The 111,129-nt window shown below is 72.7% G+C and carries 114 protein-coding genes, 1 tRNA gene, 1 pseudogene and 1 riboswitch (1 of these 117 only partly in view); of the genes and pseudogenes, 48 read left to right on the top strand and 68 right to left on the bottom strand.

Annotated elements, in window-relative coordinates:
• The 3 genes from M8H82_RS23735 to M8H82_RS23725 form a co-directional block, all read right to left on the bottom strand.
• Positions 1–656: the 5' portion of an SDR family NAD(P)-dependent oxidoreductase gene (locus M8H82_RS23735; RefSeq protein WP_250076958.1), read on the bottom strand. It extends 124 nt beyond the left edge of the window; the window shows 656 of its 780 coding nt (coding positions 1–656); it begins with the start codon at positions 654–656; its stop codon lies beyond the left edge, outside the window.
• Positions 657–867: 211 nt separating this feature from the next.
• Positions 868–1,632, bottom strand: a complete 765-nt coding sequence (locus tag M8H82_RS23730; protein WP_250076957.1) for a dienelactone hydrolase family protein — start codon at positions 1,630–1,632, stop codon at positions 868–870.
• An 83-nt stretch (positions 1,633–1,715) separates the two neighbouring features.
• Positions 1,716–2,336 carry an L-threonylcarbamoyladenylate synthase gene (locus M8H82_RS23725; RefSeq protein ID WP_250076956.1) on the bottom strand — a complete coding sequence of 207 codons (621 nt, stop codon included), beginning with the start codon at positions 2,334–2,336 and terminating at the stop codon, positions 1,716–1,718.
• Between the two features lie 197 nt (positions 2,337–2,533).
• Here M8H82_RS23725 and M8H82_RS23720 point away from each other — a divergent pair, with 197 nt between their 5' ends.
• Positions 2,534–4,042 carry a helix-turn-helix domain-containing protein gene (locus tag M8H82_RS23720; RefSeq protein WP_250076955.1) on the top strand — a complete coding sequence of 503 codons (1,509 nt, stop codon included), beginning with the start codon at positions 2,534–2,536 and terminating at the stop codon, positions 4,040–4,042.
• Positions 4,043–4,169: 127 nt separating this feature from the next.
• Here the strand turns inward: M8H82_RS23720 and M8H82_RS23715 are convergent, their stop codons facing one another.
• Genes M8H82_RS23715 through M8H82_RS23690 form a run of 6 tightly spaced genes read right to left on the bottom strand, consistent with a single transcriptional unit; the run spans position 4,170 to position 9,377 of the window.
• A complete protein-coding gene (locus tag M8H82_RS23715) occupies positions 4,170–5,405 on the bottom strand; it encodes a cytochrome P450 (RefSeq protein ID WP_250076954.1) in 1,236 nt (411 codons plus the stop codon).
• Entirely contained in the window at positions 5,402–6,640 is a 1,239-nt protein-coding gene (locus M8H82_RS23710; protein ID WP_250076953.1) for a cytochrome P450, read from the bottom strand. The genes M8H82_RS23715 and M8H82_RS23710 overlap by 4 nt, the downstream gene beginning before the upstream one ends.
• Entirely contained in the window at positions 6,637–7,245 is a 609-nt protein-coding gene (locus M8H82_RS23705; protein WP_250076952.1) for an ATP/GTP-binding protein, read from the bottom strand. The genes M8H82_RS23710 and M8H82_RS23705 overlap by 4 nt, the downstream gene beginning before the upstream one ends.
• Positions 7,217–7,579: a DUF742 domain-containing protein gene (locus M8H82_RS23700; protein ID WP_250076951.1), complete on the bottom strand. Its 363-nt coding sequence runs from the start codon at positions 7,577–7,579 to the stop codon at positions 7,217–7,219. Before M8H82_RS23700 ends, M8H82_RS23705 begins: the two co-directional genes overlap by 29 nt.
• Positions 7,576–7,998: a roadblock/LC7 domain-containing protein gene (locus M8H82_RS23695; protein ID WP_250076950.1), complete on the bottom strand. Its 423-nt coding sequence runs from the start codon at positions 7,996–7,998 to the stop codon at positions 7,576–7,578. Before M8H82_RS23695 ends, M8H82_RS23700 begins: the two co-directional genes overlap by 4 nt.
• Positions 7,995–9,377 (bottom strand): ATP-binding protein, encoded by a 1,383-nt coding sequence (locus M8H82_RS23690; protein ID WP_250076949.1) that lies wholly within the window; start codon positions 9,375–9,377, stop codon positions 7,995–7,997. The genes M8H82_RS23695 and M8H82_RS23690 overlap by 4 nt, the downstream gene beginning before the upstream one ends.
• A 402-nt stretch (positions 9,378–9,779) precedes the next feature.
• On the opposite strand from M8H82_RS23690, the gene M8H82_RS23685 reads away from it, so the two are divergent.
• The 3 genes from M8H82_RS23685 to M8H82_RS23675 all read left to right on the top strand — a co-directional run bounded on the left by M8H82_RS23685 (position 9,780) and on the right by M8H82_RS23675 (position 11,172).
• A complete protein-coding gene (locus M8H82_RS23685) occupies positions 9,780–10,016 on the top strand; it encodes a hypothetical protein (protein ID WP_250076948.1) in 237 nt (78 codons plus the stop codon).
• Between the two features lie 165 nt (positions 10,017–10,181).
• On the top strand, positions 10,182–10,535 hold the full coding sequence (locus M8H82_RS23680; protein WP_250076947.1) for a metalloregulator ArsR/SmtB family transcription factor: 354 nt from the start codon (positions 10,182–10,184) through the stop codon (positions 10,533–10,535).
• Positions 10,528–11,172, top strand: a complete 645-nt coding sequence (locus M8H82_RS23675) for an SRPBCC family protein (protein ID WP_250076946.1) — start codon at positions 10,528–10,530, stop codon at positions 11,170–11,172. Before M8H82_RS23680 ends, M8H82_RS23675 begins: the two co-directional genes overlap by 8 nt.
• Before the next feature lie 41 nt (positions 11,173–11,213).
• Here the strand turns inward: M8H82_RS23675 and M8H82_RS23670 are convergent, their stop codons facing one another.
• The 9 genes from M8H82_RS23670 to M8H82_RS23630 form a co-directional block, all read right to left on the bottom strand.
• Complete coding sequence (locus M8H82_RS23670) at positions 11,214–11,702, bottom strand: molybdenum cofactor biosysynthesis protein (protein WP_250076945.1); 489 nt, start codon at positions 11,700–11,702, stop codon at positions 11,214–11,216.
• A gap of 28 nt (positions 11,703–11,730) precedes the next feature.
• A complete protein-coding gene (locus tag M8H82_RS23665; protein WP_374211690.1) occupies positions 11,731–12,495 on the bottom strand; it encodes an endo alpha-1,4 polygalactosaminidase in 765 nt (254 codons plus the stop codon).
• A gap of 17 nt (positions 12,496–12,512) precedes the next feature.
• Complete coding sequence (locus M8H82_RS23660; RefSeq protein ID WP_250076943.1) at positions 12,513–13,175, bottom strand: spherulation-specific family 4 protein; 663 nt, start codon at positions 13,173–13,175, stop codon at positions 12,513–12,515.
• The gene (locus tag M8H82_RS23655) at positions 13,172–14,053 is read right to left on the bottom strand and encodes an NAD(P)-dependent oxidoreductase (RefSeq protein ID WP_250076942.1); all 882 of its coding nucleotides are present in this window, start codon (positions 14,051–14,053) and stop codon (positions 13,172–13,174) included. Before M8H82_RS23655 ends, M8H82_RS23660 begins: the two co-directional genes overlap by 4 nt.
• A 7-nt stretch (positions 14,054–14,060) precedes the next feature.
• Positions 14,061–14,774: a sugar phosphate nucleotidyltransferase gene (locus M8H82_RS23650; protein WP_250076941.1), complete on the bottom strand. Its 714-nt coding sequence runs from the start codon at positions 14,772–14,774 to the stop codon at positions 14,061–14,063.
• Between the two features lie 38 nt (positions 14,775–14,812).
• Positions 14,813–15,814, bottom strand: coding sequence for a GDP-mannose 4,6-dehydratase (locus M8H82_RS23645; protein ID WP_250076940.1), 1,002 nt, complete (start codon positions 15,812–15,814; stop codon positions 14,813–14,815).
• A gap of 42 nt (positions 15,815–15,856) precedes the next feature.
• Positions 15,857–17,212: a hypothetical protein gene (locus M8H82_RS23640; protein WP_250076939.1), complete on the bottom strand. Its 1,356-nt coding sequence runs from the start codon at positions 17,210–17,212 to the stop codon at positions 15,857–15,859.
• A complete protein-coding gene (gene pelF, locus M8H82_RS23635; RefSeq protein ID WP_250076938.1) occupies positions 17,209–18,699 on the bottom strand; it encodes a GT4 family glycosyltransferase PelF in 1,491 nt (496 codons plus the stop codon). The genes M8H82_RS23640 and pelF overlap by 4 nt, the downstream gene beginning before the upstream one ends.
• Positions 18,700–18,783: 84 nt before the next feature.
• Positions 18,784–20,910: a hypothetical protein gene (locus M8H82_RS23630; protein ID WP_250076937.1), complete on the bottom strand. Its 2,127-nt coding sequence runs from the start codon at positions 20,908–20,910 to the stop codon at positions 18,784–18,786.
• 497 nt (positions 20,911–21,407) lie between these two features.
• Here M8H82_RS23630 and M8H82_RS23625 point away from each other — a divergent pair, with 497 nt between their 5' ends.
• Positions 21,408–23,579: a discoidin domain-containing protein gene (locus tag M8H82_RS23625; RefSeq protein ID WP_250076936.1), complete on the top strand. Its 2,172-nt coding sequence runs from the start codon at positions 21,408–21,410 to the stop codon at positions 23,577–23,579.
• 49 nt (positions 23,580–23,628) lie between these two features.
• On the opposite strand, the gene M8H82_RS23620 is transcribed toward M8H82_RS23625, so the two are convergent.
• Entirely contained in the window at positions 23,629–24,933 is a 1,305-nt protein-coding gene (locus M8H82_RS23620; protein ID WP_250076935.1) for an ROK family protein, read from the bottom strand.
• A 184-nt stretch (positions 24,934–25,117) separates the two neighbouring features.
• On the opposite strand from M8H82_RS23620, the gene M8H82_RS23615 reads away from it, so the two are divergent.
• The 4 genes from M8H82_RS23615 to M8H82_RS23600 are packed head-to-tail and all read left to right on the top strand — an operon-like array spanning position 25,118 to position 29,686.
• Positions 25,118–26,434, top strand: coding sequence for an ABC transporter substrate-binding protein (locus M8H82_RS23615; protein WP_250076934.1), 1,317 nt, complete (start codon positions 25,118–25,120; stop codon positions 26,432–26,434).
• A gap of 14 nt (positions 26,435–26,448) precedes the next feature.
• Positions 26,449–27,444: a carbohydrate ABC transporter permease gene (locus M8H82_RS23610; RefSeq protein WP_250076933.1), complete on the top strand. Its 996-nt coding sequence runs from the start codon at positions 26,449–26,451 to the stop codon at positions 27,442–27,444.
• Positions 27,445–27,460: 16 nt separating this feature from the next.
• Entirely contained in the window at positions 27,461–28,300 is an 840-nt protein-coding gene (locus M8H82_RS23605) for a carbohydrate ABC transporter permease (RefSeq protein WP_250076986.1), read from the top strand.
• A gap of 30 nt (positions 28,301–28,330) precedes the next feature.
• Complete coding sequence (locus M8H82_RS23600) at positions 28,331–29,686, top strand: GH1 family beta-glucosidase (RefSeq protein ID WP_250076932.1); 1,356 nt, start codon at positions 28,331–28,333, stop codon at positions 29,684–29,686.
• Positions 29,687–29,727: 41 nt separating this feature from the next.
• Here M8H82_RS23600 and M8H82_RS23595 read toward each other — a convergent pair whose 3' ends face one another.
• Positions 29,728–30,327: a lipoprotein gene (locus tag M8H82_RS23595; RefSeq protein ID WP_308293275.1), complete on the bottom strand. Its 600-nt coding sequence runs from the start codon at positions 30,325–30,327 to the stop codon at positions 29,728–29,730.
• 146 nt (positions 30,328–30,473) lie between these two features.
• Between M8H82_RS23595 and M8H82_RS23590 the strand changes: the two genes are divergently transcribed.
• The gene (locus M8H82_RS23590; protein ID WP_250076930.1) at positions 30,474–30,992 is read left to right on the top strand and encodes a hypothetical protein; all 519 of its coding nucleotides are present in this window, start codon (positions 30,474–30,476) and stop codon (positions 30,990–30,992) included.
• Positions 30,989–31,474, top strand: a complete 486-nt coding sequence (locus tag M8H82_RS23585) for a GNAT family N-acetyltransferase (protein WP_250076929.1) — start codon at positions 30,989–30,991, stop codon at positions 31,472–31,474. Before M8H82_RS23590 ends, M8H82_RS23585 begins: the two co-directional genes overlap by 4 nt.
• Here the strand turns inward: M8H82_RS23585 and M8H82_RS23580 are convergent.
• Positions 31,441–31,791, bottom strand: a complete 351-nt coding sequence (locus M8H82_RS23580; protein WP_250076928.1) for a helix-turn-helix domain-containing protein — start codon at positions 31,789–31,791, stop codon at positions 31,441–31,443. The genes M8H82_RS23585 and M8H82_RS23580 overlap by 34 nt on opposite strands.
• A gap of 130 nt (positions 31,792–31,921) precedes the next feature.
• Here M8H82_RS23580 and M8H82_RS23575 point away from each other — a divergent pair, with 130 nt between their 5' ends.
• Positions 31,922–32,605, top strand: coding sequence for an ANTAR domain-containing protein (locus M8H82_RS23575; RefSeq protein WP_250076927.1), 684 nt, complete (start codon positions 31,922–31,924; stop codon positions 32,603–32,605).
• A gap of 80 nt (positions 32,606–32,685) precedes the next feature.
• Positions 32,686–32,871 (top strand): CsbD family protein, encoded by a 186-nt coding sequence (locus M8H82_RS23570; RefSeq protein ID WP_250076926.1) that lies wholly within the window; start codon positions 32,686–32,688, stop codon positions 32,869–32,871.
• 38 nt (positions 32,872–32,909) lie between these two features.
• Here the strand turns inward: M8H82_RS23570 and M8H82_RS23565 are convergent, their stop codons facing one another.
• Positions 32,910–34,013, bottom strand: a complete 1,104-nt coding sequence (locus M8H82_RS23565; RefSeq protein WP_374211693.1) for an acyltransferase family protein — start codon at positions 34,011–34,013, stop codon at positions 32,910–32,912.
• 325 nt (positions 34,014–34,338) lie between these two features.
• Here M8H82_RS23565 and M8H82_RS23560 point away from each other — a divergent pair, with 325 nt between their 5' ends.
• Both M8H82_RS23560 and M8H82_RS23555 read left to right on the top strand, forming a co-directional pair.
• On the top strand, positions 34,339–34,791 hold the full coding sequence (locus tag M8H82_RS23560) for an NAD(P)H-dependent oxidoreductase (RefSeq protein ID WP_250076925.1): 453 nt from the start codon (positions 34,339–34,341) through the stop codon (positions 34,789–34,791).
• A 67-nt stretch (positions 34,792–34,858) separates the two neighbouring features.
• Positions 34,859–35,368 (top strand): hypothetical protein, encoded by a 510-nt coding sequence (locus M8H82_RS23555; RefSeq protein WP_250076924.1) that lies wholly within the window; start codon positions 34,859–34,861, stop codon positions 35,366–35,368.
• Between the two features lie 40 nt (positions 35,369–35,408).
• On the opposite strand, the gene M8H82_RS23550 is transcribed toward M8H82_RS23555, so the two are convergent.
• On the bottom strand, positions 35,409–36,854 hold the full coding sequence (locus M8H82_RS23550) for a glyceraldehyde-3-phosphate dehydrogenase (protein ID WP_250076923.1): 1,446 nt from the start codon (positions 36,852–36,854) through the stop codon (positions 35,409–35,411).
• Between the two features lie 247 nt (positions 36,855–37,101).
• On the opposite strand from M8H82_RS23550, the gene M8H82_RS23545 reads away from it, so the two are divergent.
• Entirely contained in the window at positions 37,102–39,027 is a 1,926-nt protein-coding gene (locus tag M8H82_RS23545; protein WP_250076922.1) for a DUF1996 domain-containing protein, read from the top strand.
• A gap of 49 nt (positions 39,028–39,076) precedes the next feature.
• Here M8H82_RS23545 and M8H82_RS23540 read toward each other — a convergent pair whose 3' ends face one another.
• Genes M8H82_RS23540 through M8H82_RS23510 form a run of 7 tightly spaced genes read right to left on the bottom strand, consistent with a single transcriptional unit; the run spans position 39,077 to position 46,188 of the window.
• Positions 39,077–39,976: a TauD/TfdA family dioxygenase gene (locus tag M8H82_RS23540; protein ID WP_250076921.1), complete on the bottom strand. Its 900-nt coding sequence runs from the start codon at positions 39,974–39,976 to the stop codon at positions 39,077–39,079.
• Between the two features lie 47 nt (positions 39,977–40,023).
• Complete coding sequence (locus M8H82_RS23535; RefSeq protein ID WP_250076920.1) at positions 40,024–40,392, bottom strand: ferredoxin family protein; 369 nt, start codon at positions 40,390–40,392, stop codon at positions 40,024–40,026.
• Entirely contained in the window at positions 40,389–41,981 is a 1,593-nt protein-coding gene (locus tag M8H82_RS23530; RefSeq protein ID WP_250076919.1) for an FAD-dependent oxidoreductase, read from the bottom strand. The genes M8H82_RS23535 and M8H82_RS23530 overlap by 4 nt, the downstream gene beginning before the upstream one ends.
• Positions 41,978–43,333 (bottom strand): LLM class flavin-dependent oxidoreductase, encoded by a 1,356-nt coding sequence (locus tag M8H82_RS23525; RefSeq protein ID WP_250076918.1) that lies wholly within the window; start codon positions 43,331–43,333, stop codon positions 41,978–41,980. Before M8H82_RS23525 ends, M8H82_RS23530 begins: the two co-directional genes overlap by 4 nt.
• A 49-nt stretch (positions 43,334–43,382) precedes the next feature.
• Entirely contained in the window at positions 43,383–44,315 is a 933-nt protein-coding gene (locus M8H82_RS23520; RefSeq protein ID WP_250076917.1) for an ABC transporter permease, read from the bottom strand.
• The gene (locus M8H82_RS23515) at positions 44,312–45,160 is read right to left on the bottom strand and encodes an ABC transporter ATP-binding protein (protein WP_250076916.1); all 849 of its coding nucleotides are present in this window, start codon (positions 45,158–45,160) and stop codon (positions 44,312–44,314) included. The genes M8H82_RS23520 and M8H82_RS23515 overlap by 4 nt, the downstream gene beginning before the upstream one ends.
• Positions 45,161–45,165: 5 nt before the next feature.
• Positions 45,166–46,188 (bottom strand): ABC transporter substrate-binding protein, encoded by a 1,023-nt coding sequence (locus M8H82_RS23510; RefSeq protein ID WP_250076915.1) that lies wholly within the window; start codon positions 46,186–46,188, stop codon positions 45,166–45,168.
• Positions 46,189–46,785: 597 nt separating this feature from the next.
• On the opposite strand from M8H82_RS23510, the gene M8H82_RS23505 reads away from it, so the two are divergent.
• Complete coding sequence (locus tag M8H82_RS23505) at positions 46,786–48,075, top strand: sulfite oxidase (RefSeq protein ID WP_250076914.1); 1,290 nt, start codon at positions 46,786–46,788, stop codon at positions 48,073–48,075.
• 22 nt (positions 48,076–48,097) lie between these two features.
• Here M8H82_RS23505 and M8H82_RS23500 read toward each other — a convergent pair whose 3' ends face one another.
• From M8H82_RS23500 to M8H82_RS23475, 6 genes are read right to left on the bottom strand one after another with little or no spacing between them, the layout of a single operon-like run.
• Positions 48,098–50,872, bottom strand: a complete 2,775-nt coding sequence (locus M8H82_RS23500) for a fumarate reductase/succinate dehydrogenase flavoprotein subunit (protein ID WP_374211689.1) — start codon at positions 50,870–50,872, stop codon at positions 48,098–48,100.
• Between the two features lie 11 nt (positions 50,873–50,883).
• Positions 50,884–51,651 carry an ABC transporter ATP-binding protein gene (locus M8H82_RS23495; protein WP_250076913.1) on the bottom strand — a complete coding sequence of 256 codons (768 nt, stop codon included), beginning with the start codon at positions 51,649–51,651 and terminating at the stop codon, positions 50,884–50,886.
• Entirely contained in the window at positions 51,635–52,519 is an 885-nt protein-coding gene (locus tag M8H82_RS23490) for an ABC transporter permease (RefSeq protein ID WP_250076912.1), read from the bottom strand. Before M8H82_RS23490 ends, M8H82_RS23495 begins: the two co-directional genes overlap by 17 nt.
• Positions 52,516–53,853 carry an ABC transporter substrate-binding protein gene (locus tag M8H82_RS23485; protein WP_250076911.1) on the bottom strand — a complete coding sequence of 446 codons (1,338 nt, stop codon included), beginning with the start codon at positions 53,851–53,853 and terminating at the stop codon, positions 52,516–52,518. Before M8H82_RS23485 ends, M8H82_RS23490 begins: the two co-directional genes overlap by 4 nt.
• Positions 53,854–53,867: 14 nt before the next feature.
• Positions 53,868–54,095, bottom strand: coding sequence for a ferredoxin family protein (locus M8H82_RS23480; RefSeq protein ID WP_018568287.1), 228 nt, complete (start codon positions 54,093–54,095; stop codon positions 53,868–53,870).
• Between the two features lie 38 nt (positions 54,096–54,133).
• On the bottom strand, positions 54,134–54,922 hold the full coding sequence (locus M8H82_RS23475) for a GntR family transcriptional regulator (RefSeq protein WP_250076910.1): 789 nt from the start codon (positions 54,920–54,922) through the stop codon (positions 54,134–54,136).
• Positions 54,923–55,156: 234 nt separating this feature from the next.
• On the opposite strand from M8H82_RS23475, the gene M8H82_RS23470 reads away from it, so the two are divergent.
• Positions 55,157–56,005, top strand: a complete 849-nt coding sequence (locus M8H82_RS23470) for a hypothetical protein (protein WP_250076909.1) — start codon at positions 55,157–55,159, stop codon at positions 56,003–56,005.
• A 53-nt stretch (positions 56,006–56,058) separates the two neighbouring features.
• Here M8H82_RS23470 and M8H82_RS23465 read toward each other — a convergent pair whose 3' ends face one another.
• Positions 56,059–56,679, bottom strand: coding sequence for an NADPH-dependent F420 reductase (locus tag M8H82_RS23465; protein WP_250076908.1), 621 nt, complete (start codon positions 56,677–56,679; stop codon positions 56,059–56,061).
• Between the two features lie 263 nt (positions 56,680–56,942).
• On the opposite strand from M8H82_RS23465, the gene M8H82_RS23460 reads away from it, so the two are divergent.
• Positions 56,943–57,470, top strand: a complete 528-nt coding sequence (locus M8H82_RS23460; protein ID WP_250076907.1) for a DUF2269 domain-containing protein — start codon at positions 56,943–56,945, stop codon at positions 57,468–57,470.
• Positions 57,471–57,474: 4 nt separating this feature from the next.
• On the opposite strand, the gene M8H82_RS23455 is transcribed toward M8H82_RS23460, so the two are convergent.
• Positions 57,475–57,855, bottom strand: coding sequence for a helix-turn-helix domain-containing protein (locus M8H82_RS23455; RefSeq protein WP_250076906.1), 381 nt, complete (start codon positions 57,853–57,855; stop codon positions 57,475–57,477).
• Between the two features lie 98 nt (positions 57,856–57,953).
• On the opposite strand from M8H82_RS23455, the gene M8H82_RS23450 reads away from it, so the two are divergent.
• Entirely contained in the window at positions 57,954–58,361 is a 408-nt protein-coding gene (locus M8H82_RS23450) for a RidA family protein (protein ID WP_250076905.1), read from the top strand.
• On the opposite strand, the gene M8H82_RS23445 is transcribed toward M8H82_RS23450, so the two are convergent.
• Genes M8H82_RS23445 through M8H82_RS23435 form a run of 3 tightly spaced genes read right to left on the bottom strand, consistent with a single transcriptional unit; the run spans position 58,351 to position 60,754 of the window.
• Positions 58,351–58,908, bottom strand: a complete 558-nt coding sequence (locus M8H82_RS23445) for a TetR/AcrR family transcriptional regulator (RefSeq protein WP_250076904.1) — start codon at positions 58,906–58,908, stop codon at positions 58,351–58,353. The genes M8H82_RS23450 and M8H82_RS23445 overlap by 11 nt on opposite strands.
• A 12-nt stretch (positions 58,909–58,920) precedes the next feature.
• Positions 58,921–59,502 (bottom strand): sugar O-acetyltransferase, encoded by a 582-nt coding sequence (locus M8H82_RS23440; protein WP_250076903.1) that lies wholly within the window; start codon positions 59,500–59,502, stop codon positions 58,921–58,923.
• Between the two features lie 55 nt (positions 59,503–59,557).
• Complete coding sequence (locus M8H82_RS23435) at positions 59,558–60,754, bottom strand: MFS transporter (protein ID WP_250076902.1); 1,197 nt, start codon at positions 60,752–60,754, stop codon at positions 59,558–59,560.
• Between the two features lie 84 nt (positions 60,755–60,838).
• Here M8H82_RS23435 and M8H82_RS23430 point away from each other — a divergent pair, with 84 nt between their 5' ends.
• The gene (locus M8H82_RS23430; RefSeq protein WP_250076901.1) at positions 60,839–61,729 is read left to right on the top strand and encodes a hypothetical protein; all 891 of its coding nucleotides are present in this window, start codon (positions 60,839–60,841) and stop codon (positions 61,727–61,729) included.
• Between the two features lie 123 nt (positions 61,730–61,852).
• On the opposite strand, the gene M8H82_RS23425 is transcribed toward M8H82_RS23430, so the two are convergent.
• Complete coding sequence (locus tag M8H82_RS23425) at positions 61,853–62,587, bottom strand: D-Ala-D-Ala carboxypeptidase family metallohydrolase (protein ID WP_250076900.1); 735 nt, start codon at positions 62,585–62,587, stop codon at positions 61,853–61,855.
• Between the two features lie 234 nt (positions 62,588–62,821).
• Between M8H82_RS23425 and M8H82_RS23420 the strand changes: the two genes are divergently transcribed.
• The gene (locus M8H82_RS23420) at positions 62,822–63,976 is read left to right on the top strand and encodes an aromatic acid exporter family protein (protein WP_250076899.1); all 1,155 of its coding nucleotides are present in this window, start codon (positions 62,822–62,824) and stop codon (positions 63,974–63,976) included.
• Here the strand turns inward: M8H82_RS23420 and M8H82_RS23415 are convergent.
• Entirely contained in the window at positions 63,973–64,371 is a 399-nt protein-coding gene (locus M8H82_RS23415) for a hypothetical protein (protein ID WP_250076898.1), read from the bottom strand. The two genes, M8H82_RS23420 and M8H82_RS23415, sit on opposite strands and share 4 nt — an antisense overlap.
• A gap of 91 nt (positions 64,372–64,462) precedes the next feature.
• On the opposite strand from M8H82_RS23415, the gene M8H82_RS23410 reads away from it, so the two are divergent.
• Positions 64,463–65,326: a GNAT family N-acetyltransferase gene (locus tag M8H82_RS23410; RefSeq protein ID WP_250076897.1), complete on the top strand. Its 864-nt coding sequence runs from the start codon at positions 64,463–64,465 to the stop codon at positions 65,324–65,326.
• A 43-nt stretch (positions 65,327–65,369) separates the two neighbouring features.
• Positions 65,370–66,890: a carboxylesterase/lipase family protein gene (locus M8H82_RS23405; protein WP_250076896.1), complete on the top strand. Its 1,521-nt coding sequence runs from the start codon at positions 65,370–65,372 to the stop codon at positions 66,888–66,890.
• Here the strand turns inward: M8H82_RS23405 and M8H82_RS23400 are convergent, their stop codons facing one another.
• From M8H82_RS23400 to M8H82_RS23365, 8 genes are all read right to left on the bottom strand, one after another.
• On the bottom strand, positions 66,891–67,397 hold the full coding sequence (locus M8H82_RS23400) for a cupin domain-containing protein (protein ID WP_250076895.1): 507 nt from the start codon (positions 67,395–67,397) through the stop codon (positions 66,891–66,893).
• Between the two features lie 42 nt (positions 67,398–67,439).
• Entirely contained in the window at positions 67,440–67,979 is a 540-nt protein-coding gene (locus M8H82_RS23395) for a GNAT family N-acetyltransferase (RefSeq protein ID WP_250076894.1), read from the bottom strand.
• Positions 67,980–68,039: 60 nt separating this feature from the next.
• Entirely contained in the window at positions 68,040–68,882 is an 843-nt protein-coding gene (locus M8H82_RS23390; RefSeq protein WP_250076893.1) for an energy-coupling factor ABC transporter ATP-binding protein, read from the bottom strand.
• Positions 68,879–69,628, bottom strand: coding sequence for a cobalt ECF transporter T component CbiQ (cbiQ, locus tag M8H82_RS23385; RefSeq protein ID WP_250076892.1), 750 nt, complete (start codon positions 69,626–69,628; stop codon positions 68,879–68,881). Before cbiQ ends, M8H82_RS23390 begins: the two co-directional genes overlap by 4 nt.
• Positions 69,629–69,634: 6 nt before the next feature.
• Positions 69,635–69,997: an energy-coupling factor ABC transporter substrate-binding protein gene (locus M8H82_RS23380; protein ID WP_250076891.1), complete on the bottom strand. Its 363-nt coding sequence runs from the start codon at positions 69,995–69,997 to the stop codon at positions 69,635–69,637.
• Positions 69,994–70,701: an energy-coupling factor ABC transporter permease gene (locus M8H82_RS23375; RefSeq protein WP_250076890.1), complete on the bottom strand. Its 708-nt coding sequence runs from the start codon at positions 70,699–70,701 to the stop codon at positions 69,994–69,996. The genes M8H82_RS23380 and M8H82_RS23375 overlap by 4 nt, the downstream gene beginning before the upstream one ends.
• 29 nt (positions 70,702–70,730) lie before the next feature.
• Positions 70,731–70,914: riboswitch (cobalamin riboswitch) on the bottom strand.
• Between the two features lie 112 nt (positions 70,915–71,026).
• A complete protein-coding gene (locus M8H82_RS23370) occupies positions 71,027–71,236 on the bottom strand; it encodes a hypothetical protein (protein WP_250076889.1) in 210 nt (69 codons plus the stop codon).
• A gap of 96 nt (positions 71,237–71,332) precedes the next feature.
• On the bottom strand, positions 71,333–72,271 hold the full coding sequence (locus M8H82_RS23365) for a LysR family transcriptional regulator (protein WP_250076888.1): 939 nt from the start codon (positions 72,269–72,271) through the stop codon (positions 71,333–71,335).
• A gap of 72 nt (positions 72,272–72,343) precedes the next feature.
• Here M8H82_RS23365 and M8H82_RS23360 point away from each other — a divergent pair, with 72 nt between their 5' ends.
• From M8H82_RS23360 to M8H82_RS23350, 3 genes are all read left to right on the top strand, one after another.
• Positions 72,344–72,763: a RidA family protein gene (locus tag M8H82_RS23360; RefSeq protein ID WP_250076887.1), complete on the top strand. Its 420-nt coding sequence runs from the start codon at positions 72,344–72,346 to the stop codon at positions 72,761–72,763.
• Positions 72,764–72,834: 71 nt separating this feature from the next.
• A tRNA-Gly gene (locus M8H82_RS23355) sits at positions 72,835–72,904 on the top strand.
• A gap of 242 nt (positions 72,905–73,146) precedes the next feature.
• Positions 73,147–73,890: a class I SAM-dependent methyltransferase gene (locus tag M8H82_RS23350; RefSeq protein ID WP_250076886.1), complete on the top strand. Its 744-nt coding sequence runs from the start codon at positions 73,147–73,149 to the stop codon at positions 73,888–73,890.
• 9 nt (positions 73,891–73,899) lie between these two features.
• On the opposite strand, the gene M8H82_RS23345 is transcribed toward M8H82_RS23350, so the two are convergent.
• Positions 73,900–74,304 (bottom strand): hypothetical protein, encoded by a 405-nt coding sequence (locus M8H82_RS23345; RefSeq protein WP_250076885.1) that lies wholly within the window; start codon positions 74,302–74,304, stop codon positions 73,900–73,902.
• Positions 74,305–74,436: 132 nt separating this feature from the next.
• Between M8H82_RS23345 and M8H82_RS23340 the strand changes: the two genes are divergently transcribed.
• The 3 genes from M8H82_RS23340 to M8H82_RS23330 all read left to right on the top strand — a co-directional run bounded on the left by M8H82_RS23340 (position 74,437) and on the right by M8H82_RS23330 (position 78,505).
• Complete coding sequence (locus tag M8H82_RS23340) at positions 74,437–75,153, top strand: FadR/GntR family transcriptional regulator (RefSeq protein ID WP_250076884.1); 717 nt, start codon at positions 74,437–74,439, stop codon at positions 75,151–75,153.
• Positions 75,150–76,535 carry a hypothetical protein gene (locus M8H82_RS23335; RefSeq protein WP_250076883.1) on the top strand — a complete coding sequence of 462 codons (1,386 nt, stop codon included), beginning with the start codon at positions 75,150–75,152 and terminating at the stop codon, positions 76,533–76,535. Before M8H82_RS23340 ends, M8H82_RS23335 begins: the two co-directional genes overlap by 4 nt.
• 113 nt (positions 76,536–76,648) lie before the next feature.
• Positions 76,649–78,505 (top strand): GMC family oxidoreductase, encoded by a 1,857-nt coding sequence (locus tag M8H82_RS23330; protein ID WP_250076882.1) that lies wholly within the window; start codon positions 76,649–76,651, stop codon positions 78,503–78,505.
• Positions 78,506–78,517: 12 nt separating this feature from the next.
• Here M8H82_RS23330 and M8H82_RS23325 read toward each other — a convergent pair whose 3' ends face one another.
• The 5 genes from M8H82_RS23325 to M8H82_RS23305 form a co-directional block, all read right to left on the bottom strand.
• Complete coding sequence (locus M8H82_RS23325) at positions 78,518–78,787, bottom strand: hypothetical protein (protein WP_250076881.1); 270 nt, start codon at positions 78,785–78,787, stop codon at positions 78,518–78,520.
• Positions 78,788–78,850: 63 nt separating this feature from the next.
• Positions 78,851–79,120, bottom strand: coding sequence for a hypothetical protein (locus M8H82_RS23320; RefSeq protein ID WP_250076880.1), 270 nt, complete (start codon positions 79,118–79,120; stop codon positions 78,851–78,853).
• A gap of 45 nt (positions 79,121–79,165) precedes the next feature.
• Complete coding sequence (locus tag M8H82_RS23315) at positions 79,166–79,789, bottom strand: class F sortase (RefSeq protein WP_250076879.1); 624 nt, start codon at positions 79,787–79,789, stop codon at positions 79,166–79,168.
• Positions 79,782–80,615, bottom strand: a complete 834-nt coding sequence (locus M8H82_RS23310; protein ID WP_250076878.1) for a DUF4397 domain-containing protein — start codon at positions 80,613–80,615, stop codon at positions 79,782–79,784. The genes M8H82_RS23315 and M8H82_RS23310 overlap by 8 nt, the downstream gene beginning before the upstream one ends.
• A gap of 104 nt (positions 80,616–80,719) precedes the next feature.
• Positions 80,720–81,343: a sigma-70 family RNA polymerase sigma factor gene (locus M8H82_RS23305; RefSeq protein WP_250076877.1), complete on the bottom strand. Its 624-nt coding sequence runs from the start codon at positions 81,341–81,343 to the stop codon at positions 80,720–80,722.
• 129 nt (positions 81,344–81,472) lie between these two features.
• Between M8H82_RS23305 and M8H82_RS23300 the strand changes: the two genes are divergently transcribed.
• The 3 genes from M8H82_RS23300 to M8H82_RS23290 all read left to right on the top strand — a co-directional run bounded on the left by M8H82_RS23300 (position 81,473) and on the right by M8H82_RS23290 (position 84,518).
• The gene (locus tag M8H82_RS23300; RefSeq protein WP_374211692.1) at positions 81,473–82,519 is read left to right on the top strand and encodes a MerR family transcriptional regulator; all 1,047 of its coding nucleotides are present in this window, start codon (positions 81,473–81,475) and stop codon (positions 82,517–82,519) included.
• A gap of 101 nt (positions 82,520–82,620) precedes the next feature.
• Positions 82,621–83,331: an SDR family oxidoreductase gene (locus tag M8H82_RS23295; RefSeq protein WP_250076875.1), complete on the top strand. Its 711-nt coding sequence runs from the start codon at positions 82,621–82,623 to the stop codon at positions 83,329–83,331.
• Positions 83,328–84,518: a lycopene cyclase family protein gene (locus M8H82_RS23290; protein ID WP_250076874.1), complete on the top strand. Its 1,191-nt coding sequence runs from the start codon at positions 83,328–83,330 to the stop codon at positions 84,516–84,518. Before M8H82_RS23295 ends, M8H82_RS23290 begins: the two co-directional genes overlap by 4 nt.
• A gap of 1 nt (position 84,519) precedes the next feature.
• Here the strand turns inward: M8H82_RS23290 and M8H82_RS23285 are convergent, their stop codons facing one another.
• The 8 genes from M8H82_RS23285 to M8H82_RS23250 all read right to left on the bottom strand — a co-directional run bounded on the left by M8H82_RS23285 (position 84,520) and on the right by M8H82_RS23250 (position 95,505).
• A complete protein-coding gene (locus M8H82_RS23285; RefSeq protein ID WP_250076873.1) occupies positions 84,520–85,530 on the bottom strand; it encodes a DUF5914 domain-containing protein in 1,011 nt (336 codons plus the stop codon).
• Between the two features lies 1 nt (position 85,531).
• Positions 85,532–86,521: a phytoene/squalene synthase family protein gene (locus tag M8H82_RS23280; RefSeq protein WP_250076872.1), complete on the bottom strand. Its 990-nt coding sequence runs from the start codon at positions 86,519–86,521 to the stop codon at positions 85,532–85,534.
• The gene (gene crtI, locus M8H82_RS23275; RefSeq protein ID WP_250076871.1) at positions 86,518–88,065 is read right to left on the bottom strand and encodes a phytoene desaturase family protein; all 1,548 of its coding nucleotides are present in this window, start codon (positions 88,063–88,065) and stop codon (positions 86,518–86,520) included. The genes M8H82_RS23280 and crtI overlap by 4 nt, the downstream gene beginning before the upstream one ends.
• Entirely contained in the window at positions 88,062–89,204 is a 1,143-nt protein-coding gene (locus M8H82_RS23270) for a polyprenyl synthetase family protein (RefSeq protein WP_250076870.1), read from the bottom strand. The genes crtI and M8H82_RS23270 overlap by 4 nt, the downstream gene beginning before the upstream one ends.
• Positions 89,205–89,328: 124 nt before the next feature.
• Positions 89,329–90,696, bottom strand: a complete 1,368-nt coding sequence (locus M8H82_RS23265; protein ID WP_250076869.1) for a deoxyribodipyrimidine photo-lyase — start codon at positions 90,694–90,696, stop codon at positions 89,329–89,331.
• A 29-nt stretch (positions 90,697–90,725) separates the two neighbouring features.
• Positions 90,726–92,297, bottom strand: coding sequence for an SDR family oxidoreductase (locus M8H82_RS23260; protein ID WP_250076868.1), 1,572 nt, complete (start codon positions 92,295–92,297; stop codon positions 90,726–90,728).
• A 121-nt stretch (positions 92,298–92,418) separates the two neighbouring features.
• A complete protein-coding gene (locus tag M8H82_RS23255; protein WP_250076867.1) occupies positions 92,419–93,312 on the bottom strand; it encodes an SDR family oxidoreductase in 894 nt (297 codons plus the stop codon).
• Between the two features lie 81 nt (positions 93,313–93,393).
• On the bottom strand, positions 93,394–95,505 hold the full coding sequence (locus M8H82_RS23250; protein WP_250076866.1) for an MMPL family transporter: 2,112 nt from the start codon (positions 95,503–95,505) through the stop codon (positions 93,394–93,396).
• 75 nt (positions 95,506–95,580) lie between these two features.
• Here M8H82_RS23250 and M8H82_RS23245 point away from each other — a divergent pair, with 75 nt between their 5' ends.
• From M8H82_RS23245 to M8H82_RS23220, 6 genes and pseudogenes are all read left to right on the top strand, one after another.
• Complete coding sequence (locus M8H82_RS23245; RefSeq protein WP_250076865.1) at positions 95,581–96,084, top strand: MarR family winged helix-turn-helix transcriptional regulator; 504 nt, start codon at positions 95,581–95,583, stop codon at positions 96,082–96,084.
• Between the two features lie 69 nt (positions 96,085–96,153).
• Positions 96,154–96,690, top strand: coding sequence for a DUF4383 domain-containing protein (locus M8H82_RS23240; protein ID WP_250076864.1), 537 nt, complete (start codon positions 96,154–96,156; stop codon positions 96,688–96,690).
• Positions 96,691–96,814: 124 nt separating this feature from the next.
• Complete coding sequence (locus M8H82_RS23235; protein ID WP_250076863.1) at positions 96,815–97,534, top strand: class I SAM-dependent methyltransferase; 720 nt, start codon at positions 96,815–96,817, stop codon at positions 97,532–97,534.
• Positions 97,531–99,087, top strand: coding sequence for an NAD(P)/FAD-dependent oxidoreductase (locus tag M8H82_RS23230; RefSeq protein ID WP_250076862.1), 1,557 nt, complete (start codon positions 97,531–97,533; stop codon positions 99,085–99,087). Before M8H82_RS23235 ends, M8H82_RS23230 begins: the two co-directional genes overlap by 4 nt.
• A gap of 101 nt (positions 99,088–99,188) precedes the next feature.
• Positions 99,189–100,074: pseudogene (locus tag M8H82_RS23225) on the top strand (oxygenase MpaB family protein).
• Between the two features lie 84 nt (positions 100,075–100,158).
• A complete protein-coding gene (locus M8H82_RS23220) occupies positions 100,159–101,400 on the top strand; it encodes an NAD(P)/FAD-dependent oxidoreductase (protein ID WP_250076861.1) in 1,242 nt (413 codons plus the stop codon).
• A gap of 180 nt (positions 101,401–101,580) precedes the next feature.
• Here M8H82_RS23220 and M8H82_RS23215 read toward each other — a convergent pair whose 3' ends face one another.
• The 3 genes from M8H82_RS23215 to M8H82_RS23205 form a co-directional block, all read right to left on the bottom strand.
• Positions 101,581–101,910, bottom strand: coding sequence for a DUF3140 domain-containing protein (locus M8H82_RS23215; protein ID WP_250076860.1), 330 nt, complete (start codon positions 101,908–101,910; stop codon positions 101,581–101,583).
• A 7-nt stretch (positions 101,911–101,917) separates the two neighbouring features.
• On the bottom strand, positions 101,918–102,151 hold the full coding sequence (locus tag M8H82_RS23210; RefSeq protein ID WP_250076859.1) for a DUF2945 domain-containing protein: 234 nt from the start codon (positions 102,149–102,151) through the stop codon (positions 101,918–101,920).
• Positions 102,152–102,254: 103 nt separating this feature from the next.
• Entirely contained in the window at positions 102,255–104,240 is a 1,986-nt protein-coding gene (locus tag M8H82_RS23205) for a hypothetical protein (RefSeq protein ID WP_250076858.1), read from the bottom strand.
• A 209-nt stretch (positions 104,241–104,449) separates the two neighbouring features.
• Here M8H82_RS23205 and M8H82_RS23200 point away from each other — a divergent pair, with 209 nt between their 5' ends.
• From M8H82_RS23200 to M8H82_RS23160, 9 genes are all read left to right on the top strand, one after another.
• On the top strand, positions 104,450–104,599 hold the full coding sequence (locus M8H82_RS23200; protein ID WP_250076857.1) for a hypothetical protein: 150 nt from the start codon (positions 104,450–104,452) through the stop codon (positions 104,597–104,599).
• A gap of 202 nt (positions 104,600–104,801) precedes the next feature.
• Positions 104,802–106,508, top strand: coding sequence for a PP2C family protein-serine/threonine phosphatase (locus tag M8H82_RS23195; protein WP_374211691.1), 1,707 nt, complete (start codon positions 104,802–104,804; stop codon positions 106,506–106,508).
• Positions 106,505–107,596: a B12-binding domain-containing protein gene (locus M8H82_RS23190; protein WP_250076855.1), complete on the top strand. Its 1,092-nt coding sequence runs from the start codon at positions 106,505–106,507 to the stop codon at positions 107,594–107,596. The genes M8H82_RS23195 and M8H82_RS23190 overlap by 4 nt, the downstream gene beginning before the upstream one ends.
• Positions 107,593–108,000 (top strand): STAS domain-containing protein, encoded by a 408-nt coding sequence (locus M8H82_RS23185; RefSeq protein WP_250076854.1) that lies wholly within the window; start codon positions 107,593–107,595, stop codon positions 107,998–108,000. The genes M8H82_RS23190 and M8H82_RS23185 overlap by 4 nt, the downstream gene beginning before the upstream one ends.
• A gap of 114 nt (positions 108,001–108,114) precedes the next feature.
• Positions 108,115–108,519 carry a hypothetical protein gene (locus M8H82_RS23180; RefSeq protein ID WP_250076853.1) on the top strand — a complete coding sequence of 135 codons (405 nt, stop codon included), beginning with the start codon at positions 108,115–108,117 and terminating at the stop codon, positions 108,517–108,519.
• 99 nt (positions 108,520–108,618) lie between these two features.
• Positions 108,619–109,731, top strand: coding sequence for a YihY/virulence factor BrkB family protein (locus tag M8H82_RS23175; RefSeq protein ID WP_250076852.1), 1,113 nt, complete (start codon positions 108,619–108,621; stop codon positions 109,729–109,731).
• A 77-nt stretch (positions 109,732–109,808) separates the two neighbouring features.
• Entirely contained in the window at positions 109,809–110,273 is a 465-nt protein-coding gene (locus M8H82_RS23170) for an SRPBCC family protein (protein WP_250076851.1), read from the top strand.
• Positions 110,270–110,608 (top strand): helix-turn-helix domain-containing protein, encoded by a 339-nt coding sequence (locus M8H82_RS23165; protein ID WP_250076850.1) that lies wholly within the window; start codon positions 110,270–110,272, stop codon positions 110,606–110,608. Before M8H82_RS23170 ends, M8H82_RS23165 begins: the two co-directional genes overlap by 4 nt.
• An 84-nt stretch (positions 110,609–110,692) precedes the next feature.
• The coding region (locus M8H82_RS23160; protein ID WP_250076849.1) for an SRPBCC domain-containing protein at positions 110,693–111,129 on the top strand (437 nt) is incomplete at its 3' end.

Genomic DNA, 111,129 nt, shown 5'->3' with positions numbered 1-111,129 from the left:
GTGCGGGCGGCCAGCGCCGCCACCTTCTCCGGATCGGAGGACAGCCGCCGGTTGAGCGGCGTCATCACGAACCCCGGCACCAGGGTGTTGCAGGTGACGCCGTACGGCGACCAGGCCTCCGCCTGCGACCGGGCCAGCGACTCCAGCGCCCCCTTGGAGACGCCGTAGGCCCCGCTCTGCACGAACGCCCGGTGCGCCTGCTGCGAGGTGACGTGGATGATCCGCCCGAAGCCGCGTTCGGCCATCCCCGGCCCGAACCGCTGCCCCAGCAGGAAGGGCGCCTCCAGGTTCACCGCCATCGTGAGGTCCCAGACGTTCTCGTCCAGCTCGGTCATGGGGGGCCGCAGGTTGATCCCGGCGGAGTTCACCAGGATGTCCGGCTCCCCGAACATCCCGGCCGCCTCCTCGGCCCCCGCCCGCACGCCCGCCCGCGTGCTCAGATCGGCGCTCACCCAGCCGGCCCGGCAGCCGTCGCCCGTCAACTCCTCGACCGTCGCGGCCAGTTCCGCCTCCTTGCGGGCGACGACCACCACACTCGCCCCGGCGCGGGCGAGGGCCCCGGCGATGGCCCGCCCGATGCCGGAGCTGCCGCCGGTCACCAGGGCGACGCGGCCGTCGAGGGAGAACAGTTCGGAGAGATAGGGCTGCGAGGTCATGGCCGCACCCTAGGCCCTCTCGTTCGGATCACCCCGGCGTCGCGGGGTCTGGCACGCACATCTGCGGCGTTGTCGTCGGTTGCCGACGCTCCGCGTCGACGCCCTCCTCCGCCTTGCAGCTGCACGCACCAGACCCCGCTCGGGTCGGCCGAGGGTTGCCGCATCTCACAGCCGGGCTGATCCAAACGACAGGGCCTGGATCGGGCAGCCGTCAGGCGCCCATCAGGTTTCGCTTCAGCAGATCGAGCAGCGCCGCCCAGTGCCGCTCGTCCGCCTCCTGGCTGTAGGCGGCGGTGTCCGCCTGGGTGAAGCCGTGGTGGGCGCCCGGATAGACCTCGCAGCGATGGCGGACGCCCGCCGCGGACAGCGCGTTCTCCAGACGCTCCTGCTGCTCCTCGGGCAGGGCGGGGTCCTGGTCCGCGTGGCCGAAGTACAGCTCGGCGGTGATGTGTTCGGCGAGCAGGTGCGGGCTGTCGGGGGTGTCCGTTGCCAGCCGCGCGCCGTGGAAACCGGCCGCCGCGGCGATCCGCTCCGGGTAGGTCCCGGCGGTGAGCAGCGCCAGCCGGGCCCCCATGCAGTAGCCGGTCAGCGCGACGGGACCGTCGGCGGCCGACGGGCTCTCGGCGAGCCAGCGCAGATAGGCGCCGGCGTCCCGCATCGCGCGTTCGGGCGTCAGGGCCTGCATGACCGGCCCGAGCCGCTCGAAGATCTCCGGACGCGCCGACGGGTCGATGAACTCGGGCAACTCCACGACCGGGGCGCGGCCGTGACGGTAGAGCACGTTCGGCACCAGGACCGTGTATCCGGCCCCGGCGAGCCGGTCGGCCATGGCCCGCAGCCGCGGCCGCAGCCCGAAGGCGTCCATGTAGAGCAGGACGGCGGGGTGGCGTGCGCCGTCACCGGGGTGGGCGAGATACGCGTCGGCGGTGCCGTCCTCGGTGGCGATGTCGACGGCGGTTCCCTGTACGACGGTCATGGCGCGGTCGTGCCTCCCTCGGTCAGGACCAGGTCCGGGCCATCGTTCCACGCGTCACCGCAGGCCCCCGGCCGCCCCGGGTCCTACTCGAAGCGCGAGACGTCACCGGCGCCGCGCCGTACGATCTCGGCCTCCCCGCCGGAGAAGTCGATGACCGTCGTCGGCTCGGTGCCGCATTCCCCGGAGTCGACCACCGCGTCCAGCACATGGTCCAGGCGGTCCTTGATCTCCCAGCCCTGCGTCATCGGCTCGTCCTCGTCGGGCAGCAGCAGCGTGCTGGACAGCAGCGGCTCGCCCAGCTCGGCGAGGAGCGCCTGGGTGACGACATGGTCGGGGATGCGCACGCCGACGGTCTTCTTCTTCGGGTGCTGGAGCATGCGCGGCACCTCGCGCGTCGCGGGCAGGATGAAGGTGTAACTGCCGGGCGTGGAGGCCTTGATCGTGCGGAACACGTCGTTGTCGATCCGTACGAACTGGCCGAGCTGCGCGAAGTCCTGGCACACGAGGGTGAAGTGGTGCCGGTCGTCCAGCCGGCGGATGGACCGGATCCGCTCCACCCCGTCGCGGCTGCCCAGTCGGCAGCCCAGGGCGTAGCAGGAGTCCGTCGGGTAGGCGATCAGCGCGTCGGCCCGGACGCTGTCGGCGACCTGGGAGACGACACGCGCCTGGGGGTTGTCGGGGTGCACGTCGAAGTACTTGGCCATCCGCCGAGCCTAAGCCCTGCCGCGGGCCGGGACACGCAGGGCAGGCCCGATCACGTGCCCGGCCCGGCGCCCGGCGCCTGAAGCGGCCCGTTATGGGAACCCGTCCTCGCCGGAACACCGGCGGCCGGTTCGGTGGGTGTGAGGTAACGTCCCGGACCGGTACGCCGAAACGGGACGAATGACGAGGAAGGCCGATCGTGGCTGGCCGAGAGGGTGCGAGCCGTCGTGCGGAGGTGCGGGGCGCGGAGTGGGAGCGGGAGTTGCTGGGGCTGCTGCGGCCGGGCGGGCAGCGCGTCCGGCAGGTCGTCGCCTGGCTCGCCGACGCCGTCGACGGCACGGTCTGTCTGCACGACGGATCCGGTGCCGTCCTCGCGGGGACCTCGCTGGACAGCGGCCCGTTCGAGGAGCTGTTCGACGACATGGTCGCCGGCCGTATCGCCTCCGCCGCCTGGGAGGGGCCGGGGCGCCATCTGCGGCTGGTCCGGGTGCCGGCGTCGGCGGGTGTGCTGACCGTCTCCCGAGCGGTTCCCTTCGACCGGCGGGCCTCCGAGATCGTCACGCACACCGTGCAGGTACTCGACGTGCTGCTCAGGGCCCATGAGTCGACGGTCGCCGTGCACCGGCTCGAACGTGCCACCTCCGACCTGCGCCTGGCCATCCTGCAGCTGCTGATGGTCGAGGACACCGTCGCCGCCCGCCGGGTCGCCGCGGGACTGTGGCCCGGGCTGCTCGACACGGACACCGCCTGTGTGTACGTCGTGGAGAGCCGCCCCGAGGAACGCGACGGACTGGCCGAGGAGTGCCTGGACGCGACGGGGGAGCAGGCGCTGGTCGTGCGGTGCCCCGCCCGGGACGAGCATGTCATCGTCGTCACCCCGCGGGAGGCGGTGGCCGGTGCCCTGCGCTCGCTGATCGGTCCCCGCCCGCGGGTCTTCCTCGGCGGCAGCGCCCGGCAGAGCCTGGCCCGGACCGCCACCGCCTACGGACAGGCCGTCAGCGCGCTGGCCGTGGCGCACTTCCGGCCGGACAAGGCGGCGGTGTACGCCGAACGCACCCACCCCGAGCGGCTGATGGCCCCCGACGCCCTGCGCGCCTGGACGCTCCGGGTGCTGGGGCCGCTCGCGGGCCTGTCCCACCACACGCACACGGAACTGCTCGCCACCACCCGGCTCGGTCTGGAGTTCACCGCGGTCAGCGCCGCCAAGGTGCTCGGCGTCAGCCGCAACACCGTCCGCGCCCGGATGGAACGCGTCGAGGCCCTGCTGGGCACCGACTTCTCCGACCTCGCGGCCCGCGCCGTCGTCCATCTCGCGCTGAACACCCAGGAGAGCCTGGCCCACGGTGAGGACGACCGGGCCCCCGCCCCCGCCGACCTCGGCGAGCTGCTCACCGGTCCCGCGATGCGCGCCTGGGCGCACGACCTGCTGGCCCGCCTGGACGCCGACACCCGTGACCTGCGCCGTACCCTGCGCACCTGGATCGCGGCCGGGGGCAACGCCGAACGCGCCGCGCAGACGCTGGGCGTGCACGCGCAGACCGTGCGCGAGCACGTCCGCGCCGCGGAACCCGTCCTCGAACGGCAGCTCCTGGCCGGCGGCGGCGACCTGTACGAGGTCGTGCTCGCTCATCTGGCGGCGGGCGACCTCGACCAGCCCGCCCTGCACGGCGTGAAGCAGGGCGAACCGGACTCACTTGTGCACAGGTGAGCCCCGAGCTCCCGACAGCGGGCATCGACGCGGTTCACAAGCGCCCTGTGCCGGACGTAGGTTCAACGAGCCGCGGGGGCGCGACCGGAACGGGGGACCGGTCGGCCCTCGCGCGCCCTTCTAAGGGTCACTCGCCCAGCAGTACCGGAATCTCCCCCCAGCCGAAGGCGATGAACGACGGCACCTGACGCAGCTCGTCCGCGTCGACCGCGAGCCGCAGGCCGGGGAACCGGCCGAACAGCGCCGGCAGGGCGGTCAGTGCCTCCACCCGGGCCAGCGGGGCGCCGATGCAGCGGTGCACGCCGATGCCGAACGCCAGGTGGTCGTCGGCGCCGCGCGCCGCGTCGAAGGTGTCCGCGTCCGGGCCGTAGTGCGCCGGGTCGAGGCCCGCGGCGGCGTACGTCGTGATGATGGCGTCCCCGGCCGGGATGGTGACGCCCGCGATCTCGACGTCGGTGACCGCGAACCGCAGCGGCAGCGAGGCGATGGACGGGTGGACCCGCAGGGTCTCGTCGACGACCGCGTCCCAGCCGATCTCCCCGGCCCGCACCGCTGCCAGCTGCTCGGGCCGCCGCAGCAGCGCGACGACGGCGTTGCCGATGAGATTCACCGTCGTCTCGAACCCGGCGCCGATCACCAGCAGCAGCGTGTACAGCAGTTCCTCGTCGCTGAGCCGGTCGCCGTCCTCGTCGCGGACCCGGATCAGCTCGGTCGTCAGATCGTCCCCGGGGTGCTCGACGCGGTGGGCGATCAGGGCGGGCAGCACCGTGCCGATCTGCCGCTGCACGGACGCGGCGTGCTCGGGGGAGGGGTCCGAGGTGTCCATGATGGCCGCGATCAGCCGGGTGGTGTCGGGCACCAGCTCGTCGGGCACACCGAACAGTTCGCAGATGATCCGCAGCGGCAGGGGATGGGCGAGCGCCGCCTTGATGTCCACGGCCCCGCCGTCGGCGTCCGCCAACCGGTCGAGCAGCTCCGCGGTGATCGCTTCGACCCGGGTGCGCATCGCCTGGGTGCGGCGCTGGGTGAAGCTGGGCGCGACCAGCTTGCGCAGCCGGGCGTGGTCGGGGCCGTAGGTGGAGAGCATGTTGACCACGCCGACCCAGCCGAGGATCCAGCCCCAGGAGGGGTGCTCGGAGATCTCGGGCCACAGCTTCCAGTGCTTGCGGGGGTCCTTGCTGACCCGTGGGTCGAGGATCAGCGCCTTGAGGGTGTCGTAGCCGGTGGGCGCCCAGGCCGGGATCCCGCCGGGCAGATCGACGGGCACGACCGGGCCGAGGGCGCGCAGCCGGGCGGACTCGGCGGCGATGTCGGAGCCGAACGGGTCCAGGGCGAAGCGTTCGGTGCGGTCGGTCACGGTCACGACGGGCCTCCAGGCAGATCGGGGGAGCGGGGGCTGAACCGCACGGGCAGCGAGGTCAGCGAACGGTGGAACGGCCCCGGCCGCCAGGTCAGGCGCTCGCGCGGCAGAACGGGTTCGAGATCGGGCAGCCACTGGGTGAGCCGCTCGATGGCCTCCGTCGCGATGAGCAGGGTGTGCTGCTTGACCGGGCAGGCGTGCGGGCCCGCCGACCAGGACAGGTGCGAGGCGTCCCCGGGGTGCCGGTGGCCGCCGGTGCTCTGCTCGGCGGCGTGCGCGAGGGCCCCGTAGGAGATGACGACGGGGACCGCGGCCCTGATCCACGCGCCGTGGAAGGCTAGGGGCCGGCGGGCGTAGTGGATGCCGTAGTTCGCCAGGGGTGTCTCGTGGTGCAGCACCTCCACCACGGCGTCCATCACCGGGCGGGCGCCGCTGGTGAGGGTGGAGTAGTAGGAGGGGTTGCCGAGGATGCGGGAGAGGGCGTTGGACACCAGGTTCGCCGTCGGTTCGTGTCCGGCGCCGAGGGTGAGGAACACCTGCCAGGTGACCTCCTCGGGGGTGAGCCCGGCGGGATGGTCCAGCAGCCAGCTGGGGAGGTCCTCCCCGCGCCGCTCGGCCTTGGCGGCGATCAGCTCCAGTACGTAGCCGCCGTACTCCGCCTCGCCCTCGGCGGCCTCGGAGCCGCCTTCCATCATCTTGCCCAGCGCCGCGTTGAGCCGGTCGCTCGCGCTGTCGGGCAGTCCGAAGAGGTTGTTGAACACCAGCGCCATCAGCGGCCGGGCGAAGTCGCCGACCAGGTCCGCGTGGCCGCGCGGCCCGATCCGGCCGACCAGCAGCCGTACCGCCCGGTGCACCCGGGCGCGCAGGTCGTGCGGTTCGACCCGGTCGAAGGTGTCGATCAAAGTGGTCCGGTAGCGGATGTGATCGGCGCCGTCCGCGAAGAGGGTGTTGGGCCGCCAGCGCATCATGCCGAGCACCGGCGAGTCGTCGGCGACCGTCGACTCCCAGGGCCGCGGGTCGTGCGAGAACGTCTCCGTGTCGTGCAGCAGGTCCAGGGCCGCGCGCCGGTCGGTGACGACGTACGCCGGTACGCCCGGCGCCAACTCGGCCCAGCCGACCGGGCCCTGGGCGCGCAGGTCCTCGTAGTAGCGGTAGGGGTCGAGGGCGAAGCCGTCCTCCCACAGCCGCACGGGCGCGGAGCGGGAGAAGGTCTGCTGGGCGGCGGGGTAGGTGGTCACCGGTTCTCCGGGGGGTGGCGGTCGATCAGATGCTGGACCAGGGCGAGCAGTGCGTCGATGGAGGAGTTCGGGTCGCGCGCGTCGCAGGTCACCATCGGGGTGCCCGCCTCCAGGTCCAGCGCGGCGCGCAACTGCGCCTCGGTGTAGTGGTCCGGCGCGTCCGGGAAGGCGTTGAAGGCGACGGCGTACGGCAGCCCGCTCTCCTCGACCAGGCCGAGGACGTCGAAGGAGGCGTCGATCCGGCGGCTGTCGACCAGCACCAGCGCGCCGAGCGCCCCGTAGGCGATGTCGTCCCACAGGGCACGGAACCGCTCCTGGCCGGGCGTGCCGAAGAGGTAGAGCACGATGCCGTGGTCGAGGCTGATCCGGCCGAAGTCGATGGCGACGGTGGTCGTCGACTTCTCCCGCACCCCGGCCAGGTCGTCCACCGGGGCGGACGCCTCGCTGAGCCGTTCCTCGGTGTGCAGCGGCCGGATCTCGGAGACGGAGTCGATCAGGGTGGTCTTGCCCACTCCGAAGGGGCCCGTGACCAGGATCTTCACCAGGTCGCGGGCGGTGTCCGGCAGGTGGATGCCGCTAGTCGTGCTTGAGGGCGCGAAGGCCATCGGCCACTCTCTTCAGCAGGTCGGGGTCGAAGCGTTCGGCGGGCGGGACGGGGGCGCGGGCGAGGACCAGCTCGCGGTCCAGGAGCGCGCCGGCCAGGACCCGCACGGCGGAGACCGGCAGACGCAGGTGCGCCGCCGCCTCCACCACCGTCAGGGATCCGCCGTCCAGGGCTTCCAGCAGGGCGAGTTCGGCGGCGGGCAGGCCGGCCGGCGCGGGTTCACCGCTGCCGGTGAGCACCGAGAGCCGTTCCAGCTGGGGGCGGCTGGGCCGGGCCACGCCGCCGGTGGAGAGATACGCCGGGACCAGCGGACGGCCGCCCGGGCGTGCTGTCATGCCGGCGCGCCGCCGTCGGTGCCTCGGGGCGCGGCGGCCATCGCCTTCTCGCCGAGCCGTGCCACCTGGGAGTGCACCCGGTGGGCGAGCAGGTCCAGGCGCACCTCGCTGTCACCGTATGCGGCGACGCAGGTGCCGTGGTCGGTCGGCACGATCAGCACGTACCCGTGATCCGACTCGATGACGACCTGCCGCACCTCGGCCCGCTCCCGGTCCGCGAACGCGGCCGCGGCGGTACGGCAGGCTCCCTGCACGGTGCTGGTGATGGCGGCGACCCGCTCGGCCGACGGCTGGGTGAGCGCGTCCGTCCAGCCGGTGACGAGGCCGTCCCGGGTGAGCAGTACGGCGGCCACCACATGCGGCACCTCGAGAATCGGATCCAGAGCCCACGCGGTGTCTCCTGTGTCGCGGCCGGTCATCGGGCCGTGCCCCCTTCGTGGTCGTCGCGTTCGGTGTCGTGCTCGGCGGTCTCGGAGCGGGCGGCGGCGGTGGCGGCCTGGAGCCCGCCGAGCGCGGCGGCCGCCTCCTCGGGACGCAGCGCGGACGGGCGCTGCGGGGCCACGGCCGGCTCGGGGGCGGCCGCCCTGGTGCGGCGGCGGCGCTGCGGCAGCCCGTCGGCGGTGGGCCGCGGGTCGTGGGTCTCGGGTTCGGGCACGTAGTCGTGCGAGGTGCTGCGCGCCGGTTCGTCGGTCTGCGGCCTGCGGGTCGGTTCGTCGTTCTGAGGCCTGCGGGTCGGGCGTGGGGCGCTGGCGGCAGGGGGCCGTGCGTCGGGGTCGATACGGGTCAGCAGGTGGCTGTCGACGCGCAGCACGCCCCGGACCCCGCCGTAGGGGGAGGGCGAGGACAGGTCCACGCTCAGGTCGAACTGCCGGGTCAGCTGGCCGATCGCGGCGAGGCCCATGCGCGGGGGATCGCCGAGGTCGGTGAGGAGGATGGGCTCGGTGCCGGCCACCATCCGCTGGGCGCGGGCGCGTTCGTCCTGGGTCATGCCGAGGCCGGCGTCGTCGACGGTGACGCAGACGCCGTGGTGGACGTGTTCCAGGTTGACCACCACGTCCGTGTCCGGCGCGGAGTGCCGCAGCGCGTTGTCCAGCAGCTCGGCGACGATGATCGCGACCGGTTCGACGGCGTGCGAGACCAGGGCGGTGCCGGGTTCGAGATGGTTGTTGACCCGGACCCGGTGGTAGCCCGCGAGCCGGGCCTGGCCGCCGGTCACCGCGTCCACCACGTGGGACTCCTCGCGGGCCAGCCCCACCCAGGCCCCGCACACCACCGCGGCGACCTGCGCGCGCCGCAGCGACTGCTCGTTCTCGTGGTCCAGTTCGAACAGCGTCTGCGTCAACTCGGGGTCGTCGTACTGCTGTTGCAGACCGCGCAGGGCGTCCTGGAGGCGGTACAGGGCGGCCTGGATCTCCCGGGTCGCCCCGCGCATCCCGGCCTGTGCGGCGGCGTCGACGCGCAGGTGCTGGGCGGTCAGCTCGACGCGCAGCTGTTCCAGCACGTTCTCCATGGCGACGCCGAGCGAGGATCCGGCCGCCCGGAGCTGCAGGGGACCGGGCACCGCGACATGGGGATGCGTCAGGTGGCGGGCGGCGGCGGGGACGCGCTTGGCCGCCAGATGCTCGATCTCGGCGGCGAACGTCTGTACCACGCCGTCGAGATGGGCGCGCAGGGCGGCGATCTCGTCGCGCTGCACGGTCCGTTGGCGCCGCGACCGGAGCAGACCGCCGCTGAGAACGAGCGCGGACAGTGTGCCGGCGGCCAGACCGCCGGCGGCTAGGTCCGGTAGTTCGATCATCGAATCGGTATCCAGAGAGTGGGCAGGGGTGGGTGCGAGAACCCCTGACGAGGCGCTCGCAGCACAGTACACACCGTCATCGACTGCTCTCGCACGGTCGATGCGTACTTCGCTCCGAATCCGCCCGCTCTCTGTTCACTTCTGCGCCAACTGTCTGAATTGCCGTAAGGATCAAGCGAGTTGACGCCGATGTCAGCCGCTCGGGAGGACCACTGCCCGCCCGTCGGCCTTGGCCGCGTGCGGTCGCTCGCAGGAGAGCGGGGGTGCCCACGGTGGTGGCGGCCGGGCCGCGCTCCAGGATCGGCCCTCCATGGGCTGACTGGCCCCGGCCGACGCGGGTACTCGGCCCGCAACGACAGGCGGGGCCCGTCGGGCCCCGCACCGACGAGGAAGGAGGCCCGAATGGCCAGCAGTGCCGAGACCGGCGGCGTGACCGGTACGCAGGACAAGGACTACAACCTGGTCTGGTACGTCGAGGCGTGCCTGAGCAACGCGCTGCGTCTGGAGTCGTACATCCAGGACGCCGAGCGCGAGAAGGACACCGAGGTCGCGGACCTGTTCCGCAAGGCCCAGGCCGACAGCCGCAAGGGTGCTGAGCTGGGCAAGAAGCTCCTTCGCGCCCGCCTCAGCGACGGCTGACCCCGAGCGCACCGCACACCCGCCCGGACATCGCGACGACACGCGGTGTCCGGGCTTTCGTGTGCCCGCGACGAGGGAGGCCGAGGAAAAGGTTCCACCGCTTGTTCAAGACCCACCTTATTTAAGAGTTGCCTTATATAAGCTGCAGGTGGCATAGTCGGTGCCGTGCACGCCTTCGATGTTCTCGGGGATCCGGTCAGACGCCGGATATTGGAGTTGCTCGCCACGGGTGAGCGGGCGTCGGGCGAGATAGGCGCCGCCATCCAGGAAGAGTTCGGGATCTCGCAGCCGGCCGTGTCCCAGCACCTGAAGGTGCTCAGGGAGAACGGCTTCGCGTCCGTGCGGGCGGAGGGCACCCGGCGGCTGTACGCCGTGGACGCCGCGCCGCTGCGTCAGGTGGACGACTGGCTGGAGCGGTTCCGGGGGTTCTGGGAGCAGCGGCTCGACGCGCTCGGTACGGAGCTCGCGCGCGGCAAGCGCGAGCGCAGACAGCAAGAGGAAGTGAGCAGGGATGACTGAGATCGTCGACGAGATCAACCGGCTGCACCGCGAGGTCGGCACCCGGCGGGTCGAGGCGGGCGAGGCCCGTACGGTGGTGCTGCGCCGCTCCTACGACGCCGAGGTCGCCGACGTGTGGGACGCAGTGACCTCCCCCGAGCGCATCGCGCGCTGGTTCCTGCCGGTCAGCGGCGAGTTCAAGGTCGGCGGACGCTACCAGCTGGAAGGGCAGGCCGGTGGCGAGATCCTCCAGTGCGACGAGCCGAACCTGCTCCGGGTGAGCTGGCTGTTCGGCCCCGACCCGGGCTTCAGCGAGGTCCTGCTGCGCCTCACCCCCGAGGGCGAGGAGCGCACCCTGCTGGAGCTCGAGCACGTGGCGGTCGTCCCCGAGGAGTTCTGGGGCCAGTACGGGCCCGGCGCGACCGGCGTCGGCTGGGACATGGTCCTGCTCGGGCTCGCCCTGCACCTCACGGGCGGCGGGCTCAGCCCGGAGCAGGCGCAGGAGTGGGCGATGTCCGACGAGGGCAAGGCGTGCATGACCCGCTCGGGCGAGCTGTGGGGCGCCGCGTACACCGCCTCCGGCGCGGACGCGGAGAGCGTCGAGTCCACCACCCGGGCGACGATCGCCTTCTACACCGGCACCGACACGCCTTCCTGACGGACGGCACCACGAGCCCGGCGCGGCACCACCGCGCCGGGCTACCCGCTCAGCACCCGCAGGACCGCCTCCCCGACCTCCAGTACCCCGTCCGACAGCGGAGTGCACCGCACCCCGCCCTTGCCGCGCAGCGCCCGCTGGGCCCCCGGGCCGATCGTCACGTCCATCCAGGCGCACGGGCGGGCGGGGCGCTTCAGGGCGAACGACACCGGGCCCGTACCGCAGTCGAGGCTGATGACCGAGCCGGCGAGGGAGTCGATGTCGACGCCCCGCAGCAGGATGTTGCGGCGGGTGTGGCGCAGGTCGATGCCGGGCGGCAGGTTCTCCTCGGCCATCAGGGTCACCGAGGCGTCCCGGTGGGCCCGCTGCCCGTAGTACCGGTCGCCGACCAGCCCGAGCCCCTCGCGGACCTCCGCCCGCCGGACGAGTTCGCCGGCCGGTTCGGTCCCCGCGCCGTCCGCGGGGCGCCCGGCGAGCCGGTGGACGGGCGACACCAGCAGCTGCACCACGTGGACGTTCACCTCGGTCATGCGCCCAGCCTACGGAGGGCCGCTCGCCTCAGCAGGGCGCCCGCCACACCCCTAGCTCCGGCTGCTTCCGCATCGACGACAGCTTCAGCCGGCGCGAGTCGGGGCAGAAGGCGGCGGCCGGTTCGGCGTACTCCACGTGGAAGACGGCCTTGCCCGCCGCGATGAACGGCTTCAGCTCCCCGCACTCGTCGTACTGGGCGCACTCCTCGTTGACCGCGAAGTCGAAGTGCCGCACCAGCTGGGGGATCTGGGGCAGGTCGTTCTTGAGCCCGACGGACAGGCCGCGCCGGTGCGCGAGGTCCGCGATCATGCGGTTGTACCTCAGCTGGTCGCGCGCGGTGAGCGGGAACCCGGTGTCGTTGCCGTACCCCTCCATCAGATCGGGCTCGACGGCGTCGAAACCCTTGTCCCGGCACATGTCGAAGCGGCGCTCCATGAGGGGCCGGAGCACGGACAGCCGGCGGATGTCCAGCCAGCGCTCGCCCTTCCAGCCGTTGGACCGGCCGCGCACCGAGGCGGGAAAGTCCTCCCGGTCGGGGCGGAAGTCCTCCCAGGCGCCGACGTTGACGTAGCAGATGACCTTGCGCCCGTCCCGGTGCAGCCGGGCCACGTCCGCCGCGGAGTTCTCGAAGCCGTCGATGTCGTAGACCGGCACGTCGACCGACGGATCCACCGGCCCGTCGAGCTGCCACTGCCAGGCCAGCCCGGGCCGCGGCTGCCACACAGGCGCCCTGCCCGGGTCCTCGTCGGCCCCCGCACACCCGGTCAGCGCCGCCAGGGTCACGAGCGCCACGGCCCAGGCCGCCCGCCTCACCCCGCAGCCCCCGACAGCGCGGGCGTCAACCCGGCCCAGGGATTGGGCTGTTCGCCCGTCACCGGCCCCGACACCGCCGCCCCCCGCTCGTGCGCGGTCCGCACGGCCAGCGGCACCAGCGCCTCCGGCACCCCGTACACCAGATGGCACAGCCGCTCGGCCGGGTGCCGCGCGGTCCACGCCGGGCGGGTGAACGCCGAGACATATGTCGACCAGTGGCCCTCGAAGGTGACCGTCAGATCGGCGAGGCGGGCGTAGCCGGGCGCCGGATGGACGCCCGGGTTGAGCACCACGGTCCCGGCGCCGGCCCGCCGCAGGGAGCGCACCAGCTTCCGGCACTCCGCCAGCCCGGCCCGCTCCGCGGGCACCCGGTCCAGGAAGCAGCCGTCGGCCGCGTACCACTCCTGGTGCCGGCGCAGGTCGTCGACGACCTCGGCGGGGTCGCGGCGCCCGTACGCCGTGTCCGCGTAGCCGAGCAGGCGGGCGCCCGCGGTGCGCAGCGCGCCCGCTGCCGCCGTGAACGCCGGATCCGGCTCCCGGCCCGGTCCGCTGGCCGGGTTGAGGATCACCGCGTAGGTGTGGGCCGCGGCCGAGATCAGCCGGTGCCAGGCGCCCGGATCCTCGGCCGGATGGACGTACAGCGGAATCAGCAGGCTCATGGTGTCCGCCCGCCCTCCCACAGGGCGCCCAGCGACTCCGCCAGCGAACGGACCGGCCGCCAGCCGAGCGCCTCCTGCGCGGCGGTGATGTCCGAGCACTGCCACGACACCTGCGCCGAGCGGGCCGAGCTGGGCGCGGACTCCTCGATGCGGCCCCGGAAGCCCGCCAGCTCGGCCAGCCCATGGACGAGGTCGCGGACCGGCACCGCCGCTCCGCCGCCGATGTTCAGCACGGCGGGCAGGGGCCCCTGCGCGGTCACCGCCAGCGCCACGGCCCGTGCCACGTCGCGTACGTCGACGAAGTCGCGGCAGGCCGACAGATCCCCGAGCCTGAGCACCGGGCCGGGCTCGCGCAGCAGGGCGGCGACCCGGCCGGGCAGCCCCGCCGGGGGTGCCCCGGGCCCCACCGGGTTGCCCACCCGCAGGACCACCGCGTCCAGCCCCGAGGCGGTCACCGCGGCCGTGCCCGCGAGCTTGGTCGCGCCGTAGGGCCCGACGGGGCTGGTCGGGGCCGACTCCGTGACCTTGGAGCCGGGGGCGCCGGGGCCGTACTCGGCGGCCGAGCCCAGATGGACCAGACGCGCGGCCGGGGCCGCCGCCCGCAGCGCCGCGCACAGTACGGCGGGGCCCCGGGTGTTGACCTCGGCGAGGGTGAGGGCGTCGCCGGCGACGGCGCCCGCGCAGTTGACCACGGTGTCGGGTGCCGCCGAGGCGAGGGTCTTCGCCAGCCGTTCGGGGTCGGCCGAGGCGAGGTCGACGTGATGGTCGGCGTCGGACGAGCGGCCGCCGCCGAGCACCTGCGTGCCCGGCAGGGCACGCAGGTGCTCGGCGACATGGCCGCCCAGATATCCGGTGAAGCCCAGGACGAGAATGCGCATACGGTGCTCAGGCTCCCTTGAGCAGAAGCGACTTGCGGCTGGTGAACTCCGCGTTCGCCCGGTCGTAGTCGTCGGGGCGGCCGATGTCCAGCCAGTACCCCTCGAACTCGTAGGCGTGCGGGGGCTGTCCGGCGGCGAGCAGATCCAGGACCAGCTCGTCGAAACCGAGCGGCAGCCCCGGGGTGTAGGGGGCGAGCGTGTCGCGGGACAGGCCGTAGACACCCATGGAGACGCGGTAGTCCATGCTGGGCTTCTCGGTGAAGGCGACCACCCTGCTGGCGTCGGTGGTCAGCACCCCGAAATCGATGTGCACCTTGCGCGCGTAGGTGGCGATGGTCAGCGGCGCCCCCGAGCCCTGGTGCCGGTGCAGGACGTCGGCGTAGTCCAGGTCGGTGAGTATGTCGCCGTTCATCACCAGGAATTTCTCCGGCAGTTGGTCGCGCAGCGCCAGAAGCGGGCCCATCGTGCCGAGGGGGCTTTCCTCGGTGGCGTAGGTGACCTGCATGCCCCACTGACTGCCGTCGCCGACATAGGCGCGGATGATCTCCCCGAGGTGGCCGATGGCGAGGGTGCAGTGCGTGAAGCCGCATGCGGAGAGCTGGCGCAGCACGATCTCCAGGATGGCGTGCTGGTCGCCGATGGGAACGAGCGGCTTGGGCAGGGCCGTGGTGTAGGGCAGCAGCCGGACGCCCTTGCCACCTGCCAGAATCACTGCGTGCATGGTGACTGCTCCTTCATGGAACGTCGTGGTGGAGGGTGTCAGATGTTGTAGATGCCGGTCTTGTAGCGGGCCAGATTGGCCGGGTCGCGGAAGAACTCCACGGTCCGGGCGAGCCCTTCCTCCAGCGTGTGCGCGGGCTCCCAGCCGGTCGCCGCGGTGAGCCGGGAGGCGTCCGCCACCAGCCGCATCACCTCCGAGGCGGCGGGCCGCAGCCGCTCGGTGTCCTCCCGTACGTCGGGGGCGGTGTCCATCACCTTGCCGATCAGCGCCACCAGGTCGCCGACCGATATCTCGCCGCCGGTACCGGCGTTGAAGGTGCGCCCCACCACCTGCTCGGCGGGCGCGGTGCCCACCGTGAGGAACGCCTGCGCGGTGTCCTTGACGTAGGTGAAGTCGCGGGTGGGACGCAGATCGCCGAGGGTGATCGTCCGTTCCCCGGCGGCCACTTGGCCGATCACGGTGGGGATCACCGCCCGCATCGACTGCCGCGGGCCGAAGGTGTTGAACGGGCGCAGCGTCACCACGGGCGTGCCGAAGCTGGCGTGGTAGCTGTCGGCGAGCCGGTCCCCGCCCGCTTTGGAAGCCGCGTACGGCGACTGGGTGTTGATCGGGTGGTCCTCGGTGATCGGGACGGTCTGCGCGGTGCCGTAGGTCTCGCTGGTGGAGGTGTGCACCAGCCGGGGCGTGCCCAGGGCCCGGACGGCCTCCAGCACGTTGAGGGTGCCGGTCACGTTGGTGTCCACGTAACTGTGCGGCGCCTGGTAGGAGTACGGGATCGCGATGAGGGCGGCCAGGTGGTAGGCGCAGTCGGCGCCCTCCAGCAGGCCGCGCACGGAGCCGGGGTCGCGGACGTCGCCGAGGACGATCTCGACGTGGTCCAGGACCTCCGGCTGCAGGGTCTCCAGCCAGCCGTAGGAAGAGAAGGAGTTGTACTGGGCCATCGCCCTGACCCGGTGGCCCGAGGCCACCAGTGCCTCGGTGAGGTGGGAGCCGATGAAGCCTTCGGCTCCGGTGACGGCGGCGAGCGGTGCGGAGGTCAACTCGTGTTTCCTTCCGGTCGGTTGCGGCGAGCCGCGGTGGGCTCAGACATGCGGGGCGGGTCGGCCGAGCGTCCACAGCACGCAGACCGTGAGACACAGGGCGGCCGAGCCGTAGGCCAGGGGGAGGTGGTGCGGGGGCGCGGCGCCGGCGCAGGCCGCCGCGGTCGCGCAGATCGCCGCGGGCGGCCAGGCGATGCCGAACGCCTGGAGCAGCAGGGCCGTCCACAAGGCGGCCGCGAGCGGCAGCAGCGCCGCCGGATCGCTGCCGGTGAGCAGCGCGGCGGGCACCAGGGGCAGGAGGTAGGCGAGCAGGCACAGCCCGAGGACACCGGCCGAGCGCCACTGGAACGCGGCCGGGGTCGCGGCGGCCCGCAGCGCGCCGACGGACAGTCCCCGGTAGCGGTACAGCAGCCACTCCGCGGGGCCCATGGACACGGTCAGCGCGATCACCGCGTACGGGTGCTGCCGTCCCGCCAGCAGCACCAGGACCGCCGCCGAGAGCCCGAACAGGCCGTAGGGCAACGACCGGTGTGCCGCCGGCGGGGGAGCGGCGGGGCCGGGCGGCGCGGCGAGGGCGGTGCGCAGGGCGTGGGCCGTGACCGCGAGCGTGGCGAGCAGCGCCAGCAGGGGCAGCCCCGCGCGCAGCTCCGGGCCCAGCTCCCACCAGGGCAGCATCGCGGACCCGGCGACCAGCGGGGAGAGCGCGGCCAGCAGCAGCCACTCCGCGCCGAGCACCAGCAGCACGCCCGCCGCGGCCAGATAGGCCGACTGCGCGGCCGCCACCAGGGTCACCGGCCCGCCCTGCGCGGGCACCGCGGCGCAGGCCGTCGCCCCGAGCGCGCCCAGCGGGGCGCCCACGAGCAGGGTGCGGCCCGCCTCGCGACGGCCGGTCGCCCGGCGCAGATGGGCCCGGTGGCCCAGGGCCTGTCCCCACGCCCAGGAGACCAGCCCGGCCACGATCAGCGCGGTGGTGTGGGCGGTGCCGTGCCACAGGGGCGCGGCGAGCAGATACGCGAGTCCCGGCAGCGCGAAGAGCACCCCGCGCAGCAGACAGCGCACATGGTCGGGGCGCCAGGGGTCGGCCGTCGGCGCGGGCTCGGGAAAGACCCGGGGGACCCGCTCGTACAGGGCGGACGCCAGCGAGAAGATGTTCGGATGGCCGTATCGCTCCTTCACCACCGCGGCGGTCAGGCCCTCCGACTCCAGCAGCGCGGCCACCTCGTAGGGATGGACCGCCGGCCCGACGCGGTCGGCCAGCTCCGCCGCCAGCCCGTCGACCTCGGCGCGTCGCGTCCCGCGGTCCGGCAGACGCAGCGCGAGCGTGGTGTCGGTGGCGAGGCGCAGCGCGAGGGTGTCCTGCTCCACGCCGCCCGGTTCCAGTGCCATGGGCCCGCTCACAGCGCGAGGCTCCTCTCCGGCTCCGGGGCGGGCGCCGGCACCCGTCCGGCAAGGGGCAGTTCCTGGTAGATGGCGCGGAAGGTGTCGATGGTCCGGCGCAGGGTGAACTGCTCGATCACCCGCAGCCGCGCCGCCTCCCCCATGGCCGCCCGCCGCTGCGGGGCGCGCAGCAGCTCCAGCGCGGCGGCGGCCATCGCCGCCGGGTCCCGCGGCGGCACCACGAGTCCGGTGTCGCCGACGGCCTCCCGCACCCCGCCCACATCGGTGGAGACGGTCACCCGGCCGCAGGACATCGCCTCGATCAGCGTGAACGGGAAGCCCTCGCTGATGCTGGACAGCATCACCACGCTTCCCGCGGCGTAGGCGTCCTTGATGTCGTCGACGCGCCCCTCGAAGGTGACCGCGTCCGCGTGCCCCAGCTCGGTGGCCAGCGCCTCGCAGCGCTCCCGGTACGCCTCGCCACCGCGCGGCGTGCCCCCGAACAACCGCAGCCGGGCGGTGGGCAGTTCGGCGCGTACGAGGGAGAAGGCCCGGATGAGGGTCTCCAGGTCCTTGATCGGGTCGACCCGGCCCGCCCAGCTGAGGGTGGGTCCTTCCGGTTCGGGCCCGGCGGGCGGGAAGGCCGCCGGGTCCACGCCGTTGTAGACGGTCCGGATCGACTCCGGCGCGGCACCGCCCTGCTCCTCCCAGAGCCGGTTGTAGCGGTTGCCCGGCGTGATCAGCGCCGCCCTGCGGTAGCTCTCCTCCGCCAGCAGCCGGAAGAAGCCCAGCACGACGGCCTTGACCGGCCAGCGGTAGGGCGCGGTGCGGTAGCCGAGGTAGCGCTCGCGCAGGTAGACGCCGTGCTCGGTCAGCAGCAGCGGCACGCCGTAACGTTCCAGCGCGGCCAGGCCGGGCAGCACGGCGACGCCTCCGCTCACCGCGTGGGTGACGCCGCCGCTCGGCACCGGCGCGGTCAGCGGGCGCAGCGAGTGCTCCAGCAGTGCGGTGGCGGTCAGCGCGTCGTGCAGCGAGGGCCGGGCCTCCCGGACCACGAGGCCGGGCCGGTTCCACACGGAGGCCAGCACGGAGACCGCCCGGTCACCGCGGAGGAAAGGGCTGAGCGTGCCGTCCGCGGCGGCCCGCGCCATCGTGTACAGCGCCGGTGCGAAGCCGTCCTCGGCACAGGGGTCGAGGAGCGCGGTGAGGAACCGCTCGTAGGCGTGGGCGAGGCGGCGGCGGGCGCGTCCCGTGGGCGGGTCGCCCTGTGGCGGGGCGCCCCACATGGGAACGGACCAGACCTGTGACACATGGGCGGGCAGCTCCCACACCACGGGTTCGTGGCCGGTGCCGGTGACGGCGATGACGTCGAAGTCCAGGTCGGGCATGCCGGTGACGAGCTGGTCGCACCAGACGCTCACGCCTCCGTGGCTGTGCGGGTAGGTGCCCTCGGTGAGCAGGGTGACGCGCGTCGCGTCCGAGCGTCGCGCGCCGCGGGGATCGTGCATCGATGTGCTCCACGGCCGAAGAGTGGGGTGGTCGTGCCGGTCCCGGCCGCGGGTGGGCGGCCGGGACCTTCGATCGGTACGCCGTCAGATAGCCGGGGCGTACGGGACCTGTTCCCTGGCCCCCGCCGGGACCGGGGTGTCGGGCGCCGGGCCCGTAACCGGTTCGGGGGCGCCGGTGCCGGCCGGGGTGGAAGCGGGGGAGGACGGCAGGGCGAGGGTGAGCGGAGCACCCGCCGAGGACGTCCAGCCGGAGCGCCCGCCCGCGTAGGGCTCGCCGAAGGCGGCGCCGGCCAGGGTGGTGCCGGTGGGCATGGTCGCGGTGACCGTGATCCCGTCCGGTGCCTCGACGGTCACCGTCTCGCCGATGCGGTAGGCGCTCACCCGGCCGTCGCCGAGCGCGGCCCGCCAGGCGGCGCGGCGCTGGAGCTCGGCGCCGATCTCCCTCATCCGTGGGTTCACCAGCGGGGTGTCGGCGGCGAACAGCGCCGCGTAGCCGTCGAGGACGCCGTCGAGCACCGGATAGGCGATGCGGTCCTCGGCGAGGTTGGACTGGTGGATGAAGTGCGGTCGCGGGTCGCCCGCGAGGACGTGACCGAGGGCGGTCCGCGTCTCCAGCGGCACGATGTACTGCGCGTAGCCGGTGGCGGTGTCCAGCGGCTCGGTGAGACAGGTGGAGGTCGCCGGGTTGTCCTCGCAGAGGCCGCTGCCGCCCTGGGCGCGGCTGGTGTAGATCCAGTTGTACTCGTCGACCTGCTCGGCGGACCGGCCCGCGTTGTAGAAGACGTTCATCGGGTGCCGGGGCACGGTGGCCGACCCGCCGACCTGCCGCTGCTGCGGCTCGCGGGAGTTGTCCGAGGCGAGCCAGGCGATGCCGGTGTCGGCGAGGGCGGGCGCGAGGTGGGGGTTGTCGGCGGTCTGCTGCGGCAGCACCCTCATCCCCGAGTGCTCGCCGGTCACCAACTCGTCGTTCTCCAGGGGCAGTCCGACGCCCGTGCCCCAGACCCGGTTGGTGGCGATCTCGTCGGTGACGGTGTCCCGGCCGACCCAGCGGACGGTGCCGTCCGGCTCGGTGGCGCACCGCCAGGGCACGACCGTGGTGTCCTGCTCGCAGCCGAGGAAGGCGTGCGTGTAGGTGTGGTTGATCCAGCGGAACTCGGCGCGGTCGGCGAGGAACCGGTCGGTGAGCGGATCGGCGCCGCCGTTGTCCTCGCGGTGTTCGACGCTTCCGGCGCCGTTGTAGGCCAGGTCCAGGGTGAAGCCGTGGCCGTCCTGCCAGTCGGTGGCGTGGGCGACGTCCGCGGGGGTCATCCGGATCGGGTCGGGGGTGCCCGCCCCGTCGGGACAGTCGACGTCCCCGGGCGTGCAGTTCAGCTCGGTGTTCCAGCGGTCGTCGGCGGCGAACACGTCGTCCACGTGCACGGCGAAGTAGTTCTTCGAGGCGCCCAGGTGCACCCCGCCCGTCATCCAGGCCACGATCCCGCGGGCCAGCAGCCGGAACTGCTGCTGGTGCCGGTTGTAGACGAAGGTGACGACGAGTTCGCGTCGCCCGTCGTGCCGGTACTCACCCACCAGGGAGCCGCGCCGGGAGGTTCCCGGGATGGCGGCGTCGACGTACGGGGTGAAGTCGGCACCCGTGACGGGCGTGGAGACGTAGGCGTAACTCTCCCCGACGGTGGGGGAGTTGTCCTCGAAGGGCACCGCGCCGTCGAGATAGCCGAAGGGCCCCGCGAGTCCGGCGTCCGTGACCTCGGCCCGCACCCCGTCCAGGCTTCCGGCGTAGCCGCCCTCGACCGGGTACTCGAGACCGGCCTCCGGACGCGCGTAGGTGTAGGCGTCGACCTGCGGAATGCTGTACGTCCGCTCGTAGGCGACCAGCGCCGCCATTTCGTCCGAGCCGGCCGCGAACGGGTTGTCGCTGGGCAGCACGACCGCCTGGTACTTGGCCCGCGGCCGGCCGTCGACGGTGTCCGCGAGCAGCTCCGCGTCGATCACCGGGCGGTCCGCCCGGGTCAGGTCGATCTCGGTGTACGGCGTCCCGGCGACCTCGAGTTCGGCGGCGATCGCGTCCGTCGACGGACCGCCGTCGCTGACCACCAGCACCCGCAGATCGACGCGGGGCGTGCTGTCCGCGTGGGCCGCTCCGGCCGGCAGTCCGAGCGCAGCGATGAGCGCGCCCACCGTCGCCACGGTGGTGCATAAGATCCGCTTCATGCGGTTGTGTCCCCTCCCCGGGCAGGGGTGAGTGCCGCTCGCGTGGAGCGGACGCACCCCCCTTGCGTGACGCCGTGCCCCCCTCAGTAGCCGGTCGCCGACGCATCCATCGCGTCACATGGTGGTGCCTGTGTGTAGCTTCCGCGGTCGTCTTGCGAAACATGACGGAAAAGCGCAGGTGTCCAACTGGTCGTAAACGAGCGGAATATGACACCTGGGGCCCGGTCGAGCAGTGGTGCTGCCGGGATGGGAAGCGACTCAAGCGCTGGCGGGAGGCCTGGGGGCACTCCGGCGGACCGTCCGGGGCCGGCCGCTGCTGTTGCCGGAGGTCTGAACCACTGGGAGGTGCCGGTCGGGGACCGGTTTCCGGTCAACGCACTTAATGAAAGGTGAAAGAAAAGTCGTGACGGAGTTCTTGACCGGTCGCAGCGCCAGCGGCAGGGTTCCCGAGAGCGCGCTCATTTTCCGTTCAACTCTCCCTATCGAGGAGCCACTTCATGCCCGCAGCCGGCCCACCCCCCAGACCCGCACACCGCGGCGTCGTTGCCGTGCTCGTCCTCGCCCTGGCCGCAGCCCTGCTCGCCGTCCTTCCGGCCGGCCGGGCGCAGGCGGCCCCCACGCTGCTGTCCCAGGGCAAGCCGGTCACCGCCTCCAGCCAGGAGAACGCCGGCACCCCCGCCACCGCGGCCGTCGACGGCGACAACGGCACCCGCTGGTCCAGCGCCTTCTCCGACCCGCAGTGGATCCGCGTCGACCTCGGCGCCCCGGCCGCGCTCAGCCAGGTCGAACTGCGCTGGGAGGCCGCCTACGCGACGGCCTACCGCATCGAGATCTCCCAGAACGGCAGCGACTGGTCGACCGCCTACTCCACCACCACGGCGACCGGCGGCACCCAGACCCTGAACGTCTCCGGCACCGCCCGCTACGTCCGCGTGTTCGGCACCGCCCGCGCCACCGGATACGGCTACTCCCTCTGGGAGTTCAAGGTCTTCGGCACCACCGACGGCGGCCCCACCATCCCCGGCGGCGGTGACCTCGGCCCGAACGTCCATGTCTTCGACCCGTCGACCCCGGGCATCCAGGCCAAGCTCGACGAGGTGTTCCGGCAGCAGGAGTCGGCCCAGTTCGGCAACGGGCGGCACGCCTTCCTCTTCAAGCCCGGCACCTACAGCGGCCTCAACGCCCAGATCGGCTTCTACACCCAGATCGCCGGCCTCGGCCTGCGCCCCGACGACACCACGATCAACGGCGACATCACCGTCGACGCGGGCTGGTTCAACGGCAACGCCACCCAGAACTTCTGGCGCGCCGCGGAGAACCTGGCGGTCAACCCGGTGAGCGGCACGAACCGCTGGGCGGTCTCGCAGGCCTCCTCGTTCCGCCGGATGCACGTCAAGGGCGGCCTCAACCTCGCCCCCAACGGCTACGGCTGGGCCAGCGGCGGTTACATCGCCGACTCCAAGATCGACGGCCAGGTGGGCAACTACTCGCAGCAGCAGTGGTACACCCGCGACAGCTCCATCGGCGGCTGGTCCAACTCGGTGTGGAACCAGGTCTTCTCCGGCACCGTCGGCGCCCCGGCGACCGCCTTCCCGGAGCCGAAGTACACCACCCTGGCCAACACCCCCCTCTCGCGCGAGAAGCCGTTCCTGTACCTGGACGGCAGCGAGTACAAGGTGTTCGCGCCCGCCCTGCGCACCAACGCCCGCGGCACGACGTGGGAGAGCGGCACCCCGCAGGGCCGGTCGATCCCGCTGAACGATTTCTACGTGGTCAAGCCGGGCGCGAGCGCGGCGACCATCAACCGGGCCGTCGCCCAGGGCCTGCACCTGCTGTTCACCCCCGGCGTCTACCACGTCGACCAGACGATCCAGATCAACCGGGCCGACACCATCGTGCTCGGCCTCGGCCTGGCGACGATCATTCCCGACAACGGAGTGACGGCGATGCGGGTCGGCGACGTCGACGGGGTCCGGCTGGCCGGTTTCCTCATCGACGCCGGACCGGTCAACTCCAACACGCTGCTGGAGGTCGGCCCGCAGGGAGCGTCCGCCGATCACGCGGCCAACCCGACCACCGTGCAGGACGTGTACATCCGGATCGGCGGCGCGGGCGCGGGCAAGGCGACCACCAGCATGGTCGTCAACAGCGACGACACGATCATCGACCACACCTGGGTGTGGCGCGCCGACCACGGCGAGGGCGTGGGCTGGGAGACCAACCGCGCCGACTACGGCGTCCGGGTCAACGGCGACGACGTCCTGGCCACCGGCCTGTTCGTGGAGCACTTCAACAAGTACGACGTCGAGTGGTACGGCGAACGCGGCCGGACGATCTTCTTCCAGAACGAGAAGGCCTACGACGCCCCCAACCAGGCCGCCATCCAGAACGGCACGACCCGGGGGTACGCCGGCTACCGCGTCGACGACTCGGTGAACACCCACGAAGGGTGGGGGATGGGCAGCTACTGCTACTACAACGTCGATCCCACCATCCGCCAGGACCACGGCTTCAAGGCCCCGGTGAAGCCGGGGGTGAAGTTCCACAGCCTGCTGGTGGTCTCGCTCGGCGGCAACGGCCACTACGAGCACGTCATCAACAACACGGGCGCCTCCACGGCCCCGTCGGGCAGCTCGACCGTCCCGTCCACCGTCACGTCCTTCCCGTGACCGGTTCCTCCGGGCCGGGGGCGTCACCGCACCCGGCCCGGAGGGCCACTCACTGGGCGGCGCGGTCCTGGAGGTTGGTCTGCCACGCCGGATTCGGCTCCTTCGGCTCCGACTCCACGGGCCGCCCGCCCCGGGCGAAGAAGTCGGCGAGCGGCAGGATCGCGGCGCCGACGGTGACCGCGTCCGGGCCGAGCGTGCCCAGGTCGATGCGGACGTGCGAGGCCGGGTACCGCAGCGAGTAGGCCGTGGCGTGCGACCGTACCGCATCGAGGAAACGGCGGCCCAGTTGCAGCCCCGCCCAGCCGCCGACCAGGATCCGCTCCGGCTGGAACAGGTTGATCAGGTCGGAGAAGCCCGCGCCCAGGTACTCGGCGGTCTCCTCCAGGACGGTCAGGGCGGTCTCGTCGGCGGGGCCCTCGGCCGGATAGGCGGCGGCGAGCATGGCGGTCAGGGCGGTCTCCTCGTCCACTCCCGCGGGCGGCCGGCCCCCGGCTTCCGCCCACCGCTCCAGCAACGCCTCGGCCCCCGCGTACGCCTCCAGGCAGCCCTGTGCGCCGCAGCGGCAGCGCCGACCCCGGACCCGTACGGTCAGGTGCCCCCACTCCACGGCCCGGCCCGGACCCATGTCGCCGGAGACCACGCACGCCCCGACGCCGGAGCCGAACAGGACCACCGCCGCGCTCTGCGCGCCGCGCCCGGCGCCGAACCACATCTCTGCCTGGCCGAGCGTCTTGGCGCCGTTGTCGACGTAGTACGGCACCGTCTCGGGCAGCAGCCCCGACTCCCGCAGATACCGCTCCAGCGGCACCGCGTCCCAGCCGATGGTCTGCCCGTGCACGATGGCGCCGTCCCCGGGGGTGCGCGCGACGATGCCCGGGACGCCGATCCCGACCCCGAGCAGCCCCTGCGCGCTGATCCCGGTCATCTCCAGCACCTCGGCGATGCCCTCGCGCAGATGACGTACGACGACATCGACGTCGTAGCGGTCGACGCGGCGCGGCCCGTCGGTGGCCAGCGGCTTCTCCAGACGGGCCAGCTCGGTCAGGGCCAGGTCGAACAGCTCGATGCGGACCCGTGTCTCGCCCACGTCGATGCCGATCATGTGGCCGCTGTGCGGGCTGACCCGCAGCAGGGTGCGCGGGCGGCCGCCGACGGAGTCGACGCTGCCGGCCTCCTCGACCAGACCCTCGGCCATCAGCTCGGAAACCACGTTGCTCACCGAACCGGAGCTGAGTCCGGTGGCGGGCCCGAGTGCGAACCGGCTCAGCGGTCCGTCGAAGTACAGCCGTTGCAGCACGGCGGTGCGATTCTCCCGCCGCAGGTCACGTACCGTACGACCGCTGCGCACTGTCACCCCTGCTCCCTCGTCTCGCGGCCCCGGCCGCAATCCACCTGCGCCAAGGCTCTTGACGCGATCTTAGCTTGACGCTTAACTCACGTCCTAAATTAAGCCGTGGGGGGACGGGTCCGCATGCGGGGCACCGGCTCCGGACCCCCGCAGGCGACAGTCGCTCCTTCCCGGAAGGCCTACTGAAGTCATGCGCAGAAGCAGAGTCGCAGCCATCGGCGCCGTCACCCTTTCGCTCGTCCTCACGTCGGCCGCCTGCGGCGGGGGGTCGAGCGGCTCGGAGGGCTCCAACGACAAGCCCAAGACACTCACGTACTGGGCCTCCAACCAGGGCGCCAGCCTGGAGGTGGACAAGAAGGTCCTCCAGCCCGAACTCGACAAGTTCGAGAAGGAGACCGGCATCAAGGTGAAGCTGGAGGTGGTGCCGTGGTCGGACCTGCTCAACCGCATCCTCACCGCCACCACCTCCGGCCAGGGACCCGACGTCCTGAACATAGGCAACACCTGGAGCGCCTCCCTCCAGGCCACCGGCGCCCTGCTGCCCTGGGACGCGAAGAACTTCGAGGCGATCGGCGGCAAGGACCGCTTCGTCGACTCCGCGCTCGGCTCCACCGGAGTCCAGGGCCAGGACCCCGCCGCCGTACCGCTGTACTCCATGGCCTACGCGCTCTACTACAACAAGAAGATGTTCGCCGACGCGGGCATCGAGAAGCCCCCGGCCACCTGGGCCGAGATGGCCGAGATCGGCAAGAAGCTGTCCAAGGACGGCAAGTGGGCGCTCGGCGCCGAGGGTTCGAACCTCTCCAACAACATCCACCAGGTGTTCGTCCTCGGCAAGCAGCACGGCGCGGACTTCTTCACCCCCGACGGCAAGCCCGACTTCACCTCCGACGGCGCCGTGGCGGCGGTCAAGCAGTACGTCGACCTGATGGCCAAGGACAAGATCATCGCGCCGGGGAACGCGGAGTACGCGCAGAACCAGTCCCTCAGCGACTTCGCCAAGGACAAGACGGCCATGGTGCTGTGGCAGACCGCCTCGGCCACCTTCAAGGCCCAGGGCATGAAGGACGACGAGTGGGGCGTGGCGCCCGCCCCCGTCCAGTCCGGCACCCCCGGCGAGGGCACCAGCACCAACTCCATGGTCGCCGGCATCAACCTCGCCGTCTTCAAGAACACCAAGAACATCGACGGTGCCAAGAAGTTCGTGAAGTTCCTGACCAGCGACGAGGAGCAGAAGGTCCTCAACACCGCCTACGGCTCCATCCCGCCGGTCAAGTCCGCCCAGGAGGACCCGGCGTTCAACACCCCGGCGCTCGCCGTCCTGCGCGACACCCTCGCCACCAGCGCCTCCGCGCTGCCCCAGGTGCCCGAGGAGTCGCAGTTCGAGACCGTCGTGGGCACCGCCGTCAAGGAGCTCTTCGCCGACGCCGCCGCGGGCCGGGCGGTCACCACCGAATCGGTGCGCGCCAAGCTCGAGAAGGCCCAGCAGCAGATGCCCGCCTCGTGACCACGGACAGCTCCATGACCACCACCGCTGCCTACGGCACCGGCGAACGAACGGCACCGAAGCAGGACCCCGGAGCGGCGCCCCGCAAGCGCCGCTCCGGGCGGCTGCGCCAGGTGTCCCTGCCGTATCTGCTCCTGCTGCCCGCACTGCTCCTGGAACTCCTGGTCCACCTGGTGCCGATGGTCATCGGCATCGTGGTCAGCTTCAGGGAGCTCACCCAGTTCCACATCCGGGACTGGGGCACCGCCCCTTGGGCGGGCCTGGACAACTACAAGATCGCGCTCGACTTCGACGCACCCGTCGGCGAGGCCCTGCTCAAGTCGTTCGTCACGACCTGTCTGTTCACCGCGCTCTCGGTCGGCCTGTGCTGGCTGCTGGGCGCGGCCGCCGCGATCTACCTCCAGGAGTCCTTCCGCGGCCGCGGACTGCTCCGCACGATCTTCCTGGTCCCGTACGCCCTGCCGGTCTACGCGGCCGTCATCACCTGGGCGTTCATGTTCCAGCGGGACAACGGCCTGGTGAACCACGTGATCCACGACCAGCTCGGGCTCACCGACTCGCCGCCCTTCTGGCTCATCGGCGAGAACAGCTTCATCACGCTGCTCGTCGTCTCGGTCTGGAAGGGCTGGCCGTTCGCCTTCCTCATCATCATGGCGGGGCTGCAGAACATTCCCCGTGAGATGTACGAGGCGGCCGCGCTCGACGGGGCCGGCGTCTGGCAGCAGATCCGCCGGATCACCCTGCCGTCCCTGCGCCCGGTCAACCAGGTCCTCGTGCTGGTGCTGTTCCTGTGGACGTTCAACGACTTCAACACGCCCTTCGTCCTGTTCGGCCGGGCGGCACCGGAGGCGGCGGACCTCATCTCGCTGCACATCTACCAGTCCTCGTTCCAGACCTGGAACTTCGGCACGGGCTCCGCGATGTCGGTCCTGCTGCTGCTGTTCCTGCTCATGGTGACCGGCGTCTACCTCGCGCTCACCTCCCGCGGAAGGAAGGCCACCGATGTCTAGGCCGGCCCGCTCGCCGATGGCCGCCCCGCAGTCCTTCCTGTGGAGCCGCCGGATCTTCCTCACCCTGCTGACGGTCTTCGTGCTGCTGCCCGTCTACGTGATGATCTCCAGCTCGCTGAAGCCGCTGGAGGACGTGTCGGGGAAGTTCCAGTGGGTGCCCTCGGGACTCACCGTCCGCCCGTACTTCGACATCTGGGAGACGGTGCCGCTGGCCGACTACTTCATGAACTCGCTGATCGTGGCGGGCGCGGCGACCGTCTGCTCCGTCACCATCGCGGTGTTCGCGGCCTACGCGGTCAGCCGCTACAGCTTCCGCGGCAAGCGCGTCTTCACGGTCACGGTGCTCTCCACCCAGATGTTCCCCGGCATCCTCTTCCTGCTGCCGCTCTTCCTCATCTACGTCAACATCGGCAACGCCACCGGTATCGCCCTGTTCGGCTCCCGCGGCGGCCTGATCCTCACCTATCTGACCTTCTCGCTGCCGTTCTCGATCTGGATGCTGATCGGGTACTTCGACTCGGTCCCCAAGGATCTCGACGAGGCGGCCAAGGTCGACGGCTGCGGGCCGCTCGGCGCCCTGTTCCGGGTCGTCGTGCCGGCCGCGATCCCCGGCATCGTCGCCGTCGCCGTCTACGCGTTCATGACCGCCTGGGGCGAGGTCCTCTTCGCCTCCGTCATGACCAACGAGACCACCCGCACCCTCGCGGTCGGGCTCCAGGGCTACTCCACCCAGAACGACGTGTACTGGAACCAGATCATGGCCGCCTCGCTCGTCGTCAGCCTGCCCGTCGTCGCCGGCTTCCTGCTCCTGCAGCGCTACCTCGTCACCGGCCTGACGGCCGGCGCCGTCAAGTAGCGCCTGCCCCGACCCAGAGAGGTTTTCTCTGTGCCCGAACCGATAGACCTCGCCGCCTTCCCCGACGACTTCAGCTGGGGCACGGCGACCTCCGCCTACCAGATCGAGGGAGCCGTCGCCGAAGACGGCCGCTCGCCCTCCATCTGGGACACCTTCTCCCACACCCCGGGGAAGGTCGACAACGACGACCACGGCGACGAGGCCTGCGACCACTACCACCGGTGGCCCGAGGACGTGGCCCTGATGCGGCGCCTCGGCGTCGACGCCTACCGCATGTCCCTGGCCTGGCCCCGTGTGGTCCCCGGCGGCGACGGCCCGGTCAACGCGGCCGGCCTGGACTTCTACGACCGACTCGTCGACGCCCTCCTCGCGGCGGGCATCAACCCCAGCATCACGCTCTACCACTGGGACCTGCCCCAGGTCCTCCAGGACCGCGGCGGCTGGACCGTCCGCGACACCGCCGAGCACCTGGCCGCCTACGCCGCCGCCGTGGCCACCCGCCTCGGCGACCGCGTCACCCAGTGGGCCACCCTCAACGAGCCCCTGTGCTCGGCCTGGATCGGCCATCTGGAAGGCCGGATGGCGCCCGGCCTGACCGACCTCACCGCGGCGGTGCAGGCCTCGTACCACCTGCTGCTCGGGCACGGCCTCGCCACCCAGGCCATCCGCGCGGCGGCCCCCGGCGCCCGGATCGGCCTGGTCACCAACCACTCCACCGTCGAGGCCGCCTCCACCCGCCCCGAGGACATCGCGGCCGCCGCCCGCATGGACGGCCACAGCAACCGCTGGTGGCTCGACCCCGTCTACGGCCGCGGCTTCCCCGCCGACATGCGCGAGCTGTACGGCGTCGACCTCCCCGAGCGCCCCGGCGACCTGGACACCATCGCCGCACCGCTCGACTGGCACGGCCTGAACTACTACTTCCCGGCAACCGTCACCGACGACCCCGAGGGCCCGGTCCCGTACGCCCGCGAGGTCCGGCTGCCCGACGTGCCGCGCACCGGCATGGACTGGCAGATCGACGCCGACGGCCTGGAAGCCCTGCTGATGCGCCTCACCGACGACTACGGCGTCCGCACGCTGTACGTCACGGAGAACGGCTCGGCCTTCCCCGACACGGTCGCGCCGGACGGCAGCGTCCATGATCCCGACCGCACGCGGTACCTGGAGCAGCATGTCGCCGCCTGCGCCCGCGCCGTGCGCAAGGGAGCGCCGCTGGCCGGCTACTACGCATGGTCCCTGCTCGACAACTTCGAGTGGGCCTACGGCTACGACAAGCGCTTCGGCCTGGTCCATGTCGACTACGCGACCCAGAAGCGCACGATGAAGTCGAGCGGTCTGCGCTACGCCGACATCATCCGCCTGCACCGGCAGACGCACGCCTGACGGGCGGTGAGGCCGTGCCGGCGCGGGCGCGGCCTCACGCGTTACTGGCTGCTGCCCGGGCGCAGGGTCTTCCTGGCCAGTTCGTAGGCCGGGAGCATCGCCCGGTGCTCCTCGGTGTCCAGTCCGCCGAGGTGCAGGACGACCGGCCCCTGTGCGGTGACGACGGCAAGGGCCCTTTCCTCCTTGCTCTCCTCCAGGAACTCGTCGTCGTACCGGTACGTCACTTCCGCACCGGTGAGACCTCCCGCGGTGAAGCTGCCGTACTTCTCCTTGCTCACCTCGCCCTGGGCGGCCACGAAGGCCTCCAGGACGGTACGGGCGTCGTCGTCGCCCGCTTCGCCGGTCCACACCCGCAGAAAGCCGATGCTGCCCGCCGGCTTGGCGTCGACCTCGCAGACCAGGGCGACCGGGCCCTGACGCAGTACCGCGTCGGCGATCTCCTGCGACACCTCGCCGTCACCGCCGACGGCCTCCGCCTTCCACTCCTCGGCGATGTCGAAGGTGACCGGCAACGCGCAGGGCGAGCCCGCCCCGCCGAGGGAGCCCCCGCTGGGCACGGCGGCTGCCGTTGCCCGCGGCGCGGACGAACCGTCCGACGGTGTCGGCCCGTTGTCCCCCGCCCCCGACGAACATCCCGCCACCAACACGACCAGCACCGCAGCACAGGCCGCTCGACGCCCCACCACTTCGATCTCCCCTCACCAACCCGGCGGCACAGAGTAACCGAGGCCGCACCCCCGCTCACCGGCACCTTCTGATGGGGCCAGGGGCAAGGCATGATGATGTGGTGACGGACATAGACGAAGAGCGGACCCCCGCCCACGCGAACGGGTTGCTCGCCCTGGCCGAGGCTCACCACGCCCGCGCCGTTCGCCCGCTGGGCAGCCACCAGGTCGCCGGGCACGCCGTGAAGGCCTACGCGATCGAGGCGCCCGGACGCGCGGTGACGGAACAGGACGCACGCGCGGCGCTGCGGATCGCCGCCGATCATCTGGCGATGGCGCAACTGCGCGGCTCCCTGGGCCTGTCCGTGGTGCTGCTGCACGCAGGCGGTGATGGCGACTACGTCCTCGTGCACACCTGGATCGAGGGCTACATGTCCGACCTCGCCGTCTTCACCGGCCCCGCCGGGGACTTCGACGCGCTGCGGCCCGGCCGTACGGGTCTCGCGCCCTGTGTGTGGGAGGCCGCCGTACTGGCCCATGAGCGGGACGCGTTCAGCCGCCAGGTGCTGGACGGGGAGGGCGACATGGAGGCCCGGCTGACTGCTTGGCGGGCCGATGTGCTGGCGGGCGAGGTCCGTTGACCGCCACCGCAGCCCCGCGCGTGCGCCCCGCACGGCCCGCGGATCTGCCCGACGTCGCCGGCCTCGCGGCCGAACACGCCGCTTACGAGAAGGCGTTGCCGCCGCCCGCAGACCTGGCCCGGCGGTTGGAGACACTGCTGTTCGGGCAGGCGCAGCCGCCGCGCCTGTCCGTGTTCGTGGCGGATCTCGGCGACGGCGACATCGTCGGCTACGCGTCCTGCGCCCCCGAGGTGTCCACCTGGGACGGCGACGAGTACCTCCTCATGGACTGCCTGTTCCTCCGGTCCGGCCACCGCGGCCTGGGCATCGGCCCGATGCTCATGGCCGCGGTGGTCGCGGACGCACGGGCCCGCGGACTCGGCCGGATCCAGTGGCAGACGCCGGCCTGGAACACCGACGCGATCAGGTTCTACGACCGGCTCGGCGCGCGGGCCACGGAGAAGCTGCGCTACTCGCTGCCCCTGGACGTCGAGGCCGACTGAGGCATTCCCGTGCGGTCGGCCTCGTCCTGGGCGAGCAGTGAGAGCAGCGACGCCACCGTCACGCCGGCCTCCGCCGGATGGCGCAGAACCTTGCTGGGATCGATGCGGTAGGTGTTGCTGCGTCCCTCCCGGGTGTGCGAGAGATACCCCGCCTGTTCCAGGTCGGCGATGATCTTCTGTACGGCCCGCTCGGTGAGCCGGCAGCGCACAGCGATATCGCGGATGCGGGCATTGCGGTCGTCGGCGATGGCGGCCAGGACCCGGGCGTGATTGGTCAGGAACGTCCATCCTGCGTGTGGTTCCGGAACTCCCTCCATGGCGCGATTGTACGGTTGAGTATTCGCGTAATCAAAAACACGAACTAGATTTCATGTATCGCTTGACGTGTGAGCGCTTCACCGGTGACGCTGGTAGCGACAAGCGGTACTGATGACCGGGGAGGCGGTCATGGCAGAGGCGGTGTCGGCGGTGCGGTCGACATGCTCGCCCGAGATCCACATCCGCCCCGACGGCGACCGTATGACGGTGGTCGTCCGAGGCGAACTGGACCTCGACGGCGCTCCGGCGCTCGAGGGCGCCCTGCGCGAGGCCCTCGGCCGTTCGGTCCATGGCGTCGACCTGGACCTGAGCGGCCTGGAGTTCTGGGACTGCTCCGCGCTGAACATCGTGCTGGGCATACGGCACCGCGCCCTGCGTGAGGGCAAGACGGTCGTCCTGCGTTCCGCTGGACCCGTCGCCGAGCGGCTCCTCGCGCTGACCGGTACTCTCTCGCTGTTCGCTCCGGCCGACGAGGACGCCGACCACTTCGAGCCGTCCGCATCGGACCACGAGACCGAGGACGAGAGCATGCTGCAAGATCTGCGGATCGAGGTCGTCCAGCTCAGGCGGGCCATGCAGACCCGTCCCACCATCGATCTGGCCCGGGGCATCCTGATGGCCTCCTTCGGGCTGAAGGCCGAGGACGCCTGGGCGGTCCTGGTCATGGCCTCCCAGAACAGCAACACCAAGCTCTACCACCTCGCCCGCGACCTGGTGGCCACCGTCGGGGGAGAACCCCTGGCCGAACCGCTGCAGAAACAGGTGTCCGCCGCCGTGGCCGCGGTCGGCGAGCGCGCACAGGCCCATTCGTAGGAACCGCGGTTTACGTTGCCCGTGCCGGTTCACCCGGAGCGGAGCAGGAGTTTTCCGAGCACGGTGTGGAGTGACGTGTCATGGCGCGACACCAGAAGAACAAGTCCAAGATGGAACAGGCCAAGGGCAAGGCCAAGGAAGCGGCAGGCCGCGCGGTGGGCAATGAGCGGTTGACGGCCGAAGGCCAGGCGGACCAGGCCAAGGGCGACGTCCGGCAGGCCAAGGAAAAGGCCAAGGACGCCGCGAAGGACGCCACCCGCCGCTGACCGCGCAGCGAGCGGCGTGCCGCCCGGCCCCGGCTGTGTCAGCGGGATCGGGCGGCCTCCGCCGGATCACGCTTGAACGCCCAGTCCATCTTCGGCTCCATCACGAACCGGAACACCCGCCGCACCGGCGCCGTGCACAGCACCGTCACGATCGCCCCGGCGACCAGCGTCGCGGCGATCTTCCCCAGCGGCTCGTGCACCGCGTCGATGTGGGACCAGTGCCACTTGTTGGCCGCCTGGATCACGAAGCCGTGCAGCAGATAGCCGTACAGCGTGCCCGCGCCCAGCGCCGTGAACCACATGCCGCGCCCGGGCACCAGCGACAGGAAGCACGCGACCAGGACCACCGAGCAGGCGAACAGCACCAGCGTCATCACCGGCCCGTACCAGGCGGGCGCGGCCAGTTCCTCGGCACTGGTGCGGTGGAAGAACCACGCGTAGTTCATCCGCGGGACCGCCCAGTACGCCACCACGACCGCGCACAGGAACGCCGGCACCGCCAGCATCCGCACCTCACGGCGGCGCACCAGCGCGAAGTGCTCGGGCTTCAGCACCAGACCCAGCACGAAGTACGGCAGGAACTGCAACGCGCGCTGGAGGTCCAGGTCGTTGCCGATCGACGGCGACAGCGTGGCCAGCATCGCGACCCCGAGCGCCAGCGGCAGCGGCCACCGGACGACCCGCCAGAAGGGCGTGGTCAGCCGCCAGATGAACAGTGCCGCGAGGAACCACGTCAGATACAGCGGATTGAGCAGGCTGATGTCGCGGTCCGGCTCGTTGTCCGTCCATCTGGTGAAGAAGGTGTACGCCACCTCGAAGACGACATAGGGGACGGCGACGCCGGTCACCAGACGCTTGATGCGGCCCGGGCTCGCGTCGAAGTTCCGCGAGAAGTAGCCGGAGATGACGATGAACGCCGGCATGTGGAACGCGTACACCACCATGTACAGCGCGGTCACCGTCCGGCTGTCGTCCCGCAGCGGCTCCCAGGCGTGCCCCATCGCCACCAGCACGATGGCCAGGTACTTGGCGTTGTCGAAGAACGCGTCCCGCTCCTTGACCGACCGGGCAGTCCGTCCGGCCCGCGCGGAGGAGTCACCGTCCGGTGGCGCCTGGGCCTGTCCGAGGCTGCGCGTGGGCAGCGTTTGCTGCGCGATCCCATCTCGACGGAACCCAGACAGAGCGAAACACCTCTTAGGAGAGTTACCTGTGTGGCCCTTGTGCCGACACCCGGGACACCGTAGTCACGCAACCACAGCCGCGTAAACCCGGACGGTCATGATGTGACCGCCGTATCTTTTACGGCCTCGGTCGTGGGCGATGACGCGGACTCCGCGGGGCTTCTCCGCCCCGTGACGGACACCTCGACAGAGCGGTTACCCCTGGCTTCGTGACGTGAACGCACCACTTCCAGGCCGGGCCGCCGAACTTGCGGGACGGCGTGACGGCACGGCAGGGTTCGGTCGTGTGGCAACTCTGCTGATCGTGCACCACACGCCCTCGCCCCACTGTCAGGCGATGCTCGAGGCCGCCGTCGCCGGGGCGACCGCACCCGAGATCGAGAACGTCCGTGTCGTCCGGCGCGCGGCCCTGGCCGCCACCGCCTCCGACGTCCTGGACGCCGACGCCTGCCTCCTGGGTACTCCGGCCAACCTCGGCTACATGTCCGGGGCCCTCAAGCACTTCTTCGACCAGATCTACTACCCGTGCCTGGACGCCACCCGCGGGCGGCCCTTCGGCTACTACGTGCACGGGGGCAACGACGTCACGGGCGCGGTGCGCTCCATCGAGTCCGTCACCACGGGGCTCGGCTGGCGGCGTGCCGCCGAGGCGGTGACGGTAACCGGCGAACCGGGCAAAAAGGACCTCGAGGCGTGCTGGGAGCTGGCGGCCACGCTCGCGGCCGGACTGATGGAGTGACGGAGCGGGCAGCTACCGTGTGTGCGGTACCCCTTGTCTCCTCGCGCACACCTCGGACGGCCCGCCAGTGCTCTCGGACTTCTCCTCGCTCATCGCGGCGACCGCCCGCTGGCTGACGAGCGCCTTCCCGCCCAACGGCGGCGCACTCGCCGCCGCCCTCTGCGACGTGCAGGCTCGCCAGGCCGTCACGGTCGCGGCCTGGCTGCGCTTCCCGACGTCGACGGATGCCGCGCTGGCGGGCATGACCGGCTCCGGGGGCTCGGCCCGGCTCGACTGGATCACCGGCGCGGAGGGCGACTCCGAGCCCTGGCGGAGCTGGGTGGACGAGGTGGTGGCGAGCTGGGCGGCCAGTCTGCTGGCCGAGCCGCTGCTGGCCGAGGCCGCGGTGAGCGCCGTGCTCACCGGGGGCCACGCCGCCGGTGCGCCGATGGAGTTCCGGCGTCTGACGGCGCCCGACGAGAACGACCGCCGGGCGGCCGCTCTGCTGCGCCATCCCGACCTGCTGGACCGCGTCGCCGGGCTGCACCGCGCCGAGCTGATGGACCTGCTGGACGCCGGACAGCCGCGCGCCGCCTGAGCGTTCTGCGGGCTCGGGCGGCGCGGGGCGGGGCCTGGGATCAGACGGCCGGGGCCGGGTACGTCGGGTACTCCACGCCGGAGACGTGCTGCACGACCCGGATGACCTGGCAGGAGTAGCCGAACTCGTTGTCGTACCAGAGGTAGAGGATGGCGTTGTCGCCGTCGACCTTGGTGGCGCCGGCGTCGACGATCGAGGCGTGGCGCGAGCCGACGAAGTCCATGGAGACGGCGTCGGGGGCGGTGGTGAAGTCGATCTGGCGCTTGAGCGGCGAGTTCAGCGAGACGTCGCGGAGGTACTCCAGGACCTCCTCGCGGTTGGTCTCCCGGCCCAGGCGCAGGCTGAGGATCGCGATCGAGACGTCCGGCACGGGGACGCGGATCGAGCTGCCGGTGATCGGGGCCTTGAGGTCGGGCAGCGCCTTGGCGACGGCGGAGGCGGCACCGGTCTCGGTGATGACCATGTTCAGCGGCGCGCTGCGGCCCCGACGGTCCGCCTTGTGGTAATTGTCCAGAAGGTTCTGGTCGTTGGTGAACGAGTGGACGGTCTCCACGTGGCCGCGGACGACGCCGTACTCGTCGTCCATCGCCTTCAGCGGCGGGACGATCGCGTTGGTGGTGCAGGACGCGCAGGACAGGATCCGCTCGTCGGGCTTGATCGTGTCGTGGTTCACGCCGTGCACGATGTTCGGGACGTCGCCCTTGCCGGGAGCGGTCAGGACGACCTTGTCGATACCGGGGCGCAGGTGCTGCGAGAGGCCCGCGCGGTCCCGCCACTTGCCGGTGTTGTCGATCAGGATGGCGTCCTTGATGCCGTACGCCGTGTAGTCGACCTCGGACGGGTCGTTGGCGTAGATCACCTTGATGGCGTTGCCGTTGGCGAGGATCGTGCTCGACTCCTCGTCCACCGTGATCGTGCCCTGGAACTGGCCGTGGATGGAGTCGCGGCGCAGCAGCGAGGCGCGCTTGACGAGATCCTGGTCACCGCCGCCGCGGACGACGATGGCGCGCAGCCGCAGCCCGTTGCCCGAGCCCGCCTTCTCGATCAGGAGACGGGCCACGAGGCGGCCGATGCGCCCGAAGCCGTACAGGACGACGTCCCGGCCCGCGCCGCCCGCCAGCTTGTTGGCGCCCGTGGCGCCGGCGACGGCCTCGGCGGTGAAGTCCGCCACCGACAGGCCGCGGTCGTCGGACCTGTACGTCGCGGCGAGCATGCCGATGTCGATCTGGGACGGGCCGAGGTCGAGCGTGGTGAGCGCCTGGAGGAAGGGCAGCGTTTCGGTGACCGACAGCTCCTCGCCCGCGATCTGCCGCGCGAACCGGTGCGTCTTCAGGATGCTGACCACCGACTTGTTCACCAAGGAGCGGCTGTGCAGCAGGATCGTCACGTCCCGCTCGCGGTGCAGCTTCCCGATGATCGGGATCATCGACTCCGCGATCTCCTCGCGGTTCTTCCAGTTGGTGAACGAGTCGTCGTTGACAGTCACAGAAGTCTCTTTCGAGCTAGGCGGTGCTCATATGCTAACCCGCCTGTTCGAGGGGCCTTGATCGGGGTCCTCGCGCTACTTGCATGCGCGGCATATGGGCGTACGGGGGCGACTGGGGCTGTGATGTGGAGGTCCCTGAGATGTTCGTATGAATTCGTGGGGCGGTTGAACACGGCGGACCCCCGGTCCGTATGGGGGCGAGGGATCTGTATGTCCGCTCGCCCGTCACGAACGTAGGAGTACTGCCTTGAGACGCACTACGCGCAGGCGCCCGACCGGCCCACGACGCGCGACCTTCGCCGCGGTCGCGCTGATCCTGGGCGGCGGCGGACTGGTGGCGACCAACATCTACGCCTCGGCGACCGAGGGCAGTGACGGCGCAGCGGCCCAGACCGGCGGTGCCACGATCGACTGCCCCGACGTGGGCGCCAAGTTGACCGAGGTCCCGGACGCGGCCAGGACGGACGTCGACAACGAACTCGCCGCCCTGGACGGCCAGATAGCCGAGGCCTATCAGCAACTGCAGGAGGCGACACCGGAACAGCGGCAGGACACCGGCTTCACCGACGAATCGATCATGAACCCGCTGAAGGAGAAGCGGGGCGGGACGATCGAGCGGATCGCCGTCGCGATCGGCAACGCGGGAGAGCGCCCCGAAGGGCTCGAAGCGCTGGCGGGCTGCGAACTGACCGTCCCCGAGGAGCAGCCGGAGGGCGGCCAGGGCGGAAACGGCCCCGTCGCCGCGGACTTCGCCGACATCACCACTGTCCAGCCCAACGCCCAGGCCCCGGCCGCCGGTGAGGGCGCCTCCCGCGGCACCTTCACCACCAGCTGCGGGGTCAACGAGAACGGCGTGTTCAACTCGGACAACGTGATCGTCGCGCCGGGCGTCTCCAACGGCGCCCACCACTTCCACGACTACATCGGCAACCAGGACAACGACGCCTTCGCCAGCGACGAGGACCTGGCCGCCGCCGACACCAGCTGCGAGAACCAGGGCGACAAGTCCTCCTACTACTGGCCCGTCCTGCGCCTGCAGAACGGCACCCAGGAACAGGACGCCGACGCACCCGGCGGCGGCATCGAGGGCAACGCCGGTGAGATCGTCACGCCCCGCGAGGTCACGCTGACCTTCCAGGGCAGCCCCACCGGCGAGGTGACGGCCATGCCCCGCCTGCTGCGCATCATCACCGGTGACGCCAAGGCCTTCGTCAACGGCACGGCCAACGCCAACGCCTCCTGGAGCTGCACCGGGTTCGAGGACCGGCAGCTGAAGGACAAGTACCCGCTCTGCCCCGACGGCAGCGACGTCGTGCGCACGTTCAAGTTCCAGAGCTGCTGGGACGGCCGCAACATCGACAGCGCCAACCACCGCACCCATGTGGCGTTCGCGGCGGCCGACGGCTCCTGCCCGGCCGGCTTCCAGGCCATCCCGCAACTGGTCCAGCGGATCGTCTACGACGTGGACGCCCCGAGCCTGGACGACGGGGGCCGTACGAAGCCGCTCTTCGCGGTCGACTCCTTCCCGGAGCAGCTGCACAAGCCCGTCACCGACCACGGTGACTTCATCAACGTCTTCGACGAGGACCTGATGCGGGAGATGGTCGACTGCATCAACGAGGGACGGCAGTGCGACGGCGGCGCCCTCCCCGAGGAGCCGCAGCAGCCGGAGGAGCCCCAGGAGACCGGCCAGCCGGAGCAGCCGGAGGAGCCCGGGCAGACCCAGCAGCCGGAGGAGCCGCAGGAGACCGGGCAGCCGGAGCAGCCGGAGCAGTCCGACGAGCCGCAGGAGCCCGCCGACCCGACGCCGACCGGCGACGACGGCGCGACCGAGCCCGCGACGCAGGCACCCCCGGCCGCCACGCCGAGCGAGGAGCCTCCGGCGGACGAGGCCCCGTCCGCCGGCGCCGACAAGCCGAAGACCTACGCCACCCCGTCGGCGCCCCCCGCCGACGACGCCCCGGCCGAGGCCGTGGGGACGGCAACGGCATCGCCGACCGAGAACCCGGCGGCCCCCGTCGGCGCGGAGCAGTCGCCGGCGGCCGGAACCGAACCGCAGACCGTCGGCGGCAGCCTCGCCGACACCGGCGCCCAGCTCTGGCCGGCCGCCGCGGGATCGGTCCTCGTCCTCGTCGGGTTCGTGCTGCTGCGCCGCATCCGGCGCGGCGCCTGAGCGAAGGCCGCCGGGGGTGCCGGATGCCGGCGCCCCCGGCGGCCGTGCGCTATGCCGTGGCGGGTGTGTAGTGGGCCGCCTCGTCGCCCTCGACGACATGGCTGAGGGTGCCGTCGACGCCGGCCGGGACGTCACCGGCGACGGTGACGCGGTGCAGCAGGCGCGGCAGGTCGCCGTAGTCGTCGGGGGCGTAGTGCTGGGTGATGCGGTTGTCGAACAGCACGAGGTCGCCGGGCTGCCAGGCCACCCGCACGATGTTCTCCGGGCGGGTGACGTAGGACTGGAACAGGCGCAGCAGGTCCCGTGAGTCGGACGGGCCCAGGCCCACGATGCTCTGCGCGAACCCGCCGATGAACAGCCCGCGTTCCCCGGTCTCGGGATGGACGCGGACCACCGGATGGGCGGTGCGGTACTTCCGGGAGACGAACCGCCTGCGGTGCTCGGCGGCCTTCTCGCTCTTCGGGGCGGCGTAGTCGTAGTCGTTGGTGTGCACCGCCCACAGCTTGTCCGCGAACGCGCGCAGCGGCTCGGGCAGATCCCGGTACGCGGCGGCCGAGTTGGCGATGAGCGTGTGGCCGCCGTAGGGCGGGATCACGATCCCGCGCAGGGTGGACGCCTTCGGCGGCGTGCGGACGAAGGTGACGTCGGTGTGCCACTGGTTGGCCCGGATGCCCTCCTCGCCGTCGACGGGCAGGATGTGCGGCTGGCCATCGACGGAGGGAACCGTCGGGTGCGCGGTGGTGAGCTCCCCGAAGAGCGAGGCGAAGCGCAACTGACCGGCGTCGTCCAGGTGCTGGCCGCGGAAGACCAGGGCCTTGTGCTCCAGCAGCGCGGAGTTGATCTCGGCGGTGATGGCGGGCGCGAGTTCCGTGGAGAGGTCCACGCCGAGGATCTCGGCGCCGATCCGGCCACCGATCCGGCGGATGTCGAAGTCGGTGCTGGTGGTCATGGTGCGGGTGTCCTTCCGGTGGGTGTTCGGTGTGGTCGTGGGGGTTGTCAGGAGGTGATGGGCGGCGAAGGGCTGGTGGCCCCGGGCGGACTGAGCGGAGGGCCTACGGCGCGCAGGGCGCCGGGGGTGCGGCCCCGCCCCCAGCCGATGTGCCGGCGGTAGCTGCCGAGCAGGCCGGTCTCGTCCAGGTGCTCCTCGTCCCGGGCGGGGGAGCCCTCGGGCAGCGGGTGGGTCAGGGGCGCGACGTACAGGGCGTCGACGGGGCAGTTCGCCTCGCACTGGAAGCAGGTCTGGCAGTCCTCCCGGCGGGCGAGTACGGGGATGCCGTCCTCGCCGCGGTCGAAGACGTCGGTCGGGCAGACCTTCACGCACTTGTCGCAGGCGATGCAGCGGTCCGCCGAGACCAGCTCGATCACGAAGCCACCTCCAGCGCGGGCAGCAGGGGCTCGGCGCGGGTCCACACCCGGTCCAGGCCGCCGGTGACGATGCGGTGGTGCTGCCCGGGGTCCTGCCCGGGAAAGTCGAGCCGCTTGGCCATGCCCCGGGTCTCGGTGCGGGCGAGCGCCGCGGCGTACATCCAGCGGGCGTGCGCGGCCATCGCCACCGCCTGCCGGACCCGCACGATGTCGCCGCCCCCGGCGTGCAGGGAGGCCCGGGCCCGCGCCCACACGCCGTCGAGCACCTTCAGCGAGGCGGCGAGCCGGTCCCCGTGCCGCAAGTAGTTCTTCTCATACGGCAGCACTTCGCCCTGGACCGCGGTGACGACCTCCCGGAAATCGTCTGCCGGACCGGGAGTCGCCGTCGGCCGCAGCCCGGCGCCCCCGGCCGCGTCCAGGCGCCGGGCAGCGGCACTTCCGCCGAGCGCACGGGCGTGACGAGCCGCGCCCAGACCCGCCCAGGTGCCGGAGGAGATGGCCCAGGCGGCGTTGTGGCTGCCGCCGCCGGTGAAGCCGCCGCAGATCAGTTCCCGGGTCGCCGCGTCCCCGGCCGCGTACAGCCCGGGGACCGTGGTGGAGCAGTCGTCGCCCGTGATGCGGATGCCGCCGGTGCCGCGCACGGTGCCCTCGGCGAGGAGCGTGACGGCGAAGCGCTGGATGAAGGGGTCGATGCCGAGCCGGTCGAAGGTGAGGAAGAAGTTCGGCTGGGCGAGCCGCATCGCCTGCCGGGCCGCGGCGTCGGCCCGGTCCAGGCGGCAGTACACCTTCTCCTCGAGCAGCGTACGCGCGATCACGGACCGGCCGCCCTGGCTGGCCGCGCCCTCCAGGACCGTGCCGTCCTCACGGTAGAAGGTGGCGAAGGAGTAGAAGGCGGTCTTGGTGACGGAGGTGCCCTCGGGCGCGATGCCGTACGCGTTGGAGAACTCCATCCCCGACAGCTCCGCCCCCACCTCGGCGGCGAACAGCGCGCCGTCGCCCGTGTTGACGTTGCAGCCCAGGGCGCCGCTGAGGAAGGCGCAGCCGCCGGTGGCCAGGACGACGGCCCCGGCGCGCACACGGTAGGGCTGCCGGACCTGTCGCCGGTACCCACGGGCGCCGGCGACCGCCCCCGCGGGGTCGGTGAGCAGTTCGGTGACCGGGCTGTGGTCGAGGATGCGGGCCCCGGCCCGCTGGACGCGGATCCGCATCCTGCGCATGTACTCCGGGCCCTGGAGCCCGTTCCTGAGCTGTCGGCCGTCCGGTCCTGTCGGGAAGGGGTAACGCCCCGCCGCCGCCAGTTCGTTCATGCCCGCGAACGTCTGGTCCAGCACGCGGGCCATCCAGCGCCGGTCGGCCAGGTAGCCGCCGAGGGCCTCCCTGCTCGCCATGGCCGCCTCCCGCGCCGCCGGCTCCGGCGGGACGTACCAGACCCCGGTGCCGGCCGAGGCGGTGGCGCCGCTGGTGCCGCAGTAGCCCTTGTCGGCGAGGATCACGTCCGCCCCGTCCTGGGCCGCCTTGAGCGCGGCCCAGGTGGCGGCGGGCCCGCCGCCGACCACCAGCACGTCGGCGGTGAGGTCGAGCCCGCTCACGCCGGCCAGCCCGCTGCCGAGGCCGCCGTGGCGAGCCGGTTGGCGGGGCGGGTCAGGCCGTAGTGGTCGCGCAGGGTGCGGCCGGTGTACTCGGTGCGGAACAGGCCGCGCTGCTGCAGGAGCGGCACGACGTGGTCGACGAAGTCCTCCAGGCCGCCCGGGAGATGGGGCGGCATGATGTTGAAGCCGTCGGCGGCGCCCTGGGTGAACCACTCCTCCAGGTGGTCGGCGACCTGTTCGGGGGTGCCGGCGAAGACGTGGTGGCCGCGGCCCGCGCCGAGCCGGGCGATGAGTTCGCGCAGGGTGAGGCCGTCGCGGCGGGCGAGTTGGGCGACGAGGGTGAAGCGGCTCTTGTTGCCGTTGATGTCCCGCTCCTCGGGCAGGTCGGGCAGTGGCCCGTCCAGCGGCAGCCCGGTCAGGTCGGTGCCGAGCATCCCGGACAGCTGGGCGAGGCCGTACTCCGGTACCTGAAGGTCGGTCAGCTCCTGTTCCAGCGCGCGGGCTTCGGCCTCGGTGGAGCCGATGACGGGGGCGATGCCGGGAAGGACCAGCAGCTGCTCCTCGGTACGGCCGTGCTGCGTGAGCCGGGACTTGAGGTCCTTGTAGAACGCCTGGGCGTCGGCGAGGGTCTGCTGGGCGGTGAAGACGGCCTCGGCGTACTGCGCGGCGAACTCCTTGCCGTCCTCCGAGGAACCGGCCTGCACCAGGAGCGGGTAACCCTGCGGGCTGCGCGGCACGTTGAGGGGGCCGTGTACTCCGAAGTACTCCCCACGGTGGCCGATCTCCCGCACCTTGTCGGTGTCGGCGTAGACGCCGCGCTCCCGGTCGAGCAGGACCGCGTCGTCCTCCCAGCTGTCCCACAGCTTGGTGGCCACCTCCAGGAACTCCCGGGCCCGCTCGTAGCGCAGCCGGTGCTCCAGGTGCTCGTCCTGCCCGAAGTTGCGGGCCTCGTTCACGGTGCCGGAGGTGACGATGTTCCAGCCGGCCCGGCCCCCGCTGATGTGGTCCAGGGAGGCGAACTTGCGTGCGGTGTGGAACGGTTCGTTGAAGGTGGTGGAGACGGTGGCGATCAGGCCGACGTGCTCGGTGACCGCGGCGAGCGCGGACAGCAGGGTCAGCGGTTCGAAGCCGCCGAGCGCGTTGTAGCGGGCGTTGCCCCACAGGGCGAGGCCGTCGGCGAGGAACACGGAGTCGAGCCGGCCGCGTTCCGCCGTCCGCGCGAGCTGCTGGAAGTAGCGCAGATCGGTGATCTTCTCGGGCTGGGTGCGGGGGTGCCGCCAGGCGGCGTCGTGGTGGCCGGCGTTGAGCAGGAAGGCGTTCAGATGCAGGGTGCGTGGACCGGTGGAGGGCATGAGGGTTCCTCGGAAAGGGGAAGTGGGGCGGGCGTGCGGCGGGGCTCGGTCAGCGGTCGGCGGGTACGCGCCAGGAGCTGAGCCGGCGTTCCACGGTCACCAGGAGCTGGTTGAAGGCGACGCCGATGGCGGAGATCGTGATGATGCCCGCGTACATCTGCGGGATGGCGAAGTTGTACTGCGAGGCGTTGATCAGATAGCCGAGGCCCGCCTTGGCGCCGATCATCTCGGCGGCGACCAGGACCAGGATGGACACCGCTCCGGCCAGCCGGATGCCGGTGAACATCACCGGCACCGAGGCCGGCAGGATGACCTTCTGGAACAGCCGGGGCGCGGACAGGTCCATCGACCTCGCGAGCTTCAGCAGGGTCGGGTCGACGGTGCGGACGGCGCTGATGGTGTTGAGCAGGATCGGCCAGGTGCACGCGTACACCACGATGGAGATCTTCGAGGTCTCGCCGATGCCCAGCAGGAGCACGAACACCGGCAGCAGGGCCAGCGCCGCGGTGTTGCGGAACACCTCCAGCAGCGGTCCGAGGAGGTCGGCGACCGGCCGGTACCAGCCGATCAGCAGGCCGAGCGGTACGGCGAAGGCCACGGCGATTCCGAATCCGCTGAAGGAACGCACCAGGCTGGCGCGGGCGTTGTCGGCGAGCTGCCCGTCGGCCGCCAGCTCCCACCAGGCGCGGGCGACCTCGCTGAAGGGCGGCAGGAACGTCCGGTCGACCAGTCCGAGGCGTGGTGCCGTCTCCCAGAGCAGCAGCAGCGCCGCGATGGCCGCGGACTTCGTCGCCGCCGTCAGCAGCAGGCGCGCCAGACGCCGGCCCCGGCCCGGGACGGGGGGTGCTTTGCGGGGGGCCGGTTTCGTCGCCCCCCGAGTCTGGGACGGGACGCCGGGGGAGAGGGCCCGTACGGGCTCGGCGGACTCCACGGCGCCGGGCGCCCTGGTCGTGTCGGCTGCTGTGCCGGTCGTCGCGCTCATACGGATGCCTCTTCCTTCTCCAACTGCTGGGCCCGGGCCACCTCGTCGTGCAGCAGCGACCAGATCTCGTGCCGGTAGCGGGCGAACTCGGGACTGGAGCGGAGGTCGTCGGTGGCCGTGCGGGAGTCGAAGGCGACCGGCACGATCCGCTTGATGCGGCCCGGCCTCGACGTCATGACGGCGACGCGCTGCCCCAGGTAGACGGCCTCGTCGATGCCGTGGGTGATGAAGACGACGGTCTTGCCGGTGCGCTGCCAGATACGCAGCAGTTCGTCCTGGAGCGACTCGCGGGTCTGGGCGTCCAGGGCGGCGAACGGCTCGTCCATGAGGAGCACATCGGGGTCGTAGGCGAGGCTGCGGGCGATCGCCACGCGCTGCCGCATCCCGCCCGACAGCTCGTGCGGATGGCGGTCCTCGAACCCGGTCAGGCCGACCAGGTCGAGGAACTCCCGCGCTTTGGCGCTCCGTTGACGCCGGGGCACGCCGGTGGCCTCCAGGCCGAACTCGACGTTGCCCTGCGCGGTGCGCCACGGCAGCAGGGCGTACTGCTGGAACACGATGCCCCGGTCCAGGCCTGGGCCGTCGATGGGTTCGCCGTCCAGCAGGATCCGCCCGCTGGTGGGGCGGGTGAGGCCGCCGAGCAGTTCCAGCAGCGTCGACTTCCCGCAGCCGCTGGGACCGACCAGGACGACGAACTCGCCCGCGGCTATGTCCAGATGGATGTCGTCGAGGGCGGTGAAACGGGTGCTCTGCCGATGTCCCGCCCGGTCCTTGACCGTGAACTCCTTGCTCACACCCTCGAACACGATCTTGGGAATGGCGGCGGCTGTGGTGGATTCAGGCATCGCGGTCAGCTCCTCGCCGTGTTGAAGTCGTTGGTGTAGAGGTCCGACAGCTTCACCTGGCCCTTGTCGATGTCACCGCGTTCGCTCAGCCAGTCGATCCACAACTGCAGTTCCTTGCCGGAGATCCGGCCCGCCGTCTCCGCGACGCCGAAGGAACGCCAGTACTTCAGGGGCGCGGCGTCCTCGTTCCGGCCGCGCTTCTTCACGATGTCGGTCATCCGCGCGATGACCTCTTCCCGCGGCGTGGTACGGGCCCACTCGATGGCCTTTCCGACCGCGGTCACGAACGTCCGCGCGGTGTCGGGGTTCTGCTTGAGGAAGCGGTCCGTCATGACGTAGGTGCCGGCGCTGAACGCGCCGAGCAGTTCGAAGTCGGTGAACAGTGGCCGGATGCCACCCGTGGCCAGCGCCTTGTCGCGCAGGATGCCGCTGAGGACGGCCACGTGGATCTGCTTCTGGCGCAGCGACTGCTCGGTGTTGACCGGGGGCACCACGAGGGGTTCCACCTTGTCGATGTCCGCCGGGGACAGGCCGCCGCGCTGGAGGTAGATGCCGAGCATGGCCTCGGCGTGCGCGCCGAGGGTGTTCATCCCGATCTTCTTGCCGATCAGGTCCCGGGCGGATCGGATCGGACTGTCCTCGAGGACGTAGTAGCCGCTGTAGGCGTGCTTGTCGGAGCCGTAGTAGCTGATGACCGCCTTGACGGGCGCGTTGTTCGCGGCGAGTTTGACGACCGCTCCGTTGAACGCGCCGCCGAAGTCGACCTGGCCGGTGGCCGCGGACTGGATGTCCTGCGGGCCGCTGATGGTGTTGCCGACCCACTCCAGCTTCACGTCCCCCAGATACCCGAGGTCCTCGGCCAGTTCCGGCAGGGTGACCTGGCCGGCCCAGCCCTGGTAGCGCAGCTTTCGGGTCTGGTCCTTTCCGGACGAGGCTCCGGTGGCGGCGGTGCCGCAGCTCACGACCACCGTCGAGAGGCCGAGCAGAGTGAGGAATTGACGTCGCGTCGACGCGGTGGTGGCAGCCATGGAAGGGGTCCTGTTCGGGAAACCGGTCAAGGAGAAGGGCAAAGGGCAGACGTCGAACGAAAGGAAAGGAGACCTCGCGCAAAAGGGGTTACGAGGAAACCGACGTCTGTGACGAAGGCGGCTCGGCAAGAGGGCCGGCCGTGAGAACGGAGCGAAGGGGAACGGCGCTTGTCAGTGCGTGCGACAACAGTCGGCACAGCGGGCGCTGGACTGACGTCGCAGATCGACGATCAGGCGCGCGGCGGGGTTCTCGGGCTTGCTCACGCCATGAGAGTTGCAGTCAATTCCAGCCAGGTCAATGTCGCTTGCCCCTGCGTCTCACATTCTCAATGCTGCGCCATACGGCCGAAGTGTTCCGTTCACAATTGCGGCCGGATGGCCCTTGTGGGAGTTCCGTTGACACGTTCACGAATCGCGTGCTTGCATCCCGGCATGCCGCCGCTGGAGCCTCTGACGCGCCGCCGCACCGTGGATCTCGTCCGGGTGGCCGCCGCGCTGTGTCGCTGCGCCGGCTGATCCCACGCCGCTTCCGCCCGGCCGCCCCAGGCGCCGGCTCTTCCTTCCATACTCGGCCTCCCCCTGACGACAGGACCCGCCATGCCCGCCTCCGCCGTGCCCTCACCTCCTCCCGCACCCCGCCTCGACGAGGCCGGCTACGACCGGCACCGGCTGCGCCAGTGGCTCGACGGGGAAGCCAGAGCGGACGGGGTCAGCCGCCGCCGGCTGCTCACTCTGCTCGCCGCCACGGCCGCCGCCACCGTGCTGCCCACCCCGGGTCCGGCCCGCGCCGCGGTCGCCCCGATCGTCAAGCCCCTGCCGCCGGAGTGGTTCATCCAGCGCGGCACCAACGCCGAGACCCGTTGGGAGGCCCTGCGCGGAACCGGCCACCACACGCCCAACGAGCTGTTCTTCGTGCGCAACCACACCGCCACCCCTGTCCTGGACGCCCACGACTGGCGGCTGCGGCTGTGGGGCACCGGGCTGCGGAGCGCGCCCGGCGAGGACAGGCCGGTGGAGTTCGGCTACGACGATCTGCGCGCCCTGCCCGCCGTCACCCGGACCGCGTTCGTGGAGTGCGCCGGGAACGGCCGCTCCTCCTACACGACCCAGCAGGGCGAGACGGTCACCGGCACCCCCTGGACGCTGGGCGCGATCGGCGTCGCCCGCTGGCGCGGGGTGCGGCTGGCCGACGTACTGCGCAGGGCGGGGCTGTCCTCTCGTGCGGTGGACGTCCAGCCGCGTGGCCTGGACGCCGAGTACCTCAGCGGCGGGGAGAGCCTGGGCCGGGTGCGCCGGCCGCTGCCGCTGGCCAAGGCGCTGGACGACGTCCTGCTCGCGTACGAGATGAACGGCGAACCGCTGCCCTACGACCACGGGTATCCCGTGCGGGTGCTGGTGCCCTCCTGGGTGGGGATCGCGTCGATCAAGTGGGTCGGTGACATCGAGGTGTCCGCCGAGCCGCTGTTCTCCCCCTGGAACACGGCCTTCTACCGACTGTTCGGGCCCGCGTACCCGGCGGAGGGCAGCGCGCCGCTGACCCGGCAGACGATCAAGAGTGCCTTCGAGGTGGCGACCGGGGCCACCTTCCCCGCCGGACAGGGGCATGTGCTGCGCGGCCGGTCCTGGTCGGGCGCCGGCGCCGTGACGCAGGTCGAGGTCAGCACCGACGGCGGGGCGAGCTGGCGGCGGGCCAGGCTGCACGACCGGCCTCGGGCGCACACCTGGACCCGCTGGTCCGTCGCCTGGCGGCCGGACCGGCCCGGCGCCACCCATCTGCTGGCCCGCGCCACCGACACGGCGGGCCGTACCCAGCCGGACGTCGCCGTGCCCAACGCGCAGGGCTATCTGTTCGACGGGGTGGTGCGGCACCCGGTGACCGTCGTCTGACGCGGCCGGTGCCCCACCGCCGTCACAGCGCCCGGGCCGCCAAGGCCCTGACGTCGGCGTCCGGGTCCGTCGTCGCCGTGGCCAGAGCCGCTCGGACGTCCTCGGTGACGCGGTGCCGGGTCAGCGCCGTCACGGCGGCCTTGCGGACATCGGCGTTCGGTTCGGCGAGCGCCTTGGCGAGGGCGGGGACGGCATGCCCGGGGTCCGCGAGCGCCAGCGCGGTGGCCGCTCCCGCCCGGACCTGCCAGGCCGGGTCGGCCAGGGCCGCCACCGCGCGTGGGGTCACGCCGGGCGGGCAACCGGTCGTGCCCAGCGCTTCGAAGGCGGCCGCACGCACCAAAGCGTCCGCGTCTGCGATGAGTTCGGCGAGAGCGGCGGTGGCCGCGCCTGGTCCGGAACCGTCCGCCGGGGCGTCCCCGCGCTCTCGGTCCGGCACGGTGGCCAGGGCCTTCGCCAGGGCGACGCGGACCTCCCGGGACGGGTCGGCGGTGGCCGCCCGGGCCAGCTCGGCGGTGGCGTCGACCGACACGAGAGCGCGCACGGCAGCGAGCCGGACGGCGATGTCGGGGTCGGCCAGCAGCGTCACGAAGAGCCCGGTCTCCCCGAGCCGCAGGACGCGCAGGGCGTCCAGCGCGGCGGCCCGGGCGAGGGGGTCGGCCGTGGTCAGGGCGGCGGCGAGGCCGTCGCGCAGTGCCGGTTCGGGGGTCAGTGTCTCGACCACTTCCCGCAGTGAGGCCGCCGCCGTGGAGCGGACCTCGGCGTCGGTGTCGGCGAGCGCGGCGGCCAGAGCGGGTCCGGTGCCCGGTGGCACCGTCTCCGTCAGGACGGTGACCGCCGTGCGGCGGACGGTGGGGTCGGCGTCGGTCAAGTAGGGCGTAAGCAGGCCGAGCTCAGGTTCGTTCTCCGCGAGGGCGAGGAGTTCGAGCAGACGTGGTGTGGCCGACGGGCCCGCGTCGGTGCCGGACCGGTCGGGAGTACCGGTCGCGGGTTGCGCCGGCCGTGCCGCCACCGGTGCCGCCTCCCGGGCGCCTGCGGTCGCCACCTGGTGCGGGTGGATCTCGCCGAGGGGGCGTGAGGGACCGCCGACCGGACTGAACTCCTCGACCGGCACGAGATAGGGAGCCACCGGACGGGCCGTGAACTCCATCGCGCCCGTGGGGGACTTGCGCAGATCCAGGTGGTGGAACCAGGACGCGTCGTCCCGGTGCGGATGGTCGAGGCGATCGTGGTAGAGGCCCCAGCGGGACTCCGTGCGGGCCAGGGACGACCGCGCGGCCATCTCCGCGCAGTCCCGGATGAAGGTGACCTCGGCGCAGCGCATCAGCTCGTGCGGGGTGCGGGCGCCCATGGCCGCGATGTCGGCGCGCATCCGCTCGAACGCCTCCAGGGCCAGGGAGAGCCGGGCCCCGGACTTCGGGGGCGCCACGTAGTCGTTCACGAAACGCCGCAGCTTGTACTCGACCTGGGGCTGTGGCGGCCCGTCGGGGTGGCGCAGCGGCCGGTAGATCAGCTCGTGCGCGGACCGGAGCTGATCGAGGGGCAACTCCCCGGTGTACGGCCGGTACTGGGCCGCGTCGGCGCCGGCCAGGTCTCCGAAGACGAACGCGCCGATCATGTAGTTGTGCGGCACGCAGGCCAGGTCCCCGGCCGCGTACAGCCGGGGGACGGTCGTACGGGCGTGGTCGTCGACCCGTACCCCGGACGCCGAATGGCCGCCGCACAGCCCGATCTCGGAGATGTGCATCTCGACGTCGTGGGTGCGGTAGTCGTGGCCGCGGCCCGCGTGGAAGGTGCCGCGGGTCGGGCGCTCGGTGGAGTGCAGGATCGACTCCAGTGCCGTGATCGACTCCTCCGGCAGATGGCTCAGCTTCAGGTAGACCGGGCCCCGGTCACCGGCCAGCTCCGCCGCGAACTCGGCCATCATCCGGCCCGACCAGTAGTCGGAGTCGACGAAGCGTTCGCCGTGCCGGTTGACCTGGTAGCCGCCGAAGGGGTTGGCGACGTACGCGCAGGCCGGGCCGTTGTAGTCCTTGATCAGCGGGTTGATCTGGAAGCACTCGATGCCGGTGAGCTCGGCGCCCGCGTGGTAGGCCATGGCGTAACCGTCGCCGGCGTTGGTCGGGTTCTCGTACGTGCCGTACAGGTAGCCGGAGGCGGGCAGGCCGAGGCGGCCGCAGGCGCCGGTCGCCAGGATCACCGCGCCCGCGCGGACGGTGACGAAGGCACCGGTGCGGGTGTGGAGGCCGACCGCTCCCACGGCCCGCCCCTGCGCCGTGAGCACCCGCACCGGCATGACCCGGTTCTCGATGCGGATCCGCTCCCGCATCTCGCGCCGCCGCAACTGCCGGTACAGGACCTTCTTGACGTCCTTGCCCTCCGGCATCGGCAGCACGTACGAGCCGGAGCGGTGGACCTGGCGGACCGCGTACTCGCCGTGCTCGTCCTTCTCGAACTTGACCCCGTAGGACTCCAGGCGCTGCACCATGGCGAAGCCGCGGGTGGCGGTCTGGCGCACCGTGGACTGGTCCACGATGCCGTCGTTGGCGCGGGTGATCTCGGCGACGTAGTCGTCGGGCTCGGCGCGGCCGGGGACGACCGCGTTGTTGACGCCGTCCATGCCCATGGCGAGCGCGCCGGAGTGGCGCACGTGCGCCTTCTCCAGCAGCAGGACGTCCGCGCCCCGCTCGGCGGCGGTCAGCGCCGCCATCGTGCCGGCGGTGCCGCCGCCGATGACCAGGACGTCGCAGGTCAGTTCCTCGGCGTCGGTGACGTCCGGGATCCGCACAGGGGTGTTCACCAAAGTGCCTTTCAAGAACCGAGGGAGGTGAGGATGTCGCGCCGCAGGGCGAGCCGCGCCGGGTCGTCGAGGGCGGCACGCTCCCGCGGGCGCGGTACGTCCCGTACGGCGATCAGGCGGCCCGAGCCCAGCAGGGCAAGGCGGTCGCCGAGGAACAGGGCCTCGTCCACGTCGTGCGTGACGAAGACGACGGTGGCGCCGGTGCCGTGCCACACCTCCACCAGCATGTCCTGCATGCCGGCCCGGGTCTGGGCGTCGAGGGCGCCGAACGGTTCGTCCATCAGCACGGCGCGAGGTGCTCCCGCGAGGGCACGGGCCAGTTGGGCGCGCTGGCGCTGTCCGCCCGAGACGCGGTGCGGCAGTTGCCGGGCCTGGTCGCTCAACCCGACGCGGGTGAGCCAGAAGTCGGCCTGGGCACGGCGCTCGAGGCGCCCCACCCCCTTGATGGCGAGGGGCAGTTCGACGTTCGCGCGCAGGGTGCGCCAGGGCAGCAGGGCGTCCTCCTGGAAGATCAGCGCCCGGTCGGCGGCGGGGCCCGTCAGCGGGCCCGCGTCCTGGACGACTTCTCCGGCGAGGGGCGCCAGCAGCCCGGCCAGCGTGCGCAGCAGCGTCGACTTGCCGCAGCCGGAAGGGCCGACCACGGTGAGGATCTCGCCGGGGGCCACCTGGAGGTCCACATCCTGGAGCACGGGTGCTCCGGGCCGTCCCAGGTCGGCACCGCGCAGGGCGAGCCGGGCACCGGTGCGAGCGGGGGAACGCACGTCAGACGAGCTGGTCATGGGGCACGTTCTCCTTGGTGGTGGGGCCGGCGGGGGCGAGGGGGCCGGCGTCGCGCGCCCGCCTCGGGGGCCGCCCACCGGGGACGTACGAGGTACGCGGCAGCCAGCTGGTCAGCCGGCGGCCCAGCAGCTCGACGGCCGTGGAGGTGAGCCAGCCGAGCACACCGATGGTGACCATGCCGACGAAGACACCGGGGTAGTCCACGACCGTGTAGTCCTGCCAGGTGCGGTAGCCCACCCCGTACTGCCCGGAGATCATCTCGGCGGAGATCACGCAGATCCACGAGACGCCGATGCCGACCGAGAGCCCGCCGAAGACACCGGGCAGTGCGCCGGGCAGGACGACCGAGCCGAGGATCCGCAGCCGGCCACCGCCCAGGGTGCGCACCGCCTCCTCCCACACGGGAGACAGGGCGCGCACCGCGTGCCGGGTGGAGACCAGGACCGGGAAGAAGGCGGCGGTGAAGGTGATGAAGACGATCCCCTGTTCGTTGGAGGGGAACAGCAGGATCGCGACGGGCACCAGGGCGATGGCCGGGATCGGGCGGACGACTTCCAGCAGCGGGCCGAGCAGGTCCTCGGCGAGTGGCGAGCGGGCCACGAGCACGCCCGTGGCCACGCCCAGCACCGCGGCGAGCAGGAAACCGCTCAGGATGCGGGTGAGGCTGTCGGTGAGATCCGTCCAGTAGTCGGGCCCGGACAGCCGGTCGGCGAAGGCGCCGGCCACGTCGGTGACGGTGGGGAACTGCGAGAAGCGCAGCCACACGTCGACGTCCTTGGCGGTCAGCAGCTGCCACAGGCCCAGGGCGCCCGCGACAGCGGTGGTCCGCAGGGCGTATCTGGCGGCGCGCGGCGGGGTGCGGCTCACGAGGCACGCTCCAGGGCGTCGGCGTAAGTGATGATCCGGGCGCCCTTGTGGGCCTCGACGTAGGCCCGTGCGGTCGCCGGGGCGACGAACGGCGCCAGGCGCTCACCGTCGGCCACCCACACCGCCTTGTCCGCGAACCACAGGGTGCCGGTGGTGGCGTCGGGAACGTAGGCGGCGCGGAGCGTGTCCCGGTGGGCCGCCACATGAGCGAGCAGTTCCTCGGGGGACTCGAAGGCCCGTGTCCGTGTCGCGCCCTTGGCCCACACTTCGCCCGCGGCGGCCGGGGGAGCGGAGGCCAGGCGCTTGGCGTACGACGCTCCGAGCGCCTTCTTCACGTACCGGTCGTCGACGAAGGAGTCCACGTCCACGTCACCGGTCAGCTTGGCGCTCTTCAGGACCGCCACGTCCTCCTCCAGCGCGGAGACGAGCCGCGGCTTGAGGGCCGGGTCGAAGGTGGCGATGCCGTGGGCGCCGTTGTAGAGGTAGACGACCTCGGCGGGCAGCCCGGTGACCTCGGCGACCTTCTCGGCGGCGGCCACGGGACGGTCGTTGAGGTAGTCGGTGGCCTGCGCCTGGGCGGCGAGGAACGCCTCCAGCACGCGGGGCCGCTCCTTGGCGAAGTCCTGGCGCACGGTGACGCCGTGGAAGGTGGGCAGGTTCAGCTGGGCGCCGTCGTACAGGGCCTTCGCCTTGCCCTGGTGGGCGAGCAGACCGGGCCAGGCGACGAACTGCGACAGGGCGTCCGCACTGCCCGAGGCCAGGGCCGAAGCGCCCACCGCCGGCTGCTGGTTGAGCTTCTCGATGTCCTCGGCGGGGTCGATGCCGGCGCGTTGCAGAGCCCGTACGAGCGTGCCGTCGGCGGCGGATCCGACGCTGGTGGAGACCTGCTTGCCCTTGAGGTCCTGCAGCGAGGTGAGCCCCGAATCGGGGGCCGTGACAATGGTGTTGAGGCCGCCGCGCAGGTTGTAGCCGGTGACCGAGACCAGGTGGGTGGGGCGGCCGAGCTGCTTGCCGCGGGCGGCGTTGATGAGCAGGGGGAAGTCGCCCATCGAACCGATGTCGATCTTCCCGGCGGTCATCTGGGCGGTGATCGGGGCGCCGGTGGCGTAGTCCTGCCAGGCGACCTTGTACGTGACCCCGTCGTCCAGGGAGTTGAGCTGCTTCTCGAAGTAGCCCAGGGAGCGGAGCAGGGTGCCTGCCGTGACCGTGTTGATGGTCTTGGACTGGTAGCCGACGGTGACCGTGACGGTGGAGCTGTCACCCGCCGCGGTGCCGCACGCCCCGAGGGGGAGCAGGAGGACGACCGCGCAGGCGGCGAATGCCGAGCGATGCATGGAGGCGGGACCTTTCACCGGAGCAGGTAGGGCATGTTGACCGTGACGGCTCCGGTGGGGCAGCGGGCCGCGCACGGGCCGCAGTACCAGCACTCGTCGACGTGCATGTAGGCCTTGCCGCTGCTGGTGTCGATGGCGAGGGAGTCCAGCGGGCACATGTCCACGCACAGCGTGCAGCCGTCGATGCACTTCGACTCGTCGATGGTCACGGGCACGTCGGCCCGCTGGGGCGCCAAGGGCATGGCTGACTCCAGGGATGTCGGACTCGGGGAAAGGTGGGTCAGTGGGAGCGGTGCAGCAGGCCGCTCATCGAGATGCGGTCGCCGCGGAAGCGGATGAACTCCAGATCGACCGGGCGGCCGTCCGCGAGGTGCGTGAGACGTTCCAGCATGAGGGCGGCCGAACCGCGGGGCGCCTGGAGTACGGCGGCGGAGTGGGCGTCCGCGTTGACCGCCTCCAGTGTGATCTCGGCGTGGCCGAGCGGTCGGCCGGTGACGGTCTCCAGGAGGCGGAAGACGTCGGTGTTCTCCAGGTCCTCGCCCAGGAGGGCGGAACCGATGTCCAGCGGGATGTACGTGAGGTCGAGGGAGAGGGGGAGGCCGTTGAGACGGCGCAGGCGTTCGAAGTAGAGGACCTCGGTGCCGGGCGGGACCCGCAGGCGATCGGCGACGGGGTGGGGCGCCGGGGCGGGGCCCAGGGTACGGACCTCGTTGGTGACTCGGCCGTGTTCATGGAGGGTTTCCGCGAGGCCCATCAGCCGGTCGAGGCCATGGGGGTACTTGCGGCCGACGACCACGGTGCCGACGCCGGGCTGGCGTGCCACGAGACCCTCGGCTCGCAGGAGGTCCAGGGCCTCACGGACGGTGTTGCGGGTGGCACCGTAGTCGGCGGCGAGGGCGGACTCGTGGGGAAGGGTGCCGTCGGGGAAACCGCCGGCAAGGGTCTGGTGACGCAGCAGGTCCGCCAGCTGGCGCGCCCGGTCCGCACGCAGCCGACGCCGCGCGCGGTGGGCGGCGACGGTGGTCGCGCCCTGGCCGGCGTGGTCGCGGATGCGGTCGGTGGGAGGCATGCCCGGAACCATACTCATCCAGTAGGGAAAAGGGTGTTGCGGAACTGTTGCGCCACCTGACGCCTCGCCGGATACGTCGCTGACCAGCACTTTGATGGAACGGGTGGCAAGATCTGCCAGCCCTGTCGGTCCGCGTTCATGAAGCTCACCCGACCGCCGGGTTCCCGGCGCGCACTCCGCGCCCGGCCCTCCTAGGCTCGAAAGCGCCGGTGCCGGCCATCGACAGGAGCCCGCGTGGACATCGACACGGTCGCCGACGAGCTGTACGCGCTGCGGCCGGAGGACTTCACGGCGGCGCGCAACGTACGGGCGGCCGAGGCCCGTACGGCGGGTGAGCGCGCCCTCGCGGAGCAGATCGGCAAGCTGCGCCGCCCCAGCCGCTCGGCCTGGGTCAGCAACCTCCTCGTCCGCGAACGCCCCGACGAGGTGGCGGCCCTGCTCAAGCTCGGCGAAGGGCTGCGACGCGCCCATCACGACCTGGACGGGGCGCAGCTGCGGGAACTCAGCGGCCGGCAGCGCACCCTGATCCGGGCCCTCTCCCAGGAGGCACGGCAGCTGGCGGCGCGGGCCGGTCATCCGGTCGGCGACGACGTGGGGCGCGAGGTGGAGGCGACCCTGCACACCGTCCTCGCCGACCCGGAGGCGGCGCGCGAATGGGCGCAGGGCCGGCTGGCCCGGCCGTTCGAGGCGGCCGTCGGCTTCCCCGACGCCAGCCCGGCCGCGGTACGCCGGCCCGCCGCCCCGCCGCCCGCGCCCCCTCCGGCGAAGCGCCGCGACGACGAGGCGCTGGCCCGGGCCCGCCGGGACGCCGACACGGCCGCGAGCGAGCTGCGGGCGCTGGAGGAGGAGGCGGCCGGGGCCGGACGGGAGGCGGAGGCGGCCAGGGAGAGCACCGCCCGGCTGGAGCGGCGGTTCAGCGAGTTGACGGACGAGTTGAACCGCGTCGAGGAGGACCTCCGAAGGGCCCGCGACGAGGAACGCCGTGCGCGCGACGGGCTGCGGGCCCTCGAACGCCGGGTGCGGGAGGCCGGGCGCCGCGCGGAGACGGCGACCGCCCGGCTGGAGCGCCACCAGAAGCGGTGACGTCCTCCCCGCGCTGCCTCACGGCAGGGCGGTGACTTCCTCCCCCTGCTGCCTCACGGCAGGGTGACCACCTTGATGTTGAACGTGTGGGAGCCCAGCCCGTTGGCGATCCCGATGAACAGCAGCGCGAAGTGTTCCTGCCCGCGGGCGCTCGTGATGCCGCCGATGTCGAGCTGGGACGATTCCGGCCAGCCGAGGTCGGTGAGCAGTCTCCCCGTGGTCCGCTTGGCCTCCGCGTCGTCGCCGGAGAGGAAGACGGTGCTCGGGCCCGTGAGCGCTGCCGGGGCGACCATCGTGGTGGCGTCCATGGTGCACAGCGTCTTGACGACGGGGGTGTCCGGAAAGGCCGCCTGGATCTGCTCGGCCAGGCTGCTGTTGGGGTGCGAGAGTTCGGTGAAGTCGTCGTTGAGGCCGACCCCGACGTCGATCAGCAGGGTGCCGGCCAGGGCGGGCGCGCCGATGGAGCGCAGCAGGTCGACGGAGACGTTCCCGGGGGTGGCGTTCACCAGGACCTCCGCGTGCGCGGCGGTCTCGTTCAGCCCGGCCACGGGAAGGCCGAGATCCTTGCGCTCGTCCGGCTTGCGGGAGCCGAGGAGGACGTCGTGTCCCGCGGCGCTCCATCCGTGGGCCAGTGCTCGGGCGACGTTGCCGGTGCCAAGTAGTCCTATTCGCATGCCCCGACGCTAGCCAGAGCGGAGGCCGCGCTCATCGGGCCGCGGGCCCGGGTGGGGCGGACGAAAGTCGTAGTCCTCAAGGACCGGGGGAGGCGGCCTCCGGTGGGGAGCCGGGCCGGCCCCGGGAGGAGGACGCCCGCCGGACTCGTCGCCCCCGGCGTCGGCGGAGCAGCCTGAGCGCGGCGGCGTACGCCCTGGCGAGTACATGAGGTTGCTCCCGGCGTCAGACGCGTCGGCCAGGGCCGCTCGGCAGGCTGATTTCTGTGAAACTCAGCCGTCCCGCTCGCCGGGCCACCCTCGTCGTCCACGTCGTCGCCTCCGCCTCCTGGCTCGGCGTCACCCTCGGCCTGCTCGCCCTGGGCGGCACCGCCGCGACCACCGGTTCGCCGGTGACGGTGGAGGCGTCGGTGCGGGCCATGAAGCTCTTCGCGGACTGGCTGCTGCTCCCCGTCGCGTTCCTGACACTCCTCAGCGGCCTGCTGCTCTCCCTCGGCACGGTGTGGGGGCTGGCCAGGCACCGGTGGGTGTACACCAAGTTCTGGCTGACCCTGGCCACCCTCACCGCCACGGTCTTCGCCCTGCGCCCAGGCGTGAACTCCGCGGTCACCGCCGTCGCCGCGGGCGGCCCGCTGCCCGACGCCGGTGACGTCGTGTTCGGCCCGGTCGTGTCCCTGTCGGCCTACGTCTTCATGACGGTCGTCTCGGTCCTCAAGCCCTGGGGACTGACCCGTCGCGGCCGGCGCCTGCGCACCGCGTCGGCCGCCCCCGGGCGCATCCGCCGGACGGCCTGACCGGTCAGACGTCGAATCGATGGCGCGAGGACTCGATATGCCCCAGGTGCGCGCGCGTCCAGCGGCACAGGCCGTCGATCGTCTCGCGCAGGTCCTGGGCCGGCGCGGTGAGGGTGTACTCCACGCGCGGCGGCACCGTCGGATACACCGTCCGCTCGACCAGTCCGTTGCGCTCCAGCATGCGCAGGTTCTGGGTGAGCATCTTGTGGCTGATGCCCTCGACCTCGTTGCGCAGCTCGCTGAACCGCAGCGTCCGGTCCCCCAGGAACTCGATGATCAACAGCGCCCACTTGTTGGCGACATCGGAGAAGATCTCCCGCGCCAGGGAGTCCGCGCGCGCCAGATCCGCGTCCTCCGGCCCGCCCCTGACCTGCTTGCTCACCATACGGTTACTCCGTCACCGAAAAGTGCGTTCTTCCACGTCAACGCACACTCTCCTATGGTTCCTGAGTAACCGCAAGAGAGCACGGAAGGACGTCCACCATGGCCATCACGCTCCTGAACCCCAGCGGTCTGCCGCAGATCGACGCCTACAGGCAGGTGTCGGTCGCGAGCGGCTCCCGGCTGGTCTTCGTCGCCGGGCAGGTCTCCTGGGACGCCGAGGGCGTCACGGTCGGCGAGGGCGACCTGGCCGCGCAGGTCGAACGCTGCTACCTCAATGTCGCCACCGCCCTGGCCGAGGCCGGCGCCACCCTCGCGGACCTGGCGAAGCTCACCGTCTACGTCGTCGACTGGACCCCCGACAAGATGCCCCTGCTCATGGAGGGCATCGCCCGCGCCGCCGCGGTTCTCGGCGGCGCCCCGGTCCCGCCCGCCACGCTGATCGGGGTCGCCGCCTTGGACGTACCCGAACACCTGGTGGAGGTCGAGGCCACCGCGGTCATCGACTGAGGCGGCTCGGGGTGGTGATCCGGGTGACCGCCTCCGCGGTCAGGGCCCGGTCATGGGGGTGGCGGGACAGCGCCCGGTGCAGGATCAGCCCTTCGATGAGCGCGTCCAGCTGCCGGGCGGTGTCGGGGTCGAAGTGCTTCTCCAGGTGGACCCGGCTGCGGTGCATCCACGCGTCGGTGAGCTCCCGGTACGCGGGCCGGCGTGCGGCGAGCGTGTACAGCTCCTGGGTCAGCACGAGGTCGCGCCGGGTGCCCTCGGACAGCGCGTGGACGAGGTCGGTCACGGCCTCGCGGGCCTGCTCGGGGCCGTCCGGCGCGGCGAGGTGGGCGTCGAACACGGTCACGACATGATCGGCGAACCGCCCGAACGCCTCGCGCAGCAGCTCGTCCATACCGGCGAAGTGATACGTCATCGACCCCAGCGGCACCCCGGCGCGCGCGGCGATCTTGCGGTGGGAGACCCCGGCGACGCCCTCCTCGGCGATGAGGTCGAGAGTGGCGGCGAGGATGCGCTCGCGGCGCTGGGGGTCGGTGTGCCCGGTGGCCATGTCGGTGCGCTCTCAGAGAGTACGGACGACCCGGGCGGGGCTGCCGACGGCGACGACGCCCGCGGGGACGTCCTTCGTCACCACCGAGCCCGCGCCGATGACGGAGTCGTCGCCGATGCTCACCCCGGGCAGGACGATGACGCCCCCGCCCAGCCAGACGTTGTCGCCGATGGTGATAGGCCGTGCCGCCTCCAGCTTGTCGCGCCGGGGGCCCGGCTCCAACGGGTGGGTGGGGGTCAGCAGTTGGACGTTCGGTCCGATCTGGCAGTCCGCGCCGACGGTGATGTCCGCGACGTCCAGCGCGGTGAGGTTGAAGTTGACGAAGGTCCGCGCCCCGATGGTGATGTTGCTGCCGTAGTCGACGAACAACGGCGGCCGCACATGCGCCTGTTCGCCCAGCGAACCGAGGAGTTCGGCGAGGATCTTCCGGGCGGCGTCCGGGTCCTCGGCGTAGGCGGCCTGGTAGCGGGCTGCCAGCCGCGTGGCCTGCTGCTGCCTGCGGGCGATCTCGGGATCGTCGGCGATGTAGAGGTCGCCCGCCAGCATCCGCTCGAGGTTGCTGCGGGGATCGTCCGCGAAGTGGTCCGTCGGCATGCGTACGATCGTACACTCGCGGGAGTCCGGCGTCCCGGAAAACGGAGCCCCCGGCCTACCGCCGCCGAGGGTGCAGCACCCCGGACAGCAGGAGGACGAGCATGCCTGCCGCGGGGACGACCAGCAGGCCGACCCGGAGACTGGTGGCATCGGCGACCAGGCCGACCACCGGCGGCGAGCAGAGGAATCCCAGGCGCATCAGCCAGGAGACGACCGCCAGTCCCGAGCCGGGCTTGAGGCCGGGCAGCTCGTCGGCCTGATGCATCGCGGCGGGCACCAGCGTCGCCACCCCGAACCCGGCCGCGGCGAATCCCAGGACGGTCCCGCCCACCGTCGGAACGGCCAGCGCGAGCCCCATCCCGCACGCGGCGACGAGCCCGCCGGCGCGGGCCACGGCACGCTCCCCGAACCGGTCGACGAGCCGGTCGCCGATCAGTCGGCCGAGGAACTGGGCGCCGACGAGGGCGATGAAGCCGGCGGCCGCCACCGTCACCGAGGCGTGCAGGGAGTCGGAGAGGTAGAGCGCGGCCCAGGAGCTGCCCGCGTCCTCGACGATCGTGCCCGCCGTGGCGATGAGGACCAGAGCGGCCAGGACGCAGGCGGTCCGCCGGCCCGGCACGGTGGCCTCGAACCGCCGTACGCCCTCCTCCTCGGCGCTCTCCTCGGTGTCGGGTCCGGGCAGGCACAGGCGCAGGGCTGCGCACGCGGCCCCCGCGAAGACCACCCCCGATACGGCCAGGTGCTGTCCCCTCGACAGACCGAGCGCGATGGCCGCGGCGGCCATGGCGCCACCGGTGACGGCGCCGATGGACCAGACGGCGTGGAAGGAGTTGATGATGGAGCGCCCGTAGCGGCGCTGGACGCGCAGGCCGTGGGCGTTCTGGGCGACATCGGTGATCGCGTCCATCGCGCCCGCCAGGAAGAGCGCGCCCGCGAACCAGGCGATCGAGTCGGCGAGCCCCGCGACGAGGATGCCGGCACCGGTGACGAGCGTCCCGCCCACCGCGGCCCGTGCCGATCCGAGCCGCCGGATGACGACCCCGGCCGCGAGCCCGGCCGCGATGGCGCCCGCGGGAAAGGCGGCGACGGCCAGGCCGTAGGCCGCGTTCCCGATGCCGAGGTCCGCCTTGATTTGCGGATACCTCGGCAGGAGGTTGGCGAACAGGGCGCCGTTGGTGAAGAACAGCACCGCGACGGCCACCCGGGCCCGCCGCTCGGCCGGAGCGGGCCGCCGCACCACGTCAAGAGTCATGGAAGGCAGCCTAGAGCCAGAGCGTACGAACGTACACTCCGGGTGGCTTGACCTTGTCGCAACGTCAACGTCTCTACTGGCGCCATGCGAATCACGGAGACTGTGGGCGGGACGAAGGTGTGGCGCAAGGCGGTGCGGTGGTCGTGCGCGGCCCTGCTGCCTGGGGAGCTCGCGTTCGTCCTGTGCCTGGCCGGGGGAGTGGCCGTCCCGCCGCTCCTACGGTCGGCCTTGGAGCTGTCGGTGCTCGCCGTCATGACCGGGGCGGGCGCCCTGTTCGCCCTCGACCACCGGCGCCACCGCCGCGGGGGCCTCGGCCGCCGGGCCGCCCTCGGTGCCGCGCTCGCCGACACCGTCCCGGCGCCCGTGCGCAGGCTGACCGCCCACGAGGTCTTCCTGTCCACCAGCTTCCTGCGCTGGGTGACCCGCCGCGGCCCGCACGGCGTACGCGACGGCGACCTCGCCGTTCCCTACGCCCCGGGCCAGACGGCGGTCATGCTGGGCTTCTTCTTCGTCTGCGTGGTGGAAACCGTGGCCCTGGCCTTCCTGATCCCCTGGCCGATGGTGCACGCCGTCACCCTCGTCCTCGACATCTGGGGCTGCTACTTCGTCATCGCCCTGCACGCCTCCTGCGCGGTGCGCCCTCATGTGATCGGCGCCGACGGCTCGCTGCGGCTGCGCTACGGCGCCCTGCTCGACATCCGTGTCCCGGCCGGCCGCATCGCCTCCGTGCGCCAGGACCGCAGGTTCCCGGAGAGCAGGCCGGGAGCCGTGGACGGGAACGGCGTCGCCGAGCTGGCCGTGGGCGGTCAGACGACCGTCACCGTCGAACTGACCGAACCCGTCCGCTACACCCGGGTCCTGGGCAGTCCCGCCGAAGCCCGGACCCTCCGCTTCTACGCCGAGGACGCGGGCGCCGCGGTGGCCGCACTCCGCCGGGGGCCCCGTCCCGCGTCGACGCCGATCTCGGCGGACTGACCGCCGGGCCCGTCAGCGGCACAGCGCGTCACTCCATCGGTCCGATGCCGACGGCCGGCACCCGCAGGACGTGAGGCGCCTGCTGGGAGCCCGTGTGCCGGCCGCCGGCTCCGGCAACGGCGGTCAGATGCCGCAGGTGGGCGCCGACCAGTAGGGGGAGGGGTCGAACGCGACGTGGGTGTGGTCGTTGTGGCCGGGGTAGCCCGGGCCGAGGATCTCCGAGAAGCCGTGGGTGCGGGACTGCTGGGCGAGGCGGCACAGGGTGGGGGAGCCCGTGAGGTCGGCGGCGTCGCCGTACAGGTGACGGCTGGTGGACGAGCCGCCGACGGCGTTGTTGCAGGCGTAGGAGCGGAAGCCGCTGGAGACGGTGAGCGGGACGTCACCGAGCGCCCGCCGTATGGCCTCCAGCTTCCACATGGTCTTCAGCGCGTTCGCCTTGGCGGTGGCCGCGGAGACCGCGCCGCCGGACCAGTCGGAGTTGCAGCGGTTGAGCTCGGCGTAACTGAAGTGGATCGGCGTGCAGTCCGCGTCCTGGAGCGCGTAGATCTTGCTGAAGGTCGCCGGTCCCGCGACTCCGTCGGCGGCCAGGCCGTACGCGGACTGGAACTTCTTCACGGCGGCGGCCGTGCGGGCGCCGTACTGGCCGTCGTAGGAGAGGCGCTCGCCGGAGGTGACCCAGCCGGCGACCCGGATCTGGAGCTGGGTGACGTCGCTGCCCGACGCGCCCTGGGACAGGGTGCGGCTCCAGGTGTAGCACTCGTCGGCGTGCGCGGGGCCCGCGGTGGCGCTGACACCGGCCACGGCACCCGACGTGATCATGACAAACGCGGCGAGGAAACGTGCCATCCGTCTGAACATTCCGACCTCCCGGTCGTCGACTTCAGGTTGTGGTGGCCACCGCCCTCGCGGCGGCGACCGCTGACCAGCGTGAGGCCAAGCGCTACGCGCGTCAACGGCGCGGTTGTGGCGGGATGGTGAACGGTGGCGGGGTGACGGAATTGTGCGGAATCGCAGCGAGGCGCGGAGCCGCGCCGGACAGGCGATCGCACATCGGCAGGCATCGAACGCGTCCTGTGTGGCACCTGGCCCGTGATGCGGTGGTTTCAGGAAAAGGTGTCCGCGGCGCGGCGCCATGCGCGAGGTGCCGGACGAAGTGTGCGACGGGCGTGGAAGGAGCCCGGCCGGGAGCGTGATGTGGCGTTCCAGGCGGCGAAGGCGGCGCTGGCCGCGGGTGTCGCGTGGGCCGTGGTCGGCTGGTGGCTCCAGGCGCCGATGGCGTTCATGGCGCCCTGGGTGGCGATCGTGCTGGTGGAGTCGACCGTGTACCGCTCGATCGCGCACGGCCTGCAGCAGCTCGCCGCGATCGCCACGGGCACGGTCGTGGCCACGGCCTGTGCCATGGTGCTGGACTCCACGCTCGTGGCGATGGCCCTGGTCCTCCCGGTCGCGGTGCTGCTGGGCAACTGGCGACGGCTGGGCAGCCAGGGCATCTACGCCGCCACGGGCGCCCTGTTCGTGCTGACCAGCGGCCCGGTCGGGGTCGGCCCGGCGGGCGCCCGTATCGCCGAGGCGGTCTTCGGCGCGGTGGTCGGCATCGCGGTGAACGCGCTGATCCGGCCCCCGTTGTACCTGCGCGACACCCGGGCGGCCCTGGACAACGCGGCCCGCGAGGCGCAGGACCTCCTCGGTGATGTCGCCGACGGCCTGGCGCGGGGCCGGCCGGACGCCGACGAGGCCACCGGCTGGCACGATCGGGCCCTGCGCCTCGATCGCCTGGTCGACGAGGCGCGCTCGGCGGTCGGCTGGACCCGGGAGAGCCTGCGCGCCAACCCGCGCCGTCGCAGGCCCGGCGTGGCCGTCCCCGAGCAGCGCTACGACGATGTCCTCACCGTGCTCGACGACGTCGCCGTCCATGCGGCCGGTGTCACCCGGACCATCCTCGAAGTGTGCGCCCGGGACGACGACCCCCGATGGCCGGGACGCGAGATCACCGGCCCCTACGCCGACTTCCTGCACCGGACGGCCCACGCCCTGCACTGGTGCACGAGCGCCCGTGTCACCCCGGACGAAGACCCCGACCCCCCGCGCCAGGAGGCCACCGAGGTCCTCCGCGACACCCTCGACGACCTGCGCCGACGCCTGCCCGACGCGGTCCCGGACGACCCCGACGGCCTGGCGACGTACGGCACCCTTCTCAACCAGGCCCGCCGCCTGGCCGACCGACTCGAACACAGCGGACGCCGCTAGCCCGTGGCGGACGGTGCTGCCGCACGGCGTCGCGCGCGGACGGCGGCGAGCGGCATCGCCGCAGTGGTGCCGGCCGCCGTCCAGAACACGAACCGGGAGTCCGGCCCGTTCACGGTCCGCAGTTCCCCGTCGGCGTGGCGGCAGAAGGAGTCGGGCGGGACGTATTGGGAGACAGGCGTGGCGTCGATGCCGTGGCAGGGCGACGTTTCGGGAAACAGGCTCGGCTGCGCGCGCTGCGAGAGGAACCACCCGGCGAACACGGTCAGCCACCCGGCCAGCACGAACACGATCAGCGTCCAGTTGGGGACCTTCGCGCGCCGACCCAGCAGCCACACCAGGGAGGTTGGCGCGACGAAAACGACGAACGCGGCGGACAGCACGATCAGAGCCTTCATAGGGCTATGACCCTACTGATCAGAAATCCGCCGGACGGTCCCGAGCCGCGCGGGAGGGCGCCCGCACTCCGTCAAGCAGGGATCATGAATCATGCGCCCATACGACTGGCACCTCACCGAGGACATCGACGAGTTCCTCGCCCACGCCGGGGATTTCCTGCGTTCGCGTCCGGCCCTGCACAACACCCCTCTGACGGACATGGCGAAACTCCGCCTGCGCGCGGCCGACGTACCCGGCGCCGAGACAACCGTCTTCGGCCGGCTGGAGTCGGAGGGCGAGGTCCGCGCCGTCTTCTACCGCACCCCCCGCGGCCGCCTCACCCTCACCCCGCTCACCGCCGAGCAGGCCGCAACCCTTGCCCCCCACCTGGCCGCCCTCGGCATCTCCCCCTCCGACGTCATCGCGGACCACGACACCGCCACCGTGTTCGCCGAGTCATGGCACCGGCACACGGGTGCCGCACCGGTCCCCTTCTGGCGGACCCACCTCTACCGGCTCGGCACGCTCACCCCGCCGCAGCCGCCCCCGGCGGGCCGGGGCCGCGTCACCGGCGAGGAGGACCGGCGTCAAGTCGTGCGGTGGTGCCGTGAGTTCTGCGTCGAGGTCGGCGAGCAGTCCTCCCTCGACCTGATCGACGCCGGCTCCTGGGAGGCCTCGCGCTTCGGCGACCGGCACTTCACCTTCTGGGAGACCCCGGACGGCATTCCCGCGTCCATGGCGGCCGCGACCTCCATGGCCGCCGGCATGGTCCGGGTGGACCCCGTCTACACCCCGGCCCCCCTCCGGGGCCGCGGCTACGCGGGCGCCGTGACCGCCGAGGTGAGCCGTGCCGCGCTGGCGGCGGGCGCCACCGACGTCGTCCTGTACGCGGACCCCGCCAACCCCACCAGCAACGCCGTCTACCAGCGCCTCGGATACGTCCACCTCACCGATTTCACCGGCTACCGGTTCTGACAGGATGGCCGGGCCGAGGCGGACCGTCGCTGGAGGAGCCTTCATGAACAGTGCCGCACACCCAGAGGTCAGGACTGCGTCAGGAGCTGTGCGCGGCCGTCGCGAGGCGGGCTCGCTGGTCTTCCGCGGCATCCCGTACGCCCAGCCACCGGTGGGGGACGCGCGCTTCATGGCCCCCTGCCCGGCGAGCCGCTGGGACGGAGTGCGGGAGGCGTTCGCCTACGGCCCGCCGCCCCCGCAGGAGCCCTTCGGCCCCGAGGACACGACCGTCGACAGCACGGTCACCGGAGACGACTGGCTCACGGTCAACGTCTGGACGCCGGACGTGGACGAGGCGGCCCGCCGACCGGTGATGGTCTGGATCTATGGCGGCGCCTACAAGTTCGGTTCCGCCGACGATCCCGCCTACGACGGCGGACGCCTCTCACGCGACGGTGACCTGGTCGTCGTCACCTTCAACTACCGGGTCGGGATCGAGGGGTTCGCCCGGATCGAGGGCGCCCCCGCCAACCGCGGGCTGCTCGACCAGGTGGCGGCGCTGGAGTGGGTGCGCGAGAACATCGGCGCTTTCGGCGGTGACCCCGACCGGGTCACCGTCTTCGGCGAGTCGGCCGGCGCGGGGTCGATCGCCGCGCTGCTGGCCATGGACCGGACGCGGGGCCTGTTCCGGCGGGCCATCCTCCAGAGCTTCCCGGGCACGTTCTTCTCGGACGAGCTGGCCGTGGACATCGCCGGGGCGCTCGCCGGGCAGCTGGAGCTGCGGCCCACGGCGGCCGACCTGTCCGGCGTGGACCCGCGCAAGCTGCCCGAGGCAGGGGTGGCACTGAGGGGGCGGATGCGTGAGTACGCGCACCGCTGGGGCGCGGTCGCCCACACCGCGACGCCGTACGCGCCGGTCGTCGACGGCGAGGTTCTCACCCGCGCGCCCTGGGAGGCGCTGGCGAGCGGTGCAGCCCGGGGCGTGGAGCTGATCGCCGGGCACACCCGGGACGAGTACCGGCTGTTCCTCCTGCTCGGCGGTCTGCTCGGCAGGGTGGACGACACCCGCGCCGCCACCGCCCTGAGCCTGTTCGGTCCGGCCCCGGACGCCGGGCGCACCTATCGCGCCGCCTTCCCGGGCGCCTCGGCGGAGCGCCTCTTCGAACTCGTCCACTCCGACTGGCTGTTCCGCATGCCCACGGTGCACCTGGCCGAGGCGCACGTCGCCGGCGGCGGTCGCGCTCACGTCTACGAGCTCACCTGGCCGGCCCCCGCGGGCGGCGGTGCCCTGGGCGCCTGCCACGGCCTGGACATACCTCTCACCTTCGGCGTCTACGACGGCGTCGGCGCCCTGCTGATCGGCCCCGCGCCCTCCGCCGGGACCGAGGCGCTGTCCGCCCGCATCCGCTCCGCCTGGGCCGCCTTCGCCACCGGGGGAGACCCCGGCTGGCCCGCCTACGACACCGGACGACGTCTCGTCCAGCTCCTCGACACCGAACCCACGGTCACCGCCTACCCGGAGGAGGCGTCCCGCCGCCTGTGGGAGGAACACACCTTCACGACCCTGCCGCTGACGACCTCGTGATCAATCGAAGTCCTCGACGAAGTAGCTGTCGTGGCGGACGCGGAACCGTTTGAGTTCCTCGCCGCCGCGCTGTGCCATCTCCGCGACCTGCTCGAAGTACTCCTCGCGTGGGGCGCCCGGGGAGAAGAGCATGAGCATGGACGTCGGCTCGTCGGTCACGTTCTTGAAGGCGTGCAGGCCGCCGACCGGCACGTACGGGAAGTCGCCCGCGCGGCCGGTGACCCACTTCTCGTCGTTGTAGAGCTCCAGTTCGCCCGAGAGGACGTAGAAGGACTCCGAGATGGTCTTGTGGAAGTGGGTCTTCGCTCCGGCGGACCGGGGCGCCAACTCCGCCTTGTACAGGCCGAACTCCCCTCCGGTCGACTCGCTGGTGGCGAGGTAGTGCGTCGAGCCGCCGGGCGAGGAGATGTCCGGCGGGGTGTAGGCGGGGCGGAAGACGGCGTTCACTTCCCCCCGGTCGCCGTGGTAGCGGGACGGCGGATACCGCAGGTCCTCCGGGTACGACATGCTGAACCTCCCGTCTTGGCAGATGGAATGAGCGCTGACGTCTCAAGACCGGACGGGCGGCGTCTTCCGGTACACCACGTTCGGACGCAGGGGCCCCTTTGGTGCCGTGAGGTCGTCGAAGTCGTGCTCGGGGGCCCGGGTCATGCCGATGCGGCGCATCACCGCCTGGGAACGGAAGTTGGTGGCCGTGGTCACGGCGAGGATCTCCGGCAGGCCGAGGGTGTCGAAGCCGTACGCCAGGACCGCCCTGGCGGCCTCGGTCGCGTACCCCTGCCCCCAGGCCGGCCGGGCGAGCCGCCAGCCGATCTCCACCCCGTCGAACGGGGTGTCGTCCTCCACCTCGTCAAGGCCCGCGAAGCCGATGAAGTCACCCGTGGCCCGCACCTCCACCGCCCACCACCCATGACCTCGCCGGTCGAACTCGGCCAGGAAGCGCCCCACGGAAGCGTCGCTCTGCTCACGGGTCAGCGCCGGACCCAGATGCTTGCGCACCTCGGGATCGGCGTTCATCGCCGCCCACGGTTCCAGGTCGGAGTCCTGCCAGCGACGCAGCAGGAGACGGTCGGTACTCAGGTCAGCCATGCCGCCCAGCCAACGTGAGCCGGACGCCCACGGCAATTCCTTTTCCACGCCCCGGGCGCGTCAGCCGTCCGCCGGTGCCGACGCGGCCAGCGCGGCGAGCTCGTCAGGGGTACGGGGACCTGCGGCATCGTCGCCCAACAGGCCTCGCGCGCGCAGGAGTTCCGCCGCGGCCACCCCCCACGGCAACCGCAGCCCGGCCTCCCGCAGGAGATCCGTACGGGCCAGCATCCGCGGCGCGGGACCCGTGCGGACGCCGCCCGGGGTGAGCAGCGCCGCGTCATCGGCCCAGCGCAGTGCGAGATCGACGTCATGGGTGGCCATGACCACCGTCGTACCGCTCGCCCGCAGCCGCTCCAGCGTGGCGAGCAGCCGCTCCTGTCCGTCCGGATCGAGCCCGGCGGTCGGCTCGTCGAGGATCAGCACCCGCGGCCGCATCGCCACCGCGCCCGCGATGGCCGTCCGCTTGCGCTGGCCGTAGGAGAGCAGATGGGTGGGCCGGTCGGCCAGCGCCGTGATGTCCAGAGCGGCCAGCGCCTCCTCGACCCGCCCGCGCACCTCGGTGCTGGTCAGCCCGAGATTGAGCGGCCCGAAGGACACGTCCTGCCCGACGGACGCCGCGAACAGCTGATCGTCCGGATCCTGCACCACCAACTGCACCGTGGTCCGCAACCGGGTCAGCCCCTTGCGGTCGTACGAGACCACCTTGCCCTCGACGGTCAGCCGGCCCGTGCGCGGCCGCAGTCCGCCGCTCAGCAGCCGCATCAGCGTGGTCTTGCCGCTGCCGTTGCGTCCGAGCAGCGCCAGCGCCCGCCCCTCGCACACCTCGAAGTCCAGCCCGTCGAGCACGACCGGCCCTTCCTCGTAGGCGTAGGACGCGTCCTGGAGGGCGACCAACTCGCTCATGACAGGGGACCTTCCAGTACGACGGTGAGGGCGGCCAGCGCGACGAGGAGCCCGCAACTCGCGGCCGTGAAACGGGCGGACACGCGGGCCTCGGGCACCAGCACGCGCAGCGTGCCGTCGTAGCCGCGTCCGGCGAGCCCCGACTGCAGCCGCACGGCCCGCTCGAAGGCCCGCACGAAGGCGGTGGCCCCGAGCCCGCCCAGCGACCGCCAGGTCGCCGCCCGCGTGGTGTGCCCGAGCCGGGCGGCCTGCGCCTCCCGGACCCGGCGCATCGAGTCCAGCAGCAGGAAGCTCATCCGGTACGTCACCAGCGCCACGTCGACCACGGCCGCCGGCACGCCCGCCTTCACCAGCCGGGGCAGCAGATCCGACATCGGTGTGGTGAACGCGAACAGCAGCACGCCCAGGGAGGCCGCCGAGGTGCGCAGCAGCAACTCCCCGGCGCGCAGCGGACCGTCGTCGGCGAGGGAGACGAACCCGTGCGGCCCGCCCACCTGGACGAGCAGCGTGGCCGCGCCGGTCACGCAGAAGCCCAGCGGCACCCGGTAGGCGCGCCACAGTTTCCGGCCCGGCACACCCGCCGGACCCAGCAGAACGATCAGGGACGTCACGAGGACCAGGGCGGCGCCCGGCCACGGCGGCAGCGAGATCGCGAGGACGGTCAGGCCGAGCCCGAGCACGGCCTTGTCCACGGGATGGCGCCGGCGCCAGCGACTGCTGTGCGCCGCCGCGTCGATCGGCAGCACCCGGGATCAGACCCCTTCGCGGTCGGATTCCCCGGCACCCCGCGCACCCGCGGCATCGCGTTCCAGAGCCCGCTGCTCCCCCTGCTTCCGGCCGCGCCGCAGACCGAAGTAGTAGCAGAGGACACCCGCGCCGAGGGCTGCCTGGAGGGAGAACAGCGCCGACTCGATCTCCCCGGACGGCGGCTCGTACAGGGGCGAGAACCAGGGTTCGTAGTCCGGGTCGATCTCGGTGATCGCCGTCTCCGCCTCGCCGTCGGAGCCCGTGAACGGCTCCTCCTTGTGGTCGCCGAGACCGAGGGCGAGCGGCATGACCGCGAGCAGCGCCACGGCCAGCAGGAGCAGCAGGTTGATCTTCGTGTTGCGCTTCACCGGGCCACCGCCTCGTTCGACTCGGTCCGGACCCGCTTGCCTTCGGTCAGGAGCACGCCGAGCCGGGTCAGTTCGCCCTTGCTGGACTGCACCAGCAGCCGCATCACGAGCACGGTGAGCAGTCCCTCGCTCACCGCGAGCGGGATCTGCGTGACGGCGAAGATGGAGCCGAACTTGCCGAGCGCGCCCAGGAACCCGCTGCTCGGGTCGGGGAACGCGAGCGCCAGCTGGACGCTGGTGACGCAGTAGGTGGACAGGTCGGCGACGAACGCGCCGCAGAACACGGCGGCCATCAGCGGCGCGCCGTAGCGCCGTAGCAGCTTGTAGACGGCGTATCCGGCCCAGGGCCCGACGATCGCCATGGAGAAGACATTGGCGCCGAGGGTGGTCAGGCCGCCGTGCGCGAGCAGCAGCGCCTGGAAGAGCAGGGTGATGGTGCCCAGGACCACCATGATCGGCGGCCGGAAGAGGATGGCGCCCAGGCCGGTGCCGGTGGGGTGGGAGCAGCTCCCGGTCACCGAGGGCAGTTTGAGAGCGGACAGGACGAAGGTGAAGGCTCCGGAGGCGCCGAGGAGCAGGGTGCTCTCCGGGTGCTCCCTGACCTCACGGGTGAGTGACCGGACTCCGTGGACGACGAACGGCGCGGACGCGACACCCCAGGCGACGGCGTGCGCCGGAGGCAGAAATCCCTCGGCTATGTGCATGGCTCAGCAGACCCTCTCCAGCACCTCGTGGATGGTTGACGCGCCTTGGCCGGTCTCCTGGCTGACGGGTGACACCGCCCGTACTCCGCCTTCCCGGGTCCTAGGACCCAGTGGCTGCCCGCGAGGGCCGGAGCCGGACTTCCCGATCACAGTGGCGAGGGCCGCACCGGCATCACACCGGATTTCCCGTTCACCAAGGCGTGGTGACAGTAGTGCCTGATCAGGTCGGCTGACAAGCGCTCCCCGGGGGCGCAGGCACGGCGCACGCCCGCACACGCGCCGGGGCGTGCACCGGCGGCGCCGGGTTTCCGGGCCGGGCCGGGGTTCAGCCCCAGTTGTAGCCGTCCCCGAAGTTGAGGGTGTGTTCCAGGACGTCCTCCAGCGGGTCGTCGACCTCGACGGTGTTGACCACGGTGACCACGGGCGCGTTGTTGGAGACATGCACTCCTGGGGCGTCGTGGGCGGCGGCGTCGCCGGCGGCGGCGAGAACGGTGGCGGTCAGGGCGGCGGGGACGAGGGTGACGCGTACGCGCATGGCTGCTCTCCTTCGGCATCGGGGGCCCACACCGTGCAAGAACCCGATCGGGCCTTACCGCGCACTCCCGCCGTGGAGTCGACCCGAGCGCGCAATTCACCTGGAAGGGCTGGCGTCCGGCGGTGCGGGCGAGTGTGCGTGGACCGGTCGGCCGATCGTCTCCAGCATCTGGGTGACCAGCGGGTTCTCGTCGTTCGTGCGCCAGGCGACGGCGACGCGCGTGCGGGCGGTGCCGGGGCCGAGCCCGCGGAAGGCGACGCCCCTCAGCCGCATACGGCGAATGCTCGCCGGGGCGAGGGAGACCCCCAGGCCGGTCTCGACCAGGGCGCACACGGTCTGCCACTCCACGGCGTGCTGAACGATCCGAGGGGTGAAGCCCGCCGCGGTGCACAGGCCGGTGATCCGGTCGTGCAGGCCTGGCCCGATCTCGCGGGGGAGCAGCACGAAGGGCGAGCCGGCCAACTGCGCCAGGGGCACCGTGCGGTGGGCCGTCAGCGGGTGGGTGGACGGCAGCACGGCGACGAACGGTTCGGTGAGCACCGTCCGGAAGGCCAGCTCCGGGGCGGCGTCCTCGGGTTCCCGCAGCAGGCCGATGTCGAGGGTCCGGTCGCGCAGGGCGGCGATCTGCGGGGTGGTCGTCATCTCCCGGATGTCCAGGTGCACGCCGGGGAACCGCTGCCGGAAGTCGCGCAGCAGCCGGGGCAGGACGGTCAGGGCGAGGGAGGCGGCGAAGCCGATGCGCAGCCGGCCGACCCGGCCTGATCCGACGGCCCGGGCGGCGGCCAGTCCGTTCGCGAGCTCGCCGAGAGCCCGCTGGGCGGCGGGCAGCAGTTCGCGCCCGGCGGGAGTGAGAGTGACGCGCCCGGGCTCACGGCGGAACAGCGGATGGCCGACCTTGTCCTCCAGACGTCGGATCTGCTGGCTCAACGGCGGCTGCGCGATGCCCAGGCGGGCGGCCGTGTGACCGAAGTGGAGTTCCTCGGCGAGTACGACGAATGCGTGCAGCTGGGGCAGAGGCAGCTCTGGGCGTTCCATACGCCTAGAGATATCAACTCATGACGACGCCCGTATTAGACGTATACCTGCTGGTCACCTAACGTGCGGCGCATGACAGAGCGACGTGCGATCCTCAGCGGCTCCCCCTTCGAGGAGCAGATCGGCTACGCCCGCGCCGTGGTGGACGGCGACTGGGTGCATGTGTCCGGGACGACCGGCTTCGACTACGCCACCATGACGATCTCCGACGACGTGGTGGAACAGGCCGAGCAGTGCCTGCGCAACATCGAGGCCGCCCTGACGGAGGCGCAGTGCACGTTCGCCGACGTGGTGCGGGTGCGCTACCTGCTGCCCGACCGTGCCGACTTCGAGCCTTGCTGGCCGGTCCTGCGCCGCCGCTTCAAAGAGGTCCGCCCGGCCGCCACCATGCTGATGTGCGGCCTGGCCGACCCTCGGATGAAGATCGAGATCGAGGTGTACGCGCGGCGGGCGACCGGAGACCGGCGCGAATCACTCGGGGCGAGTCGGTGACAGGTGCGGTGGCCGGGAATGCTGTATGGTCGATCTTGAGCGGTCCGCCGGGAGACCGGCGCTCCGGTTCTGCGTTGGTGGTCCAAGGAAAGACGCCCCGCTTCCTGCGGGGAGATGCAGGTGCAAGGCCTGCCCGGCGCTCGGATACACGGCCCGTCCCGAATATCGGGGCGGGCCGTGTGCGTTGTCGGCACATGCTCCGTCCGGGTGCAGGGCGTGCGTCTGTTGGTTGATCCGAGGCTCACCCCCTCGGCTTCTTCGTGTCATCTGCCAGTACGGCCCCCGGAGCGCGTCGGTGAAGACTCGCTGCCACGGCCGACGGACCTCCAAAAGCGGGGTCCGGCATGGCCGCGTACCGGATGAAGCGCAGAAGGGGGCAGCACGTGAGCGTGCAGCAGTACGACCGGATCGGCGAGGCATTCGAGGGGTTCAAGTCCTTGCCGCTGATGCGGTACGGGGAGGTGCCGAGCTTCCTCGGCATGGTCGGGGACGTGACCGGCAAGTCGGTGCTCGACCTGGCGTGCGGCACCGGCTTCTACAGCCGCGAGTTCAAGCGGCGTGGCGCGACGAATGTCTTCGGAGTGGACATCTCCGCCGAAATGATCGCCGCCGCACGGGAGATGGAGCAACGGGATCCGCTCGGCGTCCGCTACGAGGTCGGTGACGTGGCCCGACTGCGGCAACTCGACCGGCGCTTCGACATCGCGCTGGGTGTGCAGTGCCTCAACTACGCGGAGGACGTGGCGGCGATGGAGCGGATGTGCCGGAACATCCACCGCAGCCTGGTGCCGGGCGGGGAGTTCTTCGTCCTCGCCCAGAAGCCCGACTACCGGTTCGACTGCGCGTCCCTGGAGGCGTACGGGTTCCGCTGCGAGCCGACCGGCGAGGAGACCGAGACGGGTCCGCGGGTGCGGGTGACGGCGCTCCTCGACCCTCAGCCGATCAGCATCGTCAGCACGGCCCCGCGCCGCGAGGTCTACGAGGCGTGCCTGCGGGCGAGTGGATTCAGTGCCGTGGAGTGGGTTCCGCTGCGGGTCTCCGAGGCCGGTATCCGTGAGTTCGGCGAGGAGTTCTGGGCGGACGTCCTGGCCCACCTGCCCCTGGAGATGCTGCGCTGTCGCGCCTGACCGGCGGCGCTAGGCTCTGATCCACCGCCTGAGCGCGTCGATGGTGTTCTCCGGGGCCGAGTTGAAGCACAGCGGGACCCCGGCTGCGGCCTCGGTGAGGGTGTTGACCAGTCGCTCGAACAGCAGGGTGTGCTCGGGCAGCATGCGAACACCGCCTCCGATCATCGCCAGACCGAAGGTGTGCTCCTCGAGTCGGTCCCGGACAGCCGCCTCGGCGCGGTCGGGGGAGGCGTCGATCAGGCAGGGGACCACGTGAAACCCCGCCTCGCGCAGGTGCGCGTTCGCTGCCTCGATCCGGGCGGTGAACACCTCCTCGTCGATCCCTTCGGGCATCCGTGTGTAGTCGAGAGCGCTCGGATGCAGCCCTATGGACAGCACTTTCGTGTCGGGCGGCAGCGGAGCTGGTCGGTTCATGGACGGGGTCTCCTTGATCGCGGCACGGTGATCTGCCCGGTTTATCACGGGAGTTGACCGCGCAAGCGTTGACTGCCACAACCCCTCAGTGGTTCAGTGGCTCATCCACTGAGCCACTGAAGGGGAGCCGGCATGGGTGTGCTGCCGCGGGAGAGTACGGTCGATGTGCTGGAGAAGCGGCTGCGGGAGGACATCCTCGGCGGTCGTCATCCCGCCGGCAGCTACCTGCCGCCCGAGCGGGAACTGGCCGATGAGTTCGGCGTCAACCGCACCACGCTCAAGCATGCGTTCGGCCGGCTGGCCCATGCCGGCCTGCTGGAGACGCGGCACGGCGTGGGGACCCGGGTGCGGGACTTCCTGCGCCTGGGCGGGGCGGACCTGCTGCCGATGCTCGTGGGGCACAGCCCGGACTGGATCGGCGAGATCTTCGAAGTACGGCGCCATATCGGCGCGTTGATCGCGGAACGCGCCGCCGCCCGCGCCACCCCGGCCCAAGTCACGGACCTGCGGCGCCTGATGGCGGCGGTCCGGGACGCGGAGGGCGGCGAGGCCGCGCAGCTCACCGATGCCGAGGTGCACCGCGCTCTCGCCCGGGCGACGGGCAACCGGGTGTACGTACTGCTGACCAACACCCTGTTCAACGCCTACCTGCCGGTGCGCGCGGCGCTGGTCGGCCCGTTCGCCGAAGCCGGGGCCGCCCATGACCGGCTGGCACCGGTCGTCGACGCCGTTGCCGCCGGTGACCGGGCGGCGGCCCGCGCCGCCGCGGACGCCTACCTGTCGGCGACGGAACGCATCATGCTCGACGACCTCGCGCGCGCCCGCCGACGCCGGGACGGTGCCTGGTGACCTCCCGGGGAACGGTGTTCAAGGAGACGATGCTGGGCCGGGTCCGCCTGGGCGACGAACAAGGCGACCGCCCGGTACGGGTGGACCTCGTGGCCCGGGCCGATGCGGTGCTGCTGCCGCACCGCACGACACGGGCGCGACTGACGGGGCGGCTGCGGATAGCAGGGCGGGCCGACGATGCCGAAGCGGTGGGCGAGTTGGAGATCTCGCCACTGGCTCGCCACCGCATCCGGTACCGCATCACCTTTGCCCTGGAGGGCCGGCGCCTGCTGCTGGACGGCTGGAAGTCCGTCTCGCCCGCCCGCCCGCTCACCTCCATGACCGTCCTGCCGTTCACCCTCTACGAGGAGGGCGAACGGGTCGGCGAGGGCACCCTGCGCTTCCCCCTCGCCACCGGCCTGCTGCCCTTCCTGGCGAGCTTCCGCTTCCCGCGTCCGGCCGCCCCCGTGGCACCGGCGCCGAAATGGGACGGCACACCCGGCCGCACCGAGGTCTGGTACACCACCTTGACCGACCCGGCGACCGGCACCGGAGTCTGGCTGCACCACGAACTGGTGGCGCCCACCGACGGCTCCGGCGCCTACGCCCACGGCTGGGCCGCCGTCTTCCCCAAGGACGGCCCCGTGGAGTACGAACGCTTCGGCCCCGAACCGTGGACGGGCGAACCGCAGGGCTTCCGCACCGAGGGCGTCCGCGCACAGCCCGGCCGACTCGCCGGCTCGGCCGGCGCCTTCACCTGGGACCTCACCGAGACGCCCGACGGCCCGCCGCTGCACACCTTCCCCCGCTGGTCGTGGCGCCGCCCGCTGCTGCCGGCCAGCCACATGCTGCCCGCCGCCCGCTGCCGCTACAGCGGCACCCTCCGCCACGGCACGCGCGAACTGCCGCTGGAGGAGGCGCCGGGCGCGAGCGCCCGCATCTACGGCCACGGCAACGCCCGGCGCTGGGCATGGCTCCACGCCGACCTGGGCGACGGCGACGTACTGGAGATCATCGCCGCGGTGTCCCAGCGCCCCGGACTGAACCGGCTGCCGCCGCTGGTGTTCCTGCGCCTGCTGCGCCACGGACGCACCTGGCCCCGCAGAGCGGAACGCACCGCCGTGGGCTGGGCCGGCGGCGGACGGTTCCGTGCCGCCCTCGGCCTGCCCGAGTGGCGGGTGGCGGGCCGCGTGGGCCGACGCCGTATCCGGGTGACGGTCACGCAGCCACCCGAACGGACCCTGACCCTGACCTACACCGACCCCGACGGCTCCACCGCGGTGTGCCGCAACAGCGAGACTGCGGACGCCGTGGTGAGCCTGGAACGCTGGTGGGGACGGTGGTGGCAGGAAGCCGAATGGCGGCTGACGGGCACGGCGCACGCGGAGGCCGGAGACCGATGACAAGCCCCCGCCTCCGCGGAGGTTGCAGGCCGGAGACCGATGACAAGCCCCCGCCTCCGCGGAGGCGAGAGGCCAGTGGCCAAACCTCCCGCCTCCCTGGAGATCCGAGACCGATGACCGAGCCCCCCGCCTCCCCGCTCGCGGCACTTGCCGCCGCCCTGCTCGCCGACGACGGCACGGCCGACTGGACGCACGGCGTGCCGCGGCGCCTGGAGACCCTGCTCGACGCGCTGCCCGCTCCCGCCAGGACCGCGCTGCACGGAGCGGCCCGGGCGGTCGACGCCTACGCCGTGGCCCGTACCGGACGCCGGCTGTCCGGGCTCGACTGCGCGGAACGCGAGCACCTCATGACCCGCCTCGCCTCCCACCGGGCGCTCCTGCCCCTCCTGCAGGCGGTCAAGGTCCCGGTACTGCTGGCGGCAGGCACCGAGCGCACCCTGCACCGGCCTTCGGCGCCGCCGCTGCCCGCCCCCGACGACCCGCCACTGGACTGCACCCCCTCCCACCACTGGCCCACCCGGTCCACCGCCGACGCCGTCGTCGTCGGATCGGGCGCGGGCGGCGCCGTCGCCGCCCGGACCCTGGCCCGCGCGGGGCTGAGCGTCGTCGTCCTGGAGGAGGGGGAGCACCATACGACCGCGTCGTTCGGGCGCCGGGCCCCGCTGGACCGCTTCACCGACCTCTACCGGAACGGCGGCGCCACGCTCGCGCTCGGCAGTCCGCCGCTGGTCCTGCCGATGGGCCGCGCGGTCGGCGGCACCACGGTCGTCAACTCCGGTACCTGCTACCGCACCCCCGGCCACGTCGTGGACCGCTGGCGCAGTCACCACGGCTTCGCCGCCGCCGAGGGCTTCGACGCCCGCCTGGACGAGGTGGAACGCACGCTGCGCGTGGCACGGCAGCCGCTGGACGTGATCGGCGCCAATGGGCGGCTCGCCCTGGCCGGAGCGCAAGGACTCGGCTGGGAGGCGGCACCCCTGCGCCGCAACGCCCCCGGCTGCAAGGGCTCCTGCCAGTGTGTCGTCGGGTGCCCCAGCGGGGCCAAGCAGAGCGTTCAGCTGTCCGTGCTCCCCGACGCCTGCGCGTCCGGCGCCCGGATCGTGACCGGTGCCCGCGTACGGCGGATCCTCACCGACCCCGACCGGCCGGGCGGCCCCCGCGCCGCCGGGGTGCTCGTGACCCGCCCCGACGGCAGCGAACTGGAGATCCTCGCCCCGCTGGTCGTGGTCGCCGCGGGCGCCCTGCAGACCCCGCAGCTGCTGCGCCGCTCGGGTCTGGGCGGGCACCCCCGTACGGGCCGGAACCTCAGCGTGCACCCGGCCATCAGCGTCGCGGGCCGCTTCAGCCATCCCGTCTCCGACGGCAGCGGTGTGCTGCAGAGCGTCGGAGTCGAGGAGCTGCACGCGGACGGCATCCTCATCGAGGCGACCGCGGCGCCCCCGGGCATGACCTCCTTCGTCCTGCCGGGCGTGGGACGGGCCCTGCGGCGGGAACTGGACACCACCGAGCACCTGGCCACCCTCGGCGCCATGGTCGCCGACCGCCCCTCGGGCCGCGTCCTCGGCCGGGAGCGCACACTGCTGCGCTACGACCTGGCGCCCCGCGACGCCGGACGCCTCCTGCGCGCCCAACGCGCCATGGGCCGCCTGTTGTTCGCCGCTGGTGCCGAGGAGGTCCTCACCGGCGTCCCGCACGCCCCGCGCGCCCGCACCCCGGAGCAACTGGAGTCGCTGCTGCACAAGGTGACGGCACGTCAGCTCCATGTGTCCGCGTTCCACCCGACGGGAACGGCCGCCGCCGGATCGGACCCCGAGCACGCCCCGGCCGACCCGGAGGGCCGCCTGCGGGGCGTGCGCGGCGTCCTGATCGCCGACGGCTCGGCCCTGCCCGGCTGCCCGGAGGTGAACCCCCAACTGAGCATCATGGCGGCCGCCCTGGCGATCACGGAACGCCATGTGACACGGGAGTGAGTGGGCCCGGGATCAGTCCTCGTCCCGCTCCGGCAGGGGGGAGTAGCCGGTGGCTCCCGGCGTACGGCCCTCCGGAGGGTAGTCGCAGTCGATGCTGGCGATCTCGTAGTCGTCGCCCTCGCTCTGCTCCTGATCGACGACCACCGCCGCGGTGCAGGCCCGGCCGTGCTTGTCGGTGAACGTGACGATCTCGCTGTAATCCGTCGGCTGGCTGCATCCCGTCAGGAGCAGCGCCGCCGCCCCGGCGGCCATCGCCACGCCGAGCCCCCACCGCGGTGTCATTTCCGCCCCCTCACTGTCCGATCGACGAACGAGGTCGTCCCGATGCTGAACGACTGTGATTATTCATTGCTCGGACTGCGAGCGTGGGGGCTTCGCACGGTCCGGGGGTTCGGCCAGCTCGCGCTGGATCCGTTCCCACAGCCGCTCCGGAGGCGGAGTGGCGAGGTCCGACAGGTCGATGTCGGATGCGGCGCTGACCACCCTGGTCACACGGGTCAGTTCCTGTCGGCAGAGAACGCAGACGGCCAGGTGCTGCAGGGCGACGGCGTCGTCGGACCGCCCGGCGTTGCCCAGCGCCAGTTCCAGCAGGTGCGCGTGATCGACGTGTGTCACCGCTGCCCTCCCGTCTCCCGTGCTCGTGTGCTGGTCGCGGGCTGCTCAGGCCGGGGACGGCTGTGCCGTGACGACGAGGTTGGACAGGTAGCCGCCCTGCTCGGGGACGAAGGGAGGTGCGCAGGTGATGAGCGTGAGGACCGGGGCGCCGGTCCGGCGGAACAGGGAGGAGGGAAGTTCGTCCTTGGGCACCGTCGTGCGCGACAGCACGCGGTAGGCCACGGGACCGGCCCCCTCGCGGCGCACCTCGACGCGGTCGCCGGGGCGTACGTCGTACAGCGCGGCGAACTCCCCCAGGGCCCCGGTGTCGCTGTCCACATGCCCGACCAGCACGGCCGAACCCCCCGGGCTTCCCGGCACGGGGCCGAAGCGGTACCACCCGGCCACCGAGGGGTCGGCGGGTACGGCCATGGCGCCCTGCCCCGTCACGCCCACCGGCCGGACCCGGGCGTCGAGTCCGACAGCGGGCACGAGGACGCGCTCGGGCTGCGGGGAGTGCCGCGCGGGTTCGGCCCGGGGTGCCGCGGGGTCCTGTGCCGCCGCAGTCGCCGGCCGGCCGAAGTCGGCGGGATGCGAAGGCGGCCCTGACGGCGCGGGTGCTGTCGTCAGGACCGCCAGTGCGGCCAGGGCCACGATCCGGCCGTTGAGGGGTCGAGCGGTCTCACGCACGGCGGCCGGAGAGACGGCGAGCCACCAGGACGCTCAGGGTCACGGCACCGGCCGCGGCGGCCCAGGCAGGCCACTCGCCGGCGGAGTCACCGGCAACCGCGGCACCGTTGCCGCCCGCGTTCACGCCCTTCGGTGCGCTGTCCATGCCGCTGAACGTCTGGGCCTTGAGGGCCAGGTTCTTGTCCGCGGCGCTGCCCCAGGCGTAGACGACGTTGCTGGTGCCCTCCTGGAGGTTCAGGTCCGCCGGGCCGATGGCGACGGTGTCGGTGCCGGCGAGCACGACATCGGCGGAGACGGCGCCGGCGTCGACCAGGGCGGTGTCCTCCTTGGGGTTCTCCAGCCCCTTGAACACCGGCTGTCCGCCTGCTCGTACGTCCACCGCCGGGGCGGCGGCCACATGGCGTACGGTCAGCCGCGACTTGCCCGCGTCGACCTTGGAGACGTCGTTGACGAAGGCCGTCAGCTGGGGTTTGCCGTCGGCGGAGAGGTGGGCGGCGACGGTGGCATCGGCCCCCGCCGGCACCTCGATCTTCTTCTCGACGGCCGGTGTGCCGTCGGGGCCCTGGCCCGCTTCGAAGACCTGGATGTCGTAGGTGCCGGCGTCCAGGGACTGGGGGTCGGTGACCGTGCCGGGCTTGAAGTCGCTGAGCAGTTCGTCGCCGTTGGCGTAGACGTCCACGGTCAGACCGGGCACGCCGTGGAAGACGGACACCATGGCCGTGTCGTCCTCCGCGGCGGGGGCCGCCAGGGCGGGCGTGCCCAGGCCGAGGGTCAGGGTGCAGGCGCCGGCGAGAGTGGCGAGGGTGAGGGGGGTCCGGGGGATCATGGTGATCATCCCTTCGAGGAGTGCGCCTCCCGGAATCGGGAGGTGCTGGGACTTCTGATGCGGGGGCCGTGGCGGATGCGGCCGGCGTCGCTGGTGAGGCGCAGTTATGCGTCCGCGCTCTCGACGGGCGCCTGTTCCAGTACCAGGCGCAGGCGGTGCAGGCCGCGGCGGGCGTGGCTCTTCACGGTGCCGAGCGGCATGCCGGTGCGCTCCGCGATCTGGGCCTGGGTCAGATCCTCGTAGAACGCCAGTCCCAGTACCTGCCGTTGGGGCTGCGGCAGCCGGGACAGTTCGTGCAGCAGGACGATCCGGTCGAGGCTTTCGTCCATTGCCGCACCCTCGGGCCGGAGGGTGTCGGTGCCGTGGGCGGCCGAGTCGATCAGGTTCAGGCGCCGGGTTCTGGCCGTGAGCGCGTCGGCGATCTTGCGTCGGGTGATGCCGACCAGCCATGCGCCCAGCGGACCGCGCTCGGGGCGGAAGCCGGCCCGCCCGCGCCAGGCGCCGATGAACACCTGCTGCGTGACGTCCTCGGCCTCGTGGGTGTCGCCCAGGGACCGGGTCGCCATGGTGTGCACCAGGGCTCCCCAGCGCTGGTAGATCGCCGCGAACGCGGCTTCGTCGGCGGCTCGCAGACCACGGGCCAGTTCGTCCTCGTGCAGCGTCTCCTCCGGCGGCGGAGCGCCCACTGGTGGTAGAACCGACGTGGTGGATCGTGTGGTCGCGTTCATGGCCCGGTTCCTCCTGCCGTGCGGCATGGGCGGGGACGGAAGGCCGTCCGGCGGTCACCGGTCGCCGTGGGGGCACGGGATCGGCGCCGCGTGTCACCCAGTCTTGGAATCGGAAACGATGCGCACAACATGCGTCGTTTGTGCGTCGCTATATCGACGTACACTAACCCCGTGGACCCCGACCGAGCTGATGACGACACGGTGCGTGCGGGCGGCCTGACGACCGGCGAGGTCGCCCGGCGGCTCGGGGTGGCCCCTACCACCGTCCGTTCGTGGGACCGCCGCTACGGCCTCGGCCCCGACGACCGCACCGGCGGCAGGCACCGCCGCTGGACCGCCGCGGACGTCGCGCGGCTGGAGCGGATGTGCGCCCTGACGGCGAGCGGGCTGCCTCCCGCCGAGGCCGCGCGCATCGCGCTCAGCGGAGCGCCGCCGGAACCGGACCAGGCCCCCCGCCCCGCGGCCGCGCCCCCCCGACCGGCGGCCCGCGAGCCCGACCGGGCCGGCAGCGGCCTGCGCCTCGGTGACGCGCGCCAGGAGTGCAAGGGCGTCGCGCGAGCGGCGCTGCGCCTGGACGCCGCCGCCCTGGACGGGCTGCTCACCGCGGCGATAGAGGAGCACGGCCTGATCGCCGCCTGGACCGAGATCATCGTGCCCACGCTCCAGGCCGTCGGCCGCAAGTGGGAGCGGTCGGACGAGCGGTACGTCGAGGTGGAGCACTTCCTTTCCTGGCACGTCTCCAGCGCGCTGCGCCGCGGTGCCCCGGCCGCGGCGGCCCCCCGCCCCGGGGCCACCACGCTGCTCGCCTGTGTGCCGGGGGAGAACCACACCCTGCCGCTGGAGGTGCTGACCGTGGCGCTGACCCAACGCGGGATACCGGTACGGATGTTCGGCGGTGCCCTGCCCGTCGAGTCGCTGGTCGCGGCGGTACGCCGGACCGGTCCCGTCGCGGTGGGCCTGTGGGCGCAGTCCCGCACCACGGCGAGCCGCCCCCTGGCCCAGCACGTGGCCTCGATGCAGTGGGGTGTGCGCGGCTCCCGCAGGAAGCCGCTCGTCCTGACGCTGGGCCCCGGCTGGGCGGGCCGGACGGTGCCGGGGCTGCCCCGCCCCTCGGGTCTGGCGGAGGCCGTCGCGGTCGTGGAGTCGCTCGTGCAGGGCGGACAGCCACCGACGTGACCAGGGCGCACGTGCATCCGCGCGAACCCGATCGGCAGAAGTGACGGCGCGGGAAAAGCACCGCCTTCCCGTGCCGAGACCCCTGAGAACCGGAGCGAGTCGTGGACATCAATGGCGCACGTGTGCTGGTGGCCGGGGCCACCGGCGCTCTCGGTGCCGCCCTCACCGCCGAGCTGGTGCGCCAAGGAGCGCGCCCCGCGATCGCCGGCCGCGACCGAAGCCGCCTGTCCCGGATCACCGGGGCGCACCCAGGAGTGCCGACGGTGCTGTTCGACGCGTACGATCCCGCGTCCTGCGCCCGTGCGGTACGCGTCGCCGCCGGCGAACTCGGCGGCCTGGACGCCGTGGTGACCGCGTTCGGGACGGTCGCGTTCGGCACGGCCGACAAGGTCGGTGACGAGGTGGCGGAGCATCTGATGGCCGTCAACTTCCTTGCCCCCGCCGCGTTCTTCCGGGCCGCCCTGGACGTCCTGTCCGAGGGCTCGGTGATCGCGGCCCTCACCGGGGTGGTCGCGGAGCGCCCGCAGCCCGGGATGGCCGACTACAGCGCGTCCAAGGCCGCGCTGGGCGCCTGGCTGGACGCCGTGCGGCGCGAGGCCCGCGGCAGCGGCATCCGGGTGCTGGACATCCGGCCGGGTCACCTGAACACGGGGTTCGCGGACCGGGCCGTGTCCGGCACCGCCCCGCCCATGCCCCCGGGCGGCGACCCGGACCGGCTCGTCGGCGCCGTGGTGACCGCGCTGGCGACGGACGGCGAACGCCTGCGCACGGCACCGGACGGCGAGCCCGTCGTCGAGCGGCGTGCCAGGTGACCACCCCACCCCTGCCGGGCACCGGCGCCGCCTCCGACGTGATCATCGTGGGCGGCGGCGCGGCCGGACTCAGCCTCGCGCACCGGCTGACGGCGGCCGGTACCCACAGCGTGACCGTGGTGGAGCCACCGGACGGACCGCCGCGACCGCCCGAACGCACCTGGTGCTACTGGGACCAGGGGACCGGCGACTTCGAGGAGGCGATCACCGCGTCCTGGTCCCGGCTGCGGGTCCACGGCTCCGACGGCGAGGCGATCACCCTCGACCCCGCACCCCTGCGCTACCACATGCTGCGCTCCACCCGCTTCGAGCAGCTGGTGCACGCCCGGCTGGCCGAGGCCCCCGGAACGCGTGTACTGCGCGCCACCGCGCACGCCGTACGCAACGTGCGGGACGGCGCGGAAGTCCGCTGCTCGACCCCCGACGGCGGGCACCTGACCCTGCGCGGACGCCACGTGTTCGACTCACGCCCCCTGCGTGCCCTCCCGCCCGCCCGCACCGCGCTGCTGCAGCACTTCCGCGGCTGGTTCGTCCGTACCCGCGAGGACCGCTTCGATCCGGCGGTCGCCGACCTGATGGACTTCCGGGTGCCGCAGCCCCGCCAGGGACTGGCCTTCGGCTACGTCCTCCCGCTCGCCCCGGACCGGGCCCTGGTCGAGTACACCGAGTTCTCCCGCACCCCGCTGACCACCGAGGCCTACGAGGCGGCGCTCGGCCACTACAGCCGGGAGATCCTGCGCCTGGGCGACTTCACCGTGGAGGACGCGGAACAGGGGGCCATCCCCATGACCGACGGCCGCTTCCCCCGCCGGGTCGGCGACGCGGTCTTCCGGATCGGCACCGCGGGCGGCGCCACCCGCCCGTCCACCGGCTACACCTTCGCCGCCGTGCAGCGGCAGAGCCGGGACATCGCCGCCGCGCTGCGCGGGGGGCGGGCCGTCGTGCCCGCGCCCCACCGGTGGCGGTCGCTGGCCATGGACGCGGTGTTCCTGCGGGCCCTGGACACCGGGCGGATCGACGGCCCCGCCTTCTTCACCGGCCTTTTCCGTCACCTTCCCGGCGACCGCCTGCTGCGCTTCCTCGACGGTGGCACCACGCCCTGGGAGGACTGGACCGTCGGCCTGCACACCCCCGTCGGCCCCATGCTGCGCACGGCCCTGGAACTGCCGTTCCTGCGCCGCCGGTGACTCACCCCGGGAAACGGCCGGTACTGCGCAGCGCCCAGCGCCGCTCCGCGTAGGCCAGATCGTCGCGCCACAGCCGTCCGGCCGTACGGCGCATCAGCGGGCGCAGCACCGGCGCGGCGGCCCGGGCCAGGGCGAAGCCCCGTCGGTCCGAGGCGGCGACGACCGCCTCCACCACGGCCGTCCGCGGGTGGGCGTCCCCCTCACCGGTCAGCGGCGTGGCATGCGTCTCCACCACCGACGTGGCGCCCTCGCCCTCGGTGATGCGCATGAGGACCGTACGCGGCCCCGGTGCGGTGAACTCGGCCCGCACCGGCACCACCAGACGGCCCGCCACCCGGAAGGAGACATCGACGACGAAGGCGTCGTCCTCCTCGCCCTGCGGCTCCCGCACCACCGTCAGGTCGACGAACGAGTACGGATGGAACCAGGAGCCGTGCCAGGGGTCGAGCCGGTTGGCGACCACGTCCTGCGGCTCGCACCGCCCCACCGCCGTGAACACGGAGTCCACCGCACCGTCCGCCGCCGGCCGCGTCGGCACCAGGGGGCGCTCCGAGGGCTCCTCGCCGCCGACCGCGTCCAGCCGCACCCACACCAGCACCCCGTCGTCGTGCACGGGGTACGGGCTCCAGCCGGCGAACGGCGTACCGTCCAGGGCCAGTCCGTGCCAATGGCACACCAGGGTGCCGCACACCACCCGGCTGTCCCGCAGGGGAGCGCCCAGGTGCGGGCAGGCACCCGGCCCGCCGCGCAGTTCACCCGCCGCCGAGCGCCACAGCACCACCTCCACGCCGCCCACGGTCCTGCCGTACGGGCGCCCGCCGACGGGCACGTCTCGGGAGGCGCCGACGACGAACCAGTTCCCGGACGGGCGCGTGCTCGCCCGCTTGAGGGCGTCGGCGATCAGGGCGGGCCGCGCCTGCCGCCAGGTGGGGCCCTGCGCGGCCCAGTCCGGGCCGTCGGGCCGTCGCCGCAGCGGCGGTGTCCAGCGGCGGCCGTCCGCTCGCTTCCTCACCTCACCGCTCCCTTCGTCCGAGTGACGCCTTGTCCTCCGGGGCCGCCTCGCGCACGCCGCGGGCGCGCCGCCGCGCACGCAGGACATGGACCGCACCGGCCGTCGCGGTGGCCGCGCGACGCAGCCGGGACACCGCGGCACGGCGGTGCAGCACGGCGTAGTCCTGGGAGGCGATGGCGTCGAGGATGCCGCCGTAGAGGGTGAACGCGGTGCGGATGCAGGGGCGCACCCGCGGGTCGAGCATGGCGATGCCCGGTTCCGCCGTCCGGTACACCGCCCGGATCATGGCCTCGGCGGCGACGAGCGCGGCGTGGATGCGAGGGTCCCTGCGTCCGGTGCGGCGGCTCCACTCCAGCAGCGGCCGGTCCACCCCGTGGGCGGCGAGCAGGTCGGCCGGCAGGTAGACGCGGCCCCGGTCCAGGTCCTCGCCCACGTCCCGCAGGAAGTTGGTGAGCTGGAACGCCTCACCGAGGGCGGCGGCGTGCGGGGCTGCTTCCTCGCGCGGGACGACCGTGCCGAGCACGGGCAGCATCTGCAGCCCGATGACCGCCGCCGAGCCGTGCATGTACTCCCGCAGGTCGGCGTAGGTCGGATAGTCCGTGACGGTCAGGTCGGCGCGCATCGAGGCCAGGAAGTCCGCGAACAGCGCCCGGTCGATGTCGTACCGGTGGGCGGTGTCGGCCACGGCGCGCACCACCGGTTCGTCCCCGCCGCCGGTGCGCAGCTCGCGGGCGAGGTCGCCCTCCAGCCGCTTGAGCATCCGGTCGCGCTCGTCCGGGGTCCGGCTGCGGTCGAGGTCGTCCACGATGTCGTCGGCCCAGCGGGCGAAGCCGTACAGGGCGTGCACGGCCGAGCGGCGTTCCAGCGGGAGCAGCCGGGTGGCGAGGAAGTAGGTCCTGCCGTGGCGGGCGTTGAGCCGCCGGCACTCGGTGTAGGCGGCGCGCAGCGCGGGGTCGGTGATGGCGGCGGCGTCCAGTTCACGACGGGTCATGCCGAACCTGCCCGGGGTGAGGTGGAGGAGGACCGCACGGAGGGCGGGGCGGCGCTCCTGCCGCGGCCGCCGGTGATGCGGGCGGCGGCGAGCTTGCCGCTGATGAGGACCGTCGGCACCCCGACGCCCGGGGTGGTGCCGCAGCCGGCCAGGACCACGTTGTCCCAGCCGCGGACCAGATTGCGCGGCCGGAACGGGCCGGTCTGGGCGAACCGGTGGGAGACGGAGAAGGGGCTGCCCGCCGCGTGCCCCTGGGCTGCCCAGTCCAGCGGGGTCACCAGCATTTCCTCCTCGACACTGGCGGCGAACCCGTCGAGGCCCCGGCGCTCGAGTTCGGCGACCAGGCTGTCGCGGTAGCGCGGGCCGAGGCTTCGCCAGCTCTCGGCGGAGGGGCCCACGGTGGTGTTCGGGCAGGGGGCCAGGACGTAGTGCAGATGGCGGCCGGGCGGTGCCAGGGCGGGATCGTGGGTCGTGGGACGGGTGATCAGCAGGGACGGATCGCTCATCAGGGTTCCCGAGCGGGTCAGTTCCTCGAACGTGCGCTTCCACGCCGTACCGAAGGACAGGGTGTGGTGGGCGAGGTCGGACCAGGTGCGGTCGCCCCCGGCGTGCAGGATCACCGCGGACGGTGAGTGGCTCAGCCGCACGGGCCGTCGGGGCGCGCCTCCCAGGAGCTGGTGGGCGGTGGACAGTTCACAGCTCAGCACCACCGCGTCGCAGGCGATCCGCTCACCGGACGCCAGGCGCACGGCACGCACCCGGCCCGCGGAACGTTCCAGTGCGGAGACCTCCGCCGACCACCTGAACCCGGCGCCGGCGTCCGCCGCCGCGTCGGCCATGGCGCGGGGGACGGCGTGCATGCCGCCCTTGGGGTACCAGACCCCGGCCACCGTGTCCATGTAGGCGATCACCGCGTAGGCCGCCAGGGCCCGGGCCGGGGCGACGCCCGCGTACAGGGCCTGGAAGGAGAAGACGCGGCGCAGGCGGGCGTCGGAGAGGAAACGGCCGATCTGCCGGTCCAGGCGGCCGAAACCGCCGAGGGCGGCCAGGCGTGCCAGGTCGGGGTGGAGGAGCTGGACGGGCGAGTCGAAGTTGGCGTCGATGAACCGCTGCATCTGCGCCCCGTACAGCTCGGTCAGCCAGTGCCGCAGCCTGCGGTAGCCGGCCGCCTCCGCGGGTCCGGCGAAGCGCCGGACCTCCTCCTCCATCGCCTCCGCGCCGGTGTGCACGTCGAGGGAGGTGCCGTCCGCGAACCGGGCCCGGTAGGCCGGGTGCAGGGCCACCAGTTCGACCCGGCGGGCGAGGCTGTCACCGACGGCCGCGAACGCCTCGTCCGCCAGGTGCGGCATGGTCAGCACGGTGGGCCCGGTGTCCACCTCGTACCCGCCCAGCCGCACCCGGCCGGCCCGGCCGCCCGGGCCCGCGTCCCGTTCGACGACGGTGACCCTGCGGCCCGCGCCCAGCAGGTGCAGGGCGCAGGCGAGTCCGGACAGCCCGGCCCCCACCACGACGACATGGTCGGTCGGTCCCGCCACGCTCCTCATGCGTCCTCCCCGCCACGGTGCGGGCCGTTGCCGGAGGCCCGGGCGACCAGCTCGGCGAACTCCCGGCGTACGGCGGGTTCGGCGCCGGTCGCGGCGAAGTGCCGCAGGCTCCGGGACGCCAGGTCCGCGATCTTCTCCTCCACCATGTCCCTGGCCCCGACGCGCTCCAGCGCCGCCCGCATCCGGTCCACCGTGCGCGGCGACCGCTGCCCGGTGCCCGGCGCGAGCACGGCGGCGGCTTCCCCGTCCCCGCGGGCCTCGGCGAGCCGGACGGCGACGGCGAGGAGATACGTCAGCTTGCGCGAGCGCAGATCGTCGTCGGCGGGTTTCCCGGTCCGCGCCGGGTCCCCGAAGGCGCCCAGCAGATCGTCACGGAGCTGGAAGGCCAGTCCCGCGCACCGGCCGGCGGCCCGCAGCGTGTCCAGCGTGCGCTCGTCCGCGCCGGCCAGGGACGCCCCCAGGGCCAGGGGCCGGGCCACGGTGTACAGGGCGCTCTTGAGCGTGGCGACGGTCAGCGCCTCGTCGACACCGGAGGAGTCGGTGGCCTGGGAGTGCAGGTCGCGGTACTGCCCGGCGACCATCTCGCCCCGCATCGCCTGCCATTCCCGGTGGAGCGCCGCTCCGTGCGGCGAGGCGAGGGCTGTCTCCGTCAGGAGGTCGTCGGCCCAGGCGAGCGCGAGATCGCCGGCCAGCACCGCGGCGGAGACCCCGAACGACTCCGGCGAGCCGCTCATCCCCGCGGCCCAGTGCTTGCGGGCGAGGTCGACGTGGAGCGCCGGAGCGCCCCGGCGCAGTACCGATCCGTCCATCACGTCGTCGTGGACCAGGGCGCACGCCTGGAGCAGTTCGAGGGCGGCGGCGGTGCGCAGCACCGCGTCCGCGTCGCCCGAGCCGCCGGCCGCCCGCCATCCGCACCAGGTGAACGCCGTGCGCAGCCGCTTGCCGCCGCGCTGCGCGAAGGCGCTCACCCGGTCCGCCACGTCATGGGCGAACAGTGCGTCCGTCTCGCGGGTGCGGTCCAGCGCCGCGCCGAGCCAGTGCTCCAGCACGGTCCCGACAGCCTCGGTGGCGTCCAGAGCGGTGAGCGGGGCGCCCACGCCTCCGTCCGCCTCGGGCACCGCGGGCCGCAGTCCCAGCATGCACAACCCCTCCTCGCTCATGGCCATTCGGACACCAGTGCTTCCGTCGAGGGCTCCGGGTCGGATGCAGCGATCAACGGCCGGCGGCGAGGGCTGTGCCGACGTGCGCCAGGGCGTCCCTTCATCAGCCGCGGCCACGTGCCCTCTTGAAGCGCGCGAGCCCGTCACCGAGGTCGATCAGCGGCTTGGGATAGTCGACCCGCTCCTCCTCGGGCAGCTGCCACGGCTCATGGGCGCGGCTGCCTTCGACGTGCTCCAGTTCCGGCACCCAGCGCCGCACGTACGCCCCCTGCGGGTCGAAGCGCTTGCCCTGGACGACCGGGTTGAGGACGCGGTGGGGGCGGGTGTCGGTGCCGGTGCCGGCGACCCACTGCCAGTTGAGCTGGTTGTTGACGAGATCGCCGTCCACCAGCAGGTCCAGGAAGTGGCGGGCGCCGATCCGCCAGTCGACGTACAGGGTCTTGGTGAGGAAGCTCGCCGTCAGCAGGCGTGCCCGGTTGTGCATCCAGCCCTCGTGGCGCAGCTGGCGCATGGCGGCGTCGACGACCGGATAGCCGGTACGGCCGTCCCGCCACGCGGCGATGTCCTCGGCCGCCTCGTCCTCGGTGCGCCACCGGTCGTGCCGGGTGCGGTAGTCCTGGGCGGACGCGTCGGGCCGGGCGGCGAGGACCTGGTAGTGGAAGTCGCGCCAGCACAGCTGCCGGATGAAGGCCGCCGCGCCCGGTCCGCCGCGCGCCCGGGCCCGCTGGACGAGTTCGACCGGCGAGAGGGCACCGAAGTGCAGGTACGGGGAGAGCCGGGAGGTCGCGTCGCCCGCCAGGTCGTCGTGCCGGTCCTCGTACTCGGCCAGGTCCCCCGCGGCCCACCGGGAGTAGCTGTCCCGGCCGCGCAGCTCGCCCCCGACGGCAAGGCCGGGGGAGAGGCCGGACAGCCCGTCCCTGCCGGGCAGCGGCTCGCCGCGCGCCGCGCCGGGCACGCGTACCGTGCGGGGCGCGGCGAGGACCTCCCGCAGATGCTCCTGCGACCAGCGCCGGAAGTACGGGGTGAAGACGGCGTAGTGGTCGGTGCCGGCCGGGGTCAGCGCGCCGGGGGCGACGGCCGTGACCACGGCGTCGTGCACGCGCAACCGCATCCCCTGGCCGTGCAGGGCGTCCCGCAGCCGCTCCTCGCGCCGATGGGCGTAGCCCGTGACGCCGGCCGCCAGGTGCACCTCGCTCGCCCCGCACTCGCCGGCGACCGCGAGGACCTCACGGACGACCGGGCCCGAGCGCACGACGAGCCGTCCGCCGCACCGGCGCAGCGAGCCGTCGAGGTCGGCCAGGCAGTCGGCGAGGAAGGCCGCGCGGTTGGGAGCGTCGAAGCCGGTCGCGTGGATCGCGGGGTCGCGGACGAACAACGGCACCACCTCGTCCGCCGCCTTCAGGGCGGCGCGCAGCGGCGGATGGTCGTGCAGACGCAGATCCGAGGTGAACAGGACGACCGCGACGGTCATGTGACACTCCTGACGGTGTACTGAGGCCCCTACTGCCGCACTCTTCGGTCACGGCGCGGCAGCCGGATGCGGGGGGAGTGCGCCGAGGGCCCGCGCGCGCTCATGCCCTTGGCGGCGGCCTGCGTGATGTTGCGGGCCATGCCGCCGAAGACGACCGCGTGGAAGGGCGAGACGGACCACCAATAGGCGTGGCCGAGCAGTCCGCGCGGGTGGAAGAACGCGCGCTGCCGGTAGCGGGTGCCGCCGTCGGCGTCCGTCTCCGCGTACATCTCCAGCCAGGCCAGCCCCGGCAGCCGCATCTCCGCGCGCAGCCGCAGCAGCCGGCCGGGTTCGATCTCCTCGACCCGCCAGAAGTCCAGCGAGTCGCCGACCCGCAGGCGTTCCGCGTCCCGCCGGCCGCGGCGCAGGCCGACCCCGCCGACGAACCGGTCCAGCCAGCCGCGGACGGCCCAGGCGAGCGGGAAGGAGTACCAGCCGTTGTCACCGCCGATGCCCTCGATCACCTTCCACAGCGCATCGCGCGGAGCGTCGACGCTCAGCTGCCGTTCGTCCTGGTAGAGGCTGCCGCCGGCCCAGTCCGGGTCGGTGGGCAGCGGGTCGCTCGGTGCTCCGGGGACGGCGGCGGAGGACCAGCGGGTGACGACCTGCGCCTCCCGGACCCGGCGCAGCGCCAGGGACAGGGCCTCGTCGAAGGGCAGCGGCCGGCCCGGCAGGTCCGGCACGTACCGGGCGATGTCGTGTTCGCGGCAGACGACCTCGTGCCGCAGCGACTCGGTCAGCGGCCGGGCGATGGAAGCGGGAACCGGGGTGACCAGGCCGACCCAGTGGCTCGACAGCCGGGGGGTCAGCACGGGCACGGGCACGATGACCCGCGGCCGCAGTCCGGCGACGGCGGCGTAACGGCGCATCATCTCCCGGTAGGTGAGGACGTCGGGCCCGCCGATGTCGAACGCCCGGTCCACGTCGCCCGGCAGCGTGGCGCAGCCGACGAGGTAGCGCAGGACGTCGCGGACGCCGATGGGCTGGGTGCGGGTGTGGACCCAGCTGGGGGTGACCATGACGGGCAGGCGCTCGGTGAGGTAGCGCAGCATCTCGAAGGAGGCCGACCCGGACCCGATGACGACCGCGGCCCGCAGCACCGCGGCGGGCACCGGCGCGTCGAGGAAGATGCGTCCCACCTCGGCCCGGGACCGCAGGTGCGGCGAGAGCGACCGCTCGGGGACGCCCTCGGGTGTGAGCCCGCCGAGGTAGACGATCCGCCGTACACCGGCGGCATGCGCCTGCTCGGCGAAGATCCGGGCCGCCCGGCGGTCGGTGTCCTCGAAACCCGTACCGCTGCCCAGGGCGTGCACCAGGTAGTAGGCGACGTCGATGCCGCGCATCCCGGCGGCGACCGACTCCGCGTCGGTGACATCGCCCTGGACCGTCTCGACGTAGCCCGCCCAGGGGTGGTCGCGGAGTTTGCCGGGGGAGCGGGCCAGGCATCGCACCCGGTGACCGGCGTCCAGCAGTTCCGGCACCAGCCGTCCGCCGATGTAGCCGGTCGCCCCGGTCACCAGGCAGTGCAGCCGCTGTGTGCCGCGCTGTCCGTCCGTGCTCATGGCCGTTCCTCCAGGGTGTGGCGCGGCGGGCGGTTCGCCCGATTCCTGCGGGTCCGCTCGTCCACGAACACTTCGCGCGAAGTGCCGCCGGCGGATGCGCGACCGGGGCCGGACCGCCCGGTCACGGGATGGGGGCGGCCGGTCCGGCCGCCTGGTCGGCGCGACCGCCGGCGCCGAGCAGCCCCGTCGCGGTGAACGGCTCGGCGGCGGCCAGGCGGGGCAGTTCGCGGCGCGACAGCATCGTGACGACCGGCGGCATCGCCCCGCGCACCAGTTGCATCGCGCGCAGCCATCCGGGCACGTAGACGGACGGACGGCGGCGTTCCACGGCCGTGACGAGCCGGTCCGCCACCTGCGCGACGGGGTAGACCTTGCGCGCCGGTGCCGGCATGTGGCGGCGCAGTTCCCGCAGTACGGCGTGCTCGTCGGCGTCGCGGACCATGTCGGTGTCGGTCCAGTTGATGTAGGCGATCCCCACGCCGACGTGCTGGTGGGCAACCTCCGCGCGCAGGGCGTGGGCGAAGGACTCCACCCCGGCCTTGGAGGCGCAGTAGGCGCTCATCATCGGCGAGGTGCCCATGGATGCCAGAGAGGCGACCTGGAGGAAGTAGCCGTGGGTGGCGAACAGGTCCGCCAGGAAGGTGCGGGCGGTGACGGCGCTGCCGACGAGGTTGACCTCGATCACCCGGCGCCAGACCGCGAGGTCGGCCTCGGCGAACGGACCGCCCTCGGCCACTCCCGCGTTGGCGACCACGATCGAGGGGGGTCCGAACCGTGCGCGGATGTCGGCGGCGGCGCGGAACATGCCGTCCGCGTCGGTGACGTCGACCTCCCAGCACGCGGACTCGCCCGGGAGGGTGTCGCTGACCTCGGCCAGCGTCCGCTCCTCGCGGCCGAGCAGGGCGACCCGGGCGCCCCGGCGGGACAGGTCCCGGGCCAGTCCCGCGCCGAGACCGCGCGCCGCTCCGGTCACGACGGCGGTACGGGCGTACAGGGGACTGCGGGCAACCGGCATCGGAGTTCCTTCTGGCCGCGGCACAGGGCCCGGCCCACGCTAGACGCGGACCGGGCCGTCGGCATGTCGGCGGCCGTGCCGCTACTCCGCTGGTGTGGCCTGGGACTTCTCCCCGGTGCGGGGGCGGGCGAGCGCGCTCGGCCACCACGCCCTGGGCCCGATGTCGATCACCAGGGCGGGCACCAGCAGCGAGCGCACCACGAGGGTGTCCAGCAGCACCCCGAAGGCGACGATGAACGCGATCTGCACCAGGAACGCCAAGGGGATGACCATCAGGGCCGCGAAGGTCGCGGCGAGCACCACTCCGGCGGAGGTGATCACGCCGCCGGTCGTGGTGAGCCCGCGCAGCACGCCCTGCCTGCTGCCGTGGACGAGCGCCTCCTCCCGGACCCGGGACATGAGGAAGATGTTGTAGTCCACGCCGAGCGCCACCAGGAACACGAAGCCGTACAGCGGCACCGAGGCGTCCGTGCCGCTGAAGCCGAGGAGGTGCTCGAAGACGAGCGCCGAAACTCCGAGGGTGGCAAGGAAGTTGAGGGCGACCGTCGCGACCAGCAGGAGGGGTACGAGCAGGGAGCGCAGCAGCAGCGTCAGGATCAGCAGGATGATGGCCAGCACCACGGGCACGATGACCGTGCGGTCCCGGGCGGCGGTCTGCTGGGTGTCGTACTGCTGTGCCGTGTAGCCGCCGACCAGCGCGTCGGCGGCGGAGACGGCGTGCACGTCCGTGCGCAGCCGCTCGATCGTCTCCTTGGCCGCGTCGCTGTCCGCCGCGGCCTCCAGGGTGGCGTCGATGCGCACCCGGCCGTCGACGACGAGCGGTTCACCCCCGCCGGGCCGCCCCGATGCGGAGACGGCAGCGGCCGACGCCACGCCCTCGGTCCTGCTCGCGGCGGCGGTCACCGCATCCGCGCGGTCGGCGTCGGCGATGATGACGGCGGGGTTGCCGGACCCGCCGGGGAAGTGCTCGCCGAGCGTGGCCTGGGCGGCGACCGACGGCGCGTCGTTCACGAAGATCTTGTCCAGGGGGACGCCCTTGGAGGACAGGGCGGGCGAGAAGCAGGCGAAGCCGGCCAGCACGACCGCGGTCACCACCCAGGTCCGCCGGGGCCGGCTGTCCACCGTCCGGGCGATCCGCCGCCACACTCCGCTGCCCTGCGCCGACATCTCGGACGGCTTGGGCCGGGACGGCCAGTACGCGGCCCGGCCCAGCAGGGCCAGCACGGCGGGCAGGAAGGTGAGCGTGGACAGGACGGCGCACAGGATGCCGATGGCGCCGACCGGTCCGAGCGCACGGTTGTTCGTGAGGTCGCTGGCGAGCAGGGCGAGCAGCCCGAGCGCGACGGTGGCCGCGCTGGCGGTGATCGCGCCGAAGGAGCGGCGCACGGCGGCCACCGCGGCCGAGGCCCGGTCCCCGCTCGTGGCGAGTTCCTCGCGGAAGCGCGCGGCCAGCAGCAGGGCGTAGTCGGTGGCGGCGCCGATCACCAGGATCGACAGGATGCCCTGCACCTGGCCGTCGACCCGGACCACGTCCCGCTGCGCCAGCGCGTAGACGACGGCACAGGCGAGCCCCAGGGCGAACACGGAGCCGAGGATGATCAGGAAGGGCAGCAGGACGCTGCGGTAGACGAGCAGCAGGATCAGCAGCACGGCGCCGAGCGCCACGCCCAGCAGCAGGCCGTCGATGCCGGCGAACGCGTCCGACAGGTCGGCCTGGCTCGCCGCCGGTCCGGCGATCTGCGCCGAGGTCCCCGGCACGCCCTTCGCCGCCTGACGTATCCGGTCCAGGGCGGTGGGCAGTTCCTCGCCCAGGTCGGGCTCCAGCTGGACGACGGCCTGCAACGCCAGGCCGTCCTCGGAGCGGATCGCGGGTGACGGCCTGCCCACGAGGCCGGGCTGCCCGGCGAGGGCGCTCACCGCCCGGGTGGCGGCCTTCTGCTGCTCCTGGCCGACCCGTTCGCCGCCCGCCGTCCAGACCACGATGGCGGGCAGGGTCTCGGACTGGTCGAACGCCTCCCGGGCTTCGAGGACCTGGGTGGACTCGGCGCTCCGCGGCAGGAACGCGGCCTGGTCGTTCGTGGCCACCTCGCCCAGCTTGCCCGCGTACGGGCCGAGCGTGCCGCCGACGCCCAGCCAGACGAGCAGCAGGACCAGGGGTACCAGCCACCGGGCCCGGCGCGGTGCGATGTTCATGAGCGTCCCAAAGCAGTAGACGGAATGTGTCGACGACAAAGTATCTCAACGATCAAGTTACTTTATGCTGGGGGTATGAGCGCTCCCGGCCTGCCCTCGCCGTCTCTTCCCGCGGACGACCCGACAGGGTTGCAGTCCTTCGCGGTTCTGCTGCGCCGGATGAACGGCGAGTTCAACCGCATCGCCCAGGAGTTCGCCCAGGCCCACGGGCTGCATCTCACCGACGTCCAGGCGCTGATCGCGATCCTGGACGCCGACCCCGACGACGGGCCGATGACCCCGGGCCGGCTGCGCCGGCAGCTCAACCTCACCTCCGGCGCGATGACCGCGTGCGTGGACCGGCTGGAGCGGGCGGGCCACGTCCGGCGCGTCCGTGCCGTCGACGACCGCCGTGTGGTGCACCTGCACTACGCGGCCGGGGGCAGGAACCTGGCCCGGGACTACTTCCGGCCGCTGGCCCGCAGCACCGACACGGCGCGCGGCCGCTTCACCCCGGACGAACTGGCGGTGGTCGTCCGCTTCCTGGCGGAGCTGAACCGGGAACTCGTCCTGCTGCGCCGGGATGCCGACCAGGGGTGATCGGGGAGGGGTCCACCAGGAAGGGTGTGAAACCGCATCCATTCCACCCGTACCCGTTGAAATGCGGGCATGAAGCTACGGGATGAACTTCCGGTCGACCACCACCTGGCGACGGTCTACCGCTACGGCGCCGGCCTGTGCGGCCTCGTTCTGCTCACCTTCGGGGCCCTCGGTTTCGCCGACGCCCTCAGCCCGTTCGACACGGAGGGCGACGAGATCGCCGGGATGACCACCAACCTCACGCTCAGCGTCATCTCCACCGTCGTGGGCCTGGCGCTGCTCGTCGGAGCGGTGATCGGCGGCAACTTCGCCTCGACCCTCAACATGACGGTGGGCGCGCTGTTCGTCCTGAGCGGCTTCGCCCACCTCTTCGTCCTGGACCGGCCCGCCAACTTCCTGGACTTCGGGATGACCAACGTGGTCTTCAGCTTCGTCATGGGCCTGGTCATCGCCACCTTCGGCATGTACGGCCGGGTCTCCAGCAAGCTCCCGCCCGACAACCCCTACCGGCAGCGCAGGCACGACCGGGCGCCGGCGCTGCCCGAGGTCGCGACCAGGAGCGCGGCTCGCGAGATCGCACGGCCGGAGCCGTGGACGAATCGGTGACGGCCGGCCGCATCCGCCGGGGCCCCGGGACCGGAAGCAGGGGCAGGTGCGCGTGCGCACCCCGGCCGCGCCGGCCGGCCCGCCCCTGCCGACCGACCGGGCCCTTGGGGCCCCTGGAGTCCGTATGACCCTGCTGCGCGACGAAGACCTCGCCGTCGCCTTCGACCACGCGTCCCGCAGTTACGACGCGCTGGTCGCCGCCAACCCCGGTTACCACGCGCACCTCCGGCGCTCCGTGCGCCGGCTCGGGCTGCCCGGACGCGGAGAAGGACTGCGCCTGCTGGACCTGGGCTGCGGGACCGGTGCCTCCACGGCCGCCCTGCGCTCCGTCCTGCCCGCCGCCGACATCACGGCCGTGGACGCCTCCTCCGGCATGCTGGCCCGCGCCGCCGCCAAGCCCTGGGCGGACGGCGTGACCCTGGTGCACGCACCGGCCGAGGGCCTGGCCGAGGCGGGGGTGAAGGGGCCGTTCGACGCGGTGTTCGCCGCCTACCTCTTCCGCAACGTCGCCGACCCCGATGCGGTACTCGCCACGGTCCACGACCTGTTGCCGCCAGGCGGGCGCCTCGGCGTGCACGAGTACTCCCTCAGCGGGCGCCGCGCCGACCGGGCCGTGTGGACGCTGGTGTGCCGGGGCATCGTCCAGCCCGCGGCGACCGCGCTCGGCGACGGGCCGCTGTACCGGCACCTGTGGCGCAGCGTCGTGGACTTCGACACCGCCGACCGGTTCGCCGCGCGGATCGGCGCGGCCGGCTTCGAGCGGGTCCGCGCCCTGCCCCTGCCCGGCTGGCAGACGGGCATCACCCACACCTTCGTGGCCGCACGAGGGGAGACGGGCCGATGAGCGGCGCCACGGACCGCCCGCCCGCCGCCCGCCGCGGCAGGGACCGCCGTGCCCGGGTCCTGGTCGCGCCCCCGGGAGCCCGGCAGGCCGAGGGCCGGCCCACCGTCGCCGTGATCGGCGGCGGCATCGCGGGGCTGGCGGCCGCGACCGCGCTGGCCGAACGAGGCGTGGCCGTCACCCTGTACGAACGCGAGCCCTACCTCGGCGGCCGGGTCGGCGGCTGGTTCACCCGGCTGCGGGACGGCAGCACGGTGACGATGAGCCGCGGCTTCCACGCGTTCTTCCGCCAGTACTACAACCTGCGCGGGCTGCTGCGCCGTACCGACCCCGCCCTGTCCCGGCTGACCGGCCTGCCCGACTATCCGCTCCTGCACGCAGGCGGGCTGCGCGACAGCTTCCGGCACGTGCCGCGCACCCCGCCGTGGAGCGCGCTCGGCTTCGCCGCCCTCAGCCGCTCCTTCCGGCTGAAGGACCTGCGCGCCATGGACCCGGTCGCCGCGCTGCCCCTGCTCGACGTGCGCGTGCCCGACATCTACGACCGCCTCGACGCCGTCAGCGCGCACGACTTCCTGGACGCCGTCCGCTTCCCGCAGGACGCCCGCCATCTGGCGTTCGAGGTGTTCTCCCGGAGCTTCTTCGCCGACCCCCGGCAGCTGTCGGCCGCCGAGATGGCGCTGATGTTCCACATCTACTTCCTCGGCTCCTCCGAGGGCCTGCTCTTCGACGTTCCCCGCGATCCCTTCCCCGCGGCCCTGTGGGATCCGCTCACCCGGTACCTGCGGCAACACGGCACCGAGGTGCGCACCGCCACGCCGGTCGAGCACGTCGAGCCCGCGCGGGGAGGCGGCTTCGAGGTCGTCGCCGGCGGCCAGGAGCGGTGGTACGACGGTGTCGTGCTCGCCCTGGACGCCTCCGGCCTGCGCTCCCTGGCCGCCCGTTCGCCGCACCTGGCCGACGAGCCCTGGCGCGAGCGCGTCGCACGTCTGCGCACCGCCCCGCCCTTCCTGGTCAGCAGGCTCTGGCTGGACCGGCCCCTCGCCCACGACCGGCCGGGCTTCCTGGGCACCAGCGGATTCGGCACGCTGGACAACATCAGCGTGCTGGACCGCTGGGAGGACGAGGCGGCGCGCTGGTCCTCCCGCACCGGAGGCTCCGTCGTGGAACTCCACGCCTACGCCCTGCCGCCGGACGCCGACCGCGAGATCGAGCAGAAGCGGCTCGTGGAGCAGCTGCACCGGATCTGCCCGGAATCCCACACCGCCACCGTCGTCGACGCCCGCCACGAGTGGCGCGCTGACTGTCCGCTGTTCCCCGTGGGCGGCTACGCCGACCGCCCCACCGTCCGCACCCCCGACCCCGCCCTCGTGGTGGCCGGGGACCTGGTGCGGACCGACCTGCCCGTGGCGTTGATGGAGCGCGCGGCGACGACCGGCTTCCTGGCCGCCAACGCACTGCTGGAGCGGTGGGGGGTGCGGGGGCAGACGCTGTGGACGGTGCCCGACCGCGGTCGGGGCGCCGTGCTGCGCGGACTGGCCGGCCTGGCGGCGCGCTGACCGGCGAGATCGCGGCCCGCTCGCGGGGTGACCGGCCCGGAAAGGGATACCCGTACCCCGTGGGCGTCCTCGCGGCGCCGGGGGAAGGAGGCACCGAGACCATGAGGCTGCCGACCGACCTCGGCCGCATACGCGACCGTACCGGCGAGGCGATCTTCTCCCGGGTGGCCGGACCCGAGGGACCGGCCAACCGCGCGCACATCCACGGCACGCCCGGACCGCGCTGGTTCGGCCCCGACCGGCCCGTGCGCCGCGTGCACGGGGACGCCTCGATGTTCACCGGGGGACTGGCCGCGCTGCTCCTCCAGTCGCTGCACCCGCTGGCCATGGCCGCCGTCTCCGGGCACTCGGGGTTCCGGGGCGATCCCTGGGGGCGGCTGCAGCGCACGAGCACTTTCCTGGCCGTCACGACGTACGGCCCCGCCGACAGCGCCCAGGAGGCCTGCGACCGGGTGCGGGCGGTGCACGAGAGCGTGCGCGGCACGGCCTCCGACGGCCGGCCCTACCACGCCTCCGACCCGCACCTGCTGTGCTGGGTGCACATCGCCGAGGTCGACTGCTTCCTGCGCGCCCACCAGCGGTACGGCGCCCGCCCGCTGGACGACGCGGGCTGCGACGGATACGTCGCGGACATGGCCCGCATCGCCACCGCGCTCGGCGTCCCCGATCCGCCGACCGACCGTGCCGGGCTCGAGCGGCGGCTGGCCGCCTACCGCGCCGAACTGCGTGCCACGCCCGAGGCGCGGGACACGGCGCGCTACCTGCTGCTGCGGCCGCCGATCCCCTGGCCCGCCCGCCTGCCGTACGCGGTGCTGGCCGCCAACGCCGTGACCCTGCTGCCCGGTTGGGCCTCCCGAGCGCTCCGGCTGCCCCGCGTCCCGGTCGCCGAAAACCTGTGCGTGCGCCCGCTCGGCACCGCCCTGACCGGGGGGGATCCGCTGGGCGATGGCCCCCTCCCGCCGACAGGCGCGCACGGACGACGGCTGACCGGTCCCACCGGGCCGCGTTGGTGCATCCCGGGGCGGGGAACACGGCGAAGTGCCAGGGGGTCGACGCGGGAGAGGTGGTCATGTGGGCGCCGCAGAGAAGGCGACGGACGTGGTGGTGGTCGGGGCCGGTGTCGCCGGGCTCGCCTGCGCCCGCGACCTGCTGGAGGCCGGGGTCGGCGTCCGGCTGCTGGAAGCCTCGGACGAGGTCGGCGGACGCATGCGCTCCGACCGGGTCGAAGGGTTCGTGGTGGACCGCGGGTTCCAGGTGTTCAACACCTCCTACCCCCAGGTCCGGCGCCGGCTGGTGCTGAAGGATCTCGGACTGCGGCCCTTCACCCCGGGCGCGCTCGTGCACGGCCCGGCGGGCAGGCTGCGCTTCAGCGATCCCACCCGGCGCCCGCGCACACTGCCGGATCTGCTGCCGGGGCGACTGGCCGGGCCGCGCGACCTGGCTGCCCTCGGGGTGCTCTCCGCCCGCGACATGCTGCTTCCGGCGCGCCGCCTGAAGCGGACGGCGGACACCACCACCCGCACGGCGCTCGCGCAGGCCGGGATCTCCGACGACCTGGTGGAGCGGTTCTTCCGGCCGTTCCTGTCGGGGGTGTTCCTGGAGGACGAACTGGTCACCTCCGGCCGGGTCTTCCACCTGGTGTGGCGGAGCATGCTGCGCGGCACGCTGTGCCTGCCCGCGCACGGCGTCGGAGCCGTCCCGCGCGCCCTGGCCGGCGCCCTGCCCACCGGCACCGTGCGGCTGGAGACGCCCGTGGAGCAGCTGACCGGCGCGGGCGTGCTGACGGCGGGGGGCCGTGAGCTTCCGGCGCGGGCCGTGGTGGTGGCGACCGGACCCGGAGCGGTCGCCTCGCTGCTGCCCGACGTCGACCTCCCCGCCTACCGGGTCGTGACGACGTACTTCCATGTCGCCCCGCGGTCCCCGCTGGGCGAGCCGACGCTGCTCGTGGACACCCGGCGCCGTTTCCTCAACACCTGTGTCCTCAGCGAGGTCGTGCCCGAGTACGCCCCGGCGGGCCATGCGCTGATCGCCACCTCGGTACTGGGCCACGACGTCGAGGGCCGGGAGAGCCAGGTGCGCGAGGCCCTCGGCGAGGCGTACGGGACGGGTACGGACGACTGGCAGCTCCTGACGGTCCGTACGGTCGAGGACGCGCTGCCCGCCATGGCGCCGCCGCAGCCCCTCAGCCGGACCACCCGAGTGGGCGCGGGCCGCTATGTGTGCGGCGACCACCGGGCGACCGGTTCGGTCCAGGGCGCGATGGCCTCGGGGGCGCGGGCCGCCCGCGAGGTACTGCGCGACCTTCGCCGCTGACCGGTGCCGCAGATCGCGCGCCCGGCACTCATTTTCTTCGGGGCCTGCATCCGCGGGCGGCTTCCCTGCGGAAGTGACATACGCGGGAGGGACAGGGCTCTCGCCCCGAGACCCCCCGAGCCGGGGCGAGAGCCCGTTTCGCGACAGGGGCGAACGACTGTCGCCCCGGTCCCACACCCGTCAGGCAAGCGGATCGTGGCCCCAGTTCATGAGCGAGTGGCGCCACCGCGTGTCGCGTACGTCGCCGGAGGGGCGCTGGGCCAGGTGGCGGCGGATGTAGCCGACGACCTTGCGCATGTGCCCGTAGTCCTCGTCCGACAGGTCGCCCTTGGAGGTGCGCAGGATGGTGAGGATGCGGCGGCCCGAGGCGTGCCCGGTCGACTCACCGCCGTCCTTGCTCTGCCCGGCGCCGCGGGACTCCTCCGTCTCCAGCCACTTCTCCAGTTCCGCCGGCTTCATGGTGACCAGCTCGCGGAACTCTTCCCACGTCTGACGCTGTTCCTCGTCCATCCGCGGCTCACTTCTTGCGCTTCTTGAGGGCGGACGGCTTGTGGACGGCGGAACGCCCGGACTTGTCGCTGCGCACTTCGTACTGCGGCTCCTCCGACGAGGCGTCGACGGTGCGGCCGGCGGCCTCGGTCCGCTCGGTGATCTTCTTCTCGACCTTGCCGGTCGTCTCGCTGCCGTGGCTGCTCCAGGCGACCTTGTCGCCCTTGCGCAGGTTCTGCTCCCGGCTGCTGTCCTTGGCCATGTCGTGAGCCTCTCCTGGTCGCGGCCCGTCCGGCGGGTCCGGGGCAGTGCCGCGGTTTCCGCTTCCCACCTTGTGGCGCGGGCGGACGGTCCGCACCCGCAGCTCACCGGGGGCCGTCCACCTCCGCCCCACCCGAGAGCCGTCCGCTGACCTGCGCGTCGGCGCCCTTGGGGGCGCGGACGGCGAGGAAGCGTCCGTCGGCCGCCGCGCGGACCGGGGACGCCGCCTCCACACGGGTGAGCGACCTGCTTCCGGCGGCGAGGAGGTACGACGCCCCGGAGGGGGCCCGCCAGTCGATGCCGGCCACGACGTCCTGCCCGAACCGGCTGCACTCGGCGGTGTTCGCACGGACACCGGCCGACCGCGCGGCGCCGCTGCCCGGGCCGAGGAAGAGGTACTCCACGCGTCCCCGGCCCCGCCAGGTGTCCGCCCGGGCACACACCCACGTGGCCCGCCCGGCCCGCTCGGGCAGTTCCTGCTGGGCGAACACCCAGTGGTTCACCGCCCGCACCCCCTTGCCCCGCAGCCCGTCCAGGCGGCACGCGGCGCGCGCCCAGCCCTCCAGGGCATCCGGGCCGGTGGCCTCCCGGGGCGGACGCGGCCGCACTCCGCGCTCCGGCGGGGGCATGTAGGTCAGGTGCGCGGGCGACAGGCCGCCGAGGTCGGTGAGCAGGAACGCGTGGTCTTCCACGATGCGCGGGGAGGACCGCAGCCGCACCACCGGCCAGGTCCGGCAGTCGCCGCCGGCCGACGGCACGGGAACAGGACCGGTGACGCCGCTGCCGGAACTGTCCAGGGCGCGGACCCCGGTGTCGGGCGCGAGCAGGTCGCGGGTGCCCGCCTCGGCGATCCACGGCGCCAGCAGCAGCCGTACCGAGTCCGCCGAGCGGGAGACGACGATCGCGGCCGCGGTCGTCACGTCGGCGCCCTCGGTGAGGGCCGAGACCAGCTCCGGCGATCCGTCGCCGGACAGCGGTTCGCTGTAGCGCACGGTGGTGAGGTCGTCGTGCAGGAGGACCACCGCGCGGTCGTCGACGTCACCGGCGAACAGCAGACGCGGCGGCCGGCCCGTCCCCGAGGACGCCGCTCCCGGCTCCGCCGACCGCCGCACCCGCCGGTCCGGGGCCGACCAGGCCCGCAGAGCCCGCTCCAGCAGGTCCCGGTCGTCGGTCCGCGCGCCCCGGGCGGGCCAGGCGGTGAAGTCGACGCGGGCCGTGTCGGCCCAGGCGTCGGGGGGTGTGCGGCGCACCGCCTCGGCGCCGGCCGCCGACGCCGGACCGTGCCGCCCGCTGCCGACCCGGTCGGTCGTGCCGTCCGGGAGAGCGAGCGCGGTGACCACGGCGCACCCGGCCAGCAGGACGGCGGTCGCCGCGGAACGCACCCGGTGCCGGCGGCGGAGCAGGTCGGTCGGCCGCGCGTGCAGCAGGCAGGGATCGAACTCCGGGGCGAGCAGGGCGCTGACCGGCACGCCGGTGCCCGGGTCCGGCGGCTGCTCGGCGGCGGGATGGGCCTCCGGCGAGGAGGGGTGCCCCTGCTCGACGAGCCGCCGCGCCGCCAGGACGGCGCCTTCCGGCTCGGCCACGCCCACCGCCCGCAGGACACCGCCCGCGCCCTCGGCGGACTCCTCGTCCAGCACCAGCAGCGCGACGGCCGCCCGCACGGGCCAGTCGGCCTGGGCGAGAGCCCGGTCCAGCGCCATCTCCTCGGCGCCGCCGGGCTGCGGGAAGACCCGCAGCCCCCACACCGCGGGCAGCATCGAGCGGGCCCGGGACAGCCGTGCGGACCATGACTCCTGGGCCATGGCGTCCCGCAGCACACGCGTGCGCAGGGCGGTGTACTCGGCCGGGGCGGTCTGCTGAGCCTCCCTCGCCCGGCGCAGGCCGGGGACGGCCGGCCGGCGGCGGGGGAGTGCCCGCTGCACGACACCGTGCGCGGTGAGGACCCGCCGGTGGCGCCCCAGGTCGCGCGGGAGAGTGACGTAGGCCAGTCGGACCAACCGGGCGTAGTGCTTCATGAGCGCGGCCTCGGCGAGCTCCACGTCGAGTACGCGCGGTTCGCTGCCGGGGACCGTGGGCCGACGCAGGGGCATGATCGCTTCGCTCTTCCGGGTGAGGGCGGAAAGATTCGCTCCTAGGGCAAACGAGTGATCTTCGAAGCCGTCACCTCGGCGCCCCGGATCCGCGGCGCCGGATGCCGGGGCGAGGAAGACAGGGATGACCCGGCCGAAGCGGGGTAACCGGTTGCGGACAAAGGCTTTGCCGTACCGGCATTGTCGTCCACCGAAGTCAGGAGGCAGACATGCCAGGCATGTTGGACAAGATCAAGCAGTTCAGTCGCAGCCCGCAGGGACGCCGTACCGCGGAGCAGGTTCGCCGCGCCTCGGCCGACCCGCGCCGCCGGGCACAGGCGCAACGCCTGCTCGGCAAGTTGCGGGGGCGGCGGCACTGACCGGCAGACCGTGCCGGAGTTCTGACGCTGTATCAGGGGCCGGGATGCTCTCGCGTTCGGTGGGCGCATCGCGGCCCTCACCCCTGTCCGCCGGTCCACGCGGTGCCAAGGGCACGTGCCGGGGGCGCGCCGATCGGGAGACGGTGAAACGACCATGTTGTCCAGCAGCAGGAAGGGGGTCGGGCGCACACGCGGCGCTCCCCTGCCTGTGACTCCTTCTCCCGCCTCCGAATCCTCCGCCCCCGCGCGCGGCGACTGCGGCGTCGGCGCGTCGTGGCGCGGTGCCCCCTGTCCCATCCTGGTGATGGACCGCGACGGCGGCGTCGTCGATCTCAACGCCGCCGCCCGCACCCTCCTGCCCGACCCGGCCCCGGGCGGCGGCGCCGGACGGACCGCGCCGCACTGGCTCCTCGACGCGCACCGCGGCCTGACGCCGGGGGACGCCGGCACCGGCGAGCCGGCCCCGGCGGCGGGCACGATCGCCGACCGCGCCTTCCGCGCCCACCCCACGCCCCGCCCCGGCGGCGAGGTGGTGTGGTGGCTGCTGGAGGACACCGATCTACGGCTCACCGAGCGGGCCCTGGACAGCGCGCGGGAACGGGCCTCGATCCTGGCGGCGGCCTCCAGCGCCCTGCTCTCGTCGCTCAACCTCGACCGCTGTCTGGAGGTGACCGCGCGGCTCGCCGCCGAACACCTCGCGGACGCCGCCGTGGTGGTCGCTCCCGCGCAGGGCCGCCGCCATCCGCTCACCTACGCGGAGAAGGGCGGGCCCCTCAGCCAGACCAAGCGGGAGATCGACCCGGAGGCGGTGCCGGGGCTGACCGAGGCGCTGCAGGGCTTCCCGCCGGTGCCCGCCCGCTGGATCAGCCCCGACAGCATCCCCGACTGGGCCGTCCCGCCGGGCTTCGCCGGCCCCATCGGCTCCGTGATCGTCACCCCGCTGCCCGGGCACGGCATCCCGGCGGGCGCCCTCGTCCTGCTCCGCTCCGGCAGCCACCGAGCCTTCGACGAGGGCGAGGAGGTCTTCGCCCGCCTGTTCTCCTCGCGGGCCGGAGCCGCGCTGTCCGCGGCCCGCCTCTACACCGAGCAGGCCGCCATCACCGGCGCCCTGATGCGGGACCTGCTGCCGCCCACCCTGCGCCAGGTGCACGGCGTGGGATACGCCGGCCGCTACCGGGCCGCCCGCGATCACGAACGGGTCGGCGGCGACTTCTACGACGTGCATCCCGGCGCCGACCCCTCGCAGGAGTCGTTCGTGGTCCTGGGCGACGTGGCGGGCAAGGGGCTGGAGGCCGCGGTGCTCACCGGCAAGATCCGCAGCATCCTGCAGGCGCTGCTGCCGCTCTCCGGCGACCACCAGCAGGTCCTCGGCCTGTTGAACGGCGCGCTGCTGAACTCCCACAGCGCCCGCTTCGCCACCCTGACGCTGGCCTCCGCCCGCTTCCGCGCCGGGCTGGTGCACCTCAGGCTGACCAGCGCCGGCCACCTCCCGCCGCTGATCGTGCGGCGGGACGGGCAGGTGGAGGAGGCGCAGACCCGCGGGCAGCTGATCGGCGCCATGCCCGACGTACAGGCGAGCACCGCACGGGTCGTCCTGGCGCCCGGCGAGAGCTGCCTGCTGTACACCGACGGCATCACCGAGGCCCGCGGCGGCCCGCTCGGCGACGAGATGTACGGCGAGCGCCGGCTGCGCGCCGCGCTCCGCGACTGCGCGCGGATGCCCCCCGAGGCACTGGTCGAACGCGTGCACATGCTGGCGGACCAGTGGCTCGGCGGGCGCAACCACGACGACATGGCCACCCTCGCCCTCACCAACCCGACGGGCAGCCGGGGCCGCCTCCAGCTCGTCGGCGGACGCCCCGGCCGTACCGCCGCCACGGAAGGCGCGAACAGGGAGAACGACGCATGAGAAGTGCCGTACCGGCGGATCACGAGATCCTGGCGCTGCGGGAACGGCTGTGGACGGCCGCGCTGGACGCCGACGAGGCCGCGGCGATCGACGTGGTGGACTCGGCCGCGCAGGAGGGGTGGTGCCCGGAGTCCCTTCTCCTCGACGTCATCGCCGCGGTGCAGCGCAAGGTGGGCGAGGAATGGGCGGCCGACCGGATCACCGTGGCCGATGAGCACGCCGTCACCGCCATCAACGACCGGGCGGTGGCGGCCCTGGCGCAGCGCCTGCCCCGCCCCTCCGGCGACCGGCCCCGGGTGACCGTGGCGTGCGTGGACGGGGAGTGGCACGCCCTGCCGGCCCGCCTCGTGGCGGAGACCCTGCGCTGGCGCGGCCACTGGGTGGACTTCCTCGGCGCCCATGTGCCGACCCCCCACCTCATCACCCACCTGCACGCCACCCGCCCCGAGGCGGTGCTGCTGTCCGTGTCGATCCCCACGCATCTGCCCAAGGCCCACGCGGCCCTGACGGCGTGTCAGTCGATCGGCGTTCCGGTCGTCGTCGGCGGCGCCGCCTTCGGCCCCGACGGCCGTCAGGCCCGCGTCCTGCGAGCCGATGCCTGGGCGAAGGACGCCAGAGGGGCCGCCGACCTCCTGGAGGCCGGGCTGCAGATGCCGTACGCCTCCGCCGACCGGCACCAGGTCGACGATCTGCCGCACCTCGCCGACCAGGAGTACACCCTCATCCTCCGCAACCGGTCCGCCCTGGTGAAGCAGGCGCTGCACGACCTGGAGGAGCGGTATCCGGCGATGCGGCAGTACACCCCGGACCAGTACGACCGCACCGCCGAGGACATCAGCCACATCCTCGACTTCCTGGCCACCGCCCTCTACTTCGACGACGGCGACATCTTCCTGCGGTTCGTCACCTGGACCGCCCACATCCTCACCGTGCGCCGGGTCCCCGTGGCCTCGCTGGGGCTGGGTCTGGCGGTGCTGGCCACGGAGCTGCACGACTTCCCGCGCGCCCAGCGCTTCCTGCGGGACGCGGGCGCGGCCCTGGACGCCCCGCCCGCCACGGCCGCACCCGGAACGGAGGTGGCCGCATGAGCACGTATCCGGCCCTCCGGGTGGTCACCCGCACCGTCGCTCCCGGCGTGCTCGTCGCGGCGGTCGGGGGCGAGCTCGACTACGACACCGGGGGCACGTTTCTCGCCCTGCTGTCGGACGCCCTCGACAGTTACGTCCAGGAACACGGCACGAGTCCCTCGGACCTCCACCTGGACTGCACGGACCTGACCCTGATCGACTCCGTGGGCTTGTCCTCGCTCCTCATGCTCCGGCGGCGAACGCAGCGGGCGCGGACCACCCTGCACCTGGACAACCGCTCCGCACAGCTCACCCGCCTGCTCGACCTCACCGGCACCACCGCCTACCTCACCGAGCCCCCCACCGCGCGGCGCCCGGCCGACGGCTGGGAGGCCGACGAGCCGGACGCCGTGAGCGCGCCGTGAGGAGGTGGAACCGCATTGTCAGTGCCGTGGGCAAGAATGCGGCGCAGCAAGATCAACACCGGGCCCGGACGGGGCGATCGGTGTCCGTTTCCCGTGTCTGGAAGGACCCTGCCGATGCCGCTCACGCATAGAAGCCTCCTCGACCGGGCGGCCGGCCCCGCCGCCCCGCGTCCGAGCACCGCTGCCGGGTCCCGCCCGCGAGGGCCCGTGGCCCCGCTCGCCGGGCCCGCGGCCGAGGTGCTGCGGATTGTGTCCGACCCCCGCACGCCGGTGTTCGTCACGGCTCACGCGGGCGGCCGGCTGCGCTACGGCTACTGGCGGCCGGTCGGCTCCGCCGGCGGTACCGGCGGGTGCTACGTCGCCCTGCCGACGGAGGTGTGCGAGGAGTTGCGCGCGACGGGCCGCATCACGCTGGGCGCCCCGGTCACCGATCCGGGGAAGACCACCTATCAGGTCAGCGCGGCCCGCACCCTGTCGCGGGCGGAAGGCGCCGGGCGCGCCCGGCGCCGGGCGGCCTGACGACCCGTCCGGGCGGGCTCCTGCGGGCGGAGTAGCGGTCCCGACCGAGAATGACGGTCCTTCAGCTTTGAGCGGGCGCTGCGCGGATACCCGGTGGTCATGACGAAGCTGCATCTTCCGGGGCGCAAGGCACACCACGACTCCGACGAGCGCTCGGCGCGAGCGCGGCCGTCACCGGAGGAGGCGGGGCCTGACGAGCAGGTCGAGGAGGCGGCGCCGGACTCGCCCACGAAGCTGCCGAAAGGGGCCTGGTGGGCGGTGCTCAAGGGCACCGTCAAGGAGTTCAAGGACGACGAGCTGACCGACCGGGCCGCGGCGCTGACCTACTACGGGGTGCTGTCCCTGTTCCCGGCGCTGCTGGTGCTGGTGTCCCTGCTCGGCATCGCCGGTGAGTCGGCGACCGACAAGGTGCTGACAAACCTTCAGGACCTCACCCCCGGCTCTGCGCGGGACATCATCACCCGGGCGGTGGAACAGCTGCAGAACAACGCCGGCACCGGCTCGGTGATGGCCCTGATCGGCCTCGGGCTCGCGGTGTGGTCGGCGTCCGGGTACGTGGCGGCCTTCATCCGCTCCGCGAACGCCGTCTACGACATGCCGGAAGGCCGGCCGGTGTGGAAGGTCCTGCCGGTGCGCGTGGCCGTCACCGTGGTGCTGATGGTGATGGCGGTGGCCTGCGCGCTGATCGTGGTCTTCACCGGCGGTCTGGCCAGCCAGGCCGGACAGGCGCTCGGGATCGAGGACTCGGCGCTGACGGTGTGGTCGATCGCCAAGTGGCCCGTGCTGGTGGTGCTGGTCACCATCATGATCGCGATCCTGTACTGGGCGACCCCGAACGCCAAGGTCAAGGGCTTCAAGTGGATCACCCCCGGCAGCTTCCTGGCCCTGGTGATCTGGCTGGCCGCCTCGGGCGGGTTCGCGTTCTACGTGGCCAACTTCGCCTCGTACAACAAGACGTACGGCACCATGGCCGGCGTCATCGTCTTCCTCGTGTGGCTGTGGATCAGCAATCTCGCGATCCTGTTCGGCCTGCAGTTCGACGCCGAGACCGTGCGCCAGCGCGCCATCGCGGGCGGACATCCGCCCGAGGCGGAGCCGTACACCCAGCCCCGGGACACCAGCAAGTGGGACGAGGAGGACGTGCGCCGTTTCGAGGAGACGTCACACCCCGACCCGGAGGGCCCGGCGGACGACCAGCACCGGAGCCATTAGCAACCATCGGTTGCGCATTGGGCCGTACCGCTCTACCGTTATACGCAACCAAAGGTTGCTAATGGCTGGAGAGCGGCATGGAATACGGCAGCATCGAGCGGGAGATCCATATCGACGCCACGCCCGAGGTGGTCTACGAGGTCGTCAGCCGGCCCGAGCACCTGCGGGAGTGGTGGCCGGACGAGGCCGACCTCGCCCCGGTGCCCGGCGCCACCGGCACCATCACCTTCGGTGACAAGACCACCCCGGAGGCGACCGTCGTACCCCTCACGGTGGTCGACGCCGACCCGCCGCGACGGTTCTCCTTCCGGTGGGTCTACGAGGAGGGCGCGACGGCGGCGCCGGGCAACGCGCTGCTGGTGACCTTCGAACTGGTTCCCTCCGGCGCGGGCACCCTGCTGCGCTTCAGTGAGACCGGCTTCTGGGAGCGGGGCTGGGAGGCGGCCGTACTCGAAGAGGCCTACCGCGAGCACGTCACCGGCTGGGACCACTTCCTGCCCCGCCTCGTCGGCTACGTCGCGAGGGTGGTGTCGACGCGGTGACCGTCTCCGTCGACGACGAACTCTGGTCGGCCGTGGGCGACCCCACCCGGCGACGCATGCTCGACGTGCTGCTCGCCGACGGCGGCGGCACGGCCACCACGCTCAGCGGCCGGCTTCCGGTGACGCGGCAGGCGGTCGCCAAACACCTCGGTGTACTGCACCGGGTCGGACTGGTGCAGGTCACGCCCTCCGGACGCGAGCGCCGCTACGAGGTGGACGAGGCCCAACTCGCCCGCGCAGTCGCCCAATTGTCGGCCGTCGGGGCCACATGGGACGCCCGGCTGCAGCGCATCAAGCGGATCGCCGAGGCGATCCAGCGCGGCCAGGAGAAGTGACCGCGCGCTTCCCGAAGTCTTCCCGTACCGCATGGCGGTACCGCGCCCCGACGCGGGCGCTCATCCCAGGAAAGAGGCAGCGACATGGTGGACATCCTGCACAGGATCGGCGTCACCTCGTCACCCGACGAGGTCTACACCGCCCTGACGACCATCGACGGACTGGCGGGCTGGTGGACGCAGGACACGGAGGGCGACAGTGCCGTCGGCGGAGTGATCCGGTTCCGCTTCGTGCCCGGCGGGTTCGACATGAAGGTCCTGGAGGCCGAACCGGCCGAGCGCGTGGTCTGGGAGGTCGTGGACGGCCCGCCGGAGTGGATCGGTACGCACGTCAGCTTCGAGCTGAAGCAGGAGGACGACTTCACGATCGTGCTGTTCCGGCACGAGGGCTGGAAGGAGCAGGTGGAGTTCATGCACCACTGCTCCACCAAGTGGGCGACCTACCTCATGAGCCTGAAGAAGCTGGTCGAGACCGGCAAGGGCGACCCCTCGCCCCATGACGTGCAGATCAGCAACTGGCA

This window comes from Streptomyces sp. YS415 (genome assembly GCF_023544665.1).
Classification (GTDB): Bacteria; Actinomycetota; Actinomycetes; order Streptomycetales; family Streptomycetaceae; genus Streptomyces.
This window is presented reverse-complemented; position numbering and strand designations above follow the sequence as displayed.

Coding starts and splice junctions, on each gene's coding strand:
- M8H82_RS23515 (WP_250076916.1), bottom strand. CDS start 45,160: ATGCCTGAATCCACCACAGCCGCCGCCATTCCCAAGATCGTGTTCGAG.
- M8H82_RS23170 (WP_250076851.1), top strand. CDS start 109,809: ATGGAATACGGCAGCATCGAGCGGGAGATCCATATCGACGCCACGCCC.
- M8H82_RS23245 (WP_250076865.1), top strand. CDS start 95,581: ATGAGCGCTCCCGGCCTGCCCTCGCCGTCTCTTCCCGCGGACGACCCG.
- M8H82_RS23395 (WP_250076894.1), bottom strand. CDS start 67,979: ATGGCTGACCTGAGTACCGACCGTCTCCTGCTGCGTCGCTGGCAGGAC.
- M8H82_RS23450 (WP_250076905.1), top strand. CDS start 57,954: ATGGCCATCACGCTCCTGAACCCCAGCGGTCTGCCGCAGATCGACGCC.
- M8H82_RS23480 (WP_018568287.1), bottom strand. CDS start 54,095: ATGCCCTTGGCGCCCCAGCGGGCCGACGTGCCCGTGACCATCGACGAG.
- M8H82_RS23185 (WP_250076854.1), top strand. CDS start 107,593: ATGAGCACGTATCCGGCCCTCCGGGTGGTCACCCGCACCGTCGCTCCC.
- M8H82_RS23700 (WP_250076951.1), bottom strand. CDS start 7,579: ATGACAGCACGCCCGGGCGGCCGTCCGCTGGTCCCGGCGTATCTCTCC.
- M8H82_RS23625 (WP_250076936.1), top strand. CDS start 21,408: ATGCCCGCAGCCGGCCCACCCCCCAGACCCGCACACCGCGGCGTCGTT.
- pelF (WP_250076938.1), bottom strand. CDS start 18,699: ATGCACGATCCCCGCGGCGCGCGACGCTCGGACGCGACGCGCGTCACC.
- M8H82_RS23200 (WP_250076857.1), top strand. CDS start 104,450: ATGCCAGGCATGTTGGACAAGATCAAGCAGTTCAGTCGCAGCCCGCAG.
- M8H82_RS23605 (WP_250076986.1), top strand. CDS start 27,461: ATGGCCGCCCCGCAGTCCTTCCTGTGGAGCCGCCGGATCTTCCTCACC.
- M8H82_RS23270 (WP_250076870.1), bottom strand. CDS start 89,204: ATGCTGGGACTGCGGCCCGCGGTGCCCGAGGCGGACGGAGGCGTGGGC.
- M8H82_RS23685 (WP_250076948.1), top strand. CDS start 9,780: ATGGCCAGCAGTGCCGAGACCGGCGGCGTGACCGGTACGCAGGACAAG.
- M8H82_RS23250 (WP_250076866.1), bottom strand. CDS start 95,505: ATGAACATCGCACCGCGCCGGGCCCGGTGGCTGGTACCCCTGGTCCTG.
- M8H82_RS23505 (WP_250076914.1), top strand. CDS start 46,786: ATGCCCGCCTCCGCCGTGCCCTCACCTCCTCCCGCACCCCGCCTCGAC.
- M8H82_RS23210 (WP_250076859.1), bottom strand. CDS start 102,151: ATGGCCAAGGACAGCAGCCGGGAGCAGAACCTGCGCAAGGGCGACAAG.
- M8H82_RS23390 (WP_250076893.1), bottom strand. CDS start 68,882: ATGAGCGAGTTGGTCGCCCTCCAGGACGCGTCCTACGCCTACGAGGAA.
- M8H82_RS23725 (WP_250076956.1), bottom strand. CDS start 2,336: ATGGCCAAGTACTTCGACGTGCACCCCGACAACCCCCAGGCGCGTGTC.
- M8H82_RS23425 (WP_250076900.1), bottom strand. CDS start 62,587: ATGTTCAGACGGATGGCACGTTTCCTCGCCGCGTTTGTCATGATCACG.
- M8H82_RS23465 (WP_250076908.1), bottom strand. CDS start 56,679: ATGCGAATAGGACTACTTGGCACCGGCAACGTCGCCCGAGCACTGGCC.
- M8H82_RS23340 (WP_250076884.1), top strand. CDS start 74,437: ATGGGTGTGCTGCCGCGGGAGAGTACGGTCGATGTGCTGGAGAAGCGG.
- M8H82_RS23730 (WP_250076957.1), bottom strand. CDS start 1,632: ATGACCGTCGTACAGGGAACCGCCGTCGACATCGCCACCGAGGACGGC.
- crtI (WP_250076871.1), bottom strand. CDS start 88,065: ATGAGGAGCGTGGCGGGACCGACCGACCATGTCGTCGTGGTGGGGGCC.
- M8H82_RS23365 (WP_250076888.1), bottom strand. CDS start 72,271: ATGGAACGCCCAGAGCTGCCTCTGCCCCAGCTGCACGCATTCGTCGTA.
- M8H82_RS23675 (WP_250076946.1), top strand. CDS start 10,528: ATGACTGAGATCGTCGACGAGATCAACCGGCTGCACCGCGAGGTCGGC.
- M8H82_RS23445 (WP_250076904.1), bottom strand. CDS start 58,908: ATGGCCACCGGGCACACCGACCCCCAGCGCCGCGAGCGCATCCTCGCC.
- M8H82_RS23180 (WP_250076853.1), top strand. CDS start 108,115: ATGCCGCTCACGCATAGAAGCCTCCTCGACCGGGCGGCCGGCCCCGCC.
- M8H82_RS23375 (WP_250076890.1), bottom strand. CDS start 70,701: ATGCACATAGCCGAGGGATTTCTGCCTCCGGCGCACGCCGTCGCCTGG.
- M8H82_RS23215 (WP_250076860.1), bottom strand. CDS start 101,910: ATGGACGAGGAACAGCGTCAGACGTGGGAAGAGTTCCGCGAGCTGGTC.
- M8H82_RS23405 (WP_250076896.1), top strand. CDS start 65,370: ATGAACAGTGCCGCACACCCAGAGGTCAGGACTGCGTCAGGAGCTGTG.
- M8H82_RS23440 (WP_250076903.1), bottom strand. CDS start 59,502: ATGCCGACGGACCACTTCGCGGACGATCCCCGCAGCAACCTCGAGCGG.
- M8H82_RS23495 (WP_250076913.1), bottom strand. CDS start 51,651: ATGACCAGCTCGTCTGACGTGCGTTCCCCCGCTCGCACCGGTGCCCGG.
- M8H82_RS23485 (WP_250076911.1), bottom strand. CDS start 53,853: ATGCATCGCTCGGCATTCGCCGCCTGCGCGGTCGTCCTCCTGCTCCCC.
- M8H82_RS23435 (WP_250076902.1), bottom strand. CDS start 60,754: ATGACTCTTGACGTGGTGCGGCGGCCCGCTCCGGCCGAGCGGCGGGCC.
- M8H82_RS23260 (WP_250076868.1), bottom strand. CDS start 92,297: ATGAGCACGGACGGACAGCGCGGCACACAGCGGCTGCACTGCCTGGTG.
- M8H82_RS23280 (WP_250076872.1), bottom strand. CDS start 86,521: ATGACCCGTCGTGAACTGGACGCCGCCGCCATCACCGACCCCGCGCTG.
- M8H82_RS23255 (WP_250076867.1), bottom strand. CDS start 93,312: ATGCCGGTTGCCCGCAGTCCCCTGTACGCCCGTACCGCCGTCGTGACC.
- M8H82_RS23610 (WP_250076933.1), top strand. CDS start 26,449: ATGACCACCACCGCTGCCTACGGCACCGGCGAACGAACGGCACCGAAG.
- M8H82_RS23540 (WP_250076921.1), bottom strand. CDS start 39,976: ATGACCACCAGCACCGACTTCGACATCCGCCGGATCGGTGGCCGGATC.
- M8H82_RS23175 (WP_250076852.1), top strand. CDS start 108,619: ATGACGAAGCTGCATCTTCCGGGGCGCAAGGCACACCACGACTCCGAC.
- M8H82_RS23235 (WP_250076863.1), top strand. CDS start 96,815: ATGACCCTGCTGCGCGACGAAGACCTCGCCGTCGCCTTCGACCACGCG.
- M8H82_RS23205 (WP_250076858.1), bottom strand. CDS start 104,240: ATGCCCCTGCGTCGGCCCACGGTCCCCGGCAGCGAACCGCGCGTACTC.
- M8H82_RS23580 (WP_250076928.1), bottom strand. CDS start 31,791: ATGGAGGGAGTTCCGGAACCACACGCAGGATGGACGTTCCTGACCAAT.
- M8H82_RS23325 (WP_250076881.1), bottom strand. CDS start 78,787: ATGACACCGCGGTGGGGGCTCGGCGTGGCGATGGCCGCCGGGGCGGCG.
- M8H82_RS23575 (WP_250076927.1), top strand. CDS start 31,922: ATGGCAGAGGCGGTGTCGGCGGTGCGGTCGACATGCTCGCCCGAGATC.
- M8H82_RS23360 (WP_250076887.1), top strand. CDS start 72,344: ATGACAGAGCGACGTGCGATCCTCAGCGGCTCCCCCTTCGAGGAGCAG.
- M8H82_RS23400 (WP_250076895.1), bottom strand. CDS start 67,397: ATGTCGTACCCGGAGGACCTGCGGTATCCGCCGTCCCGCTACCACGGC.
- M8H82_RS23510 (WP_250076915.1), bottom strand. CDS start 46,188: ATGGCTGCCACCACCGCGTCGACGCGACGTCAATTCCTCACTCTGCTC.
- M8H82_RS23305 (WP_250076877.1), bottom strand. CDS start 81,343: ATGAACGCGACCACACGATCCACCACGTCGGTTCTACCACCAGTGGGC.
- M8H82_RS23630 (WP_250076937.1), bottom strand. CDS start 20,910: ATGAAGCGGATCTTATGCACCACCGTGGCGACGGTGGGCGCGCTCATC.
- M8H82_RS23410 (WP_250076897.1), top strand. CDS start 64,463: ATGCGCCCATACGACTGGCACCTCACCGAGGACATCGACGAGTTCCTC.
- M8H82_RS23370 (WP_250076889.1), bottom strand. CDS start 71,236: ATGCGCGTACGCGTCACCCTCGTCCCCGCCGCCCTGACCGCCACCGTT.
- M8H82_RS23430 (WP_250076901.1), top strand. CDS start 60,839: ATGCGAATCACGGAGACTGTGGGCGGGACGAAGGTGTGGCGCAAGGCG.
- M8H82_RS23525 (WP_250076918.1), bottom strand. CDS start 43,333: ATGCCCTCCACCGGTCCACGCACCCTGCATCTGAACGCCTTCCTGCTC.
- M8H82_RS23475 (WP_250076910.1), bottom strand. CDS start 54,922: ATGCCTCCCACCGACCGCATCCGCGACCACGCCGGCCAGGGCGCGACC.
- M8H82_RS23570 (WP_250076926.1), top strand. CDS start 32,686: ATGGCGCGACACCAGAAGAACAAGTCCAAGATGGAACAGGCCAAGGGC.
- M8H82_RS23330 (WP_250076882.1), top strand. CDS start 76,649: ATGACCGAGCCCCCCGCCTCCCCGCTCGCGGCACTTGCCGCCGCCCTG.
- M8H82_RS23310 (WP_250076878.1), bottom strand. CDS start 80,615: ATGATCCCCCGGACCCCCCTCACCCTCGCCACTCTCGCCGGCGCCTGC.
- M8H82_RS23300 (WP_374211692.1), top strand. CDS start 81,473: ATGCGTCGTTTGTGCGTCGCTATATCGACGTACACTAACCCCGTGGAC.
- M8H82_RS23415 (WP_250076898.1), bottom strand. CDS start 64,371: ATGAAGGCTCTGATCGTGCTGTCCGCCGCGTTCGTCGTTTTCGTCGCG.
- M8H82_RS23670 (WP_250076945.1), bottom strand. CDS start 11,702: ATGACCGAGGTGAACGTCCACGTGGTGCAGCTGCTGGTGTCGCCCGTC.
- M8H82_RS23690 (WP_250076949.1), bottom strand. CDS start 9,377: ATGATCGAACTACCGGACCTAGCCGCCGGCGGTCTGGCCGCCGGCACA.
- M8H82_RS23695 (WP_250076950.1), bottom strand. CDS start 7,998: ATGACCGGCCGCGACACAGGAGACACCGCGTGGGCTCTGGATCCGATT.
- M8H82_RS23420 (WP_250076899.1), top strand. CDS start 62,822: ATGCGGTGGTTTCAGGAAAAGGTGTCCGCGGCGCGGCGCCATGCGCGA.
- M8H82_RS23650 (WP_250076941.1), bottom strand. CDS start 14,774: ATGCACGCAGTGATTCTGGCAGGTGGCAAGGGCGTCCGGCTGCTGCCC.
- M8H82_RS23345 (WP_250076885.1), bottom strand. CDS start 74,304: ATGAACCGACCAGCTCCGCTGCCGCCCGACACGAAAGTGCTGTCCATA.
- M8H82_RS23265 (WP_250076869.1), bottom strand. CDS start 90,696: ATGACCGTCGCGGTCGTCCTGTTCACCTCGGATCTGCGTCTGCACGAC.
- M8H82_RS23455 (WP_250076906.1), bottom strand. CDS start 57,855: ATGGTGAGCAAGCAGGTCAGGGGCGGGCCGGAGGACGCGGATCTGGCG.
- M8H82_RS23615 (WP_250076934.1), top strand. CDS start 25,118: ATGCGCAGAAGCAGAGTCGCAGCCATCGGCGCCGTCACCCTTTCGCTC.
- M8H82_RS23705 (WP_250076952.1), bottom strand. CDS start 7,245: ATGGCCTTCGCGCCCTCAAGCACGACTAGCGGCATCCACCTGCCGGAC.
- M8H82_RS23520 (WP_250076917.1), bottom strand. CDS start 44,315: ATGAGCGCGACGACCGGCACAGCAGCCGACACGACCAGGGCGCCCGGC.
- M8H82_RS23190 (WP_250076855.1), top strand. CDS start 106,505: ATGAGAAGTGCCGTACCGGCGGATCACGAGATCCTGGCGCTGCGGGAA.
- M8H82_RS23230 (WP_250076862.1), top strand. CDS start 97,531: ATGAGCGGCGCCACGGACCGCCCGCCCGCCGCCCGCCGCGGCAGGGAC.
- M8H82_RS23655 (WP_250076942.1), bottom strand. CDS start 14,053: ATGCGCATTCTCGTCCTGGGCTTCACCGGATATCTGGGCGGCCATGTC.
- M8H82_RS23240 (WP_250076864.1), top strand. CDS start 96,154: ATGAAGCTACGGGATGAACTTCCGGTCGACCACCACCTGGCGACGGTC.
- M8H82_RS23660 (WP_250076943.1), bottom strand. CDS start 13,175: ATGAGCCTGCTGATTCCGCTGTACGTCCATCCGGCCGAGGATCCGGGC.